The 115,343-nt window shown below is 64.9% G+C and carries 99 protein-coding genes, 5 tRNA genes and 4 pseudogenes (2 of these 108 running past the window's edge); 52 read left to right on the top strand and 56 right to left on the bottom strand.

The genetic code is table 11. The annotated features are described in order from the left end of the window. On the bottom strand, positions 1–374 hold the start of the coding sequence (tesB, locus tag CL52_RS03580; protein WP_041103683.1) for an acyl-CoA thioesterase II. The gene continues 496 nt to the left of window position 1, outside the view; the window shows 374 of its 870 coding nt (coding positions 1–374); the start codon lies at positions 372–374; the stop codon falls past the left edge of the window. Positions 375–534: 160 nt separating this feature from the next. Between tesB and CL52_RS03575 the strand changes: the two genes are divergently transcribed. Then, positions 535–1,455 carry a histone deacetylase family protein gene (locus CL52_RS03575; protein ID WP_043218558.1) on the top strand — a complete coding sequence of 307 codons (921 nt, stop codon included), beginning with the start codon at positions 535–537 and terminating at the stop codon, positions 1,453–1,455. 6 nt (positions 1,456–1,461) lie between these two features. On the opposite strand, the gene CL52_RS03570 is transcribed toward CL52_RS03575, so the two are convergent. Further along, positions 1,462–2,340, bottom strand: coding sequence for a PA4780 family RIO1-like protein kinase (locus tag CL52_RS03570; protein WP_043218556.1), 879 nt, complete (start codon positions 2,338–2,340; stop codon positions 1,462–1,464). Between the two features lie 161 nt (positions 2,341–2,501). Between CL52_RS03570 and ada the strand changes: the two genes are divergently transcribed. From ada to CL52_RS03555, 3 genes are all read left to right on the top strand, one after another. Continuing rightward, positions 2,502–3,545, top strand: coding sequence for a bifunctional DNA-binding transcriptional regulator/O6-methylguanine-DNA methyltransferase Ada (gene ada, locus CL52_RS03565; protein ID WP_043222914.1), 1,044 nt, complete (start codon positions 2,502–2,504; stop codon positions 3,543–3,545). A 48-nt stretch (positions 3,546–3,593) separates the two neighbouring features. Then, a complete protein-coding gene (locus CL52_RS03560) occupies positions 3,594–3,836 on the top strand; it encodes a hypothetical protein (protein WP_041103675.1) in 243 nt (80 codons plus the stop codon). A 72-nt stretch (positions 3,837–3,908) separates the two neighbouring features. Beyond that, positions 3,909–4,688 (top strand): TatD family hydrolase, encoded by a 780-nt coding sequence (locus CL52_RS03555; protein WP_043218553.1) that lies wholly within the window; start codon positions 3,909–3,911, stop codon positions 4,686–4,688. Positions 4,689–4,701: 13 nt separating this feature from the next. Here the strand turns inward: CL52_RS03555 and CL52_RS03550 are convergent, their stop codons facing one another. Then, on the bottom strand, positions 4,702–6,732 hold the full coding sequence (locus CL52_RS03550; protein ID WP_043218551.1) for a methyl-accepting chemotaxis protein: 2,031 nt from the start codon (positions 6,730–6,732) through the stop codon (positions 4,702–4,704). A gap of 189 nt (positions 6,733–6,921) precedes the next feature. On the opposite strand from CL52_RS03550, the gene CL52_RS03545 reads away from it, so the two are divergent. Then, complete coding sequence (locus tag CL52_RS03545; protein ID WP_043218549.1) at positions 6,922–7,959, top strand: IS5 family transposase; 1,038 nt, start codon at positions 6,922–6,924, stop codon at positions 7,957–7,959. Between the two features lie 272 nt (positions 7,960–8,231). Here the strand turns inward: CL52_RS03545 and ampE are convergent, their stop codons facing one another. From ampE to nfi, 3 genes are all read right to left on the bottom strand, one after another. Then, a complete protein-coding gene (ampE, locus tag CL52_RS03540) occupies positions 8,232–9,065 on the bottom strand; it encodes a regulatory signaling modulator protein AmpE (RefSeq protein ID WP_043218547.1) in 834 nt (277 codons plus the stop codon). Positions 9,066–9,089: 24 nt separating this feature from the next. Continuing rightward, positions 9,090–9,641: a 1,6-anhydro-N-acetylmuramyl-L-alanine amidase AmpD gene (gene ampD, locus CL52_RS03535; RefSeq protein WP_043218545.1), complete on the bottom strand. Its 552-nt coding sequence runs from the start codon at positions 9,639–9,641 to the stop codon at positions 9,090–9,092. Positions 9,642–9,712: 71 nt separating this feature from the next. Further along, the gene (nfi, locus tag CL52_RS03530) at positions 9,713–10,432 is read right to left on the bottom strand and encodes a deoxyribonuclease V (RefSeq protein WP_041107857.1); all 720 of its coding nucleotides are present in this window, start codon (positions 10,430–10,432) and stop codon (positions 9,713–9,715) included. 144 nt (positions 10,433–10,576) lie between these two features. On the opposite strand from nfi, the gene CL52_RS03525 reads away from it, so the two are divergent. After that, a complete protein-coding gene (locus tag CL52_RS03525; protein WP_043218542.1) occupies positions 10,577–11,566 on the top strand; it encodes a GlxA family transcriptional regulator in 990 nt (329 codons plus the stop codon). A 94-nt stretch (positions 11,567–11,660) separates the two neighbouring features. Here the strand turns inward: CL52_RS03525 and zapE are convergent, their stop codons facing one another. The 3 genes from zapE to CL52_RS03510 form a co-directional block, all read right to left on the bottom strand. Continuing rightward, positions 11,661–12,755, bottom strand: coding sequence for a cell division protein ZapE (zapE, locus tag CL52_RS03520; RefSeq protein WP_043218541.1), 1,095 nt, complete (start codon positions 12,753–12,755; stop codon positions 11,661–11,663). A gap of 194 nt (positions 12,756–12,949) precedes the next feature. Next, on the bottom strand, positions 12,950–14,311 hold the full coding sequence (locus CL52_RS03515) for a tryptophan--tRNA ligase (protein WP_043218540.1): 1,362 nt from the start codon (positions 14,309–14,311) through the stop codon (positions 12,950–12,952). A gap of 65 nt (positions 14,312–14,376) precedes the next feature. Then, the gene (locus CL52_RS03510; protein WP_074519941.1) at positions 14,377–15,087 is read right to left on the bottom strand and encodes an alpha/beta hydrolase; all 711 of its coding nucleotides are present in this window, start codon (positions 15,085–15,087) and stop codon (positions 14,377–14,379) included. 54 nt (positions 15,088–15,141) lie between these two features. Here CL52_RS03510 and CL52_RS03505 point away from each other — a divergent pair, with 54 nt between their 5' ends. Continuing rightward, positions 15,142–15,573 (top strand): Z-ring associated ZapG family protein, encoded by a 432-nt coding sequence (locus CL52_RS03505; RefSeq protein WP_041107867.1) that lies wholly within the window; start codon positions 15,142–15,144, stop codon positions 15,571–15,573. A 40-nt stretch (positions 15,574–15,613) separates the two neighbouring features. Here CL52_RS03505 and nadC read toward each other — a convergent pair whose 3' ends face one another. Continuing rightward, positions 15,614–16,462, bottom strand: a complete 849-nt coding sequence (gene nadC / locus CL52_RS03500) for a carboxylating nicotinate-nucleotide diphosphorylase (RefSeq protein WP_041107869.1) — start codon at positions 16,460–16,462, stop codon at positions 15,614–15,616. Between the two features lie 382 nt (positions 16,463–16,844). Between nadC and CL52_RS03495 the strand changes: the two genes are divergently transcribed. The 3 genes from CL52_RS03495 (at position 16,845) to CL52_RS03485 (ending at position 20,707) form a co-directional block, all read left to right on the top strand. Then, on the top strand, positions 16,845–19,094 hold the full coding sequence (locus tag CL52_RS03495) for a DUF1631 domain-containing protein (protein WP_043218537.1): 2,250 nt from the start codon (positions 16,845–16,847) through the stop codon (positions 19,092–19,094). An 89-nt stretch (positions 19,095–19,183) separates the two neighbouring features. Beyond that, positions 19,184–19,357: a DUF3094 family protein gene (locus CL52_RS03490; protein ID WP_043218536.1), complete on the top strand. Its 174-nt coding sequence runs from the start codon at positions 19,184–19,186 to the stop codon at positions 19,355–19,357. A gap of 54 nt (positions 19,358–19,411) precedes the next feature. After that, positions 19,412–20,707, top strand: coding sequence for an NAD(P)/FAD-dependent oxidoreductase (locus CL52_RS03485; protein ID WP_043218534.1), 1,296 nt, complete (start codon positions 19,412–19,414; stop codon positions 20,705–20,707). Between the two features lie 118 nt (positions 20,708–20,825). Here CL52_RS03485 and CL52_RS03480 read toward each other — a convergent pair. The 6 genes from CL52_RS03480 to rluD form a co-directional block, all read right to left on the bottom strand. Continuing rightward, a tRNA-Lys gene (locus tag CL52_RS03480) sits at positions 20,826–20,901 on the bottom strand. Positions 20,902–20,906: 5 nt separating this feature from the next. Continuing rightward, positions 20,907–20,983: transfer RNA gene (locus CL52_RS03475), tRNA-Pro, on the bottom strand. A 9-nt stretch (positions 20,984–20,992) separates the two neighbouring features. Next, positions 20,993–21,068: transfer RNA gene (locus CL52_RS03470), tRNA-Asn, on the bottom strand. A 163-nt stretch (positions 21,069–21,231) separates the two neighbouring features. Beyond that, complete coding sequence (gene clpB, locus CL52_RS03465; protein ID WP_041107877.1) at positions 21,232–23,796, bottom strand: ATP-dependent chaperone ClpB; 2,565 nt, start codon at positions 23,794–23,796, stop codon at positions 21,232–21,234. A 155-nt stretch (positions 23,797–23,951) separates the two neighbouring features. Then, positions 23,952–24,683 carry a peptidoglycan editing factor PgeF gene (gene pgeF, locus CL52_RS03460; RefSeq protein WP_043218533.1) on the bottom strand — a complete coding sequence of 244 codons (732 nt, stop codon included), beginning with the start codon at positions 24,681–24,683 and terminating at the stop codon, positions 23,952–23,954. Continuing rightward, positions 24,680–25,654 (bottom strand): 23S rRNA pseudouridine(1911/1915/1917) synthase RluD, encoded by a 975-nt coding sequence (gene rluD, locus CL52_RS03455; protein WP_043218532.1) that lies wholly within the window; start codon positions 25,652–25,654, stop codon positions 24,680–24,682. The genes pgeF and rluD overlap by 4 nt, the downstream gene beginning before the upstream one ends. A 147-nt stretch (positions 25,655–25,801) precedes the next feature. Here rluD and CL52_RS03450 point away from each other — a divergent pair, with 147 nt between their 5' ends. From CL52_RS03450 to CL52_RS03435, 4 genes are all read left to right on the top strand, one after another. After that, positions 25,802–26,794, top strand: a complete 993-nt coding sequence (locus tag CL52_RS03450) for an outer membrane protein assembly factor BamD (RefSeq protein ID WP_041107883.1) — start codon at positions 25,802–25,804, stop codon at positions 26,792–26,794. An 80-nt stretch (positions 26,795–26,874) separates the two neighbouring features. Next, positions 26,875–27,108: a PP0621 family protein gene (locus CL52_RS03445; RefSeq protein ID WP_043218531.1), complete on the top strand. Its 234-nt coding sequence runs from the start codon at positions 26,875–26,877 to the stop codon at positions 27,106–27,108. Beyond that, positions 27,098–28,690, top strand: coding sequence for a sensor histidine kinase (locus CL52_RS03440; RefSeq protein WP_052264512.1), 1,593 nt, complete (start codon positions 27,098–27,100; stop codon positions 28,688–28,690). Before CL52_RS03445 ends, CL52_RS03440 begins: the two co-directional genes overlap by 11 nt. 106 nt (positions 28,691–28,796) lie before the next feature. Continuing rightward, positions 28,797–30,134: a sigma-54-dependent transcriptional regulator gene (locus CL52_RS03435; RefSeq protein ID WP_041107887.1), complete on the top strand. Its 1,338-nt coding sequence runs from the start codon at positions 28,797–28,799 to the stop codon at positions 30,132–30,134. A gap of 44 nt (positions 30,135–30,178) precedes the next feature. On the opposite strand, the gene CL52_RS03430 is transcribed toward CL52_RS03435, so the two are convergent. Beyond that, entirely contained in the window at positions 30,179–31,231 is a 1,053-nt protein-coding gene (locus CL52_RS03430) for a DUF2333 family protein (RefSeq protein ID WP_041107889.1), read from the bottom strand. Between the two features lie 192 nt (positions 31,232–31,423). Between CL52_RS03430 and CL52_RS03425 the strand changes: the two genes are divergently transcribed. Beyond that, the gene (locus CL52_RS03425; RefSeq protein ID WP_043218529.1) at positions 31,424–33,019 is read left to right on the top strand and encodes a diguanylate cyclase; all 1,596 of its coding nucleotides are present in this window, start codon (positions 31,424–31,426) and stop codon (positions 33,017–33,019) included. Between the two features lie 121 nt (positions 33,020–33,140). Continuing rightward, on the top strand, positions 33,141–35,105 hold the full coding sequence (locus tag CL52_RS03420; RefSeq protein WP_043218526.1) for a methyl-accepting chemotaxis protein: 1,965 nt from the start codon (positions 33,141–33,143) through the stop codon (positions 35,103–35,105). A gap of 9 nt (positions 35,106–35,114) precedes the next feature. Here CL52_RS03420 and CL52_RS03415 read toward each other — a convergent pair whose 3' ends face one another. Further along, complete coding sequence (locus tag CL52_RS03415; protein WP_043222909.1) at positions 35,115–37,397, bottom strand: YgiQ family radical SAM protein; 2,283 nt, start codon at positions 37,395–37,397, stop codon at positions 35,115–35,117. Between the two features lie 167 nt (positions 37,398–37,564). Here CL52_RS03415 and CL52_RS03410 point away from each other — a divergent pair, with 167 nt between their 5' ends. Continuing rightward, complete coding sequence (locus CL52_RS03410) at positions 37,565–39,430, top strand: diguanylate cyclase (RefSeq protein ID WP_143008659.1); 1,866 nt, start codon at positions 37,565–37,567, stop codon at positions 39,428–39,430. On the opposite strand, the gene alr is transcribed toward CL52_RS03410, so the two are convergent. The 9 genes from alr to rnr all read right to left on the bottom strand — a co-directional run bounded on the left by alr (position 39,418) and on the right by rnr (position 49,953). Next, positions 39,418–40,494: an alanine racemase gene (gene alr / locus CL52_RS03405; protein WP_043218521.1), complete on the bottom strand. Its 1,077-nt coding sequence runs from the start codon at positions 40,492–40,494 to the stop codon at positions 39,418–39,420. The genes CL52_RS03410 and alr overlap by 13 nt on opposite strands. Positions 40,495–40,604: 110 nt before the next feature. Further along, on the bottom strand, positions 40,605–41,999 hold the full coding sequence (gene dnaB, locus CL52_RS03400; protein WP_041107897.1) for a replicative DNA helicase: 1,395 nt from the start codon (positions 41,997–41,999) through the stop codon (positions 40,605–40,607). 105 nt (positions 42,000–42,104) lie between these two features. After that, positions 42,105–42,551: a 50S ribosomal protein L9 gene (gene rplI, locus CL52_RS03395; RefSeq protein WP_041107899.1), complete on the bottom strand. Its 447-nt coding sequence runs from the start codon at positions 42,549–42,551 to the stop codon at positions 42,105–42,107. 21 nt (positions 42,552–42,572) lie between these two features. Further along, positions 42,573–43,466 (bottom strand): hypothetical protein, encoded by an 894-nt coding sequence (locus CL52_RS03390; protein WP_043218518.1) that lies wholly within the window; start codon positions 43,464–43,466, stop codon positions 42,573–42,575. A 33-nt stretch (positions 43,467–43,499) separates the two neighbouring features. Continuing rightward, a complete protein-coding gene (gene rpsR, locus CL52_RS03385; RefSeq protein ID WP_003283112.1) occupies positions 43,500–43,730 on the bottom strand; it encodes a 30S ribosomal protein S18 in 231 nt (76 codons plus the stop codon). A gap of 28 nt (positions 43,731–43,758) precedes the next feature. Further along, entirely contained in the window at positions 43,759–44,172 is a 414-nt protein-coding gene (gene rpsF / locus CL52_RS03380; RefSeq protein ID WP_041107904.1) for a 30S ribosomal protein S6, read from the bottom strand. 175 nt (positions 44,173–44,347) lie between these two features. After that, positions 44,348–46,495 carry a PAS domain-containing protein gene (locus CL52_RS03375; protein WP_043218513.1) on the bottom strand — a complete coding sequence of 716 codons (2,148 nt, stop codon included), beginning with the start codon at positions 46,493–46,495 and terminating at the stop codon, positions 44,348–44,350. Positions 46,496–46,666: 171 nt separating this feature from the next. Next, entirely contained in the window at positions 46,667–47,419 is a 753-nt protein-coding gene (rlmB, locus tag CL52_RS03370) for a 23S rRNA (guanosine(2251)-2'-O)-methyltransferase RlmB (protein ID WP_041107908.1), read from the bottom strand. Beyond that, positions 47,416–49,953 carry a ribonuclease R gene (gene rnr, locus CL52_RS03365; protein WP_043218511.1) on the bottom strand — a complete coding sequence of 846 codons (2,538 nt, stop codon included), beginning with the start codon at positions 49,951–49,953 and terminating at the stop codon, positions 47,416–47,418. Before rnr ends, rlmB begins: the two co-directional genes overlap by 4 nt. A 206-nt stretch (positions 49,954–50,159) precedes the next feature. On the opposite strand from rnr, the gene CL52_RS03360 reads away from it, so the two are divergent. After that, positions 50,160–50,246 (top strand) — tRNA-Leu (locus CL52_RS03360). Positions 50,247–50,351: 105 nt separating this feature from the next. Further along, positions 50,352–50,438: transfer RNA gene (locus CL52_RS03355), tRNA-Leu, on the top strand. 142 nt (positions 50,439–50,580) lie between these two features. On the opposite strand, the gene CL52_RS03350 is transcribed toward CL52_RS03355, so the two are convergent. From CL52_RS03350 to CL52_RS03300, 11 genes are all read right to left on the bottom strand, one after another. Then, the gene (locus tag CL52_RS03350; RefSeq protein WP_043218509.1) at positions 50,581–51,876 is read right to left on the bottom strand and encodes an adenylosuccinate synthase; all 1,296 of its coding nucleotides are present in this window, start codon (positions 51,874–51,876) and stop codon (positions 50,581–50,583) included. Between the two features lie 87 nt (positions 51,877–51,963). Then, the gene (locus CL52_RS03345) at positions 51,964–53,151 is read right to left on the bottom strand and encodes an ATP phosphoribosyltransferase regulatory subunit (RefSeq protein ID WP_043222906.1); all 1,188 of its coding nucleotides are present in this window, start codon (positions 53,149–53,151) and stop codon (positions 51,964–51,966) included. A gap of 275 nt (positions 53,152–53,426) precedes the next feature. Beyond that, on the bottom strand, positions 53,427–54,293 hold the full coding sequence (gene hflC / locus CL52_RS03340) for a protease modulator HflC (protein ID WP_041107915.1): 867 nt from the start codon (positions 54,291–54,293) through the stop codon (positions 53,427–53,429). Next, the gene (gene hflK / locus CL52_RS03335) at positions 54,293–55,477 is read right to left on the bottom strand and encodes an FtsH protease activity modulator HflK (RefSeq protein WP_043218508.1); all 1,185 of its coding nucleotides are present in this window, start codon (positions 55,475–55,477) and stop codon (positions 54,293–54,295) included. Before hflK ends, hflC begins: the two co-directional genes overlap by 1 nt. Before the next feature lie 98 nt (positions 55,478–55,575). Next, a complete protein-coding gene (gene hflX / locus CL52_RS03330; protein WP_043218507.1) occupies positions 55,576–56,877 on the bottom strand; it encodes a ribosome rescue GTPase HflX in 1,302 nt (433 codons plus the stop codon). Between the two features lie 11 nt (positions 56,878–56,888). Further along, the gene (gene hfq, locus CL52_RS03325) at positions 56,889–57,143 is read right to left on the bottom strand and encodes an RNA chaperone Hfq (RefSeq protein WP_003283098.1); all 255 of its coding nucleotides are present in this window, start codon (positions 57,141–57,143) and stop codon (positions 56,889–56,891) included. Positions 57,144–57,233: 90 nt separating this feature from the next. Further along, on the bottom strand, positions 57,234–58,205 hold the full coding sequence (gene miaA / locus CL52_RS03320; protein ID WP_043218505.1) for a tRNA (adenosine(37)-N6)-dimethylallyltransferase MiaA: 972 nt from the start codon (positions 58,203–58,205) through the stop codon (positions 57,234–57,236). A 69-nt stretch (positions 58,206–58,274) separates the two neighbouring features. Continuing rightward, entirely contained in the window at positions 58,275–60,152 is a 1,878-nt protein-coding gene (gene mutL, locus CL52_RS03315) for a DNA mismatch repair endonuclease MutL (RefSeq protein WP_043218504.1), read from the bottom strand. Next, the gene (locus CL52_RS03310; RefSeq protein ID WP_041107925.1) at positions 60,149–61,564 is read right to left on the bottom strand and encodes an N-acetylmuramoyl-L-alanine amidase; all 1,416 of its coding nucleotides are present in this window, start codon (positions 61,562–61,564) and stop codon (positions 60,149–60,151) included. Before CL52_RS03310 ends, mutL begins: the two co-directional genes overlap by 4 nt. 14 nt (positions 61,565–61,578) lie before the next feature. Beyond that, positions 61,579–62,049: a tRNA (adenosine(37)-N6)-threonylcarbamoyltransferase complex ATPase subunit type 1 TsaE gene (gene tsaE / locus CL52_RS03305; RefSeq protein ID WP_041107927.1), complete on the bottom strand. Its 471-nt coding sequence runs from the start codon at positions 62,047–62,049 to the stop codon at positions 61,579–61,581. Continuing rightward, a complete protein-coding gene (locus CL52_RS03300; RefSeq protein WP_043218500.1) occupies positions 62,037–63,527 on the bottom strand; it encodes a bifunctional ADP-dependent NAD(P)H-hydrate dehydratase/NAD(P)H-hydrate epimerase in 1,491 nt (496 codons plus the stop codon). Before CL52_RS03300 ends, tsaE begins: the two co-directional genes overlap by 13 nt. A 72-nt stretch (positions 63,528–63,599) precedes the next feature. Here CL52_RS03300 and queG point away from each other — a divergent pair, with 72 nt between their 5' ends. Beyond that, a complete protein-coding gene (gene queG / locus CL52_RS03295) occupies positions 63,600–64,670 on the top strand; it encodes a tRNA epoxyqueuosine(34) reductase QueG (RefSeq protein WP_043218498.1) in 1,071 nt (356 codons plus the stop codon). Here queG and ftsH read toward each other — a convergent pair. From ftsH to mpl, 4 genes are all read right to left on the bottom strand, one after another. Then, complete coding sequence (ftsH, locus tag CL52_RS03290; protein ID WP_043218495.1) at positions 64,667–66,505, bottom strand: ATP-dependent zinc metalloprotease FtsH; 1,839 nt, start codon at positions 66,503–66,505, stop codon at positions 64,667–64,669. The two genes, queG and ftsH, sit on opposite strands and share 4 nt — an antisense overlap. A 100-nt stretch (positions 66,506–66,605) precedes the next feature. Next, positions 66,606–66,893, bottom strand: a complete 288-nt coding sequence (locus CL52_RS03285; RefSeq protein WP_043222904.1) for a YceK/YidQ family lipoprotein — start codon at positions 66,891–66,893, stop codon at positions 66,606–66,608. A gap of 54 nt (positions 66,894–66,947) precedes the next feature. Beyond that, positions 66,948–67,577, bottom strand: coding sequence for a flavin prenyltransferase UbiX (gene ubiX, locus CL52_RS03280; protein ID WP_043218494.1), 630 nt, complete (start codon positions 67,575–67,577; stop codon positions 66,948–66,950). Positions 67,578–67,888: 311 nt separating this feature from the next. Beyond that, positions 67,889–69,238 carry a UDP-N-acetylmuramate:L-alanyl-gamma-D-glutamyl-meso-diaminopimelate ligase gene (mpl, locus tag CL52_RS03275; RefSeq protein WP_043218493.1) on the bottom strand — a complete coding sequence of 450 codons (1,350 nt, stop codon included), beginning with the start codon at positions 69,236–69,238 and terminating at the stop codon, positions 67,889–67,891. Positions 69,239–69,450: 212 nt separating this feature from the next. On the opposite strand from mpl, the gene exaC reads away from it, so the two are divergent. The 4 genes from exaC (at position 69,451) to eutC (ending at position 74,991) form a co-directional block, all read left to right on the top strand. Then, positions 69,451–70,971, top strand: coding sequence for an acetaldehyde dehydrogenase ExaC (gene exaC / locus CL52_RS03270; RefSeq protein WP_043218491.1), 1,521 nt, complete (start codon positions 69,451–69,453; stop codon positions 70,969–70,971). 195 nt (positions 70,972–71,166) lie between these two features. After that, complete coding sequence (gene eat / locus CL52_RS03265) at positions 71,167–72,615, top strand: ethanolamine permease (protein ID WP_043218489.1); 1,449 nt, start codon at positions 71,167–71,169, stop codon at positions 72,613–72,615. Positions 72,616–72,626: 11 nt separating this feature from the next. Next, entirely contained in the window at positions 72,627–74,018 is a 1,392-nt protein-coding gene (locus CL52_RS03260) for an ethanolamine ammonia-lyase subunit EutB (RefSeq protein WP_043218488.1), read from the top strand. A 178-nt stretch (positions 74,019–74,196) separates the two neighbouring features. After that, positions 74,197–74,991: an ethanolamine ammonia-lyase subunit EutC gene (gene eutC / locus CL52_RS03255; protein WP_043218485.1), complete on the top strand. Its 795-nt coding sequence runs from the start codon at positions 74,197–74,199 to the stop codon at positions 74,989–74,991. Positions 74,992–74,997: 6 nt separating this feature from the next. Here the strand turns inward: eutC and CL52_RS03250 are convergent. Both CL52_RS03250 and CL52_RS21725 read right to left on the bottom strand, forming a co-directional pair. Then, positions 74,998–75,259: pseudogene (locus tag CL52_RS03250) on the bottom strand (alkaline phosphatase D family protein); the annotation flags it as partial. Next, a pseudogene (locus CL52_RS21725) lies at positions 75,257–75,334 on the bottom strand (RidA family protein); the annotation flags it as partial. The pseudogenes CL52_RS03250 and CL52_RS21725, both read right to left, overlap by 3 nt. A gap of 89 nt (positions 75,335–75,423) precedes the next feature. Here CL52_RS21725 and CL52_RS03245 point away from each other — a divergent pair. From CL52_RS03245 to pncA, 5 genes are all read left to right on the top strand, one after another. Then, entirely contained in the window at positions 75,424–76,245 is an 822-nt protein-coding gene (locus tag CL52_RS03245) for a M90 family metallopeptidase (RefSeq protein ID WP_043218483.1), read from the top strand. A gap of 108 nt (positions 76,246–76,353) precedes the next feature. Then, positions 76,354–76,881 (top strand): inorganic diphosphatase, encoded by a 528-nt coding sequence (ppa, locus tag CL52_RS03240; protein WP_041107951.1) that lies wholly within the window; start codon positions 76,354–76,356, stop codon positions 76,879–76,881. A gap of 268 nt (positions 76,882–77,149) precedes the next feature. Beyond that, on the top strand, positions 77,150–78,211 hold the full coding sequence (locus tag CL52_RS03235) for a phosphotransferase (RefSeq protein WP_043218481.1): 1,062 nt from the start codon (positions 77,150–77,152) through the stop codon (positions 78,209–78,211). Continuing rightward, positions 78,208–79,164, top strand: a complete 957-nt coding sequence (locus CL52_RS03230; protein WP_043218479.1) for a ribose-phosphate diphosphokinase — start codon at positions 78,208–78,210, stop codon at positions 79,162–79,164. The genes CL52_RS03235 and CL52_RS03230 overlap by 4 nt, the downstream gene beginning before the upstream one ends. Then, positions 79,161–79,790 (top strand): bifunctional nicotinamidase/pyrazinamidase, encoded by a 630-nt coding sequence (pncA, locus tag CL52_RS03225; protein WP_043218477.1) that lies wholly within the window; start codon positions 79,161–79,163, stop codon positions 79,788–79,790. The genes CL52_RS03230 and pncA overlap by 4 nt, the downstream gene beginning before the upstream one ends. 21 nt (positions 79,791–79,811) lie before the next feature. Here pncA and CL52_RS03220 read toward each other — a convergent pair whose 3' ends face one another. Next, entirely contained in the window at positions 79,812–81,173 is a 1,362-nt protein-coding gene (locus CL52_RS03220; protein ID WP_043218475.1) for a nicotinate phosphoribosyltransferase, read from the bottom strand. Between the two features lie 100 nt (positions 81,174–81,273). On the opposite strand from CL52_RS03220, the gene CL52_RS03215 reads away from it, so the two are divergent. Beyond that, positions 81,274–82,389, top strand: coding sequence for a CapA family protein (locus CL52_RS03215; RefSeq protein ID WP_043218473.1), 1,116 nt, complete (start codon positions 81,274–81,276; stop codon positions 82,387–82,389). Positions 82,390–82,397: 8 nt separating this feature from the next. Here the strand turns inward: CL52_RS03215 and groL are convergent, their stop codons facing one another. Next, on the bottom strand, positions 82,398–84,017 hold the full coding sequence (gene groL / locus CL52_RS03210; protein WP_043218470.1) for a chaperonin GroEL: 1,620 nt from the start codon (positions 84,015–84,017) through the stop codon (positions 82,398–82,400). 267 nt (positions 84,018–84,284) lie between these two features. On the opposite strand from groL, the gene CL52_RS03205 reads away from it, so the two are divergent. The 9 genes from CL52_RS03205 (at position 84,285) to dxs (ending at position 95,980) form a co-directional block, all read left to right on the top strand. Further along, positions 84,285–85,862, top strand: coding sequence for an MFS transporter (locus tag CL52_RS03205; protein ID WP_043222902.1), 1,578 nt, complete (start codon positions 84,285–84,287; stop codon positions 85,860–85,862). Further along, positions 85,859–87,004 (top strand): HlyD family secretion protein, encoded by a 1,146-nt coding sequence (locus CL52_RS03200; protein ID WP_041107965.1) that lies wholly within the window; start codon positions 85,859–85,861, stop codon positions 87,002–87,004. The genes CL52_RS03205 and CL52_RS03200 overlap by 4 nt, the downstream gene beginning before the upstream one ends. Beyond that, positions 87,001–88,428, top strand: a complete 1,428-nt coding sequence (locus tag CL52_RS03195) for an efflux transporter outer membrane subunit (protein WP_043218466.1) — start codon at positions 87,001–87,003, stop codon at positions 88,426–88,428. The genes CL52_RS03200 and CL52_RS03195 overlap by 4 nt, the downstream gene beginning before the upstream one ends. A gap of 98 nt (positions 88,429–88,526) precedes the next feature. Beyond that, positions 88,527–89,477, top strand: a complete 951-nt coding sequence (locus tag CL52_RS03190; protein WP_043218464.1) for an ABC transporter substrate-binding protein — start codon at positions 88,527–88,529, stop codon at positions 89,475–89,477. Next, positions 89,471–91,867 carry a putative bifunctional diguanylate cyclase/phosphodiesterase gene (locus CL52_RS03185; RefSeq protein WP_043218462.1) on the top strand — a complete coding sequence of 799 codons (2,397 nt, stop codon included), beginning with the start codon at positions 89,471–89,473 and terminating at the stop codon, positions 91,865–91,867. Before CL52_RS03190 ends, CL52_RS03185 begins: the two co-directional genes overlap by 7 nt. Positions 91,868–91,937: 70 nt before the next feature. Continuing rightward, positions 91,938–92,708 carry a sulfite exporter TauE/SafE family protein gene (locus CL52_RS03180; protein WP_041107971.1) on the top strand — a complete coding sequence of 257 codons (771 nt, stop codon included), beginning with the start codon at positions 91,938–91,940 and terminating at the stop codon, positions 92,706–92,708. A gap of 72 nt (positions 92,709–92,780) precedes the next feature. Then, complete coding sequence (locus CL52_RS03175) at positions 92,781–93,023, top strand: exodeoxyribonuclease VII small subunit (protein ID WP_041107973.1); 243 nt, start codon at positions 92,781–92,783, stop codon at positions 93,021–93,023. Continuing rightward, the gene (locus tag CL52_RS03170) at positions 93,020–93,907 is read left to right on the top strand and encodes a polyprenyl synthetase family protein (RefSeq protein WP_043218458.1); all 888 of its coding nucleotides are present in this window, start codon (positions 93,020–93,022) and stop codon (positions 93,905–93,907) included. Before CL52_RS03175 ends, CL52_RS03170 begins: the two co-directional genes overlap by 4 nt. Positions 93,908–94,081: 174 nt before the next feature. After that, complete coding sequence (dxs, locus tag CL52_RS03165; RefSeq protein WP_043218455.1) at positions 94,082–95,980, top strand: 1-deoxy-D-xylulose-5-phosphate synthase; 1,899 nt, start codon at positions 94,082–94,084, stop codon at positions 95,978–95,980. 115 nt (positions 95,981–96,095) lie between these two features. On the opposite strand, the gene CL52_RS03160 is transcribed toward dxs, so the two are convergent. Then, a complete protein-coding gene (locus tag CL52_RS03160; protein ID WP_043218452.1) occupies positions 96,096–96,569 on the bottom strand; it encodes a LabA-like NYN domain-containing protein in 474 nt (157 codons plus the stop codon). A 102-nt stretch (positions 96,570–96,671) separates the two neighbouring features. Here CL52_RS03160 and CL52_RS03155 point away from each other — a divergent pair, with 102 nt between their 5' ends. Both CL52_RS03155 and CL52_RS03150 read left to right on the top strand, forming a co-directional pair. Next, on the top strand, positions 96,672–97,340 hold the full coding sequence (locus tag CL52_RS03155; protein ID WP_041107981.1) for a YciC family protein: 669 nt from the start codon (positions 96,672–96,674) through the stop codon (positions 97,338–97,340). 66 nt (positions 97,341–97,406) lie between these two features. Further along, a complete protein-coding gene (locus tag CL52_RS03150; protein ID WP_041107983.1) occupies positions 97,407–97,805 on the top strand; it encodes a VOC family protein in 399 nt (132 codons plus the stop codon). A gap of 3 nt (positions 97,806–97,808) precedes the next feature. On the opposite strand, the gene CL52_RS03145 is transcribed toward CL52_RS03150, so the two are convergent. Continuing rightward, positions 97,809–98,648 (bottom strand): SDR family oxidoreductase, encoded by an 840-nt coding sequence (locus tag CL52_RS03145; protein WP_043218447.1) that lies wholly within the window; start codon positions 98,646–98,648, stop codon positions 97,809–97,811. A 138-nt stretch (positions 98,649–98,786) separates the two neighbouring features. Here CL52_RS03145 and CL52_RS03140 point away from each other — a divergent pair, with 138 nt between their 5' ends. The 5 genes from CL52_RS03140 (at position 98,787) to CL52_RS21305 (ending at position 103,761) form a co-directional block, all read left to right on the top strand. Next, positions 98,787–99,548, top strand: a complete 762-nt coding sequence (locus CL52_RS03140; RefSeq protein ID WP_043218444.1) for a substrate-binding periplasmic protein — start codon at positions 98,787–98,789, stop codon at positions 99,546–99,548. Between the two features lie 398 nt (positions 99,549–99,946). Further along, complete coding sequence (gene pycTIR, locus CL52_RS03135) at positions 99,947–100,873, top strand: Pycsar phage resistance system effector protein PycTIR (RefSeq protein ID WP_010562503.1); 927 nt, start codon at positions 99,947–99,949, stop codon at positions 100,871–100,873. 80 nt (positions 100,874–100,953) lie between these two features. After that, positions 100,954–102,498: a Pycsar phage resistance system uridylate cyclase PycC gene (gene pycC, locus CL52_RS03130; protein ID WP_003127475.1), complete on the top strand. Its 1,545-nt coding sequence runs from the start codon at positions 100,954–100,956 to the stop codon at positions 102,496–102,498. Then, a complete protein-coding gene (locus CL52_RS21685) occupies positions 102,495–103,268 on the top strand; it encodes an E2 domain-associated cysteine-rich protein (protein ID WP_073624886.1) in 774 nt (257 codons plus the stop codon). Before pycC ends, CL52_RS21685 begins: the two co-directional genes overlap by 4 nt. 319 nt (positions 103,269–103,587) lie before the next feature. After that, positions 103,588–103,761, top strand: coding sequence for a hypothetical protein (locus tag CL52_RS21305; RefSeq protein ID WP_016712140.1), 174 nt, complete (start codon positions 103,588–103,590; stop codon positions 103,759–103,761). Between the two features lie 731 nt (positions 103,762–104,492). Here CL52_RS21305 and ltrA read toward each other — a convergent pair. Both ltrA and CL52_RS03120 read right to left on the bottom strand, forming a co-directional pair. Then, on the bottom strand, positions 104,493–105,761 hold the full coding sequence (ltrA, locus tag CL52_RS03125; RefSeq protein WP_010562502.1) for a group II intron reverse transcriptase/maturase: 1,269 nt from the start codon (positions 105,759–105,761) through the stop codon (positions 104,493–104,495). A 519-nt stretch (positions 105,762–106,280) separates the two neighbouring features. Then, positions 106,281–106,791 (bottom strand): annotated as a pseudogene (locus CL52_RS03120) (IS5-like element ISPst7 family transposase); the annotation flags it as partial. A gap of 342 nt (positions 106,792–107,133) precedes the next feature. Here CL52_RS03120 and phnC point away from each other — a divergent pair. The 6 genes and pseudogenes from phnC to CL52_RS03090 all read left to right on the top strand — a co-directional run. After that, positions 107,134–107,961 carry a phosphonate ABC transporter ATP-binding protein gene (gene phnC / locus CL52_RS03115; protein WP_003118432.1) on the top strand — a complete coding sequence of 276 codons (828 nt, stop codon included), beginning with the start codon at positions 107,134–107,136 and terminating at the stop codon, positions 107,959–107,961. Beyond that, positions 107,958–108,821 (top strand): phosphate/phosphite/phosphonate ABC transporter substrate-binding protein, encoded by an 864-nt coding sequence (phnD, locus tag CL52_RS03110; RefSeq protein ID WP_010562501.1) that lies wholly within the window; start codon positions 107,958–107,960, stop codon positions 108,819–108,821. The genes phnC and phnD overlap by 4 nt, the downstream gene beginning before the upstream one ends. Positions 108,822–108,829: 8 nt before the next feature. Beyond that, positions 108,830–109,657: a phosphonate ABC transporter, permease protein PhnE gene (gene phnE / locus CL52_RS03105; RefSeq protein WP_010466252.1), complete on the top strand. Its 828-nt coding sequence runs from the start codon at positions 108,830–108,832 to the stop codon at positions 109,655–109,657. Between the two features lie 8 nt (positions 109,658–109,665). Beyond that, positions 109,666–110,676 carry a phosphonate dehydrogenase PtxD gene (gene ptxD, locus CL52_RS03100; RefSeq protein ID WP_003127732.1) on the top strand — a complete coding sequence of 337 codons (1,011 nt, stop codon included), beginning with the start codon at positions 109,666–109,668 and terminating at the stop codon, positions 110,674–110,676. Then, positions 110,670–111,539, top strand: a complete 870-nt coding sequence (locus CL52_RS03095; protein ID WP_003127731.1) for a LysR family transcriptional regulator — start codon at positions 110,670–110,672, stop codon at positions 111,537–111,539. The genes ptxD and CL52_RS03095 overlap by 7 nt, the downstream gene beginning before the upstream one ends. Positions 111,540–111,646: 107 nt before the next feature. Further along, a pseudogene (locus CL52_RS03090) lies at positions 111,647–111,952 on the top strand (IS5/IS1182 family transposase); the annotation flags it as partial. 97 nt (positions 111,953–112,049) lie between these two features. Here CL52_RS03090 and tnpB read toward each other — a convergent pair. From tnpB to CL52_RS03070, 6 genes are all read right to left on the bottom strand, one after another. Beyond that, complete coding sequence (gene tnpB, locus CL52_RS21420; protein ID WP_010562499.1) at positions 112,050–112,385, bottom strand: IS66 family insertion sequence element accessory protein TnpB; 336 nt, start codon at positions 112,383–112,385, stop codon at positions 112,050–112,052. Next, the gene (gene tnpA, locus CL52_RS21680; RefSeq protein WP_010562498.1) at positions 112,382–112,699 is read right to left on the bottom strand and encodes an IS66-like element accessory protein TnpA; all 318 of its coding nucleotides are present in this window, start codon (positions 112,697–112,699) and stop codon (positions 112,382–112,384) included. Before tnpA ends, tnpB begins: the two co-directional genes overlap by 4 nt. Before the next feature lie 59 nt (positions 112,700–112,758). Further along, positions 112,759–113,253, bottom strand: a complete 495-nt coding sequence (locus CL52_RS20520; RefSeq protein ID WP_017340928.1) for an inositol monophosphatase family protein — start codon at positions 113,251–113,253, stop codon at positions 112,759–112,761. Next, positions 113,253–113,555: a hypothetical protein gene (locus tag CL52_RS03080; protein ID WP_049950372.1), complete on the bottom strand. Its 303-nt coding sequence runs from the start codon at positions 113,553–113,555 to the stop codon at positions 113,253–113,255. The genes CL52_RS20520 and CL52_RS03080 overlap by 1 nt, the downstream gene beginning before the upstream one ends. A gap of 90 nt (positions 113,556–113,645) precedes the next feature. Continuing rightward, positions 113,646–115,046: a DEAD/DEAH box helicase gene (locus tag CL52_RS03075; protein WP_031634501.1), complete on the bottom strand. Its 1,401-nt coding sequence runs from the start codon at positions 115,044–115,046 to the stop codon at positions 113,646–113,648. Then, positions 115,043–115,343 carry the 3' portion of a VspR family transcription factor gene (locus CL52_RS03070; protein ID WP_003127304.1) on the bottom strand. It continues 278 nt past the right edge of the window, so 301 of the gene's 579 nt are visible here — the last part of the coding sequence; its start codon lies beyond the right edge, outside the window — the gene reads right to left on this strand; its stop codon occupies positions 115,043–115,045. Before CL52_RS03070 ends, CL52_RS03075 begins: the two co-directional genes overlap by 4 nt.

The raw sequence follows: 115,343 nt of genomic DNA, 5'->3' as shown, positions 1-115,343 counted from the left end.
ACCACGTCAGGCATCTGCAGCTGGTGTTCGTAACCGCTCTCCTCGGCCTGGAACGAGGCGATGCCGGTGAAGATGATCCGCCCCTTCTGGATGGCGCTGACCCTACGCGTGGTGAAGCTGCGCCCGTCCCGCACCCGGTCGACGTCATAGACGACCGGCTCGTGGGAGTCACCCGGACGCAGGAAGTAGCCGTGCAGCGAATGCACGTGACGCGTGGTTTCCACGGTCTGGCTCGCCGCCGAGATCACCTGACCGAGCACCTGCCCGCCGAACAGCTGCGGAAAGCCCAGATCCTGGCTGGCACCGCGAAACAGGTTCTCTTCGATGCGCTCGAGCGAGAGCAGATTGACCAGATGGTCGAGGGTCTGGGTCATGGACGTTTTCCTAGGGGCACGGGGCAGGTCGCCATGGTACGGATTCGCGCGGCACGGCTCCAGCGCGGCGGCGAACGCCGCCGATCGTGCCGCCTGCGCGCGGCTTGAGGCCGGCTCGCGGCGGCCGGCATACTCGTCGGCAAACCTGCCGGATGCTGCCATGGCCCTGCCGCTGATCTATCACGACGACTACAGTCCGCCGCTGCCCCCGGGCCACCGCTTTCCCATGGAGAAATTCCGCCTGTTGCGCGATCACCTGGTCGACAGCGGCCTGACCCGGGACGACGCGCTGCTGCGGCCCGAGCTCTGCCCGCGCGAGGTGCTCGCGCTGGCCCACGACCGCGACTACGTCGACCGCTACTGCGATGGCGAAATGAGCCGTGAAGAGCTACGCCGCCTCGGCCTGCCGTGGAGCCCGGCGCTGGCCCGGCGCACGGTGCGGGCGGTCGGCGGTTCGCTGCTGGCCGCCGAGCAGGCGCTGCAGCACGGCCTGGCCTGCCACCTGGCCGGCGGCACGCATCACGCCCATCGTGACCATGCCTCGGGCTTCTGCATCTTCAACGACCTGGCGGTGATCGCCCTGGCGCTGCTCGAGAGCGGGCGCGTCGGCCGCGTGCTGATCTTCGATTGCGATGTGCATCAGGGCGACGGCACCGCACGCATCCTGGCGAACGTGCCCGACGCGGTGACCGTCTCGCTGCACTGCGAAAAGAACTTTCCGGCGCGCAAGGCCGAAAGCGACTGGGATATCCCGTTGGCGCCGGGCCTTGGCGACGCGGACTACCTGAAGGTGGTCGACGATACGCTCGGCTATCTGCTGCCGCTCTACCAACCGGACCTGGTGCTCTACGACGCCGGCGTCGATGTCCACCGCGACGACGCCCTCGGCCTGCTCGCGCTCAGCGACGCGGGGTTGGCCGCGCGCGATTCGCGGGTCATCGAGCACTGCCTGGAGCGCGACATTCCGCTGGTCGGGCTGATCGGCGGAGGCTACGACAAGGACCGCGCCCTGCTCGCCCGCCGCCACGCCCAGCTGCACTTCAGCGCCGCCCGTGCCTGGCAGCGCTACGGGCTGGGTTGAGCCCGCTCAGCTCATCCAGGGCGGCGGTGGCGGCTCGTCGTCGCGCTCCTCGCGCTGAGCTTCGCGGCGCGCCTGATCGGCGAGCGCGGCCTTGATCTCGCGCATCACCGCGTCCAGGTCGGCGGCATCCTCGGGCTCGGCGAACTCGCCGGTGAGCGGGGTCTGCGGTGTCAGCCGGCCCTCCTCGTAGAGCGCCCACATCTCCTTGGCGTAGCGGGTGAAGCGCAGCTCGGGAGCGAACTGCCCGAAATAGGCGGCCATGTTGCCGACATCACGCTCGAGCATCTCGAACGCATGGTTGTTGCCTGCGGCATCCACCGCCTGCGGCAGGTCGATGATCACCGGCCCCTGGCCGTCGAGCAGCACGTTGAACTCGGAAAGGTCTCCGTGCACCAGCCCTGCGCAGAGCATCTTGACGATCTCGCCGATCATGAACGCATGGAACTCGCGGGCATCGTCCGGGTGCAGGTCCACGTCGTTCAGTCGCGGGGCGGCATCGCCGTCGTCGCCCACGATCATCTCCATCAGCAGCACGCCGTCGAGGAAGTCGTAGGGCTGCGGCACGCGCACACCGGCTGCGGCCAGCCGGTACAGCGCGGCGACCTCGGCGTTCTGCCAGGTTTCCTCGCGCTCGCGCTTGCCGTACTTCGAGCCCTTGGCCATGGCCCGGGCGTCGCGGCTGTTACGCACCTTGCGCCCTTCCTGATATTTGGCGGCCTGCCGGAAGCCCCGCTTGTCGGCCTCCTTGTAGACCTTGGCGCAGCGCAGCACCTCGCCACAGCGCACCACGTAGACCGAGGCCTCCTTGCCGCTCATCAGCGGCCGCACGACTTCATCGATCAGGCCGTCCTCGATCAGTGGTTCGAGTCGCTTGGGGGTTTTCATCGCGAGGGCGGGCTCCTCTGGCAGGCATGGGCGGCCGCAGGTTACGGCAATCGCCTTCGGCCTGCCATGCCCCGCATCCGGGTTTGAAAGCCTGAAACGGATTGGCAAGCATCCGCGCGCGGATCGACAATCGCAGCACCCCGATTGCTGAGGTCGCCGCCATGCTCGACACCGAACGCTGCTGGCAAGCCGTCTGCGCGCGCGATGCGACGCACGACGGCCGCTTCGTCTTTGCCGTGCGCTCGACCGGCATTTTTTGCCGGCCGAGCTGCCCGGCGCGTCGTCCGCGGCGCGACCGCGTGGCCTTCTACGTCAACGCCGAGCAGGCCGAAGCCGCCGGCTTCCGCCCCTGCCGCCGCTGCCACCCGACGGGAATCGATACGGCCGCGCAGCTGGATGAACTGGTCGCCGCCGCCTGCCGCCTGCTCGACACCGCCGAGCGCGCGATCCCTCTGGCGCAGCTGGCCGCGCGCATCGGCCTGTCGCCGTCGCACCTGGCACGTGCGTTCAAGGCACGCACCGGCCTGACCCCAAGCGCCTGGGCGCAGGCGCGACGCCGCGAGCGGCTGCAGGCCGCCCTGCCGACCGCAAGCAGCGTGCTGGATGCCGCGCTGAGCGCCGGCTACGGAGGTGTTGGCGCCGCTTATGCCGATGGACAGGGGCTGAGCCCGGCGCAGCGGCGGCGCGGCGCCAGCGGTGAACAGCTGCGCTATGCCATCGCAGCCTGCCCACTGGGGTTGTTGCTCATCGCGGCGAGTGAAAGGGGCATCTGCGCCCTGCTGTTCGGCGACAGCGAGGAGGCGCTCGAGCAGGAACTGCGCCTGCGCTTCGCAGCCGCAGAACTGCGGCGCGACCAGCCAGGCTTGGGCGACTGGCTGCAGGCCGTGGTCGCTCAACTCGAGGAGCCCGCCCGCGCGGCCCATTTGCCGCTGGACCTGCGCGGCACCGCCTTTCAGCGCCGCGTCTGGCAGGCGCTGCAGGCGATCCCGCCGGGGCAGACGCGACGCTACGCCGAGCTGGCCGACGCGCTCGGCAGCCATGCCCGCGCGGTGGCACGCGCCTGCGCCAGCAACCCGGTCGGGCTGCTGGTGCCCTGCCACCGGGTGGTCGGCGCCGGCCAGGCGCTGACTGGCTACCGCTGGGGCCTGGCGCGCAAGGCCGCCCTGCTCGCCAGCGAGTCTTCGAGCACAACCGAGGGAGACTGAGCGCTTCGGCGTGGTCCGATCTACAACAGCCCCACGCCAGGAGCCCCCGTGACCGAACTCAAGCGCTACCGCATCCATTACCGCATCAACGGCCAGCCGGCCTCCCTGCAGATGAGCGCCTTTCAAGAGCCAAGCCTGGAACAGGTGGAACTGGAGATTCTCCTGCATCATGTGCGCGAACCCCGGGCGGCGACCGACACCCCCTGGGAAATACCCGAGCTGCCCAGCGAACAGGAGCGCATGCAGGAGCTGGGCGTCAGCGACATTCAGATCGAACTGGAGCGCAGCTAGCGTTTCAGCGGGCTCGCAACGCTGCCCTACAGCGCCTAGCATCGCCCCAACAGCCAGACAGCGGGGACCCTCGTGCGCCTGATCGACACCCACACACACCTGGACTTCGAAGACTTCGATGCCGACCGCAGCCAGGTGCTGGCACGCAGCCGCGCCGCCGGTGTAGAACGCCTCATCGTGCTCGGCGTGCATGCCGACAACTGGCAGCGCGTCTGGCGCCTGGCCTGCACCGAGGACGCCGTCTATGCCGCGCTGGGGCTGCATCCGGTGTTCCTGCAGCAACACCGCGACGAGCACCTGACAGCGCTCGCCGACTGGCTGCAGCGCTTGCACGGCGAGGCGAAGCTCTGCGCCATCGGCGAGATCGGCCTGGATTTCTACATCGACGACCCGGACCATACCCGCCAGCAGACCCTGCTCGAACGGCAACTGCAGCTGGCGACCGACTTCGATCTGCCGGTGCTGCTGCACGTGCGCCGCGCCCACGCACCGATGATCGCCACACTCAAACGCTACAAGCTACGCCGGGCCGGTGTGGTGCATGCCTTCAGCGGCAGCTGGGAGGAGGCCCGCGAGTACATCAAGCTCGGTTTCAAGCTCGGCCTCGGCGGTGCCGGCACCTGGCCGCAGGCGCACCGCATGCACCGGGTGCTGCGGCAATTGCCGCTCGACAGCATCGTGCTGGAAACCGACGCCCCCGATATAGCGCCCTGCACCCACCCCGGCGAACGCAACAGCCCGGAGCACCTGCCGGCAATCTGCGAGCGCCTGGCCGAACTGCGCGGCCTCAGCCCCGACGAACTGGCCGAGGCCAGCTATCGCAACAGTTGCGAGCTGTTCGGCTGGGCCTGACCCAGCAGCCCCTCTACACCCGAAACGCCGCAATCAGTTCGCGCAGCTGGCCGACCAGTTGGCTCATCTCGCGGCTGGCCTGCTCGGTCTGGCCGGCGCCTTCGGCGGTGCGCTGACCGGCCTCGTTGATCGAGACGATATTGCGGTCGATGTCATGCGTCACCGCGGTCTGTTGCTCGGCAGCGGCGGCGATCTGCTGATTCTGATCGACGATCAGGCCGACCGCGCCAAGAATGTTTTCCAGCGCCTGCTCGACTTGCGCCGACTGGCTGACCGTATCGTCCGCCAGTGCATGGCTGGCGTGCATGGTCCTGACTGCCGCACCGACTCCCGACTGCAGCCGGGCGATCATCTCCTCGATTTCCTCGGTGGACTGCTGGGTCCTTCTTGCCAGGCTGCGCACCTCGTCGGCGACGACCGCAAATCCGCGGCCCTGCTCGCCGGCACGGGCCGCCTCGATCGCGGCGTTGAGTGCCAGCAGGTTGGTCTGCTCGGCAATGCCCTTGATCACGTCGAGCACCTTGCTGATCGCGGCGCTATCGTCGGCCAGCCGGTTGATGACCTCCACCGATTGCTGGATTTCCGCTGCCAGCCGCTCGATACCGCCCACCTGGGCGACCACCAGCGCACGGCCACTGGCGGTTTCTTCGTTGACGCTTTGCGCACTGCCGACGGCAGCCTCGGCGCTGGTCGCCACGGCCTGCGCGGTGGCGGCCATTTCGTTCATCGCGGTCGCGACCTGCTCGATCTGCGCGCGCTGTTCGCCGACCGTCTGGTTGCTCTGCCCGGAAACCTGCTCGACCTGCCCCGCCTGGCGCTCGACTTCGCCGACGGTATGGCCGACACGCTCGAGCAGCTCGCGGATGCGCGCCACGGTCGCATTGAACACCTGCCCGAGTTCGCCCAGCTCGTCGCGGCTGACCACTTGGTAACGCACCGTCATGTCGCCATCGGCGACCTTGTCCATGATCCGGCCGAGCGCATTGAGCGAAGCCCGGGTGGAGACGTAGAAGGCGCCATACAGATAGGCAACCAGCAGGAACACCACCACCAATGCCGCCAGCAGCAGCCCCATCAGCAGTCGCTTGTCGGCCAGGCGCTGCTGCAGGCGCTGATCGAGGAAATCGAGCACCGCGTCGTTGAGTTCGTAGGTCTTGGCCATCTCGTTGCTGATGCGCTCATAGAACGCATCCCAGGGGCGGTCCAGTGCATCGGCGAGGATCACTTCGTCCTGGATGATTTCGCTGCTCGCGCCCAGCGAGGCACCGCTCAGCGCCGCCAGCTCGGCCAGACGCGCGCGCGCGGCCGACGAGCTGTCGACGGCGTCCTGCAGCTGCGCCTGGTACTGCGTCTGCAGCTTTTCCAGCTCCTGCACCAGGCCATCAAGGATGTTGCTGGCCTCGGAGTTGAGATAACCCTGACCAAAGGTGTAGGCCCCCACGGCACGCCCTTCACCCAGCACCGAGGTGATGGTCGGCGTGACGCTGGTCAGCAGCTCGGCGAGCAGGCGCACTTCGCGCTCGGCATCCTGGCTGAGCCCCGACTGGCTGGCGATCAGCTTGATGATGACCTGCGAACTGCCCAGCAGACTGCCGGCCATCGCCGCCTTGGATTGCAGCGATTGCTCGGCCTGGGCCTCGCCGAGCGCGCGTTGCATCTGATCGCGGCGGGTATTGAATTCGGTGACCTGCTGCGGATCGCTGCTCACCGGCTGCAACGCCTGCAGGCCGCTGGCCAGCCGACCTTCGACATCCTGCAGGCGAGCGTTGAGGGTCTGCACGTTGCCGGTCTGGCCAATGATCGCCTCGATCTGCACCAGGTCGTGCCAGTCCTCCAGGTCGCGCCGCAGGCGAAGCGCGGCGCCGAGCAGCTCGAGGCTCTGCAGCTCGCTGCGGGTCCCGACGAATTCGCGATAGGAGTCGCGGACCAGATAGAAGTTGGTCAGCGCCATGGGAACGAAGAACAGAAGACTGACCAAGCTGAACTTCATGCCGAAGCTCAGGCGATTCATGAATGCGACTGCTGGATACAACAGGCTTTTCACACGACGTCTCCCAGGTCTTATTGGTATGTGCTTGCGGCATGGGGCCACAGCAGGGTTCGTCAGGAGGATCGAGCCGACTTATACGGGATATCGGTTGGGCGCTGTGTAACTTAAGGGCACCTCGAAAAACCTCGACCCCCTGCGATTGGTAAAATTGCGTTGTCCTGATTTCGTTCTCTGACACCAGCCATGAAGAAGCGCACTGCCATCAAGACGGACCTGTTCGCTGACGAACATCATCGGAAGAAGATCGACACGCTTGGAGATCCGCTGGCCGAGATCGAGTCGTACATCGATTTTGCGGCACTTGCGGCGGAAGTCGATCGGGTAGCGCCGCGTCCGGTGAGTCCGCAAGGCGGTCGCCCGCCGTATCCGACGGAGACGATGGTGCGGATTCTGGTGCTCAAGCGGCTGTACAACCTGTCGGATGAACAGATGGAGTACCAGTTGCTTGACCGGATGAGCTACAAGCGATTCTGCGGGTTGGCCAGCGCGGTCAATATTCCGGATCGAACGACCGTGTGGACGTTCGAGAACCGCATCGGCGACGCCGGCGCGAAGGTCCTGTTCGACGGTGTCACGGCCCAACTGCTCCGGCACGGATTCATCGCCCGCGGCGGCCAAATCGTCGATGCCACGCTGGTGCCTGCTCCCAAGCAACGTAACAGCCGTGAGGAGAACAAGCTGGTCAGGGAAGGCGCGATGCCGGCTGACTGGAAGCCAGCCAAACGGCGCCAGAAGGATACGGATGCCACCTGGACACAGAAGCACGGCAAGAACCACTTCGGTTACAAGCTCTCGATCAACGTGGACAAGAAGTACAAGATCATCCGCAAAGTTGAGACTGATACGGCCAGCGTCCATGACAGCAAGCACTTCGATGCGCTCATCGACCGGAGCAACACGAGCCGCGATGTCTATGCGGACCGAGGCTACACCAGCGCAGACCGGGAGGGCTGGCTCAAGGATCACGGCTATCGTAATCAGATCCAGAGGAAGGGGTACCGCAACAAGCCCCTTTCCGAGTGTCAGCAACGGCGCAACCACCGCATCGCCAAGACGCGTGCCCGAGTGGAGCACGTGTTCGCGAGCATCGAGCAGATGGGCGGCAAGTTGATCCGTACCATCGGACAGGGGCGCGCGAACTTTGCGATGACGATGATGGCGGCCTGCTACAACTTGAAGCGGCTGGTGTACTTCCAGAAGGCGGGAATCAAGGCCTTCTGACGCCCGGAGTGGGCCGAATCGCCGCTGCAGAGGGCGATTCGGAAGAAAAACGGGGCGACACCGCCCAGGAAAGCGGTGATTCGCCGCAGAAATCGAACCGAATTCGATCATGGCCATCATTTGGCGGTCGGATTCACTGAAAACCTCGCGTTATTCGAGGTGCCCTTAAGGTAATGGCCAAATGACAGTGCAACGTCGCCAGGCAGAGGGCCGCGTCGGAAGGCCCGTGCCAGAGCCTTCATCGACGGCAACGATGGCGAGGCATTCGTGCCTCAGAGGAGAATCACCCAGAGCGCGACGGCCGCGTACCAGAGCACCCGCGAGCGCACCAGCAGTGCCGCGAGGATATCCAGCCGGGCAACGGCGTCGTGCGATGAGCTTGCTGGCAGGTCGGCGGCCAGCGGCCCGGCCTCGGCCAGCAGACGGCACGCCGGGATGTCCCAGTTGAGCAGTTCATGCAGCAGCACACGGCTGGCCGCGCTGAAGTTGCCGACCAGCGCGAAGCTCGCCACCAGCACGCGCACTGGCAGCCAGTCCAGGCCGTGGCGCAGCTGGGCGGCCTGTTCGCGCACCGCCTCGACCCGCGCATGCCGCTCGGTCAGCGCCAGCAGCCGGTAGGCCAGCGCCAGCATCGGCCCCAGCAACAGGTACCAGAACACCACTGCGAAGAAGTCCTGATAACCGCGCCAGAGCTGCCGTTGCTCGACCACCCGCGACAGCTCGTCGGGGCTGTCGGCGCTCAGTTCGAGATCCCGCTCGGCCACGAGTTCGGCGGCTTCCAGATCACCGCGGCGCCAGGCATCGCGGAACGGCCCCAGCTCGCGCTTGGCATGCCCGCGACCGAGCGAATAGAGCAACACCAGCAGGTGCAGCGGCAGCAACAGCCAGCCATAGGCCAGCGGCTGCAGCGCCATCAGCAGCAGGCCGAGCAGCAGTACCGGCAGCAGCACCAGGATCGCCAGTAGCAACCAGGGCGCAGCGGCCAGGCGGGGGTTGTTCTCCAGGCGACGCAACTGCGCCAGCCAGGGAGCATCGTGCTGGATACGCCCGCGCCAGTCGGAGAACTTCTCCACCAGCAGTGCCAGCAACATCACCAGAAAACTCATGGCCAGGTCCTTGTTCGGTTGGGCTCAACAAACGATCGCCGCAGCGCGCAGGCGCCGCCAGTCAAAGGCCGGCCCCGGGTCGGTCTTGCGCCCTGGGGCGATATCGCTGTGCCCGCAGACGCGCTCGGGCGTGATGGCCGGATAGGCCTGCTGCAGCAGGCGACACAGGTCGATCAGCGCGCCGTACTGCGCGTCGCTGTAGGTGCACTCGTCAGTGCCTTCGAGCTCGATGCCCAAGGAGAAGTCGTTGCAGCCCTCGCGGTCGCCGAAGCACGACACCCCGGCGTGCCAGGCCCGGTCCAGACAGGAGACGAACTGGGTGATGGCGCCGTCGCGCTCGATGAGAAAATGCGCGGAAACCTGCAGCCCGGCGATTTCCTCGAAGAACGGATGCTCGCGGCAATCCAGGCGATTGGCAAAGAACTCCTGCACCTTGCCGGTACCGAAGCAGCCCGGCGGCAGGCTGATGTTGTGAATCACCAGCAGAGAGATTTCGCCGTCCGGCCGCCGATTGAAGTTCGGCGACGGGCAATGGCGAACGCCCTGGCACCAGCCTGTGGCGCGGTCCAGCTGCATGGAGCGGTCCTCGGTTGCTCAAGCGCGCAGGCTAGCCGCAGCACCGCTGCGCCTGCAAGCCCGGCGCAGGCTTAGCCCCCGCGGCGCGCGGCGGCCTTTTCTTCGCGACGCGACGCCAGGCGATCGGCCAGGCGCGTCGGCTCGGGCAAGCGATAGCGCGTCACGTAGCGCATTACCAGCTGTGGCGCGCTGGTCAGACTGACGCGGTTGCCCGGCGAGACGATCAACGGGCGCACCCTATCCTTGCTGCGCAACAGCGTACCGATGGTCTCGCCGGCTCGGTCGCGCAGCGGCACCTGCTCACCGCGCAGCTCACCGAGCGGCTCATGGTCGCCGCAGAGAATCTTCTTCGCTACGCCGATGGTCGGCAGGCCGGTCACCACGCCGAGGTGGGCGGCAATGCCCAGACGGCGGGGGTGGGCGATGCCGTGACCGTCAGCGAAGATCAGGTCTGGGATGGCCGGCAACGCCGCGAGCGCCTGCAGCACCGCAGGCAGTTCACGAAACGACAGCAGGCCCGGCACGTAGGGCATCGTGGTCGGAATGCGCGCCAGACTCTGAGCCACCACCTCGAGACTGTCGGCATCGAGCAGGACCACGGCGGCGCGGGTCAGCGCGCCCCCCTCCTCGAAGCCGACATCGACGCCAGCTATCAGGCGCAGCTGTGCAGGCAATTCGTCCTCCAGCCGCACCTGCTCGGCGAGCCGCTTCTGGAGCTCGCGCGCGGCGCCTGGTGTGCCATCCCAGTCACCGAACGGATTGGCAGGATACGGCGAGCGTGTGGCGGTCATGCGATGAATCTCCTGATGTCGGGCAGCTTGCTGAAGGGGTGCGCTTTCGGTCGCAGCTGGACAGCGCGGCGGAAAAATAGGACGCTCCCGCCGCAAGACGGCAGTTTCACCCTGCCATGGCCTAAACAACAATCAGAAAAGACCATGTCCAACGCCCATTCCCTGCGTCGCGTCAGCATCCTGGCAACCGAAGGCGTATTCGCTTCGACTCTCATGCAGGCCAAGGATTTCTTTCATATGGCCAGTCTGCGTCTGGCCCGGCAACTGGGCGGCCCTCTCGCCCCGGCGTTCGAAACGCGGCTGGTGAGCCCCGACGGCAATCCGGTCACGAGCTTCAGCGGCACCGAGATCGCGGTCGACGGCGCACTGGAAGACACCGATGCGGTCATCCTGCCGGCGTTCTGGGCCGACTTCGACGCGCTCTCGGCCCGCTACCCGCAGGTCGCTCCCTGGCTCCGCCAGCAGCATGCCGCCGGCAGTGCGATCTGCGGCGAGGCCACCGGCGCCTTCTGGATGGCGCATGCGGGCCTATTGGACAACCGCGAGGCGACGACCCACTGGCGTTTCGCCCGCGAGTTCGTCGAGCGCTTTCCGCGCGTGCAGTTCGCCTCCGGCAAGCACCTGACCGACAGCGACAACCTGTTCTGTGCCGGCGGCACCACCTCGTCCTGCGATCTGTATATGTACCTGATCGAACGCTTCTGCGGCGCCAACGTCGCCCAGGGCATGGCGCGCGACGTGCTGTTCGAGGTCCAGCGCAACTACAGCCCCGGGCGCCTCGGCTTCGGTGGACAGAAGTTGCACCTGGACACTCGCGTGCTGCAGATCCAGGAATGGCTGGAAGAACATTTCGCAGAGAAGTTCCGCTTCGAGGACGTCGCCCGGGAGCACGGCATGAGCATCCGCAACTTCATGCGGCGTTTCCAGGCGGCTACCGGCGACAAGCCGCTGCATTATCTGCAGCGGCTGCGCATCGAAACGGCGAAGAATCTGCTCTCGACCACGCGCAAGAGCATCAAGACGATCAGTTACGAGGTCGGCTACGACGATGCGAGTTTCTTCGCGCGGCTGTTCCGCCAGCACACCGAACTGTCGCCCAACCACTACCGCCAGAAATACCGGCCCGAGGCCTAAAGCGCAGCGCCCGCCGAGCAGGCCGGTTGCAGCGGGCGGTCACTGACCAGGTCGCGCATGTCGGCCTGGCGCTGCGGCTGCCATCGCCGCCGGCTCAGGGCTTGTGCGGGCGCGACAGGTATTCGTGCGACTGCATTTCCAGCAGGCGGCTCAGGGTGCGCTGGAACTCGAACTCCAGACGGCCACCGGCGTAGAGGTCCTTGAGCTCGACCTCGGCCGAGAGGATCAGCTTGACGTTGCGGTCGTAGAACTCGTCGACCAGGTTGATGAAGCGCCGCGCCATATCGTCCTTGGCGACGTTCATCTGCTCGATGTTGGAGACCAGCACCGCCTCGAAGATCTTGCCCAGTTCGATGTAGTCGTTCTGGCTGCGCGGCCCGTCGCACAGCGCGCGGAACTCGAACCAGGCGACATCGTTGGCGACCTTGCGCGCGCGGATCTCGCGGTTCTCGATCATCAGCGCCTCGTCCTCGAGCACCTTGCAGTTCTCGGTGAGCAGGCTCTTGAAGCTCTTTTCCAGGCTCAGCTCGGCCTCGGCGTCGAGCGGGAAGTGGTAGAGCTCGGCCTGCTCCAGCGCACGCAGGCGGTAGTCGATGCCGCTGTCGACGTTGACCACCTCGGTGTGTTTTTTCAGCAGCTCGATGGCCGGCAGGAAGCGCGCCCGCTGCAGGCCGTCCTTGTAGAGGCCGTCGGGCACGATGTTGGAGGTTGCGACCAGGCTGACGCCGTTCTTGAACAGCTCCTCGAGCAGGGTAGCGAGGATCATCGCGTCAGTGATGTCAGAGACGAAGAACTCATCGAAACAGATCACCCGCGCCTCGTCGGCGAAACGCTTGCCGATGATCGTCAGCGGATTCTTCTCGCCCTTGAGGGTCTTCATTTCCTCATGCACGCGCTTCATGAAGCGGTGGAAGTGCGTACGCATCTTCTGCTTGAACGGCAGCGCGTCGTAGAAGGTGTCGACCAGATAGGTCTTGCCGCGCCCGACGCCACCCCAGAAGTACAGGCCCTTGACCGGCTCCTGGGACTTCTTGCCGAACAGCTTGCCGAACAGCCCGCCATTGTTGCGTTCGCTGGCGAGCAGGTCGTCGTAGAGCCGCTGCAGATGACGCACGGCATTTTCCTGCGCGGCATCGTGGAAGAAATCGGGACGTTTCAGGTCAGCCTGATAGCGCTCAAGAGGAGTCATGGCGGAGCCGGGGTTGGAAAACGGGGCCGACACTTTAGCCGCGCCCTCGGCAGATGGCAATTTACTCAGATCGTTCAAACCTTGGACCTCCCGGGGATCTGGACGAGGCGTTCGACCTCAGGGAATGCCGGCGGTGCGCCGACACGCGACGCAGGCAGCCGGTCCCGGTCAGGAGCCAGGCGCCTGCGCCAGGCTCAACTCTGCGCGAGGGTGGCGATGGCTTCGCGCACTCGCAGCATCGCGGCGTCCAGCGCATCGGGGTCGGCGTAGCTCGGACTGTCGGCGACGCATTCCTCGTCCAGCCAGAGGGTGAACTGCGTACCCTCGTCTTCGCGCAGTTCCAGCGCATCGGCGCCACCGGCGATCAGTCGCTGAGTCAAGGCACCGATCGCCTGCGGGTTGCTCAGCGGGCGCGAGAGCAACAGCTCCTCGCCGTCGGCGCCAAAGAAGCGGAAACGGAAGCTGCCGTCGGCTTCGCGGAAACTGGCGAAGCGGGCCGTCTTGCTGGCCTTCTTCTTCGACGGGGCGGCCACCTGAGCCTGGCTGCGGAAGCTACGCAGCCCGACCGACTCACGCAGTTCGCCGAGAAACGGCGTGGCGATGCGGCGCGCCTTGGCCGCGCCGGCCTGGAGAATGTCTTCGAGCTCGGCCGGCTTGGCGATCAGTTGCGCATAGCGCTCGCGGGCCTCGCCCAGCTCGGCGTCGAGCAGCTGGAACAGCCGCTGCTTGGCCTCACCCCAGGCCAGGCCGTCCAGCAGCTCGGCGCGGAACGCAGCCAGCTGCTCTCCGCTGGCGAAGGCCTGATAGAGCGTGTAGAGGTGAGAACTGTCCGGGTCCTTGGCCTCGCCTGGCAGCCTCGAGTCGGTGACGATACGCGCCACCGCGTCCTTGAGCTGCTTGGCCGAGCCGAACAGCGGGATGGTGTTGTCGTAACTCTTGGACATCTTGCGTCCATCGAGCCCTGGCAAGGTGGCAACGCTTTCCTCGATCACCGCCTCAGGCAAGGTGAACAGCTCGCGCCCCTGGCCGAACAGGTGGTTGAAGCGCTGGGCGATGTCACGGGCCATTTCCACGTGCTGGATCTGGTCGCGCCCCACCGGCACCTTGTGCGCATTGAACATCAGGATGTCCGCCGCCATCAGCACGGGGTAGCTGTACAGGCCCATGGTCACGCCAGCATCCGGGTCTTCGCCGCTCTCGACGTTCTTGTCCACCGACGCCTTGTAGGCATGCGCGCGGTTGAGCAGTCCCTTGGCGGTGACGCAGGTCAGCAACCAGGTAAGCTCTGGAATCTCCGGAATGTCGGATTGCCGATAGAAGGTCACCCGCTCGGCGTCGAGCCCGCAGGCCAGCCAGGTCGCGGCAATTTCCAGGCGCGAGCGCTGGATCCGCAGCGGGTCGTCACACTTGATCAGCGCGTGGTAATCGGCCAGGAAATAGAACGAGTCCGCCGCCGCATCGCGACTGGCGACGATGGCCGGGCGGATGGCGCCGGCGTAGTTGCCCAGGTGCGGCGTGCCGGTGGTGGTGATGCCGGTGAGGATTCGGGTGTTCATCGCTTTTCGATCTCGATCGGGAAAGCCTGGGGCCGCGCGAGCACGCCCCTGGGCGAGGTCGGAAGTTACGCCTGCAGTCGCGGAGCGACCAGCTCCTTGAGCTCGACCAGCTTGCCGTGAAAAAAGTGGCCGCATTCTGCCACTTTCAACAGCTCGTGGGGGCGACTGAGCGCGGCCGAATAGGCGTAGACGGTTTGCGGGTCGATCACCTCGTCGTCTTCCGGTTGGATGATCGAGACCGCGCCGGCCGCCGGCAGGTTGGCACTGTCCAGACGCGACACCGCTGGCGCCACGAGAAACACCTTGCGCACCTCGACACCGCGCGCCTGCAGCCGGGCGAACAGGCTCGCCGCGACGAAGCCGCCGAAGGAAAAGCCGAGCAGCACCAGTGGCAACCCGGGCCGCTGCGCCAGCAACCAGTTCACCGCGGCCTCGGCGTCATCGACCTCGCCCTGCTGCATGTCGTGGCTGCCGGCGCTGCGGCCCACGCCGCGGTAGTTGAAGCGCAGCGTGCTGTAACCGGCGTCCCGCGCGGTGCGCTGCAGAGTCGAAACCACCTTGTTCAGCATGGTGCCGCCCTTGACCGGGTTGGGATGACAGATCAGTGCGAGCCCACTGGCGTCGGCTTCGTCCTGGTACAGGCCTTCGAGCACGCCGCAGGGGCCGTCGATGGAAATGGGGGTTTCGCGTTTCAACAAAGGTGAACTCCGTGACCTTGCGACGAGTCGACTCGTCTTGCTTAGCAGCTGCCCCGACCACCGCCTCGCGGTATACAGAGCAGGTACGAGACGTTAACGTAAGCACAGCCGTTTTTATAGAAGGAAGGACTCGTGGAACAGACCCTCGCGACCTGGTTGCTCCCGATCGCCGGCTTGATCGTCGGTATCGCCATTGGTTTTCTGGTGGCTCGCAACGCCGCGCCAAACCGCACCCAGCGTCAGGTCGACGACCTGCAGGAGCGCTTCGATACCTATCAGAGCGAAGTGGTCACACACTTCAACACGACGGCCAGTCTGCTGCGCAAACTGACCAGCAGCTACCAGGACATTCAGGACCATCTTTCCGAAGGCGCCAATCGCCTGGCGCTCGACGAGCAGACCCGCCAGCGCCTGCTCGCGGCGTTGCACAGCGAAGAACACCATGGCAGCCGTGAGCGCCTGAACTCCCCCGCGTTCACCGAACCGCCGAAGGACTACGCGCCCAAGAGCGATGACACCCCCGGGACGCTGAACGAGAACTTCGGCCTCAAGAGCCGTCATTGATCCCGCCGGACGGGGTTCCTGCCCCGTCCCTACCCTTCTTTTATTGCTGCAAGCGCATCGACAGGTCGATCGCCTGCACATGCTTGGTCAAGCCGCCGATCGAGATGTAGTCGACACCGGTTTCAGCCACACGCCGCAAACCACCTTCGCTGATGCCACCGGAAGCTTCCAGCTTCGCCCTACCTCGGTTGATGGCGACGGCAGTGCGCATGTCTTCGAGCGTCAGCTCGTCGAGCATGACGATGTCGGCACCGGCGGTAAGCGCCTGTTCCAGCTCGTCCAGGTTTTCCACCTCGACTTCCACTGGCTTGCCGGGAGCGATCCGTCGCGCCGCCTCGACCGCCGATGCGATACCGCCACATGCAGCGATGTGGTTTTCCTTGATCAGAAAGGCGTCGTACAAACCGATGCGGTGGTTATGGCAGCCGCCGCAGGTCACCGCGTACTTTTGCGCCAGGCGCAGCCCGGGCAGGGTCTTGCGCGTATCAAGGAGGCGAACGCCCGTGCCCTCCACCAGGTCGGCGTAGTGTTGGCACCGCGTTGCCACGCCCGACAGCAACTGCAGGAAATTCAGCGCCGAGCGCTCGCCGGTCAGCAATGAGCGCGCCGGCCCTTCCAGCGTGAACAGCACCTGATCCGCCACTACGCGATCGCCATCGCCTACCTGCCAATGCACGGCGACACGAGGGTCGAGCTGACGAAATACCGCATCGACCCATGCGGTTCCGGCGATGACCGCCGCCTCACGCGTGATAACCGAAGCACGCGCCAGCCGCTCGGCGGGAATCAACTGAGCCGTGATATCGCCACTGCCAATATCTTCCGCCAGGGCTCGGCGTACGTTGGCATCGATCTCGGCGCTCAGTTGAGCAAGGGTAAGGTTAGGCATGACGGGGCTCCACTGGACATGGCGCGAAGTATAAGGACTGATCGCGCCCCATGCAGCGCCGTCTCTCTCGGCAAATTTTTACCGCCTGGCGGAAAACACCCGGCTGATTGTGAGGTCAATCATGTCCGACACATGCGCGAGCCTTGAGCTGTGAAGGCCACGCTTATAATGCGACGAACGTTCAGAAGCTGGCGCCAGTTAAACGACGGAGTTGTGATTTGCCTCGTTGTAAATACTTGCCGCCGGAGTATGCTGCGCTGGAAATCCGGCATTGCGCCAAGATAGTGGCGCAATGCCAGCAGCCCATTCTGACGACCGACCCGATTTCCGCAGACACCGAAAGTGCATTGCGCCAAGACACCGGCGCCGCAGGAGAGTATCGATGCGAACTGATGCGAAAGTGGTGCACCTGAACAAAGCCGCCCCGGAGCACAGGCCATCTTCGCCCGCCACTCGCTTGCCAGTGGCGATCATCAGCGTGCGCGACAAGGCTGCACAACAACTGCGCCAGGCCTTGCAGGCTCTGTTCGACAGCGCTGACGACTCGCTTTTCGAAATCGCCGACCGCGCCACCAGCAATGCCGAGCAAAACGCCTTCTTCGAAGCCATGCGCGATCTGCGCATGAAACGGCGCAGCATCGAGCGCAGCTTCCTGCAACATCTGTTCGAGTCGTTCACCACGCTCAACCAGTATCAGATCGGCCAGCCCCCGCAACTGGAGAGCCTCTCCGTCGACAACCTCACGCTCGTCCAGAACGACGAGCTGGAGGAATCAGTCGCCATCGACACCATGGTCGCGAAGGTCATGGGGCGCGCCGCCACGCCGCTTAGCCACCTGACCACGCGCATGAACACCCTGGTCAGCCGCAAGCTTGACGACAAGAGCAATCCGCTCAGCCCCCATTCGGTATGCGAGTGCTTCGTGGCTGCCTGCAGCGATCTGGGCGTGGAGATCAAGGTCAAGCTCATCATCTACAAGCTGTTCGAAAAGCACTTGCTCAGCGAACTCGACAACCTGTACGCCGAAGCCAATCTCACCCTGACCGCAGCCGGCATCCTGCCCGAACTGCAGTCTCAGCCGCCTCGCCGGGCGCCTCTGCAGCGCCCGGCGCCTGGCGCATCCGCACCAGCGGCAGGCAGCGCCGGCAGCACCTCACCCATGCTTGACGATGGCCTGCAGGAAGCCGCCTTCTCCGCCATTCAGGATCTGCTCGCCGAGCTGCGCAACAGCACAGCGCTGCCCTCACGCAGCGCCCCCCAGGATGCGGTCCCGATCAGCACCGGCGACCTGCTGCGCCTGCTGTCGCACATGCAGACGCGCGCGCCGGCAACGGTCGATGATTACGACATGCAGCAGCAACTTGGCCAGCTTCTCGAGCGAGTCAGCGCCAAGAGCGGAAAATCCAGAGTCGTAGGCCAGGTCGATGAAGACGTCATCAACCTGGTCTCGATGCTGTTCGAGTTCATCCTCGACGACCGCAACCTGCCCGACTCGCTCAAGGCACTGATCGGCCGCCTGCAGATTCCGCTGCTAAAGGTTGCGGTCATCGACAAGACTTTTTTCAGCCGCGGCAGCCATCCCGCCCGACGCCTGCTCAACGAGATCGCTTCGGCAGCGATGGGCTGGGGCGATCAGGACGAAGCCCAGCGTGACAGCCTCTACCAGAAGATAGAACAGGTGGTGAGCCGCCTGCAGAACGACTTCACCGACGATCCGATCATTTTTGCGGAACTATTGGCTGACTTTCTCGCCTTTGTTGGCGACGAGCGGCGCCGGAGCGAGCTGCTGGAGCAACGCACGCGCGACGCCGAGGAAGGCCGAGCCAAAGCGGAGCTTGCGCGCCAGGAAGTCGAATTTGCACTCAATGAACGCCTGCTCGGCAAGACCCTGCCCGAGGTCGTCGTCAGGCTCCTGCAAGAGGCGTGGAGCAAGGTTCTGCTGCTGACCTGCCTGAAGCATGGGACGCAGTCCGAACAGTGGCAGGCCGCGCTGGACACCATGGACGAACTCATCTGGAGCGTCACGCCTCACGAGGACGCCGAATCACGTGCGCGCATGCTACAAGTCGTGCCCGACCTGCTCAAGGCACTGCGCGAGGGGCTCACCAGCGCCGCCTTCGATCCGTTCTCTACCGGGCACTTCTTCACCGAACTCGAGGCGCTGCACCTGCGCACGCTGGAACAAACCGAGCAGCCGGCCGAAGCGCCACGCGACGTATCGGCCGAGTCGGCAGCAGAGCAGCCAGCCGAAAATCAACCTCCGGCAATGGTCGAGGTCGTCGAGGAAATCGTACTGCTTGCACCCGGCGAGAGCCGCGAGCCAGAGCCGCAAATCAGCCTGCCCGAGGACGATGATGCGCTGACCAAGGTCGACAACCTCAGGGTCGGAAGCTGGGTGGAGTTTCAGGAGGACGAAGAACACAAGCTGCGCTGCAAGCTGGCCGCGATTATCAAGCCGACCGGCAAGTTCATCTTCGTCAACCGCACCGGAATGAAGGTTCTGGAGAAGACCCGCACCGGCCTTGCCCTCGAGTTTCGCCGCGGTGCGATCCACCTGCTCAACGACACCCTGCTGTTCGACCGCGCGCTCGAATCGGTGATTGGCAACCTACGCCGGCTCAAGGACGCCTGACCCCGGGCGGCACCTGCTCCGCAGGCCAGTGCGGCTATGCCGGCCGCACCCACGCCGCTAGAATGCCTGGACATTCGTTCGAGGTGCCCATGCCCAGCCGACTGAATCCCGAGGACCAAGAGCGCGTCGAGCAATACCTCCGCGCCCCCCAGTATCAGGTCGAGCGCAAGCCGTTCCGACCATTGCTGCTGCTCGTCCTGGTCGTGGCCGTGGTTGTCGGCCTTGGCCTTCTCAGTCGCCTGCTCGCCAGCCTCGCGCACTAATCAAGCCGCATCAGACGGCCACAGAATCCTTGCACAAGCCTATGAGCCCCATCCATGACACATCGCATCGTAATCGTCGGCGGCGGTGCCGGCGGCCTCGAGCTGGCTACCCGCCTGGGACGCACCCTGGGCAAGCGCGGCCAGGCACGCATCACCCTGGTTGACGCCAACCTCACGCACATCTGGAAGCCGCTGCTGCATGAAGTCGCCGCGGGCTCGCTCAACTCGTCGGCAGACGAGCTGAACTACGTCGCCCAGGCCAAATGGAACCACTTCGAGTTCCAGATGGGCCGGATGTGCGCGCTGGACCGCAGCCGCAAATGCATTCAGCTCGAGACCATCGCCGACGAGACCACGGCGGCCGCTCCCACTTCGCGCATGCTGTCCTACGACACCCTGGTGATCGCGGTCGGCAGCACGACCAACGATTTCGGCACGCCCGGCGCCGCCGAACACTGTATCTTTCTCGACACGCGCAAGCAGGCCGAGCGCTTCCATCGCCAGCTGCTTGCTCATTACATGCGCGCCCAGGCCGATGACAGGTCACCTGCCAGCATCGACATGGCGATCGTCGGAGCCGGCGCCACAGGGGTCGAACTGGCAGCCGAACTGCTGCACGCGGCCCGCGAACTGGCCGCGTACGGACTGGATCGGATCAGCCCGGACAACGTCAACATCACACTCATCGAGGCCGGCCCGCGCGTGCTCCCAGCGCTGCCCGAGCGAATCAGCCAGCCGGTTCATCAGACCTTGCTCAAGCTCGGCGTTCGGGTCATGACCAACGCCGCCGTGAGCGAGGTCGAACAGCACGGGCTGCGTACCCGTGACGGCGAGTTCGTGCCGTGCAGCCTCAAGGTGTGGGCGGCCGGAATTCAGGCGCCGGCTTTCCTGCGCGACCTGGACGGACTGGAAAGCAACCGCATCAATCAGCTGGTCGTCCGCCCAACGCTGCAGACGAGTCGTGACCCGGACATTTTTGCCTTTGGCGACTGCGCCGCCTGCCCGCAACGCGACAGCGAGCGCAACGTGCCGCCGCGCGCTCAGGCGGCACACCAGCAAGCCTCGCTACTGGCCAAGTCACTGAAACTGCACCTGAGCGGCCAGCCACTGCCGGAATACCACTACCGCGACTACGGCTCGCTGATCTCGCTGTCGCGCTTCTCGGCCGTTGGCAACCTCATGGGCAACCTGACCGGCAACGTGATGCTCGAAGGCTGGCTGGCGAGAATGTTCTACATCTCGCTTTACCGCATGCACCAGATCGCGCTGTATGGCGTTGCCCGCACGGCACTGATGATGCTGGGCGATCGGCTCAGTCGCAGCACCGAACCGCGGCTGAAGCTCCACTGAAAGCGCACCTGCGGCCAAGGCACCGATAACCTTGGCCGCCTCGCCAAAACGCAGGCATAAAAAAAGCTGGAAGGCCTTTCGGCACTTCCAGCTCTCTTTGCTTCCGAAGAAGCCGATATGGTGGGTCGTGTAGGATTCGAACCTACGACCAATTGGTTAAAAGCCAACTGCTCTACCGACTGAGCTAACGACCCATAAATGGTCGGGGTAGGGGGATTCGAACTCCCGACATCCTGCTCCCAAAGCAGGCGCGCTACCGGACTGCGCTATACCCCGATTGGAATTTGGCTCCGCGACCTGGACTCGAACCAGGGACCCAATGATTAACAGTCATTTGCTCTACCGACTGAGCTATCGCGGAACAACTCTATTCCAGCTCCTCAGCGCAACGTTCGCGCTTCAGAGGCGCGCCATTTTACGGTTCACGAATGGGCTGTCAACCCCAAACTTGCGATTCGCATCAGTAATTTACGACAGCCTGGGTTCCGGCTGCTCCCGCGCGCGGGGAGCAGCCGGAAATCGACTCAGGCGAAGACGATTTCGTCGCCCTCCACGCTCGCCTTGATAGTGGCGCCAGGTACGAAGCGACCCGCGAGAATCTGCTGCGCGAGCGGGTTCTCGATCCAGCGCTGAATGGCCCGCTTGAGTGGCCGCGCACCGTAGACCGGGTCGTAGCCGACGGCAATCAGCTTGTCCATCGCCTCCTGCGACAGCTCCAGGCTCAACTCACGCTCGGCCAGGCGCTTGCGCAGGCGGCCCAGTTGAATCTCGGCGATACCGGCGATCTGATCCTTGCCGAGCGGATCGAACACCACAACCTCGTCGATTCGGTTGATGAACTCGGGGCGGAAATGCTGGCTCACTGCGTCCATCACCGCCGCGCGCTGTGCCTCGGGATCACCGACCAGCTCCTGGATCTGCGTCGAGCCCAGGTTGGAGGTCATCACGACCACTGTATTGCGGAAGTCCACGGTGCGCCCGTGGCTATCGGTCAGGCGCCCGTCCTCGAGGACCTGCAGCAGGATGTTGAAGACATCCGGATGGGCCTTTTCCACCTCATCCATCAGCACGACCGAGTATGGCTTGCGGCGCACGGCCTCGGTCAGGTAGCCACCCTCCTCGTAGCCGACGTAGCCCGGAGGCGCGCCGATCAGGCGAGCGACCGAGTGCTTCTCCATGAACTCCGACATGTCGATGCGGATCATCGCCTCCTCGGTATCAAAGAGGAACTCGGCCAACGCCTTGCACAGCTCGGTCTTGCCAACCCCGGTCGGCCCGAGGAAGAGGAATGATCCACTCGGCCGGTTCGGGTCGGCCAGGCCCGCGCGCGATCGGCGCACGGCGTTGGAAACCGCAACCACGGCCTCATGCTGCCCGATGACACGGGTGTGCAGCTGGTCTTCCATGCGCAGCAGCTTGTCGCGTTCGCCCTCGAGCATCTTCGAGACTGGAATGCCCGTCCACTTGGAGACGACTTCGGCGATCTCCTCGTCGGTCACCTTGTTGCGCAACAGCTGGTTCTCGGTCTTGCCGTGCTGGTCGACCATCTGCAGGCTGCGCTCCAGGTCGGGAATGATGCCGTACTGCAGCTCGGCCATACGCGCCAGGTCACCCTTGCGCCGCGCGGCCTCAAGATCGGCCTTGGCCTGCTCGATCTTTTGCTGGATCTGTGCGGAGCCCTGCACCTCGGCCTTTTCCGACTTCCAGATTTCTTCGAGGTCCGAATACTCCTTCTCCAGCTTGGCGATGTCGTCCTCGAGCTTGGCCAGGCGCTTGCGGGTCGCCTCGTCGTCTTCCTTCTTCAGCGCTTCGCGCTCGATCTTCAGCTGAATCAGCCGCCGATCCAGGCGATCGAGCTCCTCGGGCTTGGAGTCGATTTCCATACGGATGCGACTGGCCGCCTCGTCGATCAAGTCGATGGCCTTGTCCGGCAGCTGCCGATCGGTGATGTAGCGGTGGCTGAGCTTGGCCGCGGCGATGATCGCGCCGTCGGTGATACTGACCCCGTGGTGCACCTCGTAGCGCTCCTTGAGGCCACGCAGGATGGCAATGGTGTCTTCTTCGCTCGGCTCATCGACCAGCACCTTCTGGAAGCGCCGTTCGAGCGCAGCATCCTTCTCGATGTACTGGCGATACTCGTCGAGGGTGGTCGCGCCTACACAATGCAGCTCGCCACGCGCGAGCGCCGGTTTGAGCATGTTGCCGGCGTCCATCGCGCCCTCGGCCTTGCCGGCGCCGACCATGGTGTGCAACTCGTCGATGAACAGAATGATCCGCCCTTCCTGTTTGGCCAGCTCATTGAGCACGGCCTTCAGGCGCTCCTCGAATTCGCCGCGGAACTTGGCACCGGCGATGAGGGCCCCCATGTCCAGCGCCAGCAAGCGCTTGTCCTTCAACCCGTCGGGGACCTCGCCGTTGACGATGCGTTGGGCCAGCCCCTCGACGATCGCGGTCTTGCCGACCCCCGGCTCGCCGATCAGCACCGGATTGTTTTTCGTACGCCGCTGCAGGACCTGGATGGTTCGGCGAATCTCGTCGTCGCGGCCGATCACCGGATCGAGCTTGCCGTCCTCGGCACGCTTGGTCATGTCGACGGTGTACTTGTCGAGCGCCTGACGCGATTCCTCGGCGTTCGGGTCGTTTACCGCCTCTCCGCCACGCAGGTTGGAAATGGCATTCTCCAGCGCCTTTTTCGATACACCCTGGCCGAGCAGCAGCTTGCCGAGTCGGGTATTGGGATCCAACGCCGCCAGCAGGACCAGCTCGCTGGAGATGTACTGATCGCCCTTCTGCTGCGCCAGGCGATCGGCCTGATTGAGCAGCCGCGCCAGGTCCTGGGACATGTTCATGTCCCCGGTCGGGTTCTGCAGTTTCGCCAGGCCGTCGAGTTCCTTGGTCAGCGCCTGACGGAGCGAATTGATGTCGAAGCCCACCTGCATCAGCAGCGGCTTGATCGAGCCGCCCTGCTGTTCGAGCAGCGCCTGCATCAGGTGAAGCGGCTCGATGGCCGAGTGGTCCAGGCCAACGGCAATGGACTGTGCGTCGGAGAGGGCAAGCTGCAGCTTGCTGGTCAGACGGTCTATACGCATGAAGATCTATCCTCGAGTGGAGCGGGCCGGCATTGACTCGCCGAAAACCATGACCCGCGAGATGCAGCATAGATGAGGATGATTGTTGGCGATTCAAGCCACGCGGGGTTGACCGAGATCAGGCAAACCGCGCTCGGCCCGCCGGGATGAGCCCCTCAGACAAGCCAGACGAGGCTGGCGAAACGCCCCGTACGCGCATTGCGCCGATAGGAATAGAAACGCGGATCGCTGTAGGTGCAGAACCCACCGCCATGCACCGAACGGACCCCAGATGCCGCCAACCGTAAACGGGCGAGTGCATAGAGGTCGGCCATGAAGCGCCCGCCGTTGACGCTCGGCACGAAAGCGACTGCAGCTTCGGCATGCCCCTCGAGAAATGCCTGGCGCACCTCGGGGCCAACCTCGAAAGCATGCGGCCCGATTGCCGGACCGAGCCAGACCAACACCTCTTCCGGCGGGACCTGCAGCGCCGCCAAGGTATTTTCCAGCACGCCACCGGCCAGCCCCCGCCAACCCGCATGCGCAGCGGCGACCCGCTCGCCGCCGCGGTCGCAGAACAGCACCGGCAGGCAGTCGGCGGTCAGTACCGCACAGGCGCGGCGCCGCACATCGGTCCAGCAAGCGTCAGCCACCCTGCCAGACACGGCGGCGTCGACCACATCGCAGGAATGCACCTGGGACAGCCAGGCGACGTCGCAGCCAAGGGCTTCACACAGGCGATGACGATTCTCGGCGACCGCCTGCGGCGCATCGCCAACGTGGTCACCGAGGTTGAAGGTCTCGAACGGCGGCAGGCTGACTCCCCCGCTGCGCGTGGTCACGCAGGCCCGCACGTTGGCGGGGGCCGGCCAATCCGGCACCAGCCAATCGCCCGGCCACGGAGTCATCCGACGAAGGCCTCACGGTCCTGCTGCAGCAGGGTCAGCAGCCAGACGAAATCATCTGGCAACGGCGACTCCCACTTCATCCGCTTGCCGGTGGCCGGATGCTCCAGCTCGAGAAAGCGTGCATGCAGGGCCTGCCGGGGAAACGCGCGCAGCTCCTGTACCAGGGTCGGGCTGGCCGCCGGAGGAATGCGGAAGCGGCCGGCATACAGCGGGTCGCCCACCAGGGGGTGGCCGATATGGGCCATATGCACGCGAATCTGGTGCGTACGCCCGGTCTCCAGCTTGACCCGCACATGGGTGTGCGAGCGAAAACGCTCCAGCACCCGATAGTGACTGACTGCCGGCTTGCCGCCTTCGGCCACCGCCATGCGCTGGCGCTGCTGGCCATGACGGCCGATAGGCGCGTCGACGGTTCCACCACTGATCACCACGCCGATGACGATGGCTTCATAGATGCGGCTGACGCTGCGCGCCTGCAGCTGCTCGACCAGCCGTGTCTGCGCCTCCAGCGTCTTGGCCACCACCATCAATCCCGTGGTGTCCTTGTCCAGGCGATGGACGATGCCGGCGCGTGGCACGTTGATCAACCCGGGCACATGATGCAGCAGCGCGTTGAGCAACGTGCCGTCGGCATGCCCGGCCGCCGGGTGCACGACCAGCCCTGCCGGCTTGTCGATCACCAGGATGTGTTCGTCTTCGTAAACGATGTTCAACGGGATGGCCTGCGCCTCCCATTCACCCTGCGCCTGCTGCTCGGCGCTCAGCTCTAGCACCGCACCGGCATGCACGGTGTCACGCGGGCGCAGTACGGCGCCATCGACGGTAAGCACGCCGTCCTTGATCCAGGCGGCCAGGCGCGACCGCGAATGCTCGCTGAAGAGCTGTGCGGCAATCTGGTCAAGGCGTTGCCCGCCAAGGTCGAAAGGCACCTCGGCGCGAAGGTGGATAGCCTGCTTGCTGGTCGTGGACATAAGGGCACTGCGGCGGGGGCGCGGCCTTTGGTTTCGGCCACGCGCTTGTGTTTAAATACGGCGTCTTTGCCCCGGCAAACCGGGGCGCCCATCATAACAGGACGGCTCCGTGCGAGACAGCCAGCCGTCACAGGGACGCAAGCCGCCATGCAAGTGAAACACCTGCTGCTGATCGCCATTCTCGCCCTCACCGCCGCCTGTTCGTCCAACGAGACGGTCGACGAGAACCTGGGTGAAGTCGAGCTTTACCAGCAGGCGCAGGCCGACCTGGACAGCAAGGCTTACACCAGCGCCATCAGCAAGCTCAAGGCGCTCGAGTCGCGCTATCCCTTCGGCCGCTTCGCCGAGCAGGCGCAGCTGGAATTGATCTACGCCTACTATCGCAACATGGAGCCGGAAGCGGCCCGCTCGTCCGCCGAGCGCTTCATTCGCCTGCACCCGCAGCATCCGAACGTCGACTACGCCTATTACCTGAAGGGGCTGGCCTCGTTCGATCAGGATCGCGGTCTGCTGGCGCGCTTCCTGCCGCTGGACATGACCAAGCGGGATCCCGGCGCGGCGCGCGACTCGTTCAACGAGTTCGCCCAGCTCACCAGCCGTTACCCCAACAGCCGCTACGCGCCGGACGCCAAGGCGCGGATGATCTACCTGCGCAACCTGCTGGCGGCCAACGAGATTCACGTCGCTCATTACTACCTCAAGCGCCAGGCCTATGTGGCGGCTGCCAACCGTGGCCGCTACGTGGTCGAGAACTTCCAGGGCACCCCTTCGGTAGCCGACGGCCTGGCCGTGATGACCGAGGCTTATCAGCGCCTTGGCCTGGATGAACTGGCCGCCAGCAGTCTCGAAACGCTGCGCCTGAACTACCCTGAGCACGCTTCGCTGGAAGACGGTGAATTCACCCCACGCGAGACCGAAGAGGACTCGCGCAGCTGGCTGAGCCGCGCCACGCTCGGCCTGATCGAAGGCGACGTGCCGCCACCAGATACCTCGCGCGCCAACCGCGACGTCATCCGCCAGTACGAAGCCGCCGAGCGCGACCTGCCCGAGGAGCTGATTCCGGTACTGGACGAAGCGCGCGAAGCCGAAGCACCGAAGCGCTCCTGGTGGAGCCGGCTGACCTTCGGCCTGTTCGACTAACCCCCGGCGCCTCGCGGGCAGGCGCCTGATCCGCCGATTCGATCGCGGCTGACCGCGCAGCCACGCTCGAGGACGTTTCAATGGGCCTGCTTCGCTTGCTGTTCTGGATCGCCATCATCGCCGCCGCCGTCTGGCTGTGGCGCCGGGTCTTTCGCAAGCCGCCCGCCGGCAACGCGCAGGCCGCCGAGGTAACGATGGTCCGCTGTGCGCATTGCGGCGTGCATGTACCGCAGAGCAAGGCCTTGCGGGCCGCCGATGCCTGGTACTGCAGCCAGGCGCATCTGGAGCGAGGCCGGCAACCCGGTGGACACTGACACCCTGGCCATCGCCGCTGGCCAGAGCCAGCGCATCCTGCGTCTCTACCACCTCTACCGCCTCGCCATCGGACTGGCGCTGGTGCTGCTGATCAGCAGCGACCTGCACAACGACCTGCTGCAGATGAGCAACCCGCAGCTGTTCAGCTACGGCGCCTGGCTCTACCTGATCGTCAACATCGTTGTCGCGGTACTGCTGCAGAACCCCACACAGACGGTACAGGTCCTGGCGCTGGCCCTGGTCGACGTGATGCTGCTGGCCGCCCTGTTCTATTTTGCTGGCGGCACGCCCAGCGGGATCGGCAACCTGCTGATCATCGCGGTGGCCATCTCGAACATCCTGGTACGCGGCAAGGTCGGCTTTCTGATCGCCGCGGTCGCGGCTACCGGCCTGATCTACCTGACCTTTTACCTGAGCCTCAGCCACCCGGCCGCCAACAGCCAGTTCGTCCAGGCGGGCGCACTGGGCACGCTGTGCTTCGCCGCCGCTTTTCTGGTCCAGGGCCTGACGCGTCGCCTGCAAACCAGTGAAGACCTGGCCCGTCAGCGCGCGGCGGACGTCGCGAACCTCGAGGCGCTGAACACGCTCATCCTGCAACGCATGCGCACCGGCATTCTCGTGCTCGACCCGCAGCAGCGCGTACTGCTGGCCAATCAGGGTGCACTGCAGATGCTCGAACAGGACAGCCTCACCGGCGCGAAGCTGGCCGAGCATTGCCCGGATCTGATCGCGCGCCTGGGCCAATGGCAGAACAACCCGACCTTGCGCGCCCAGGGACTGCAGATTTCCAGCGGCGGGCCGATGCTGCAGCCAAGCTTTGCCTCGCTGCAGCATGGCGAGCGATGCAATACGCTGGTGTTTCTCGAAGACATCTCGCAGATCGCCCAGCAGGCCCAGCAGCTCAAGCTGGCTTCGCTCGGCCGGCTGACCGCCAGCATCGCCCATGAGATCCGCAACCCGCTTGGTGCGATCAGCCATGCCGCCCAACTGCTGCAGGAATCCGAGCAGCTCGACGGCCCGGATCGACGGCTGGCACAGATCATCCAGGATCATTCGAGACGCATGAACCTGGTGATCGAAAACGTCCTGCAGCTGTCGCGCCGACGGCAGGCGGAACCGCAGCTGCTGGACCTGAAGTACTGGCTGCATCGCTTCGTCAGCGAGTTCCGCAGCGGCCTTTCGCCGCGCCAGTGCCTGCATCTGGAAACCATCGGCAGCTCGCTGCAGACCCGCATGGACCCCAATCAGCTGACGCAGGTGCTGACCAACCTGGTGCAGAACGGCCTGCGCTATAGCGGGCAGGTGCACGACACAGCCCAGGTATGGCTGCGCCTGTACCGCGACGAGTCCAGCGACCTGCCGATGGCCGAAGTGCTCGACGATGGTCCCGGCGTGGCACCGGAACAGCTGAGCAACATCTTCGAGCCCTTCTATACCACCGAGAGCAAGGGCACCGGGCTGGGCTTGTACATTTCGCGGGAGCTGTGCGAGAGCAACCAGGCGCGCCTGGACTATCAGCCCCGTCCGGAAGGTGGCAGCTGCTTCCGCATTGTCTTCGCCCATCCGCGCAAGCTGGGCTGAGACGAAGCTGCGGCCCGTCACACAACCGCCAAAGCAGGCGCCGGGCGCAGCCGCCAGCGGTTAACATGAGCTCCGCAACCCGCTTCACACACCGTGCAGACCGAACATGAGCGCCCGCCAGAAAGCCCTGATCATCGATGACGAACCCGATATCCGCGAACTGCTGGAGATCACCCTCGGGCGCATGAAGCTCGACACGCGCAGCGCCCGCAGCGTCAAGGAGGCGCGCGAGTGCCTCAGCCGCGAGCATTACGACCTGTGCCTGACCGATATGCGCCTGCCCGACGGCTCCGGCCTGGAGCTGGTACAGCACATACAGCAGCAGTACCCGCATCTGCCGGTCGCGATGATCACCGCCTACGGCAGCCTCGATACGGCAATCAGCGCACTGAAAGCGGGCGCTTTCGACTTCGTCACCAAACCGGTGGATCTCAACCGCCTGCGCGAGCTCGTCAGCACGGCACTGCGCCTGCGCCCAAGCACCCCGGAAGTACCCAGCGACAGCCGCCTGCTGGGCAACTCGCCGCCGATGAAGACGCTGCGCAAGCAGATTGGCAAGCTCGCCCGCAGTCAGGCTCCGGTGTATATCAGCGGCGAGTCCGGCAGCGGCAAGGAGTTGGTTGCGCGCCTGATCCACGAGCAGGGCGCACGCGCAGAGCGGCCTTTCGTCCCGGTCAACTGCGGTGCGATCCCGTCGGAGCTGATGGAGAGCGAGTTCTTCGGACACAAGAAGGGCAGCTTCAGCGGCGCCATCGAGGACAAGCCGGGGCTGTTCCAGGCCGCCAATGGCGGCACGCTGTTCCTCGACGAGGTCGCCGACCTGCCTTTACCCATGCAGGTCAAGCTGCTGCGCGCGATCCAGGAAAAAGCCGTGCGCGTGGTTGGCGGCGCTCAGGAGGTCATGGTCGATGTGCGCATCCTCTGCGCAACGCACAAGGATCTCGCCAGCGAAGTGGCGGCCGGGCGTTTCCGCCAGGACCTCTATTACCGCCTGAACGTCATCGAACTGCGCGTGCCGCCGCTGCGCGAGCGTCGCGAAGACATCGGTTTGCTGGCCGACGTGATGCTCAAGCGCCTGGCGGCCGAGTGCGGCGAGCCGCCGGCACGGCTGACAGCCGATGCGCTGGCCAAGCTGGAGAGTTATCGCTTCCCCGGCAACGTCCGTGAACTGGAAAACATGCTCGAGCGCGCCTACACGCTTTGCGAAGACGACCAGATCAAGGCCGGCGACCTGCGCCTGGCCGAGGCCGTGCCGGCAGCCGACGGCCAGGAGAACAACCTGGCGCAGATCGACAACCTGGAAGACCATCTGGAAGAGATCGAACGCAAGCTGATCATGCAGGCGCTGGAGGAGACGCGCTGGAACCGCACCGCCGCCGCACAGCGCCTGGGGCTGACTTTCCGCTCGATGCGCTACCGGCTGAAAAAGCTCGGCCTAGATTGAGCAGAGCGCGGCGGGCCCGTTGGAGGCGAGCCCGCCGCCTGGCCTCAGCCCTGCGACAGCAGCGTGCGCAGGTCGATGATCGCCGCGTTGGCGCGGGAAATGTAGTTGGCCATCACCAGCGAATGGTTGGCAAGGATGCCGTAACCACTGCCATTGAGCACCATCGGGCTCCAGAGCGGTTCCTGCGCGGCCTCGAGCTCACGAATGATCTGCCGTACGCTGACCGTCGCATTCTTCTTGGCCAGCACGTCGGCGAAATCCACTTCGATCGCCCGCAGCAGATGCGACAGCGCCCAGGCCTGGCCGCGCGCCTCGTAGAACACGTTATCGATCTGCAGCCACGGCGTTTCGACCACTTCCTCCTTCACCTGCGGTACCACCCCGGCGCGCTCCTGTTCCGGCGCGACGTTGGTGTCCAGCCGCACCCGCCCGACACTCGCCGACAGGCGCTGGGACAGGGAACCGAGCCGGGTTGCCACATCGCCCAGCCAGTTGTTCAGGTTGTCGGCGCGGGTATAGAACAACGCCTTCGGCTCGGCTGCACTCAGGCGAGCGAGATAGCGGTCCAGCGAACGGATGCCGTTGCGGTACTCGCCTTCGGAGGCCGGCAATGCCCAGCTGCGATTGTCGAAATGGAAGAACGGCTCGCCCTTGGAAAGATCGGGATCCTCGGTCGACTGCGATTGCGACCGGGTGAAATCCTTGCGTAACGCGCGAGTCAGGTCGCGGACCTGCACCAGCACGCCGTATTCCCACGCCGGCATGTTGTCGAGCCAGACACCAGGCGGCGCGATGTCATTGCTCAGGTAACCGCCTGGCTTGTCGAGCAGCGTACCGGCGACCTGCTTGAGCGTTTCGACGGTCGTGTAGCCGTTGACCAGCTGGCGCCCGGAATCCTGCGCCGCCTCGCGGGCGTGTTGCTGCACCGGGAACAGCGCCGGTTCGCGACTCCAGTACCAGCCAACCAGAATGGCCGCGACCAGATAGATCGCCAACAAGGCTCCAAGGATCTGCCAGATCGGCTTGCCGGACCCGGTACGCGCCGAGCTGCCATTCGAGCGGCCTAGACGTGCGAAACGATTCTTCAGGTCGAGCATGGGCGACGTGTCCTTCTCTCGGTAAGCGGATGACCCGCGCCGACAGAGCGGCAGCGGCGGCCACCACTATAACGCAGCTTTCCGATCGACTCGGTGCGAAATTGTGAACCAGGCCGCCTCGGACTGGCATGGCCCGCACAGGTTAGTGATAGCATGCAGCCACCATTGCGCGTATCACCCGGAGCCGCAGGGATGTCGGATCAGGAAGGCCTCAAACAGCATTTCGCCCAGCGTGTGATTCACCAGGCGCGGGAAGTACTAGAGCTCTGGCAGCAGCTGCAGCGCAGCGAGTGGAGCGATCGCTACCACTCGACACTGACCGATGCCACGCTGCGTCTGCGGCGCTTCGCCGAGCGCTTCGAGCAAACCGAGCACAGTGAGCTGGCGATCGGTATCGAGGATTGTCTGAGCGACATCCGCGACAACCGCGGGCGCCTGTCCAGCGAAAGCATTTCGACGCTCAGCCAACTGATCTACCGGCTCGCACGCACCGGCCTGCGGCACAGCGACCCGCACAACCAGATGTTCCTGCCGCCGCTGAGCAAACCGATCTACATCGCCCTGCAGGACGTCCAACGCGCCCAGCACCTGGTTCGTCAGCTGGATTTCTTCAGCATGACCGCACGCGCCTTCGCCAACGACGACGAGTTCCGCGCGGCCATGAACGAACGCCACCCGGCGGCCATCGTCATGGAGGTGGACTTCAACGGTGCAGGTGAGGGGCTACGCTTGGCCGAGCGTATCCAGCAGGGGCTGGACGACAAGCTGCCGATTCTCTTCTTCAGCCATCAGGAAACCGATACGCCGACTCGCCTGGCCGCGGTGCGCGCCGGAGGCCTGGAGTTCTTTACCGGCACACTGGACGCTTCGAGTCTCATCGAAAAGATCGAGATATTCACGCGGACCGCGCACTACGAACCCATCCGCGTGCTGATTATCGACGACTCACGGGCCCAGGCAACGCATACCGAACGCGTGCTGAACAATGCCGGCATCGTGACCCAGACGCTTACCGAGCCGATTCAGGCGATTACCGCGTTGGCCGAGTTCCAGCCTGACCTGATCATCCTCGATATGTACATGCCAGACTGCCTGGGCACGGAGCTGGCGAAGGTGATCCGTCAGCACGAGCGATACGTCAGCGTACCGATCATCTACCTGTCGGCCGAGGACGACCTGGACAAGCAGCTCGACGCCATGGGCGAAGGCGGCGACGACTTCCTGACCAAGCCGATCAAGCCAAGCCATCTGATTGCCACGGTGCGCACCCGCGCGGCGCGCGCCCGCAGCCTCAAGGCGCGAATCGTGCGCGACAGCCTTACCGGCCTGTACAACCACACCCATAGCCTGCAACTGCTGGATGATGCTCGCTTCCGTGCGCGGCGTGACAACCGCCCACTGGTCTTCGCCATGCTGGACATCGACCACTTCAAACAGGTCAACGACACCTATGGTCACCCCATGGGCGACCGGGTGATCAAGAGCCTCGCGCTGTTCCTCAAGCAACGCCTGCGCAAGACCGACCACATCGGCCGCTACGGCGGCGAAGAGTTCGCCGTGGTGATGCCCGACACCAGCGCCGAAGCCGCCATGGGCGTGCTGGACGAAATTCGCCGGCGTTTCGGTGAGATCCGCTACCCGGCACAACCGACCGACCTCAGTTGCACGTTCAGCTGCGGCATCACCGAGTTGGCGTCCGATGCGGATGTCAAAACGCTCACCCAGCAGGCCGACGCCGCCCTCTATCGAGCCAAGCGCGAGGGACGCAACCGTGTGGAGCGGTTCTGAGGCCACCGCCCGCTCCCGGCATCCATCAGCGAACTGCCGCACAGCCTGAAGCGCTGTCATCAGTCTGACATCAAAACGCCATAACCTGCCGCCTCCTAAGCAGTCGTCGCGCGAGGCCGGGATGCGTCTGAAGTCGCTCACCACCATCAATACCCTACTGTTGATCGGCGTCTGTCTGGCGCTCGGCGCAACGCTCTGGTGGTCGGAACGCGCCCTTGAGCGGCCCTATCTGCTGATGGCCCGCTACCTGACGCTTTCGCAGCAGTTCGAACACCAGAGCGCGAACAATATTCGTGCTTACCTGGCCGGCGGCGATGCGTTGCGCCACAGCGAGGCCGCGACTTCGCTGGCGGCTCTCGACGCCGAGCTGCGCGAGTTGCCCGAGGCGTTCGCCCAGGCCCTGAGGCCCAGCCTCGCCTCGCTCGGCGAGTTCGTCGCGGGCGATCTGCTGGCCGCCGGCAAGCTCGCTGGCGACCCGCAGGGTTTGCTGCTGCAAGCCGAGCGCGAGATCGCCGCGACGCTCGACCAGCTCGCCGCCTACGCGCAAAGCAGCACCGATCCTGCAGCGGCGGCCTATCGCAGCCCCCTGTTCGAGGCCAGCCAGCAGCTGCTGCGCCTGAGTCACGCACGCGGCAAGCTGATCGCCAGCGGCCGCGAGCAACTCGTCGACGAGGTCCTGCAGGCGCGCGAGGCGCTGCAGCGCACCGCCGAGCGCATTCAGCAGCTACCGCTACTTGGCGTCCTTGAAACACAGCACTCGGCCGCAAACGACTTCGCCGCGTTGCTCGACCTGCAGACAGAGCAGACGCAGCAGGAGGCGACCGACAAGGGTGAAGCGCTGCGCCGGGAACTGGACAGCCTGCTCGCGCGCTATCCGCGCGAACTGGATCGCACCCGTGAACTGATCGCCAAACGCAGCGCACTGACCAGCACCACCGAACAGCGCCTGGCGGCGGTGCAGCAGGCGCTGGCCGAGCTAGAGCCAGCCGTACGCGCCGAACATGGGCGTATTCAGCGCGAGGTGCGCCTGGTTCAGGGCGGCATCATCGCCCTGATCCTGCTCATCGCCCTGGGCATCGACCGCCTGCAGCGCCAGCTCACCCGGACCCTGGGCGCGCTGGTGCCCTCACTGTCGGCGTGGGCGCAGGGCGATTTCACCGACGAAGTGCAGATCCATTCACGCCTGGCCGAGCTGGGAGAAATGGAGACCTCGCTCAACCGCCTGCGCAGCTATCTGCTCGAGCTGGTACGCACCCTGCGCCAGCAGGCCGAGGATGTGGCCGGCAGCAGCCGTAGCCTGGACGGCATGAACGACGAGCTGCAGCGCAGCGCCCGCCGACAGGCCGACAACACGGCGCAGATCCGCGACTCGCTGGGCGAGCTGGAGGCGACCATTCAGCAGGTCGCCGGCGGCGCGGGCGAAGCAGCCAGCGCCGGGCGCAACGCCGCCCAGGCAGTCGGCGAGGGACAGCAAGTCATCGCCGAAAGCCTGGGCGGGCTGCATGCTCTGGTCGGCGAAGTGCAGGACAATGCCCAGGCCATCGAGCGCCTGAGCGAAGAGACATCAGCCATCGGCAAGGTGCTGACCGTGATCCGCTCGATTGCCGAACAGACCAACCTGCTCGCGCTCAACGCCGCAATCGAAGCGGCGCGCGCCGGCTCGCATGGGCGTGGCTTCGCCGTGGTCGCCGATGAAGTGCGCTCACTGGCGCAGCGCACCACAGGTGCCACCGAGGAAATCCAGCAGCTCATCGCGCACCTGCAGGGTGCCGTTGAACAGTCGCTGCAGGCCATGCGCGAGCAGGTCGAGCATGCCGAACGCACCGCTCAGCTGGCGCAGACCGCCGATGGCGCCCTGGAAGGCATCGTGCGCACCATCGCCGATATCGGTCGCATGGCCGAGCAGATCGCCGACGCCACCGCGCAGCAGAGTGCTGCGGTCAGCGAAATCCGCCGCCATAGCGAGCATATCCACGAGCTCGGCGACACCAATCTGGCGCACATCTCCCAGGGTCGCGAACGCAGCGCGCAGATGCTACGCCTGGGCAATCAACTGCAGGATGCGACGCGTGCCTTTCGCTTCTGAGCCCCAGGCTCAGCGCGGCGCAACCGGACGCTGAGGCTTGCCCTTGCCGCCCTTGCCCGGCTTGCTGTCCTTGCGTCGCTGCTCGGCGGCGGCCTTGGCCTGCTCGCGCTTGTCCCAGGGATTGCCGTCCTGGCTGCGCGGCGGCAGCCCGGTGTGCTGGGTAAGCAGCGGACGCCCTGCCGACGCACCGCCCGCCTTCTTGCTGCCGACGGGCGTGGAGTTCTTGCGCCGAGCGCTGTGGTAGCCATCGCTCGCCGGCTGGTGAGCCGGAATCAGCTGATGCTTGGCCGGGCCGATCAGGTCGGCTCGCCCCATGCGAATAAGGGCCTCGCGCAGCAGTGGCCAACCCTTGGGATCGTGATAACGCAGGAAGGCTTTGTGCAGGCGGCGCTGTTCTTCGCTCTTGACGATGGTGACGCCTTCGCTCTTGTAGGTCACCTTGCGCAGCGGGTTCTTGCCGCTGTGGTACATCGCCGTGGCAGTGGCCATCGGCGACGGATAAAAGGCCTGCACCTGGTCGGCGCGAAAGCCGTTGGCTTTCAGCCACAGCGCCAGGTTGAGCATGTCCTCATCGGTGGTACCGGGGTGCGCCGCGATGAAGTACGGGATCAGGTACTGCTCCTTGCCCGCCTCCTTCGAGAACTTCTCGAACATCCGCTTGAAGCGATCATAGGTGCCGATGCCCGGCTTCATCATCTTGTCCAGCGGGCCACGCTCGGTGTGCTCCGGCGCGATCTTCAGGTAACCGCCGACATGGTGGGTGACCAGCTCCTTGACATACTCCGGCGACTCGACCGCCAGGTCGTAGCGCAGCCCCGAGGCGATGAGAATCTTCTTCACTCCCGGCAGCGCCCGGGCCTTGCGGTACAGCTCGATCAGCGAACTGTGGTCGGTGTTGAGGTTCTCGCAGATCCCGGGGTAGACGCAGGACGGCTTGCGGCAGTGCTTCTCGATGTCGTGGCTCTTGCACGCCAGGCGGTACATGTTCGCAGTCGGCCCGCCAAGGTCGGAAACGACGCCGGTGAAACCCGGGACGCCCTTCATCTGTTCGATTTCGTGAAGGATCGACTCGTGCGAACGGTTCTGGATGATGCGGCCCTCGTGCTCGGTGATCGAGCAGAAGGTGCAGCCGCCAAAGCAGCCGCGCATGATGTTCACCGAGAAACGGATCATCTCGTAGGCCGGAATCTTCGCGCCCTCATAGGCCGGGTGCGGCACGCGCGCATAAGGCGCGGCGAAGACGTAGTCCATTTCCTCGGTCGAGAGCGGGATGGGCGGGGGATTCAGCCACAATTCGCGTTCGTCGTGCCGCTGCACCAGCGCGCGGGCGTTGCCTGGGTTGGTTTCCAGGTGCAGCACGCGGTTGGCGTGCGCGTAGAGCACCGGATCATTGCGCACCTTCTCGAACGAAGGCAGACGAATCACCGTCCGCTCGCGTTCCAGGCGCGGGTGCGGCAGCAGCTCCACGGGCCGCGCCTCGGCGGGGTCGTCGGCCGGCGGCTGACCGTTCTCCAGCGCGCAGGCTTCCAGGTCGCGGGTGTTGACGTAAGGGTTGACGATCTTGTCGATCTTGCCCGGCCGGTCGATGCGGGTCGAGTCGATCTCGAACCAACCCTCGGGGGCGTCTTTGCGGACAAAGGCCGTACCCCGCACATCGGTGATCGCCTCGATCGTCTCGCCAGCGGCCAGACGGTGGGCGACCTCGACGATCGCTCGCTCGGCGTTGCCATAGAGCAGCAGGTCGGCGGTGGCGTCCATCAGGATCGAACGGCGTACCTTGTCGGACCAGTAGTCGTAATGTGCAATGCGCCGCAGCGAGGCCTCGATACCACCAAGCACCACCGGCACATGGCTGTAGGCCTCCTTGCAGCGCTGGCTATAGACCAGGCTGGCACGATCCGGCCGCTTGCCGGCCAGGCCGCCGGCGGTGTAGGCGTCGTCGGAGCGAACCTTGCGGTCGGCGGTGTAGCGGTTGATCATCGAATCCATGTTGCCGGCCGCCACGCCGAAGAACAGGTTCGGCTCGCCAAGCGCCATGAAGTCGTCCTTCGAGCGCCAGTCGGGCTGGCTGATGATGCCCACGCGAAAGCCCTGGGTTTCCAGCAGGCGGCCGATGATTGCCATGCCGAACGACGGATGGTCGACGTAGGCATCTCCGGTCACGATGATGATGTCGCAACTGTCCCAGCCGAGCAGATCCATCTCCGCTCTGCTCATCGGCAGGAACGGCGCCGGGCCGAAGCATTCGGCCCAGTACTTGGGATAGTCGTAGAGCGGCTTGACGGCGTGCATGGCGAAGACCGGGGCAACGAAAACGGGCGCGGAATATAGCACAAAAAATGATCAAGCCCGACTACCCCGCGCGGTCTTTCCCCGGTAGCCAGATAGCCTGCGCAGCCCGCCATCGGCGTGGGTATACTCGCGTGACCCTAGCCATGCCTCGCTCTCGGGAGTCCCTGGTGCGTTTCGTCCTGTTCGCCTTGCTCCTGAGCCTGTGCAGCCTCGGCGCTGCCCGCGCGGAAACGACCTTGCTGGCCCCTGCCGACAGCGGTCGAAGCCTGAATGCCGACGTGGATCTGCTCGCCGACCCTGGCGCCAGCCTGGGCATCGGCGATCTTCAGCGCCCCGAGGTCCAGGCCCGCTTCGAACCTGCGCAAGGCAAGGCCAGCGTCGGCCAGAGCCCCCACCCCTGGTGGATCAGGGTCAGCCTGCAGCGCACGAGCGATGCCCCCGTCCAGTGGTGGCTAGAGATCGGCTCGGTAACCCTGAAGGATCTGCGAATCTACCTGCCCGATGGCGCAGGTGGCTGGCAGGCGCGTCAGTCTGGCGAACTGGTCGGCTTTGCCGAGGGGCGCGACTACCCATACCGTCGCATGCTGTTGCGCCTTCCGCAGGTGGCGGACGATGCGCCGCTGACCTTCTACCTGCGCACCTACGACCCGGCCGGCAACTCCTTTCCACTGCGCGTGTGGCAACTGGATGCACTGCAGGCACAGGCCGCGGGCGAGAACCTGTTTCTCGGCCTAGTCTACGGCGTGATCCTGGCAATGCTGCTGTACAACCTGTTCATCTTCTTCAGCCTGCGGGACAAGGCCTACTTCTGGTACGTGATGACCACCAGCGGCGCGCTGCTGATGATCGTCGCGATGACCGGCCACGGCTTCCAGTACCTCTGGCCGAACGGCCCGGTGCCGCTCTGGCTGGACCGCATCAGTATTCCGGCCCTCTGGGGCTTCAGCGCCTGTCGCTTCACCCAGACCCTGCTGCAGACCCGGCACTTCGCACCCTGGGCACACCGTCTGCTGAGTCTGGCCTGCGGCCTCTACGTACTGGCCGTGTTGTTGAACCTCGTCGGTTATCGTGCGTTCGGCGCCTGGGTCTTCGTGGCGCTGGCACTGACCGCCATTCCCGCCTCGCTCTGGGCCTCGTTCCGGCGCTGGCGCCTGGGCTATTTCCCTGCGCTGCTCTACCTTATCGGTTTCGGCGTGATCCTCGGCAGCGTCAACCTGCTGCTGTTGCGCGCCACCGGCGTGGTCCAGCCAGCCCCCTGGAATGCTCACATCTTTCCGCTGGCCGTGGCCGCCGAGTCGATTCTCTTCTCGTTCGCACTGGCGTACCGCATCCAGATCCTCAAGCAGGAAAACGCCGCGGCCCTCGAGCGCGCCGATCGCGAAAAGGCGGCACGGCTCGAGCAGGTGCAGGCCAGCGCAGCGCAGCTCAGCCAGGCGGTGGAGACCCGCACCGCGGAGCTGGCCGAGGCCAACCGGCACCTCTGTGAGCGCGAGCAGGAACTCAAGCATGCGGCCTTCCACGATCCATTGACCGAGCTGCCCAACCGCCGCTACCTGATCGAACGAGCCGAGGCTGCTCTGGATGAAGCGGGCCGAAAGGCCGAGGCGGTTGCGCTATTACTGATCGACCTGGACCACTTCAAACCGGTCAACGATCACCACGGCCATGATGCCGGCGACCTGCTGTTGCGTACCCTGGCGCTGCGCCTGCGCACCCTGGTACGCGCAGGCGACATGGCCGCACGGCTCGGCGGCGACGAGTTCGCACTGTTGGTGACCGGACCGAATGCCGAGCGTGACGTGGAGCAGATCGCCGAGCGCCTGCTGCGTGAGCTGGCGCACCCGGTACCGTACCGCAACGCCACCCTGGCCGTGACGGTAAGCGTCGGCGCGGCCTTTTATCCACGTCACGCCGAACACTTCGCAGGGCTATACAAGGCCGCCGACCAGGCGCTGTATCGCGCCAAGCATCAGGGCCGTGCGGGCTGGGCGCAACACGATGAGCGCCCAGTCTCCGCCGATCAGCCGACGTAACGGCGCGGCACCCGACCGGTGACTTTCGTCAGCAATTCGTAGCCGATCGTGCCACACGCCTGAGCCAGCTCATCGATGGGCAACTGCGCGCCCCACAGTTCGACCGCATCGCCAAGCCGGGCGGCCGGCAGGTCGGTGAGATCCACCGCGAGCATGTCCATCGATACCCGACCAGCCAGTGGTACACGCTGCCCCCGGATCACGACCTCGGTTCCGGGTGGTGCGGTGCGCGGGTAGCCATCGGCATAGCCGCAACTGACTGTACCGATGCGCGAAGGCCGCTGCGCTACCCAGGTCCCGCCGTATCCCACGCTCTCGCCGGCGTCTATGTCACGCACAGCGATCAGCGCGCCGGTCAGCGTCATCACCGGCTGCAGGCCCAGCGTCGTCGCCGCCAGTTCGGCAAAGGGCGTCGCGCCATAGAGCATGATGCCCGGACGAATCCACTCCATGTGCGCCTGGGGCAATGTCAGCACCGCCGCCGAGTTGGCCAGCGTGCAGTTATCGAAACCAAGCTGCATCACCTCGGCATAACGCTGCAGCTGCAGGTCGGTCAGCGCGTGCCCACGCTCGTCAGCACAGGCGAAGTGACTGATCAGGTTCAGTTCGGCCACCTGCGGCGCATCCTTGAGCCGGGCATGCCAGGCACGCAGGCCGGCGATATCGAAGCCCAGCCGATGCATGCCCGAATCGAACTTGAGCCAGACATTCAGCGGGCGGGCCAGATCGGCCGCCAGCAGCGCCTCGGCCTGCGCCTCGCCTTGCACGGCGATGTCCAGGCCGAGTTCGGCCGCACGCGGCAGCTCGGCTGGTTCGAAGCAGCCCTCGAGCAATAGCAAGCGTGCAGTAGGCGCGACCTCGCGCGCGACCTCGGCCTCCTCGATGCAGGCGACGGCGAACCCGTCGGCGATGTCCTGCAGCGCCTGGACCGCGCGCCTCGCGCCGTGGCCATAGGCATCGGCCTTGACCACGGCAAAGGCTCGGCGCTGCGGAGCGCACTGCTTGGCATGGAGATAATTGTGTCGAAGCGCGGCCAGATCGACCGTTGCAACCAGGGGACGCATGGCGGATGTTCCGGTAGGGAGAGGCTGTCTAGCTTCAGGCTTCAGGCGTCAGGCTTCAAGCCGCCAAAGCGATCCTCGACGCTCGGCCGGTCGAAGCCTGACCCGTGCGCTTATTCGTCGTCGAACTGGTAGCTGCCCGGCGCGAGGTTCTCGAAACGCGAGTACTTGCCAAGAAAAGCCAGACGGGTCGTGCCGATCGGGCCGTTCCGCTGCTTGCCGATGATGATTTCGGCGACGCCTTTGTATTCGGTTTCCGGGTGATAGACCTCGTCCCGGTAGACGAACATGATGATGTCGGCGTCCTGCTCGATGGCCCCGGATTCACGCAGGTCGGAGTTCACCGGGCGCTTGTTCGGGCGCTGCTCGAGCGAGCGGTTGAGCTGCGAGAGGGCGATCACCGGGCAGTTGAATTCCTTGGCCAGCCCCTTGAGCGAGCGAGAGATTTCGGAAATCTCGTTGGTCCGATTGTCACCGCTGGAGCCGGGAATCTGCATCAGCTGCAGGTAGTCGACCATGATCATGGCGATCTCGCCGTGCTCGCGGGCAAGGCGCCGAGTGCGCGCGCGCATTTCCGACGGGCTGATACCGGCCGTGTCGTCGATGAACAACTTGCGGTCGTTGAGCAGGTTGACCGCCGAGGTCAGCCGCGGCCAATCGTCGTCGTCCAGCTTGCCCGCCCGCACCTTGGTCTGATCGATACGTCCGAGCGAAGCGAGCATACGGATGACGATGGATTCGGACGGCATTTCCAGCGAATAGACCAGCACGGCCTTGTCGGTACGCAGAACGGCGTTCTCCACCAGATTCATGGCGAAGGTGGTCTTACCCATCGAAGGGCGCCCGGCGACGATGATCAGGTCCGCCGGTTGCAGACCATTGGTGGCCTCGTCGAGATCGGTGAACCCGGTGGACAGACCGGTGATCGCCTCGCCGGCATTGAACAGGGTGTCGATGCGGTCGATGGCCTTGACCAGGATGTCGTTGATGCCCACCGGCCCGCCGGTCTTCGGCCGCGCTTCGGCGATCTGGAAGATCAGTCGCTCGGCCTCGTCGAGGATCTCCTCGCCGGTGCGTCCCTGCGGTGCGTAGGCGCTGTCGGCGATCTCGTTGCTGATGCCGATCAACTGACGCAGCGTCGCACGCTCGCGAATGATCTGCGCGTAGGCCTTGATGTTCGCCACCGAGGGCGTGTTCTTCGCTAGCTCGCCCAGATAGGCCAACCCGCCGACCTGCACCAGGTGGCCTTCCTTGTCCAGCTGCTCGGACAGGGTGACCACGTCGAACGGCATGTTGCGCTCGGCCAGCGCGTAGATGGCACGGAAGATCAGCCGGTGATCGTGCCGGTAGAAGTCACCGTCGGAGACCTGGTCGAGCACGCGCTCCCAGGCGTTGTTGTCCAGCATCAGGCCGCCAAGGACGGCCTGCTCGGCCTCGATGGAATGCGGCGGCACCTTGAGCGCGGCGGTTTCCAGGTCGTATTGCTGGGGCACACTGATGTCGTTCATGGTTCTCGCGAAACTCGAAACTGCAGAAAAACAAAGGGCACGCCCCACCTGCGTGGAAGCGTGCCCGATGTTACTCGCCAGGCACCCGGGGTGCCAGACGACGGCTTAGGCCGCGACTACGATCACCTTGACGGCAGCTTCGACGTCGGTGTGCAGATGCAGCGCGACGTCGTACTCGCCGGTCTGGCGAATGGTGCCGTTGGGCAGGCGAACTTCGCTCTTGGCCACTTCCACGCCAGAGGCGGTCAGGGCGTCAGCGATGTCGGCGGTACCGATGGAACCGAACAGTTTGCCCTCGTCACCGGCAGTAGCGGTGATGGTGACTTCCAGTTCAGCCAGCTGAGCAGCACGAGCTTCGGCCGAAGCCTTCTTCTCTGCAGCAGCCTTTTCCAGTTCGGCACGACGCGCTTCGAAAGCAGCGACGTTGGCCGCAGTGGCAGCGGTAGCCTTGCCTTGCGGCAGCAGATAGTTACGACCGTAACCGGCCTTGACGTTTACCTTGTCGCCCAGGTTGCCCAGGTTGGCGATCTTTTCCAGCAGGATGACTTCCATTTGAGTCTCACCTCTTAACTTTTAACCTTCACCGTTCGCAGGCCCCGCACCGTTTCTGTCGGCGGCGCGACCGCGAAAATCAAACAGACTGTCGACCATGGCCAACACGGCCAGTAGCGGATAAATCAACTGCATGAACAGCACCAGCGTGACGTAGAGCCCTACCAGCCAAAAACGCTGCAGGCGCCCCTGTGCGACCAGCCCATGCACCAGCGCGACGCCGGCAAACACCAGCGGCACACTGCACAGCGGCGTCAGCATCGCCAGCTCCGCGCCGAGGTTCGGGCCGAGCAGCATGCCCGCCAGCAGCAGCGCTGCCAGCAGCGGGCGCAAACGCAACGCCCGGAACTCCTTACCGAAGCCACCCGGGTTGTACAGCGCGGCCTGCCAATAGCGCGCCAGCATCAGGCTGAGCAGCGTGGTGATCTGCAGCAGTGCCGCAAGCAGCCCGGTCAACACCGGAGCCAGAAGCGACTCTAGCCGCGTCCGCTCATCCACCGAAAGTTGCTGGTAGGCGTCCGACAGTGTATGCGGCAATACCTTCTGCAACTCGCCGGCCAGAGCCTTGATCGGTTCGTCGAAGACCAGGCCAAGCGCCCAGGCATAGAGCAAACCGACACCGACACTTGCCATCAGCACACGGGCCCAGGATGCCTGATTGCGCAGCAGCATCCCCAAGCCCAACGTGCCAAGCATCACCAACAACGTGCGTGGGTCACCGAAGTACCACCACACCAGTGCCGGCAACGCGCCCCAGACCAGCACACCCAAGGCGTCGTTAAGCCCGCGACGCAGCAACACCAGACTTCCAGCCGCGGCGCTGAGCCAGAACAGCATCGGCACTGCCGCCGCGCCCGCCATCACGAAGATGGCTTGCTTGCGGCCGCGCATGATGTAGTCCGCCAAAGCGCGCACGCGATCAATCCCTACTTCGGTCGACCAGCCGAATCAACGGCCGTGGCTGTCGGTGTAGGGCAGCAGGGCCAGGTAGCGGGCACGCTTGATGGCGGTAGCCAGCTGACGCTGATAACGGGCCTTGGTACCGGTGATGCGGCTCGGAACGATCTTGCCGGTCTCGGAGATGTAGGCCTTCAGGGTGTTGAGATCCTTGTAGTCGATCTCTTTCACGCCTTCGGCGGTGAAACGGCAGAACTTACGACGACGGAAAAAACGTGCCATGAAATAGGCTCCTCAATAGATCCGGTGATTACTCGTCAGCGGAGTTGTCGCTGTTGTCGCTCTCGTTGGAGCCTTCAGCGTTCTCCGGGCGCTCGCGACGCTCGCGACGCTCGCTGCGGTTTTCCTCGGCCTTGAGCATTTCGGATTGCTCGGTCACGGCTTCGTCGCGACGGATGACCAGGTTACGGATGACGGCGTCGTTGTAGCGGAAGTTGTCTTCCAGCTCGGCCAGTGCCTTGCCGCTGCACTCGACATTCATCATGACGTAGTGAGCCTTGTGCACGTTGTTGATGGCGTAAGCCAGCTGACGACGGCCCCAGTCTTCCAGGCGGTGGATCTTGCCGCCATCTTCTTCGATCAGCTTGGTGTAACGTTCCACCATGCCGCCGACCTGTTCGCTCTGGTCCGGGTGAACCAGAAAGATGATTTCGTAATGACGCATAAATGCTCCTTACGGGTTGCAGCCTGCCGACGATGCGGTCAGGCAAGGAGTGAATGACTTTGTTGTCTTGCCATTGCCAGGACGAACAGAAGCCTGCCGTCCGGGCAAGGGGCGCCATTCTAGAGAAGGGCCATTAGCTGCGCAAGGCGAATTGGCGAAGTTTTGATCAGCGCGATCAGCCCCTGCGCTCGCGCGCAATGGCCTCGAGCAGCGCCCGCACCTGCTGGATATCGTAGGGCTTGAGCATCGTGCGAACGTCGGCCAGCGCTTCCTCGCGCGCATCGACGGCGTAGCCTGAGGCAATCACCACAGTAACGCCCGGATGATGCTGGCGAACGCGGCGCGCCAGCTCGATGCCGCTCATGCCATGCAATCCGACATCGGTCAGCAGCACATCGAACTCACCACCCTCCAACTGCGCCAACGCATCCTCGGCCGTCTCACTGAGCGTGACCTGATGCCCCAGTTCGAGCATGACCTCCCCGGTCAGCATCCGCAGGGTCGGATCATCCTCGACAAAGAGCACCTGCAGCCCCGCTTCATCTGCATTTGCGCACTCGACAGGAACCGTGTCCTCGACCACAGCCGGGGCCGGCCGCTCCTCGCTTCCCTGGCCAGATGCCTCTTGCGCACGCGGCAGATAGACATGCACCGCAGTGCCACCCTGCTCTCCATTGTCGAGCCTGACGAAGCCCCCACTCTGCTTGACGAAGCCGTACACCATGCTCAGGCCGAGCCCGGAGGCATTGGTTTCCTGCTTGGTGGTGAAGAAAGGTTCGAAGGCATGACTACGAACCGCGTCGCTCATGCCTACGCCCTCGTCGATGACACTGAGCACGACGTAATCACCCGGCGCGATATCGGCCGCCTCGCCATGCACTTTCTCGGTCAGCGCGGAGTTGTGCAGCCGGATCTGCAAGCGTCCCGTCCCGGCCATCGCTTCGCGCGCGTTGGCGGCAAGATTGAGCAGCACACTCTGCAGGTTGCCCACGTCGGCATGCACCGGCCACAAGCCACCCGGCACGTCCACCTCGACAGTGATTGACGAGCCCAGCGCACCGTCCAGCAATTCATGCATATCGCCGATCAGTTGCTCGAGGTGAACCCGCTGCGGACGCAGCGGCTGCCGACTGGCGAAGGCCAGGAGCTGCGATGCCAGCCGCGCCCCCTTATCCACGCCGCTGACCGCCGAATCGAGACGCCGCAAGGCGGTTTCATCGGCGCCCAAGCTGCGCCGAAGCAACTGCAGATTGCCGCCAATGATCTGCAGCATGTTGTTGAAGTCATGCGCAATGCCGCCTGTCAGCTTGCCCACCGCTTCCAGCTTCTGCGCCTGCAGCAGCGCGGCCTCTGCCGCCTGCCGCTCCGCCTCGCTCTGCAGCAAGGCGGCGGTCCGCTCCCGGACCAGCTCTTCGAGGTGTTCTCGATAGCTGCGCACCTCATCTTCAGCCCGGCGCTGTTCGGTGACATCGTGGCCGAGCACGAAAATACCGCTGACGCGACCACTGCTCTCGGTGATCGGCTGATAGAGGAAATCGACGAACAACTCCTCTAGCGGCCCCTGCGGATCGCGCCGCAACCGTACGGGCGCCTGGCGCCGGACGATGGGCTCGCCACTGGCGAAAGCATGATCGAGCAGCTCAAGGAAGCCCTGACCATCCACTTCAGGCAATGCCTCGCGCACCGACCTACCGATCAGCTCACGATGGCCGGTAAGTCGCTGATACTCGGCGTTGACCAGTTCGAAGATGTGCTCTGGACCACGCAGAAAACAGACGAACCCCGGGGCCTGCGCAAACAGGCGGCGCAACAGATTGCCCTCGTCCTGCACCAGACGCGCCCTGGCGATGATCGCCTGGCCGATCTGCTGCAGCGGCTGCATGCGCGCCTCGGCGGCCGCGCGGGCGGCCTGCATGCCGTACAGCTCGGTGATATCCGAGGTGTGCTGAAGGATGGCAGACACCCTGCCATCGTCATCGAGCAACGGGGTGTGGGTCGCGCTCCAGTATCGATCCTCGAACACCGGCCCGCGCTCGGTCTGCCGGCTGATCGAATAACGGATTACCGGAATGGTGTCGGGCACCCGGCGCTCAAGGACCCGGTCGAACGACTCCAGCAACTCTGCAACATTCACTGCATCGGGCTGTTGCGGATCAACCGCAAAGGCCTCATGCAGGCGCTGACCGAGGATTTCCTCGCGACGGCGCCCGGTCAGCCTGAGGTAGGCATCATTGGCATCGAGGATGGCCAGGTCCGGGGCCAGCAGCACATAGGCATTGGGCGACAGCCGAAACAGGCTCTCGAAACTCGGGCGTTGCTGCATGAAGTCCTCCTTGGTGCGCCCGGAATCGAGCGGTTGCGCACCCCGACAAGGCAGCGCGCAGCATGCGCAACGGCGGCGGCGAACGGGCATAGATCAGCCCATTGACCGCCAAACGCGCGATCGGTTGCAGAATGAAGAAAACTGGCGGCCGCAGGCCGCCAAGGGCGGGGGTCAACCGCCGGATGTCGCCCGGCGCTGGCGCAGCGCCTCGAACAAACAGACCCCCGTGGCGACCGATACATTGAGACTGCTGACGCTACCGGCCATCGGCAGGCGCACCAGATAGTCGCAATGCTCGCGGGTCAGGCGACGCATACCCTTGCCCTCTGCCCCCATAACCAATGCGATCGGCCCACTGAGATCCTGACTGTAGAGCTCCTGCGACGCCTCGCCTGCGGTGCCGACGATCCACACGCCCCGCTTCTGCAGCTTCTCCAGCGTCCGCGCCAGGTTGGTTACCGCCACCAGCGGCACCACTTCGGCGGCGCCACAGGCGACCTTTCGCACCGTGGCGTTGAGCGTTGCCGACTTGTCCTTCGGCACGATCACCGCCAGCGCCCCCGCTGCATCGGCGGTACGCAGACAGGCGCCAAGGTTGTGCGGATCGGTCACACCGTCGAGCACCAGCAAGAGCGGCGGCGCCTCGCTGCGATCGAGCAACTCGTCGAGCATAGGCTCGCCCCAGACCTGGCTGGGGCTGACCTCGGCGACCACACCCTGATGGACGCCCTCGACCCATTCGTCCATTTCCCGCCGTTCGCAGGAAGTGACGCCGATCCTGGCCTGAGCAGCCAGCTCGAGCACCGCCTGGACGCGCGGATCATTGCGGCGCTCGGCCAGCCAGATCCGTTTGACCCGCCGAGGATGATGACGCAGCAGGGCCTCGACCGCGTGCAGGCCGAACACTTTTTCCAGGTCGCTCATGACTTGGCCTTGCGCTTTCTCGCGGCCGAGCCACTGCCTGACTTGGCCGGCGCGGAGGCCGGACGCTTTCCGCCCGACGTCCGCTTGCCCTTGCTCGACTTACCGTCCTCGGTGCGCCCCGGCTTGCCGCCGCGACCACCGGTCTTGGCCTCATCCAGTAGCGCCTTCTTCATTGCGCGACTCTTCTGAACATCGGCGCTGCCGGCGTCGCCCCCTTTGCCCGACTGGCTCCGCCGCCCCGTGTGCGGGCGCCCGCCGACATTGCGCGAGGTGTCGCCGCGTGCACCGCCCTCGACCAGCTCGAAATCGATCTTGCGCTCGTCCAGATCCACGCGCATGACCCGAACCGACACCGTATCGCCCAGGCGGAAATTCCGCCCGCTGCGCTCGCCGGTCAGACGATGATGCAGCGGATCGAAGTGGTAGTAGTCACCCGGCATCGCCGTGACATGGACCAGCCCCTCGACATAGATATCGGTCAACTCTACGAACAAGCCGAATCCGGTCACCGCGGAGATCACCCCCGGGAACGTCTCACCGACCCGATCACGCATGAACTCGCACTTGAGCCAGTTCACCACGTCACGAGTCGCCTCGTCGGCCCGGCGCTCGGTCATCGAACACTGCTCACCGAGCTGCTCCAGGGCGCTTTCGTCGTATGGATAGATGCGCACCTTCGGCATGCTTGCCGCACCGGCGCGCCGTACATGTGGCGTCTCACGCCGCGAACGAATGACGCTGCGAATGGCGCGATGCACCAGCAGGTCCGGGTAGCGCCGAATCGGCGAGGTAAAGTGGGCGTAGGCCTCGTAGTTGAGGCCGAAATGCCCGTGGTTGTCCGCGCTGTAGACGGCCTGACTCAGCGAGCGCAGCATCACGGTCTGGATCACGTGGAAGTCCGGACGATCCTGGACCTTTTCCAGCAGCGCCTGGTAATCCTTCGGCGTCGGCCCCTCCTTGCCTTTGTGCAAAGACAGACCCAACTCGCCGAGAAACGCGGTGAGCTTCTCCTGCCGCTCCAACGGTGGCGCATCATGGACACGATATAACCCGGGCAGCTTGTGCTGCTGCAGGAACGCGGCCGTCGCCACGTTTGCGCAGAGCATGCATTCCTCGATCAGCTTGTGTGCATCGTTACGCTCGGTGGGCTTGATGGCGGCGATCTTGCGGTCTTCGCCGAACAGAATACGCGTCTCCTGCGTCTCGAAGTCGATGGCGCCGCGGACATGCCGGGCCTTGGCCAATACCTTGTACAGGGCATGCAATTGCTTGAGATGCGGCAACACCTCAGCGTACTGACCAGCCAGCTGCTTGGCCTCCGCCGACTTCGGTTGCTCGAGCATCGTACTGACCTTGTTGTAGGTCAGCCGCGCGTGCGAATGGATCACCGCCTCATAGAACTGATAGTCGGTCATCTTGCCGGTCTTGCTCAGGGTGACCTCGCAGACCATCGCCAGGCGATCGACCTGGGGATTCAGCGAACACAACCCATTGGACAAGGCCTCGGGCAGCATCGGCACGACGCGCTCGGGGAAGTAAACGGAGTTGCCGCGGTTCTGCGCCTCCTGGTCCAGCGCCGAGCCGACCCGGACGTAGTGGGAAACATCGGCGATGGCCACGAACAGCCGGTAGCCGCCGGAGAAGAGGTTCCAGCTGCGCAGCTTCTCGCAATAAACGGCGTCATCGAAGTCACGCGCATCCTCGCCGTCGATGGTAACGAAGGGCAGATGTCGCAGATCGACGCGCCGCTGCTTGTCCTTCTCCTCGACTTCGGGCTTGAGGCGCGCAGCCTCCTTGAGCACGGCTTCAGGCCAGACGTGCGGGATATCGAAGCTGCGTAGTGCAACGTCGATCTCCATGCCCGGCGCCATGTAGTTGCCGATCACCTCGATGATGTCGCCCTGGGGCTGGAACCGTTGCGTGGGCCAGTGCGTGATTTTCACTTCGACGAACTGTCCGGGCTTGGCATCCAGGGCGCGACCGGGGGTGACCAGCACCTCCTGCTGAATCTTCGGATTGTCGGCAACCACGAATCCCACATCGCTTTCGATCTGGTAGCGGCCAACGATGGTTTCGTGGGCACGGCTGATGACCTCGACAATAGCGCCCTCGCGCCGACCACGCCGGTCGATGCCCGAAACACGCGCCAGACACCGATCGCCGTCGAACACCAGCCGCATCTGTGCCGGGCTCAGAAAAAGGTCGTCGCTACCATCGTCCGGGATGAGAAAGCCGAAACCGTCGCGGTGCCCGCTGACGCGCCCACAGATCAGGTCGAGCTTGTCCACCGGCGCATAGGTGCCGCGGCGGGTATAGATCAACTGGCCATCGCGCTCCATGGCACGCAAACGCCGGCGCAGCGCCTCGATCTGCTCGTCGGAAACCAGGCCGAACTCATCGACCAGTTCTTCCCTGGCCGCAGGCGAACCACGCTCCCCCAGGTGCTGCAGGATCAGCTCGCGGCTGGGGATGGGGTTGTCGTACTTTTCCGCCTCGCGGGCGGCCTGGGGATCGAGCGATTGCCAGTCGGCCATCAAGAAATGTCACCTTTCATTCATATTCAGAGGGATTGCATTACTGCTTTATATTGAAGCGCGAAACGCACCCGAGGCGCAGCCTCGATGCGAATTATTTTTCACTGTCAGGGGTTTACAAGCTCCGACCTCAGCCTTATAGTTCGCGCCCACGACGTCGGACAGACGTTGTATCACGGAAACGGCTTGCAAACATCGTTTCTCGTGCCCAGGTGGCGGAATTGGTAGACGCACTAGGTTCAGGTCCTAGCGGTGGCAACACCGTGGAAGTTCGAGTCTTCTCCTGGGCACCATCATCTTGAGGAAGCGAGCAATCGAGTCCTCCGATACGAAGAAGTCGACTTCGGCCTGAACGGCGATAAACGACAAGCCGGCGATGGCTTCAATCATCGCAACGTGCCCAGGTGGCGGAATTGGTAGACGCACTAGGTTCAGGTCCTAGCGGTGGCAACACCGTGGAAGTTCGAGTCTTCTCCTGGGCACCACTCTTGAAGAAAAAACCGAGCCCTGGCTCGGTTTTTTCGTTTCAGCAGCATACCCGGCCTTGCCAGCGCTTTGCTTTGCTTTGCAGGTGAACAGACAGAAAAAAGCCGCCCATAGGGCGGCTTTTTCGTTTCAGCCTCAGCCTCAGGCGTAGGGATGACGCAAAACGATGGTTTCGTTTCGATCAGGCCCGGTCGAAACGATATCTACCGGCGCCTCGATCAACTCCTCGATGCGGTGGATATAGGCTCGGGCATTAGCGGGCAGCTCGTCGAGGCTCTTCGCGCCAAGGGTCGACTCGGACCAGCCCGGCAGCTCCTCATAGACCGGCTGCAGACCGACATAACTGTCGGCGTCTGTCGGCGCATCGACCAGCACCTCGCCGGCAGCGTCCTTGTAACCGGTACAGATGCGGATCGTTTCCAGGCCGTCAAGCACATCGAGCTTGGTCAGGCATATGCCGGAAATGCTGTTGATCTCGATGGCGCGACGCAGAATCACCGCATCGAACCAGCCACAACGCCGAGCACGCCCCGTAGTCGAGCCAAACTCGTGACCGCGCTCGGCAAGGCGAGCACCGACCTCATCGAACAGTTCGGTCGGGAACGGACCCGATCCTACGCGCGTCGTGTAGGCCTTGGTGATACCGAGGATGTAGTCGAGATACAGCGGACCAAAGCCGGAACCGGTCGCGGTACCGCCTGCGGTGGTACTGGAACTGGTGACATAGGGATAGGTGCCATGGTCGATATCGAGCAGCGAACCCTGAGCGCCCTCGAACATGATGTAAGCGCCCTGCTTGCGCAACTCGTGAAGACGGGCCGCGACATCGGTCATCATCGGCTTGAGAATCTCGGCGTAGGCCAGCGCCTCGTCGAGCGTCTTCTGAAAATCTACCGGCTCGACCTTGTAATAGTTCTGCAGCACGAAGTTGTGATAGTCGAGCAGCTCGCGCAGCTTCTTGGCAAAGCGTTCCGGATTGAACAGATCACCGATGCGCAGCCCGCGACGAGCGACCTTGTCTTCGTAGGCAGGCCCGATACCACGCCCCGTCGTACCGATCTTGCCCTCGGAGCGAGCCGCCTCGCGCGCCTGATCCAATGCCACGTGATAAGGCAGGATCAACGTACAGGCAGGGCTGATGCGCAGACGCTCACGCACCGGAACCCCCTTCTCCTCGAGCTTGGTGATCTCGCGCAGCAACGCATCCGGCGCAACGACCACGCCGTTGCCGATCAGGCACTGCACGTTTTCACGCAGGATCCCGGACGGGATCAGGTGCAGAACGGTCTTCTCACCGTCGATGACCAGCGTATGACCGGCGTTGTGGCCGCCTTGATAGCGCACCACCGCGGCCGCCTGGTCGGTCAGCAAATCGACGATCTTGCCCTTGCCCTCATCACCCCACTGGGTGCCCAGGACCACGACATTCTTACCCATAACCCTTTGTCCTCTTCGGCGAAGCGTGCCGGCCCTGCCGGCAAGAAATTACAGAATCCGTAGCGATGCAGCCCGCGCAGGCGCGCCTCAGGATGCCAGTGGCATCACTTTCCAGCCGTCCTTGCCCCTGACCAACGAACGATCGCACCCTGCTTCGAGGGCCTCAGCCTGCGACTGCCCCTCGAGAGCCTGAATGACGCGCTCTCCCGACTGACGCAGGCGCGCAATTTCCGCCCAGAGCGTCGGCTCAGCACCCACCGGCGCCCAGATACCAGCGGCAGGCGTATCCAGCTCGGCGTTACCCAGACTCACGAGCGTCTTGAGATCGGTAGAGAACCCCGTAGCCGGGCGCGCACGGCCGAAGTCCGCCCCAATGGCATCGTAGCGTCCGCCCTGTGCGATTGACTGACCGACGCCTGGTACGAACGCGGCAAACACCACTCCGGTGTGATAGTGGTAGCCGCGCAGTTCACCCAGATCGAAGTAAAGCGGGATTTGCGGATAGCGCGACGCCAGCTCTTCAGCGATCCGAGCCAGCGCAGCCAGCGCATCACGCACCTCGCCCGGAGCGTCGGCCAGCACGCGCTGCGCCTCGACCAACGCCTCGCGCCCCCCGCACAGACGGGCGAGGGCGCGAATCATCGCGGCCAGCCCGGGCTCGAGCGTATCGGTCAGCTCAGCCAGCTCGTCCATCGCCTTGCGCTGCAAGGCATCGAACAGCCGTTGTTCGAGATCACCGGCGAGCCCGGCCGCCTTGGCCAGCCCGCGATAGATACCGACGTGGCCGAGATCCATGTGCACGTTGGGCACATCGGCGAGTTCCAGCGTTTCGACCATCAGGCTGATGATCTCCAGATCGCTGGCAGCGCTGGCATCACCATAGAGCTCAGCACCCAGCTGGATCGGGCTGCGCGACGTGGCCAGCGCCTGCGGCTTGGCATGCAGCACGCTGCCGGCATAGCACAGCCGGCTCGGACCGGTACGACGCAAGGTGTGTGCATCGACCCGCGCGACCTGAGGGGTGATATCGGCGCGAAAGCCCATCTGTCGACCGGAAAGCGGATCGGTAACCTTGAATGTTCGCAGGTCGAGGTCTTGCCCGGAGCCGGTGAGCAGCGATTCGAGAAACTCCACGTGAGGCGTGATTACCAGTTCATAGCCCCAGCGGTGGAACAGATCCAGCACACGGCGGCGTGCCGTTTCGATACGTGCCGCCTCTGGCGGGAGCACCTCTTCGATGCCATCTGGCAGAAGCCAGCGGTCTACCGTTGCCATATCGCCAATCACCTCTCGATCCGGCAAGCCTATTCAAACGAACCGCGGTCGTAATCGCCCCAGGGCAGACCGGCGGCCGCACGCAATCGGGCCGAGGCCTGGCGAAATAGCCAGGCGCCCGACCAGATATCAGCATGATGTGCCATGCCCGGGAATCGCCTGCGCCTCAGGGGCACAGACGCAAAAAAGCCGGGATGTTCCCGGCTGGCCGATCATAGCAACCTTTTGCCTGATGGTCACCCGAAGAGGCCGCGCCCCGCCGGGTGACCACCCTGTCAGCGGGACTTCTCGAGATAACGGAAGAACTCGCTCTTCGGATCCAGCACCAGCACGTCCTGCTTGTTGGCGAAGCTTTCGCGATAGGCCTGCAGGCTGCGGTAGAACGAGTAGAACTCGGGATCCTGGTCGTACGCCGCCGCATAGATCGCCGCCGCACGTGCATCACCGTCGCCGCGCAGCTCTTCGGCCTCGCGGAAGGCTTCCGCCAACAACACGCGGCGCTGACGATCGGCATCGGCGCGAATGCCCTCGGCCAATTCACGTCCCTTGGCACGGTGCTCACGCGCCTCACGCTCTCGCTCGGAACTCATCCGCTCGAACACGCTGCGGTTGACCTCGCGCGGCAGGTCGATGCCCTTGACCCGCACGTCGACCACCTCGATGCCAAGCTCCTGCTGCGCTGCGCGATTGAGCGACGAAGTCACTTGTGCCATCAGCTCGTCACGCTGACCGGACACCGCCTCGTGCAGCGTGCGCTTGCCGAACTGGTCGCGCAGTGCAGCCTCCAGACGCCGAGACAGGCGCTCGTCGGCAATCTGCTTCATGCCCGAGGTCGCGGTATAGAAGCGCTCTGCGTCCGCGACGCGCCACTTGGCGTAGGCATCGACCATCAGGGCCTTCTTCTCGAGCGTAAGGAAGCGCGACGTCGTGGAGTCCAGCGTCATCAGGCGCGCATCGAATTTGCGCACGCTGTTGACGTACGGAATCTTCATGTGCAGCCCGGGCTTGACGTCCGGCTCGACGATTCGACCGAAGCGCAGCATGACGGCACGCTCGGTCTGCGAGACGATATAGAAGCTGTTCCATAGCGCTACCGCCAGCACCACACCAACGATCAGCGCCGTAAGCGATTTGTTACTCATCAGCGGCTCTCCCTGGTGCGAACTTCACGCGGATCGAGCTCCGGCGGCAAACGCGTGGCCTGTCCCGCCGCAGCCGACGACGAGGCCGAACTGCCCGACGCCGCACTACCGGCGCTGCTCGCGCTGTTGACCATCTTGTCCAGCGGCAGGTAGAGCAGGTTGTTTTGCCCGTTTTCGCCAGTGACCATGACCTTGCTGGTGTTGCTCATGACTTCCTGCATGGTTTCCAGATAGAGGCGCTCGCGAGTCACTTCCGGCGCCTTGCGATACTCGGTCAGCAGCTTGCTGAAGCGATCGGCCTCACCCTGAGCGCGCGAGATCACCGCATCACGATAGCCGCTTGCCTCTTCCAGCATCCGCTGGGCCTGGCCTCGCGCCTCCGGAACCACACCGTTGGCGTAGGATTCGGCCTGGTTCTTTTCGCGCTGCTCGTCCTCGCGAGCCCGAATTACGTCATCGAACGCTTCCTGGACTTCACGCGGCGCCGCGGCGCTCTGCAAGTTGACCTGGGTGACCGTGATGCCGGTGCCGTAGTTGTCGAGGAAACGTTGCAGACGCTCCTTGACCTCACCTGCCATCACTTCGCGACCCTCCGTCAGCACCTGATCCATGGCGGTGGAACCCACCACGTGGCGTACGGCGCTGTCGGTCGCATGCTGCAGGCTGACTTCGGGCTGATCGACGTTGAGCACGAACGATTGCAGGTCGCTGATCTTGTACTGGACCGTCAGCGGCACTTCGATGATGTTCTCGTCCTCGGTCAACATCTGCCCCTGCTTGCTGTAGGAGCGCTCACGCGTGACGTTTTCCTGGAACTTGCGATCGATCGGCGGGAAGTAGATGTTCAAGCCCGGCCCGACCGTCTCGTGGTACTTGCCGAAGCGCAGCACGACAGCCTGTTCCTGTTCATCGACGATATAAATCGCGTTGAACAGCCAGACCGCGAGCAGGACGACCAACGAGATCCACACCAGCCCCAGACCGCCGCGACGGCCACGGCCACCAGCACCACCGCCAGAGCCGCGCTTCTTGTTGCCGAACATGCCGTTGAGGCTGTCCTGCAGCTTGCGAAAGGCCTCATCGAGATCCGGCGGCCCCTTCTGATCCCCACCGCCACGGCGACCACCGCCGCCGCCCCAGGGATCCTGATTGTTCGAGTTGCCACCCGGCTCATTCCAAGCCATAGCGCTCTCCATTCTGTTGAAGCCTTAGGCACGTCGACGACGTGCCCGCCAATGCTACCGAAAGCCTCAAACGCGCGGCAAAGCCGCCCTTCCAGGCTTTATTGCAAAGTATGTTGCTGCAGAAACTCGTTTGGCTGAAAACCTTCACGGCTGACCAGGCGATGCAGCTCGACGCGTGGAACACGAACCTGCAGCACGCTGCCGCCCTGCTCATCATGCGTTTCGCTCTGTACTGCGCCCAGTTCGAACAGCTGAGCACGCAACCTGCCAAGCGCCTGCGGCAAGCACAGCGCACCCACGAACAGATCATTCCCGAGAAGCTCGGCGATGGCCTGTCGCAGCAGATCCAGCCCAAGCCCCTCACGCGCCGAAACCCAGACTCGCTGCGGCCTGCCGTCGGCATCGCGCTGAATCTGTGGCTCGATGCCCTCGAGCAGGTCAACCTTGTTGTAAACCTCGAGGAGTGGCAACTCGTTGGCACCGATCTCGCCGAGCACAGCCAGCACCTGCTCGATCTGCTGATCGCGCTCGGGCTCGTGGGCGTCGATCACGTGCAGCAAGAGGTCGGCGTTGCTCGACTCCTCCAGCGTGGCACGAAAGGACTCGACCAGCTTGTGCGGCAAATGGCGGATGAAGCCCACGGTATCGGCAAGCACGACCGGACCGACATCGCCGATTTCAATGCGTCGCAGCGTCGGGTCGAGCGTGGCGAACAACTGGTTGGCCGCGTAGACCTCCGCTTCGGTCAACGAATTGAATAACGTGGACTTGCCGGCGTTGGTATAGCCGACCAGCGATACCGAGGGGATGTCAGCGCGCCGCCGACCGCGGCGCGCCTGCTCGCGCTGCCCGCGAACCTTTTCCAGACGCTGCTTGATTTGCCGGATGCGCACGCGCAACAGGCGACGGTCGGTTTCCAGCTGGGTTTCACCCGGACCGCGCAAACCGATACCGCCCTTCTGTCGCTCGAGGTGGGTCCAGCCCCGAACCAGGCGCGTACTCATGTGCTCGAGCTGAGCCAGCTCGACCTGCAGCTTGCCTTCGTGGGTCCGCGCGCGCTGCGCGAAGATATCGAGGATCAATCCGGTACGGTCGAGCACGCGGCACTCGAGAACGCGCTCGAGGTTGCGCTCCTGGCTGGGCGTCAGGGTGTGATTGAAGATCACCAGTTCGGACTCGGTCTGCTTGACCAGGTCACGAAGCTCTTCGACCTTGCCGCTGCCAATCAGATACTTGGCTGAAGGCTGGTGACGGGAAACGCTGACGAAGCTCACCGTCTCGGCACCAGCCGAGCGGGCGAGCTCCTGAAACTCCTGGGGATCCTCGCGTACCGCGGGGTCCTGGCCTTCCAGATGCACCAGGATGGCCCGCTCTCCCCCGCCGGGACGTTCGAAGAACAAAGATACCTACCTTAGTCGTTGCCCGACTCGGATTGCTCGGCATCTCCCGCAGTGGGCAGACGCACCGGACGACCCGGCACGACGGTGGAAATGGCGTGCTTGTACACCATCTGGCTGACGGTGTTCTTCAGCAGAATGACGAACTGGTCGAACGACTCGATCTGACCTTGCAGCTTGATGCCGTTGACCAGATAGATGGAAACCGGGACGCGTTCCTTACGCAGTGTGTTGAGGTAAGGGTCTTGTAGCGAATGCCCTTTTGACATGTGCCGCACTCCTTAGAGGATCTGTTTATTCGTGATTTATTCGGTCAACCGACGATCCACGAGTGTGAGAATAGACGGTCTGTTAGCAGTTCAGCTCAATATGTGGAGCTGCTGCAGGTATTTCAATGCTCGCGGCAGATTGTCGCAGGCCAGGCTGTCGAGCCAGGCAACCCCCTTCCAACCGCGCAGCCAGGTGAACTGCCGCTTGGCCAGCTGGCGCGTGGCAATGATGCCGCGCTCGATCATCTGGTCATGCGTCATCGCCCCGTCCAGATATTCCCAGACCTGGCGGTAACCCACTGCGCGCATCGAGGGCAACCCGAGATGCAGATCACCACGACCGCGAAGAGCTTCGACCTCTGCAACGAAGCCCTGTTCAACCATGTGAACGAAGCGCCGTTCGATACGCTGGTGAAGCACTTCCCGCTGCGCTGGCGCAATGGATAGCTGCGCAACAGTATAAGGCAAGACGCCGCTGTCCGGCGCATGAGCCCCAAGCTTTTGCGACCTTTGTCTGGCGCGATGTTCGGTCATCGTCAGCCCGCTGACGTGATAGACCTCCAGCGCCCGGATCAACCGCTGCGGATCGTTGGGGTGAATGCGTGCTGCGGACTCCGGATCGATCTCGGAGAGGCGCTCATGCAACGCGGCAAGCCCATCGACAGCGGCCTCGGCCTCCAGTTGCGCGCGCACCTGCGAGTCCGCGGCCGGCATATCCGCCAGCCCCTCGAGCAACGCCTTGAAGTAAAGCATGGTGCCGCCAACGAGCAGGGGGATACGTCCCGAGGCGGTGATCTCCGCCATCGCCTGCAGCGCATCGCCGGCGAAGCGCGCAGCCGAATAGCTTTCCGCCGGATCGAGGATATCCACCAGGCGGTGCGGAAAGCGCGCCAGCACTTCGCTCGACGGCTTGGCCGTGCCGATATCCATGCCCCGATAGACCAGCGCCGAATCGACGCTAACGAGCTCGCAGGGCAGCGCCTCGGCCAGCTCCAGCGCCAGGTCGGTCTTGCCGGACGCGGTGGGGCCCATGAGAAAGATGGCAGGAGGCAGTGCAGGCATTGGCGAACTCACGACTTGCGGCCGCATAGTGTCGGGAAGAAGCCCCGCACTAGCAAGCCGAACGGGCGGTCAGCGACCGCGCAGGAACAGCCGGTCCAGATCGTCCATGCCCAACTGGGTCCAGGTCGGGCGGCCATGATTGCACTGCCCGCTGCGCTCGGTTTGCTCCATGTCGCGCAGCAGGGCGTTCATCTCCGGCACCGTCAGCCGGCGATTGGCGCGCACGGCGCCGTGGCAAGCCATGGTCGCCAACAGCTCGTTGAGATGCGCCTGGATACGGTCACTGGTGCCGTACTCGAGCAGGTCGGCCAGCACGTCGCGCACCAATTGGGTCGCCTCGGCCTGCCGGAGCAGCGCCGGAATCTGCCGGATCGCCAGGGTTTCAGGCCCCAAGCGCTGTAACTCGAAGCCCAACCGCTGGAACCACTCGCTGTGCTCTTCGGCACAGTCGGCTTCACGCTGGCTCACCGCGATCGACTCGGGCACCAGCAGCGGCTGGCCACGCAGCCCCTCGCTGGCCATGGCCGCCTTCAAGCGCTCATAGGTGATGCGTTCATGCGCTGCATGCATGTCCACCAGCACCATGCCCTGGGCATTCTCGGCCAGGATGTAGATGCCCTTGAGCTGCGCCAGCGCGTAGCCCAGCGGCGGCACGTCGGCCTGAGCCTCGGGCAACGCCGCGGGAGCTGGCAGGGGCGTCACGAACTCGCGATAGGCGCCCTGGGCCTCGGCGGTGAAGCCACCGGCAGCCGGGCGTGGCATCTGGTAGCCCGCACCGCTTGTGCGCCAGGCCGGCTGGGATTCGGCCGGCGGAGCCTCCAGCACGCTGGCCGACAGGCTCATCTCGTTCTGCCCGGCGAACTCCCCCGCCGCCAGGCCGCTTATCGGCTGCGCAATACCGGCAACGCTGGCAGGGGCAGCCAGCTGGTCTTCGGGGCGCACGTCGCCCAGCGCGCGGTGCAGCGTACCGTAGAGGAAGTCATGCACCATGCGACTGTCACGGAAGCGCACCTCGTGCTTGGTCGGGTGCACGTTGACATCCACCACGCCCGGATCGACGTCAAGAAACAGCACAAAAGTCGGATGCCGGCCATTGAACAGCACGTCGCGATAGGCCTGACGCACCGCATGCGCGACCAGCTTGTCACGCACCATGCGGCCGTTGACATAGAAGTACTGCAGGTCCGCCTGGCTGCGCGAGAACGTCGGCAGACCCACCCACCCCCACAGGCGCAAGCCATTGCGTTCGACTTCGATCGGCAGCGCCTGCTCGAGAAAGGCAGAGCCACAGACGGCTGCCACCCGCCGTCCGCGCGCCACGTCATCGTCGGCCTGATGCAGCGCCAGCACGCTCTTGCCGTTGTGCCGCAGATGGAAAGCAACGTCGAAACGCGCCAACGCCAGCCGCTTGATGACTTCCTGCAAGTGGTCGAATTCGGTCTTTTCGGTACGCAGGAACTTGCGTCGCGCCGGCGTATTGAAGAACAGGTCGCGCACCTCGACCGAGGTGCCCACCGGATGCGCCGCCGGCTGCACCCGCGCCTCCATTTCGCGCCCTTCGGTTTCCACCTGCCAGGCCTCGCTGGCATCGGATGTGCGCGAGGTCAGCGTCAGACGCGAGACCGAACTGATCGAGGCCAGCGCTTCGCCGCGAAAGCCCAGGCTCATCACCCGCTCCAGATCTTCCAGGTCACGGATCTTGCTGGTGGCATGGCGCGCGAGGGCCAGCGGCAGATCGTCGGCGGGAATACCGCAGCCGTCATCGCGCACCCGCAACAGCTTGATACCGCCCTGCTCGACGTCCACATCGATGCGCAGCGCGCCGGAATCGAGGCTGTTCTCCAGCAACTCCTTGGCGACCGAGGCGGGTCGCTCGACCACTTCGCCAGCGGCAATCTGGTTCGCCAGCCGGGGGGTAAGCAGCTGGATACGACGCAACTCACTCATGGTTGCGAGGCCAGCGTGGTGGCAGGAATGCTCAGCGTCTGGCCGATCTTGATGGTGTCGCTCTTCAGGCCATTGGCGCTGCGCAACGAGGCCAGACTGACCTGGTAACGTTGCGCCAGCAGGGCCAGGCTCTCGCCCGACCGCACCACGTGCTCGCGCGGCCCGGCCGCGATCTTGCCGGCGTCGCGCAACCAGGCGACATAGGTTCCGGGCGGCGGGTTCTCGTGGAAGAACTGCTTGACCCCACTGTGAATCGACCGAGCCAGCGCCTGCTGATGGCTGCGCGTCTGCAGCTTGCGCGCTTCCGACGGGTTGGAGATGAACCCGGTCTCGACCAGAATCGACGGGATGTCCGGACTCTTGAGCACCATGAAACCGGCCTGTTCCACGCGGCGCTTGTGCAGGGGCGTGATACGGCCCATGTTGCTCAGCACCTTCTGCCCGACGTTGAGGCTGGAGGACAGCGAGGCGGTCATCGACAGATCGAGCAGCACGCCGGCGAGCATGCGGTCCTTGTCGTCGAGGCTGACATTGCCAGCGCCACCGATCAGGTCGGAGCGGTTCTCGCTGTCGGCCAGCCAGCGCGCAGTTTCCGAGGTCGCGCCGCGATCGGAGAGTGCAAAGACCGAAGCGCCGTAGGCCGATGAACGCGGCGCGGCATCGGCGTGGACCGAGACGAACAGGTCGGCGCCCTTCTTGCGCGCAATCTCGGTGCGTTTGCGCAAGGGGATGAAGTAGTCGCCGGTGCGCACCAGCTCGGCACGGAAGCCCTTCTCGGCATTGATCTGCCGCTGCAGCTCCTTGGCGATCTGCAGTACTACGGTCTTTTCGTAGATCTTGCCCGGCCCGATGGCGCCCGGATCCTCGCCGCCGTGACCGGCGTCGATGGCAATCACGATGTCACGCTTGCTGGTCGGCGTGGCAGGCAGCTTGACCGCCGGCAACGTTGGCGAGACCGGCGCCACGGGAACAGCCGGCGCCGTATTGACCGGCAGCCGGGTATCGGCAGCGGCACCGCCCGGCTGATCGTAGAGGTCGACCACCAGGCGATGGCCGTATTGCTGGTTCGGCGCCAGGGCAAAGCTCTTCGGCGATACCGGAGCCTTGAGATCGACCACCACGCGCAGGGTATCGGCATCGGGTTGGCCGGCACGCAGCGCCGCCACCGGCGTGTTTTCCAGCGGGAGGCCGCTGAGTTGTGCCTTGAGGCTGGCCCCGGTGACATCGATGACGATCCGGTCCGGAGCCTCGAGTGTGAACACATTGTGCTTGACCGGCCCCGACAGATCGAACACCAGACGGGTGTTGTCCGGCGCACGCCAGAGCCGCACGCTCTGCACATCGGTGGCAGCGAACGCCTGCACCGTGGCGAACAGGACCAGCAGACCGCTAACCAGCGCGCGTATGCGCATACCCAACCTCGTGTTCAATGTTCGTCTTCGGTCAGGGCGTCGCACCAGGCCTGGCCTCGCTCGCCCCGCGGCGAAAGGCGCAACAAGCGCCCGGCGTCATGCGGCGCAATGGTAATGTCCAGGTCTGCCTTTGGCAAAACGCCGGCCCCGCGTTCCGGCCACTCCACCAGGCACAGGGCATCCCCCGCGAAATAGTCGCGAATGCCCAGAAACTCAAGTTCCTCGGGATCGACGAGCCGATAGAGATCGAAGTGAAAGATCCGCACCGTGCCGATCTCGTAGGGCTCGACAAGGGTAAACGTCGGGCTCTTGACCTTGCCGTCGTGGCCGAAGCCGCGGATCAACCCGCGTGAAAGCGTGGTCTTGCCGGCCCCCAGGTCGCCATGCAGATAGATCACGCCGCGCCCGCCGGTCGCCCGGGCGATGCGTGCGCCCAGTTCTAGCATCTGCGCCTCGTCGGCCGCATACAAAGTCACTTCGTGCATGGCGCGTGCTCCTCAAGCAGGTGACGCACCTGCGGGATCAGATCGCCGGCAGCCAGTCCGCGCCCTCCGTCGGCGCAGCGTTCACCGGCGACCGCATGCAGCCAGGCGGCCAGGCAGCCCGCTTCGAACGGCTCCAGCCCCTGCGCCAATAGCGCACCGGCGACACCGGCCAGCACATCGCCCAGCCCGGCGCTGGCCATGGCAGGATGGCCACGGTCGCACAGGGCCATCCGCCCCTCGTCATCAGCGATCAGCGTCCCGGCGCCCTTGAGCAGCGCGCTGCAGCGAAACCGCCGGGCCAGCTCGCGTACCGCGCGCGGTCGATCGGCCTGCACTTCGGCAGTAGTGCAGCCCAGCAGTCGCGCGGCCTCGCCCGGATGTGGCGTGATCAGGCAGCGGGCGGGCAACTCGACCGCGCCGTGGGCAAGCAGGTTCAGCGCATCGGCGTCCCACACTTGCGGCACCTCGGCCTGCACGGCCAGCGACAGCAGGCTGCGCCCCCAAGGCCCCTGCCCCAACCCAGGGCCGACCACCAGCACGTCGGCACGCTCGGTCAGCGCTGTCAGCGCGTAGGTCGACTCGACGCCGTTGCACATGATCTCGGGGCGTCGCACCAGTGATGCGGTGACATGCTCAGGGCGGGTCGCCAGGGTGACCATGCCGGCGCCACAGCGCAGCGCCGCCTCGCTGGCCAGGAGCGCGGCACCGCCGGTACCCAGATCGCCACCGATGACCAGCGCCTGGCCAAAGCTGCCCTTGTGCGCGGTCGGGCGCCTTGGCGCCAGCCGCGGCAGAGTGTCCGGGCACAGACGCACCGCTTCGTGCGGCATCGCCGCGACCTGCGCCTGCTCGGCTTGCAGGTCGTCGAAGACCAGCTGGCCGACTCGATCCGGCCCTTCCCCGGTGAACAACCCCAGCTTGAGACCGATAAAGGTCACGGTCACCTCGGCGCGTACGGCATGGCCGAGCAGCGCCCCCGTGTCAGCGCAGAGCCCCGAGGGGATATCCACCGCCAGCACCGGACGCCCGCTTTCATTGATCGCCTCGATGGCCTGCGCATAAGGCGGCCGCACCGCGCCGGTCAGACCGGTACCAAGCAACGCGTCGACAAGCACACCGTCCAGCGGACTATCGCTGCGCCAGGGCTCGATCACGACGCCCGCCTGCCGAGCCTCGGCACAGGCGTTTGCGGCATCGCCCTTGAGCGCTTGCGGTTCGCCGACCGCGACAACCTTCACCTGCCAGCCGGCCCGCTGTGCCAGCGTGGCAACCAGGTAGCCGTCGCCGGCGTTGTTGCCGCTGCCAGCCAGCACGGTGACCGTGCCAGCATCGGGCCAGCGTCGCCGCAACGCGCGCCAGCAGGCGTGCGCGGCACGCTGCATGAGTTCGAAGCCGGGCGTGCCGGCGCCGATCAGGCGTGCGTCGAGTTCGCGCACCTGAGTGGCGGTGTACAGGGCGGTGGGCAGCGGGTCGGTCATCGGCAGAGGATCATCGCGGCGGAATGTCTGGCAGAATTATACGCACCCGCCTGAATCGCGCTGCAGTCTCCGATGTCCAGCTCCGCTCTCGACCCCATCGCCCTCGCCGACTCCATCAAGGAGTGGGGCTGCGAGCTCGGCTTCCAGCAGGTCGGGATCACCGGCATCGACCTCGGCGAGCATGAAAGGCACCTGCAAGCCTGGCTGGCGGCGGGCTACCAGGGCGAGATGGACTACATGGCCGCCCACGGCAGCAAGCGCTCGCGGCCGGACGAGCTGGTGCCCGGCACGCTGCGGGTCATCTCGCTGCGCATGGACTACCTGCCCGGCGACACGCGCATGAGCCAGCAGCTGGCCGACCCGGAGAAGGCCTATGTGTCGCGCTATGCGCTGGGCCGCGATTATCACAAGCTGATCCGCAAGCGCATCCAGCAGCTGGCCGAGCGCATTCAGCAGGTGGTCGGCCCGTTCGGCTTTCGCGCCTTCGTCGACAGCGCACCGGTGCTGGAGAAGGCCGCCGGGCAACAGGCCGGGCTCGGCTGGATCGGCAAGAACACCCTCCTGCTCAACCGCAAGGCCGGCAGCTGGTTCTTTCTCGGCGAGCTGTTCGTCGACATCGCCCTGCCGGTCGACGAGCCGGTGACCCGCGATCACTGCGGCAGCTGCCACGCCTGCCTGGACATCTGCCCCACCGAGGCTTTCGTCGGTGAGCGGCTGCTGGACGCGCGGCGCTGCATTTCCTACCTCACCATCGAGCTGAAGGGGCCGATCCCGCTCGAGCTGCGCGGCAAGATCGGCAACCGCGTGTTCGGCTGCGACGATTGCCAGATCGTCTGCCCATGGAACCGCTTCGCCCGCCCCACCGAGCAAGGTGACTTCCAACCGCGCCACAGTCTGGACAACGCCGAGCTGGCGACCTTGTTCCGCTGGACGGAAGAGGAATTTCTCAGTCGCACCGAGGGCTCACCGCTACGCCGCGCCGGCTACGAACGCTGGCTGCGCAATCTCGCGGTGGGCCTGGGCAATGCACCGTCGAGCATCCCGGTGCTGGAGGCGCTCGAGGCGCGCCGCGACGATCCGTCGGAGCTGGTGCGCGAGCATGTGGAGTGGGCCCTGACCCAGCACGCCAAGCGGGCAGGCTAGTCCGACGACGGCGACTGCGCGCCGAGCTCGGCGCTCAACGCACGCAGTTGTCCGGCATCCAGCGTCTCCTGTTGCAGCAGCTGCCGGGCGCAGCGCTCGAGCAGTGCACGACGCGCCTGCAGCAGATCGACGCTACGCTGGAAGGCCGACTGAACCAGCTCCTGCACTTCCTCGTCAATCGCCGTCGCCGTGCTCTCGGCATAGTCGTGCTGGGGCTTGAGGCCGAGCATCGCCTCGTTGCCGAGGAAAGAATTGGGCTCGCGCTCCAAGGCCAGGTGCCCGAGGCGCTTGGACATGCCGTAGCGCGTCACCATCGCCCGGGCAATGTCGGTGACCTTAGCCAGGTCGTCCGCCGCGCCGGTGGACAGATGCGCGAAGATCAGCCATTCCGCGGCACGTCCGCCGAGCAGCACGGCCATCTTGTTCTCCAACTCCTCACGGGTCATCAGGAAGCGATCCTCGATCGGCCGTTGGATGGTGTAACCCAGCGCCCCCATGCCGCGCGGAATGATCGACACCTTGTGCACCGGATCGACGCCCGGCAGCGCCATCGCCACCAGCGCATGGCCCATCTCGTGATAGGCGACGATCTCGCGCTCGCGCGGATTGAGCAGGCGGTTGCGTTTCTCCAGCCCGGCGATGATGCGTTCGATCGCTGCAGTGAAGTCCTGCATCGACACCGCGTCGGCATTGCGCCGGGTCGCCAGCAGCGTCGCCTCGTTGACCAGATTGGCCAGGTCGGCGCCGGTGAACCCCGGCGTGAGCGCGGCAATCGCCTGCGGATCGACATCCGCGGCCAACCGTGCTTTCTTCAGATGCACGTTGAGAATCTGCACCCGGCCGACCTTGTCCGGACGATCGACCAGCACCTGACGGTCGAAGCGGCCGGCGCGCAGCAGCGCCGGATCGAGGATTTCCGGGCGATTGGTGGCCGCCAGCAGCACCAGGCCGCTGGAGGTGTCGAATCCGTCCATCTCCACCAGCAGCTGGTTGAGCGTCTGCTCCTTCTCGTCATGCCCGCCGGACAGGGGGCCGGCACCGCGGGCGCGGCCGAGAGCGTCCAGCTCGTCGATGAAGATGATCGCCGGCGCCTGGGCCCGCGCCTGTTCGAACAGATCACGCACCCGCGCGGCGCCGACGCCGACGAACATCTCGACGAACTCGGAACCGGAAATGGAAAAGAACGGCACCTTCGCCTCGCCGGCCACGGCGCGGGCCAGCAGCGTCTTGCCAGTGCCGGGCGGGCCGACCAGCAGCACGCCCTTGGGCATGCGTCCGCCAAGGCGGCCATAGGTCTGCGGGTCGCGCAGGAATTCGATGATCTCCTTGAGCTCGTCCTTGGCCTCGTCCACGCCGGCGACATCGGCAAAGGTCACCTTCATGTCGGTCTCGACGTAGACCCGCGCCTTGCTCTTGCCGATCTGCATCATGCCCCCGCCGCCGATCCCGCTGCCGATGCGCCTGAGCAGGAACAACCAGATGCCGAAGAACAACGCCGCCGGCACGATCCAGGAGAGCAGGTCGCGCAGCAGCGTACTCTCCACCCGGCCGCTGTAGCGCACCGGGTACTGCTCGAGGAAGGCCGCCAGGTCCGGCTCGACGCGGTTGGTGACGAAGCGTCGCTGGCCGCTCGGCAGCGCTTCCTTGAAGGTGCCTTCGATGCGCCGGTCGGTAACGGCGATCTCGTCGATGCGCCCGGCCTTCAGGTGCGCTTCGAACTCGCTGTAGGGAATCGTCGCGACGGTTTGCTGCTGCGACAGCAGGTACTGCAAACCCATGAACACGAGGATGGCGATCATCCAGTAACGCATGTGGAACTGGGCCTGGTCTTTCACCTGTCTCTCCTTGAGCTCCATGAAGGGCGAAACGCTCGACAGCGGAATCTTGCCTCGCCGCGTGCGGCAACGCCCGGACGCAAATCAGCAAAACGGTGAATCAGAGCCCGCCGGTGACGCCAAGGCTGAAGCCCAGCGCGGCGGCCAACGAAAATGGCAGCAGCAGGGTATCGAGCAATGCGCTGGCCGGCAGATCCAGCGCGGCATGCCGTGGCGCCTCGGCGCCAAAACGCTCGACCGGGCAGCACCCGCCGTTGAGGCTGTACCAATCCAGCCGCGTGCCGGCATACACCAGCGGTGCGCCGGGCTTGGCCGCATCCAACGTGCGCACCGTCGCGCAACCGCCGCTCAGTGCGATGCCCAGCACCAGCAGGCCGGCACCTAGCACTCTGCCCATTCCGCCTCCCGTTCCACTCGCCACAATCACCATAGCCGCTGGCGGTCAGTCTTCGCTGACCAGATGATGCTCGCCCCAGCGCGGCAGCATGTCCTGCGGAATATTGAGCAGGTTGAGGATGCGCGCGACGACGAAATCCACCAGATCGTCGATCGTCTGCGGCTGGTGATAGAAGCCCGGCGAGGCCGGCAGGATCACCGCGCCCAGGTTCGACAGCTTGAGCATGTTTTCCAGATGAATGCTCGAATAGGGCGCCTCGCGCGGGACCAAGATCAGCTGGCGGCGCTCCTTGAGGGTGACGTCGGCGGCGCGTTCGATCAGGTTGTTGCAGGCGCCGCTGGCGATGGCCGACAACGTGCCGGTGGAACAGGGCACCACCACCATCGCCGTCGGTGCGCCGGAGCCGGACGCCGGCGGGGCCATCCAGTCCTCCTTGGCGAACACGCGGATCTGCCCGGCCGCCGCGCCGGTGTACTCGGAGAGGAAGGCCTGCATGGCCTGGGGCTTGGCCGGCAATACCACGTCGGTCTCGGTGGCCATCACCAGTTGCGCGGCCTTGGAGATCAGAAAGTGCACCTCGCGGTCTTCCTGGATCAGGCAATCGAGCAGGCGCAAACCGTACTGCGCGCCGGAGGCGCCGGTCATGGCTAAAGTGATGCGTTCCGGTCCGCTCATGAATGTGCTCCCAAAGCTGCTGCGCTTGCTTATGCTGCGTTGAAACCTTACTCGAAATGCTCACTTGCACCAGCAAGCTCCGCTGTCTCGCAAGGTTTCGCCTTGCCTAAGCTTCGCTCGCGACGCTTTGAGAACAAATTCACCCGGTGCCCGCCACATCGGCAACCCGGCGCGTGGAAATGCCTGCGGCGATTTCCACCCCACCTACGGTCCTCGTAGGGTGGAAAACCGCGAAGCGTTTTCCACCGTTACATGGCGTTGGCGCTTCGGCCGTAACCTGACGCGTGGAAAAGCCTTCGGCGTTTTCCACCCTACGCCAACGCCGCGGCCAGCTTGTTGTGCAGCCCACCGAAACCACCGTTGCTCATCACCACCACCTGGGTGCCCGGCGTGGCGGCGGCCTTGACCTTGGCGATGATCGCTTCCAGCGAATCGCAGACCGTGGTCGGCACCGGCGAGCCGGCGACGGTCGCGGCCAGGTCCCAGCCGAGGTTGGCCGGTGCGTACCAGATCGCCTGATCGGCCAGCGCCACCGACTCGGCCAGGCCCTCGCGGTGCGCGCCGAGCTTCATCGAGTTCGAACGCGGCTCGACCACGGCGATGATCGGCGTATCGCCGACGCGCTTGCGCAGGCCGTCCAGAGTGGTGGCGATGGCGGTCGGGTGATGGGCGAAGTCGTCATAGATGGTCACGCCATTGACCTCGGCGACCTTCTCCATGCGCCGCTTGACGCTACGGAATTCGCTGAGCGCCTCGGCACCCTGCTTCGGCAGTACGCCGACATGCCGTGCCGCCGCCAACGTCGCCAGCGCATTGTTGACGTTGTGTTGGCCGGTCAGCTCCCAGTCGACGACGCCCTGCACCTCCCCGTCGAAGATCACTTCGAAGCGCGAGCCGTCGGCGCTGAGGAGCTTCGCCTGCCACTGGCCGCCGTTGCCGGTGGTCTGCACCGGTGTCCAGCAGCCCATGCCGATGACGCGCTTGAGCGCCGTTTCCGACTCGGGATGGATGATCAGCCCTTCGCCCGGCACGGTGCGCACCAGGTGATGGAACTGCCGCTCGATGGCGCCGAGATCGGGGAAGATATCCGCGTGATCGAACTCCAGATTGTTCAGGATTGCGGTGCGCGGACGGTAATGGACGAACTTGCTGCGCTTGTCGAAGAAAGCGCTGTCGTATTCGTCGGCCTCCACAACAAAGAACGGCGTACCGCCCAGACGCGCGGAGATGCCGAAGTTCTGCGGCACGCCACCGATGAGAAAGCCCGGGCTCATGCCGGCATGTTCCAGCACCCAGGCCAGCATGCTGCTGGTGGTGGTCTTGCCATGGGTACCGGCCGCCGCCAGCACCCAGCGCCCCTGCAGCACGTGATCGGCCAGCCATTGCGGGCCGGAGACGTAGGGCAGGCCCTTGTTCAGCACGTATTCGACTGCCGGGTTGCCACGCGACATGGCGTTGCCCACCACCACCAGATCGGGTGCCGGTTCCAGATGCGCCGGCTCGTAGCCCTGCATCAGTTCGATGCCCTGCGCCTCGAGTTGCGTGCTCATCGGCGGATAGACGTTGGCGTCGGAGCCGGTGACGCGATGGCCGAGTTCCTTGGCCAGCACCGCGAGCGAGCCCATGAAGGTGCCGCAGATACCGAGAATATGGATATGCATGGGTGACCTCTGCAATGCCCCGCGCAGCGCCGTCACGGCGCCCCCGCGAAGCCGGGAAATGCGCGGCAGATTAGCACAGCGGCGCCGGGCAATCGGCCCCTGCCGGCGCCCGGAACCACCGCGCAGATCAACTCGTTCGCCGGCTTCGGCAAGCTGATCTACGCTGAAACGACCGCCGTTTCCACGACCGCTACAAGACCCGGAGACACACCATGCGTTACGCCCATCCCGGCACCGAGGGTGCCAAGGTCAATTTCAAATCCCGCTACGGCAACTTCATCAATGGCCAGTTCGTCGAGCCGGTCGGTGGCCAGTACTTCACCAATCTTTCGCCGGTCAACGGCCAGCCCATCGCCGAATTCCCGCGTTCGGACGCCGCCGACATCGAGAAGGCTCTGGACGCCGCCCATGCCGCCGCCGACGCCTGGGGCAAGACCAGCGTGCAGGCGCGCTCGCTGATCCTGTTGCAGATCGCCGACCGTATCGAGCAGAACCTGGAGATGCTCGCCGTCACTGAAACCTGGGACAACGGCAAGGCGGTGCGCGAGACGCTGAACGCCGATATCCCGCTGGCGGCTGACCACTTCCGTTACTTCGCCGGCTGCATCCGCGCCCAGGAAGGCACCGCCGCCGAGATCGACGAACACACCGCGGCCTATCACTTCCACGAGCCGCTGGGCGTGGTCGGGCAGATCATTCCGTGGAACTTCCCGATCCTGATGGCCGCCTGGAAGCTCGCCCCGGCGCTGGCCGCCGGCAACTGCGTGGTGCTCAAACCGGCCGAGCAGACCCCGCTGGGCATCAACGTGCTGCTCGAATGCATCGGCGATCTGCTGCCGCCGGGCGTGCTCAACGTGGTGCACGGCTTTGGCCGTGAGGCCGGCGAGGCACTGGCCTCGAGCAAGCGCATCGCCAAGATCGCCTTCACCGGCTCCACTCCGGTGGGCTCGCACATCATGAAGCGCGCCGCAGAGAGCATCATCCCGAGCACCGTAGAGCTGGGCGGCAAGAGCCCGAACATCTATTTCGAGGACATCATGCAGGCCGAACCGGCCTTCATCGAAAAGGCCGCCGAGGGGCTGGTGCTGGGTTTCTTCAACCAGGGCGAGGTGTGTACCTGCCCGTCGCGCGCGCTGGTGCAGGAATCCATCTACGCGCCGTTCATGGAAGCGGTGATGAAAAAGGTCGCGCAGATCAAGCGTGGCGACCCGCTGGACACCGACACCATGGTCGGCGCCCAGGCCAGCCAGCAGCAGTTCGACAAGATCATGTCCTACCTCGATATCGCTCGCGAGGAAGGCGCCGAGGTGCTCACCGGCGGTGCCGCGGAGAAGCTCGAAGGCTCGCTCGCCACCGGCTATTACATCCAGCCGACCCTGCTCAAGGGCACCAACAAGATGCGCGTGTTCCAGGAGGAGATCTTCGGCCCGGTGATCGGCGTCACCACCTTCAAGGACGAGGCCGAGGCGCTGGCCATTGCCAACGACACCGAGTACGGCCTCGGCGCCGGCGTCTGGACCCGCGACATCAACCGCGCCTACCGCATGGGCCGGGCGATCAAGGCGGGCCGCGTGTGGACCAACTGCTACCACCTCTACCCGGCCCACGCGGCGTTCGGGGGTTACAAGAAGTCCGGCGTTGGTCGCGAGACCCACAAGATGATTCTCGACCACTACCAGCAGACCAAGAACCTCTTGGTGAGCTACGACATCAATCCGCTGGGCTTCTTCTGATCGGCCGGCGCGGGTGGCACCTGCCGCCCGCGCCTTGAACAAGACACCTGCCGGGCCCTGCCGTGGTGCTGAGGGCGCGCAAAAGGTGCGTTTCTGTCGACATCCGCTGACAAAACACCGGCAATCCTGCATTCCGGTGCCGGGGCATGACGCTTGCTAGGGAGAGACTGCCAACCTATCCAAGAGGATTTCCCCATGGCCCTCGAACACAGCCGCTCCGCGCCACCGCAGCATGCGATCGATTTCGAAACCGTTGGCAGTAGCTATTTCCAGGAACGCGAACTGAAGAAAGGCGCCGCCGGCTGGGTGCTGCTGGTCGGCCTTGGCGTCGCCTATGTGATTTCCGGCGACTACGCCGGCTGGAACTTCGGCCTCGCCCAGGGCGGTTGGGGCGGGCTGTTCATCGCCACGCTGCTGATGGCGACCATGTACCTGTGCATGTGTTTCTCGCTGGCCGAGCTGTCCTCGATGGTCCCGACCGCGGGCGGCGGCTATGGTTTTGCCCGCACCGCCTTCGGCCCATTGGGCGGATTCCTCACCGGCACGGCGATCCTCATCGAATACGCCATCGCGCCGGCGGCGATCGCCGTGTTCATCGGCGCCTATTGCGAGTCGCTGTTCGGCATCGGCGGCTGGATGATCTATCTGGCCTTCTACATCGTCTTCATCGGCATCCATATCTTCGGCGTCGGCGAGGCGCTGAAGCTGATGTTCATCATCACCGCCGTCGCCGCCCTTGCCCTGGCGGTGTTCATCGTCGCCATGGTGCCGCACTTCTCGGTGGACAAGCTGCTCGATATCGCGCCGACCACCGCTGCCGGTGCCAGCAACTTCCTGCCCTATGGCTATGTCGGCATCTGGGCGGCGATTCCCTACGCGATCTGGTTCTTCCTCGCCGTGGAAGGCGTGCCGCTGGCCGCCGAGGAAACCAAGAACCCGCAGCGCGACATGCCCCGCGGGCTGATCGGCGCCATGCTGATTCTGGTCGCCTTCGCCGGGCTGATCTTGCTGGTCGGCCCTGGCGGCGCCGGTTCCAGCACCCTGGTGGCATCCGGCAACCCGCTGGTGGAAGCGCTGACCACGGCCTACGGCTCGTCCACCTGGATGAGCGGCTTCGTCAACCTGGTCGGCCTGGCCGGGCTCATCGCCAGCTTCTTCTCGATCATCTTCGCCTACTCGCGGCAGATCTTTGCCCTGTCGCGGGCCGGCTACCTGCCGCGCAACCTATCGCTGACCAACAAGAACAAGGCGCCGGTGCTGGCCCTGGTGATCCCCGGTGTGATCGGCTTCCTGCTCTCGCTGACCGGCCAGGGCGACCTGCTGATCCTCGTCGCGGTGTTCGGCGCGACCATCTCCTACGTGTTGATGATGGCTTCGCACATCGTGCTGCGCCTGCGCCGGCCGGATCTGCATCGCCCGTACCGGACACCCGGCGGCATCGTCACCTCGGGCGTGGCGCTGGTACTGGCCTGCATCGCGGTCATCGCGGGCTTCCTGGTCGATCCGCGGGTGGTGATCGGCGCCGCGATCATCTACGGGATCTTCATCGCCTATTTCGCGATCTACAGTCGGCACCACCTGGTGGCCGGCACGCCGGAGGAAGAGTTCGCGGCGATCGAGCAGGCCGAGGCGACACTCAAGTAGGGAGAGCAGCCATGACGTACTCGCACAGCGTGGGCGGCACCACCTGGCGCTTCGACGATCTGCGCGAGGTGATGGCCAAGGCCAGCCCGGCGCGCTCCGGCGACCTGCTCGCCGGGGTCGCGGCGGGCAGCGACGCCGAGCGAGTGGCGGCGCAGATGTGCCTGGCCGATGTGCCGCTCAGGCGTTTTCTCGAAGAAGCACTGATCCCGTACGAAAGCGATGAAGTCACCCGGCTGATCATCGACAGTCATGACGCCGCCGCCTTCGCGCCGATCAGCCACCTGACCGTGGGCGATTTCCGCAACTGGCTGCTCGGCGAGGAGGCGGACGAGTCGTCGCTGAAAGCCCTCGCACCGGGGCTGACGCCGGAGATGGTCGCCGCGGTGTCGAAGATCATGCGCGTGCAGGACCTGATCCTCGTCGCGCAGAAGGTCCGCGTCGTCACCCGCTTTCGCAACAGCATCGGCCTGGCCGGACGCATGTCCACCCGGCTGCAGCCGAACCATCCCACCGACGACGGCGCCGGCATCGCCGCGAGCATTCTCGACGGCCTGCTCTACGGCAACGGCGACGCGGTGATCGGCATCAACCCGGCCACCGACAGCACCGCCGGCATCTGCGAGCTGCTGAAGATGCTCGACGCGGTGATCAGCCGCTACGGGATCCCGACCCAGGGTTGCATCCTCACCCATGTCACCACCTCCATCGAGGCGATCAACCGCGGCGCGCCGCTGGACCTGGTGTTCCAGTCCATCGCCGGCACCGAGGCGGCCAACGCCAGCTTCGGCATCAACCTGGCAACGCTGCAGGAAGGCTACGAGGCCGGCCTGTCGCAGAAGCGCGGCACCCTCGGCGACAACCTCATGTATTTCGAGACCGGCCAGGGCAGCGCGCTCTCGGCCAACGCCCATCACGGCGTCGATCAGCAGACCTGCGAAGCCCGCGCCTACGCCGTCGCACGCCGCTACAAGCCGCTGCTGGTGAACACCGTGGTCGGCTTCATCGGCCCGGAATACCTCTACAACGGCAAGCAGATCATCCGCGCCGGGCTGGAGGACCACTTCTGCGGCAAGCTGCTCGGCGTGCCCATGGGTTGCGACATCTGCTACACCAACCACGCCGAAGCCGACCAGGACGACATGGACATGCTGTTGACCCTGCTCGGCACGGCGGGCATCAACTTCATCATGGGCATCCCGGGCTCGGACGACGTGATGCTCAACTACCAGACCACCTCCTTTCACGACGCCCTCTACGTGCGTCAGGTGCTCGGCCTCAAGCCCGCACCGGAATTCGAGGAGTGGCTGGCGAAGATGCAGATCCTCCGACAGGACGGCAATCACCTGCAGCTCGGCCGGGACCTGCCCGAAGCCTTCCGCCGGGCGCTGGAGCAGCAGGCATGAAGCGCTGCCTCATTCGCCGCCAGCAGCGTGGAAAACGCTGCGCGGTTTTCCACCCTACGCCGAGGCTCTCGCCGCGGCCCGTAGGGTGGAAAACGACCGCAGGTCTTTTCCACGCGTTTTTCCACGCGTTCTCCCGCGCGCTTGTCCACGCGCCTGACCGCCACGCGCCGAGGTAGCCATGCCCGACCGCTCGCCCACCATCGAAAATCCGTGGCAGCACCTGCGCCAGCTGACCCCGGCGCGCATCGCCCTTGGCCGTGCCGGCACCAGTCTGCCGACGGTGGCGCAGCTGGATTTCCAGTTCGCCCATGCCCAGGCGCGCGACGCCGTGCATCTGCCGCTGGACTGCGCCGCGCTGGCCGCCGAACTGGACAAGCACAATCTCGACCATCTGCAACTGCACAGCGCCGCCAGCGACCGCCAGACCTATCTGCAACGCCCAGACCTCGGCCGACGTCTCGACGAAGCCAGCGCCGCCACGCTCGACGCCGAGGCCGGTGACGGCTGTGAACTGGCGCTGGTGATCGCCGATGGCCTCTCGGCCCTGGCCGTTCAGCGCCACGCCGCACCCATGGCCTTGAAGATCGCAGAACAATGCCAGGCCGAAGGCTGGACACTCGGGCCGATCAGCCTGGTCGAACAGGGCCGCGTGGCGGTGGCCGACGAGATCGGCCAGCGCCTCAGGGCGCGCATGGTGGTGATCCTGCTCGGGGAGCGACCGGGCCTCAGCTCGCCGGACAGCCTGGGCCTTTACTTCACCTGGGCACCGCAGGTCGGCCGGCACGATGCGCAGCGCAACTGCATCTCCAACATCCGCCCCGAGGGGCTGAGCTACAACCTGGCCGCGCACCGCCTGCTCTACCTGATGCGCGAAGCCAGCCGCCGACAGCTATCCGGCGTCCAGCTCAAGGACGAAGCCGACGTGCCGGCGCTGGACGGCCAGCCGCGCGCCGGCAACTTCCTGCTCGGCTGAGCCGGCTCAGGCCGGCTGCCAGGGCTCCAGCGTCTGGCTGTAGACCACCGCGCCGTCGATGTCGCGCAGGCTCACGCCCAGCGCACCGCTCTGCGCGTCAATCTCCACCCCGCCGAAGAACTGAAAGCCCGCCCGCGGCGAGCTTGGCCACCGGCGCGGCCTTCTGGAACACCACCTCCGGACCGAAGGTGCCGTCCAGCGGATTCGGCCCGAAGCTGCCGGCGTTCAAGGGTCCTGCGACGAACTCCGGGAACGGCTCGAACGGCTCGATCTCGAACAGCATGCCGGCCAGTGCCAGACGCGGCACCGGAATCTGCATGCGTGCAGGCTTCGGGCCAGCCCCGGCGTCTGCTCCACGGCTGCGGAGGTCGCGCTTGCCGCGGGTGAGCGCCGCGCTTATGGTGAGCGCCCCGCCCCGCTGGAAGCCTCGGCATGTGGTCCTTTCGCGCCTGGCAGCGCAAACGCATCCTCGCCCGCAACCCGGTCGATGCCGACCTGTGGCAGCGGGTGCTCGACAGCCTGCCGATTCTCGACGGTCTGAGCGACGGGGAACTCGACCGGCTGCGCGAGCGCGCCGTGCTGTTCCTGCACGACAAGCGCCTCACCGCCCTGCCCGGCGTCGAACTGCAGGCCGAGGACCGCCTGCGCCTGGCACTGCAGGCGCAGTTGCCGCTGCTGCACCTGGCCGATCTCGGCTGGTATCACGGCTTCCACGAGATCGTCATCTACCCCGATGACTTCCTCAGCCCGCAAAAACACCGCGATGCCGCCGGCGTCGAGCACGAGTGGGACGCCGAGCACAGCGGCGAAGCCTGGTTGCAGGGTCCGGTGATCCTCGCCTGGCCCGGTGTGCAGCAAAGCGGCGGTTGGGAGGCCTACAACCTGGTGATCCACGAGCTGGCGCACAAGCTGGACATGCTCAATGGCGACGCCAACGGCCTGCCGCCGCTGCATCGGCAGATGCGCATCGATGCCTGGGCCGCGGCCATGCAGGGCGCCTACGACCGGCTCAACGCCGCGCTGGACGCCAACCCGCAAGCCGAGACGCCGATCGACCCCTACGCCGCGGAAAACCCGGCGGAATTCTTCGCGGTGACCAGCGAATACTTCTTCAGCGCACCGGACGTGCTGCAGCACGCCTTTCCTGAGGTCTACGCGCAGCTCGCCGCGTTCTACCGGCAAGACCCGCTGGCACGGCTGCAACGGCTGCAACGGCTGCAGGCCGAGCATCCGGCCTATCGGGAACCCACCTGAATTGGGCGCGTCGAAGCCGGCGTGCATTGCCCGGCGCAATGCGCCTATAATCGCGCCCACTTTTTTACGCCCCCAGGCCGCGCTGGCCGATCACGGAGCCTTTCCTTCATGAGCTACAGCAAAGTCCCGGCCGGCAAAGACCTGCCGAACGACATCTACGTCGCCATCGAGATCCCGGCCAACCACGCGCCGATCAAGTACGAGATCGATCACGACACCGACTGCCTGTTCGTCGACCGCTTCATGGCCACCCCGATGTTCTACCCGGCCAACTACGGGTTCATCCCGCACACCCTGGCCGACGACGGCGACCCCCTCGACGTGCTGGTCGTGACCCCCTATCCGGTCGCCCCGGGTTCGGTCATCCGCTGCCGTCCGGTCGGCGTGCTGAACATGACCGACGAAGCCGGCGGCGACGCCAAGCTGATCGCCGTCCCGCACGACAAGCTGACTCAGCTGTACAAGGACGTTAAGGAATACACCGACCTGCCGCCGCTGCTGATCGAGCAGATCAAGCATTTCTTCGAGAACTACAAGGATCTCGAGAAGGGCAAGTGGGTCAAGGTCGAAGGCTGGGAAGGCGCCGACGCCGCCCGCGCCGCGATCAACAAGGCGGTTGCGGCTTACCAGAAGTAAGCCAACGCCACCCCGTAAAAGCCGGCCACAAGCCGGCTTTTTTATTGCCTGCCTTTCACGCCCCCGCCCTTCGTCCCGATCCTTCCGCCCCCTTCGAACCGCCATGGGCAGCTACGCTCTGATCAGGCAGTGCCGTCACCAGCGGCTGCTCCGATCACCAAGGGAGGATCGATCATCGCGTTGACGCCGTTATGCCTCGCCCTGCGCCATACCGAAGCCTTGCGCGCCACGGCAGGCCCGCTGCCGCCCGCCACCTGCGGAGCGATACATGGATAGCCAGGCCGAGGTCATCGACTTTCTTTCCCGCCCGGCCAGCTATGGCGAGCCGGACGGTGTCGTCGAGCGCATCGACACCCACGGGTCGGTGATCTTTCTGCATGGCCGCCGGGCCTACAAGCTCAAGCGTGCGGTGGCCTATGCGGCGCTGGACTTTCGCAGCCGCGAGAGCCGCGAGCGGGCCTGTCGCGCCGAACTGGTGGTGAATCGCCGCACTGCGCCGACGCTGTATCTGGAAGTGCGCTCGATCGACCGCGCCGGCACCGGCGGGCTGGTGTTCGATGGTGGCGGTGAGCACGCGCTGGACTGGGTGGTGGTAATGCGCCGCTTCCCGCAGGACGCCCTGTTCGAACGCCTCGCCAGCAGCGGCAACCTCAACGTCGACCTAGCTGAGCGCCTGGGCGACGAGATCGCGCGCTTTCATGCTGCCGCCGAGGTCACGCCGACCTTTGGCGGCGCGCAGGGCATCGCCGAAGTCATCGCCGAAAACCACCGCGAACTGCGCCGCTACCCGGCGCTGCTCGAGGCCGAGGCCGTCGAACGCCTGCACCGTGGCGCGCTCGACGCGCTCGAACAGCTCGCCCCGCTGCTCGAACGACGCCGCCTCGCTGGCTGCGTGCGGCGTTGCCATGGCGACCTACGCCTGGCCAACATCTGCCTGCTCGACGGCCAGCCGACGCTGTTCGACGGCATCGAGTTCAGCGAGCGGCTGGCCTGCATCGATGTGCTATTCGATCTCGCCTTCGTCCTCATGGACCTCGATCACCACGGCCTCGCCGTCCTCGGTGAACACCTGCTGCGCCGCTACCTGCGCCACGGCGAAGTGCCGGATGACGTCCGTCCGCTACCCTTGTTCCTGTCGCTGCGCGCGGCCACCCGCTCGTTTACCCAGGCCTGCAGCGCCGGCCGCCAGCCCAACGCGCAACTCGCCGCGGACAAGGCGCGTCGCGCCCAGGCGCTGTTGCGGCAGGCCGAGCACTACCTGGAACGGCTCGGCGCACCAACCGACCTGGCCATCGCCCAAACGACCGTCGACCACAGGAGCCGCCCATGATCCCATCGACTCCCCTGCTGTTCGCCCTGCACGGCAGCGAGGATTACGCCAGCCGCGTCGCCAACCGCCTCGGCCTGCCCCTGGCCGCGCTGGAGGAGCGCGACTTCGAGGACGGCGAGCACAAGAGCCGCCCGCTGGAGCCGGTGCTCGGCCGCCAGGTGGTGGTATTCCACTCGCTCCATGGCGAGGTCGAACGTAGCGTCAACGACAAGCTCTGCCGCCTGCTGTTCTTTTGCGGAGCACTCAGGGATGCCGGTGCCGCGCGCGTGCATGTGGTCGCGCCGTACCTGTGCTACGCCCGCAAGGAGCGCCGTACCCAATACCAGGACCCGATCATCAGCCGCTATGTTGCGGCGCTGCTGGAAGCTTCCGGAGTCGCGCGGCTGAGCGTCATCGACGTGCACAACCCGGCCGCATTCGACAACGCCTTTCGCATCCCGACCCGCCACCTCGAAGGCGCCGAGCTGTTCGCCGAGCGCTTCGCCGACCTGCCAGCCGACACCAGGGTCGTGGCGGTCTCGCCCGATGCCGGCGGCGCCAAGCGCGCCGAGCGCTTTCGCCAGGCCCTCGAACGCCGCCTCGGGCGACCGGTCGGCAGCGCTTTCATGGAAAAGTACCGGGCCAACGACGTGGTCACCGGCGGCCTCCTGGTCGGTGAGGTGAAGGGCGCGGTCGCGGTCGTCCTCGATGACCTGATCAGCACCGGCGGCACCCTGCTGCGCGCCGGCCAGGCCTGTCAGGCTGCGGGGGCGACGCGCCTGTTCGCCGCCGCCACCCACGGCCTGTTCACCGGCGGCAGCGCCTTGCTGGACAGCCCCCTGTTCGAGCGCATCCTCATCGGCGACAGCGTGCCGCCGTTCCGCCTCGACCCGGCCCTCTGCGCCCGGCGCCTGGAGATTCTCGACACCACGGCGCTGGTCGCCGCCTCGCTGACCGAGGAATACGGCCTATGAACAGGCTGCAACCGAACTCGGATGACCTGCTGCTGGTAATCGACGTGCAGAACGACTTCTGCTCCGGTGGGGCATTGGCGGTGCCCGCGGCTGACGAAGTGATAGCGCCGATCAACCGCCTGGCCGAGCGTTTCGAGCACATCGTGCTAACCCAGGACTGGCACCCGGCCGACCATCACAGCTTCGCCAGCCAGCACCCCGGCCACCAGCCGTTCGAGACCGTGACGCTCGGCTACGGCAAGCAGACGCTGTGGCCCGAGCACTGCGTCCAGGGCAGCCCTGGCGCCGAGTTTCATCCGCAGCTGGCGCTGACGGCGCGGGCCGAGCTGATCCTGCGCAAGGGCTACCGGCGCAGCATCGATTCCTATTCGGCCTTCTACGAAAACGACCGCAGCACGCCGACCGGGCTCTGCGGCTATCTGCGCGAACGCGGTATCCGCCGGCTGTTCCTCGCCGGCCTGGCGACCGACTACTGCGTCCTGTATTCGGCGCTCGACGCACGCCGGGCGGGCTTTCAAACGGTGTTGCTGGCCGAGGCCTGCCGCGGCCTGGACATCGAGGGCTCGGTGGCCAAGGCGCTGGCGGCAATGCGCGCGGCCGGCGTCGAGGTGCTCGAGCGCGCTTAGCGAGCGCCGACCAGCGCGGGCTCAGAGACCCGCGCTGAAGCGGTCCGCCTCGGCGGCCAGCGCACGGATGGACGCGCTGATCCGCACCGCGTAGGGCGGTGCCGGGTCGAGCCCGCGCAACGCCGGCGGCAGGCTCGCCAACTGCGCGCGGGTGTAGCGGCGCACCTCGTCGAGGCTCGGCGAGGGCCGCAGGCGCTGCCCCTGATGCATCACCTGTGCGAGCAGCGGCACGCCGTCGGCAACCTCGGCGTCGAGCGCGAGCGTGTCGCCCTGGCAGCAGCCGGCCTCGTCGTAGCGTCGATAGACCTGCTTGCGTCCAGGCCAGGTTGCCTTGCCTTCGGAGCGCTTGCGGCACGGCCGTCCGGCGTATTCCTGCAATTTGTAGGCGCAATCGAGCGCCGGCGCATCGCTGGACGTATCCAGCCGCGTACCTACGCCAAAGCCGTCGATCGGCGCCCCCTGGGCCAGCAGGTCACGGATCAGGTATTCGTCCACGCTGCCACTGGCGAACAGGGTCACCCGGCCCAGCCCGCCGGCATCGAGAATCGCCCGCACCCGCCGCGCGTGCGCGCCGAGATCGCCGGAGTCGAGCCGCACGCCATGCACCGCGAGACCACGCGCCGCCAGCTGCGGAGCCAGTTCGACCACCCTGGCGGCGCCAGCCTCGGTGTCATAGGTGTCGATCAGCAAGACCACCGACTGCGGCAGGCTCTCGGCGAAATGGGCGAAGGCTTCGCGCTCGTCGGCGTGCGCCTGGACGAACGAGTGCGCCATGGTGCCGGCCAACGGAATGCCGAACTGGGCTCCCGCCAGGACCGTGGCGGTCGCCGAGAACCCGGCCAGATAGGACGCCCGCGCGGCAAACAGCCCGGCCTCGGCGCCGTGCGACCGGCGCAGGCCGAAGTCCACCAGGCGCTTGCCCGGCGCCTGCAGCACGATGCGCGCAGCCTTGCTGGCGACCAGCGTCTGGAAATGCAGCAGGTTGATCAGCCGCGACTCGACCAGCTGGGCCTCCGGCAGCGGCGCGGTGACCCGCAGGATCGGCTCGTCGGCGAAGAAGGGCGTGCCCTCGGGCATCGCATGCACGTCGCCGGTGAATCGCAGCGCGGCCAGGTAGTCGAGAAAGGCTGGCTTGAACATCCGCTGGGTGGCCAGCCAGGCCAGCTCCGCGGGGCTGAAGCGCAGCTGCTCGAGGTAGTCGAGCGCCTGCTCCAGCCCCGCGGCCAGATAGAAGTGGCGACAGGCCGGCAGCTCTCGAGCGAAGAACTCGAACACCGCGGTCTCGGTCATGCCGCGCTCGAAGTACCCCTGCAGCATGGTCAGCTGGTAGAGGTCGGTAAGCAGCACGCCGGGGGCGGCGAGTCGCGGGGGCTTGGCGGTCATCGGCGGCTCCGTCTCGCCGTAGCGGCGAGCTGATATCGATCAAACTCTAGCTCCACGCCAGCGCCAAAGATGGCGGCAAACGGACCATGAGGCAGCGGCCATGCCCGACCTGCGGCTTTTTCTCGGCGGCGACCTGATGCCGGCCCGCGGCATCGACCAGATCCTGCCGCACCCCGGCGACCCGCGGCTGTATGAAAGCTGGGTGAGCGATGCGAACGACTATGTTGCCCTGGCCGAGCGGCGCAACGGGCCGATCGCCCGGCCGCAGGACTACCGCCAGGTCTGGGGCGTGGTGCCCGAAGTGCTGGCACATCAGCGGCCGCATGTCGGCCTGGTCAATCTGGAAACGGCCATCACCAGCCGCGGCCAGCCCGCGCCCAAGGGCATCAACTACCGCATGCACCCGGCCAACCTGGCGCTGCTCGCGGCGGTGCGCCTCGATTGCTGCAGCCTGGCCAACAACCATGTGCTCGACTGGGGCGAGGCCGGGCTGTCCGACACCCTTGCCGCGCTCGATCGCCTGGGCATCCGTCATTGCGGCGCCGGGTTCGACCGCGCCGGCGCGGCGGCCCCGGCGATCCTGCCGGTGGCCAGCGGCGGGCGGTTGCTGGCATTCGCCTATGCCACCCCCGAGTGCGGCGTGCCGGCGGAATGGGCCGCCGGCGAGCGCAGCGCCGGCATCGCGCGGCTCGACGAGCTGTCGCCGCGCAGCCTGGCACGAGTCGCCGGGCACATCCGGGCGCTGAAGCAGCCAGGCGATCGTGTGCTGGTGTCGCTGCACTGGGGCGGCAACTGGGACTTCGGCGTGGCACCGGCGCAGGTCCGCTTCGCCCATGGGCTGATCGACGAGGCCGGCGTCGACCTCATCCACGGTCACTCGTCGCACCACGTCAAAGCCCTGGAGGTCTACCGCGGCCGCCTGATCCTCTACGGCTGCGGCGGCCTGCTGGACGACTACGAAGGCATCGACGGCTACGACAGCTACCGCAGCGATCTGGGCCTGCTCTATTTTCCGACGCTCGGCAGCGACGGGCGCCTGCATGCCCTGAGCCTGTATCCGACGCGCCAGCGCCAGTTCAGCATCCAGGCCGCCGAAGGCGAGGACCAGGCGTGGCTGCGGGCCACGCTCGAGCGCGAATACGCGCCGTTCGGCTGCAGCCTGAGCCCTTCGGCTGGGGGCGGATGGCAGCTGGCCTGGCCCGACGCGGGCAGCTGAACCCGCCATCAGCCCGGCAGCGGCGGCTCGGATGCTGGCGTCTGCGGCTCCGGTAGCTCGGTCAGTGTCGCCTCCGTCAGCAACAGCACGCTGGCCACCGACACCGCGTTTTCCAGCGCCACCCGCACGACTTTGGTCGGGTCGATGATCCCCGCTTCGTACAGGTCCACGTAGCGGTTGGCCGCGGCGTCGAAGCCGACGGTGCCGGGCTCGGCCAGCATGCGCGCCACCACCACGCCGGCGTCCACCGCGGAGTTCTCGGCGATGGTGCGGGCCGGCGCCTCCAGCGCGCGACGCAGGATCTGCACACCGGTGCGCGCGTCGCCCTGATGCCGCGGCTCTTCCTCGGCCAGCGCCTGGACCGCGCGCAGCAGCGCCAGCCCGCCACCCGGCACGATGCCTTCGGCGATCGCCGCCTTGGTCGCAGCGATCGCATCGTCGAGGGCGTCCTTGCGCGTCTTCATCTCCGCTTCGGTGGGCGCGCCGACACGGATCACCGCGACGCCGCCGGCGAGTTTGGCCAGGCGCTCCTGCAGCTTTTCCCGGTCGTAGTCGCTGCCGGTCTTGTCCAACTGCACGCGGATCTGCTGCAGGCGCGCCTCGAGCGCCTCGCGCGTGCCCGCACCGCCGATCAGCGTGGTGCTGTCGCGGTCGACCACCACGCGCCGCGCACGGCCGAGCTGGGCCAGCTCGACCTGCTCGAGCGACAGGCCGGGCTCGGGCGAGATCACCTGGGCGCCGGTGAGCACGGCGATGTCCTGCAGCAGCTCCTTGCGTCGCTCGCCGAAGCCCGGCGCCTTCACCGCCACGGCGCGCAGCACCCCGCGGATCTGGTTGACGATCAGCGTGGCCAGTGCCTCGCCGTCGATATCCTCGGCGATGAACAGCAGCGGCCGGCCACTCTTGGCAATCTGTTCGAGCAGCGGGATCAGGTCCTTGAGCAGGCCGATCTTCTGGTCGCTGAGCAACAGGTAGGCGTCTTCCAGCACCGCCTGCATCTTCTCGGTGTCGGTAACGAAATAGGGCGAGACGTAGCCGCGCTCGAAGCGCATGCCCTCGACCACCTCGACCACCGTTTCGAGGGTCTTCGACTCCTCGACGGTGATGACGCCTTCGCCGCCGACCTTTTCCATGGCGTCGGCGACCAGCTCGCCCATCGCCTCGTCGTTATGCGCCGAGAGCGTCGCCACCTGGGCCTTTTCCTTGCGTGTGCGCACCGGCCGCGACTGCGAGGCGAGCGAAGCGATGGCGACTTTCAGCGCCTGGTCCAGGCCACGCTTGATGTCGATGGCGCTGGCACCGGCGACGACGTTGCGCACGCCATCGGCGAAGATCGCCTGGGCCAGCACCGTAGCCGTGCTGGTGCCGTCGCCGACGGCCTCGCCGGTGCGCTCGGCGGCCTGCCGCAGCATCTGCGCACCGAGGCTTTCCTCGGGGTCTTCCAGCTCGACCTGCTTGGCGATGGTGACGCCGTCGTTGCAGACCATCGGCGGGCCCCATTGCCGCTTGATCAGCACCGACTTGGATTTGGGCCCCAGCGTCACGCGCACGGCGTCGGCCAGCTGGGTGGTGCCGCGCAGCACCTTCTCGCGCGCGGCGCTGCGAAACAGGATCCGGGTGTGTGCCATGTGCTTTCTCCGCAGGCGCGGCGCAACGGCTGACGGCGCCATGAATGGACAGCGGTCAGCCTGCGCGTGCCGCACCGGCGCGCGGTTGATAAATGTCAATCACCGGCCCCCCCGCGCGTCGCACAGGTGGGGGCCGCGTTTCTTCCGCGCCAGGCAATCTTTCCTGCGCCCGGGTTGTCCCACTTCTGTCACCCGCCCTCAGCCGACGAGCCGATGCCCGAATACCTCGCCCCGGTCCCCCGCTGGGAACCGCACGAACGCCCGACCATGCCGGGCTCGCCCGCGATCCTGCTGCACAGCATGCCGGTGCGGCTGGCCTATGCCGGCGTCTCGGTGCTGGTCGGGCTGACCGGCGGGCTCGGCAATGCGCTGGTGCTGGCCAACCTGCCGAGCATCCAGGGCGACCTGGGCCTGACGCCGAGCCAGGGCGCCTGGCTGCCGGCGGCCTACTTCATGGTCAACGCCTCCACCAATCTGCTGCTGATCAAGTTTCGTCAGCAGTACGGCTTGCGCCGCTTCGCCGAGATCGGCCTGGCGCTGTATGCCGCGCTGACTATCGCGCACGTGTTCGTCGAAGGGTTGGCCATGGCGATCTTCGTGCGCGCGGCCAGCGGCCTGGCCGGCGCGACCACCAGCAGCCTGGCGCTGTTCTACATGCTGCAGGCCTTTCGCAGGGCCGACCTGCCGCGCGGGGTGATCGTCGGCTTCGGCGTGACCCAGCTGGCCACGCCGATCGCCTGGCTGTTGTCGCCGGCGCTGCTCGACCTCGATCAGTGGCACCGCCTGTACGTCTTCGAAAGCGGCCTGGCCCTGTGCTCGCTGGCCGCGGTGGTGGTGCTCAAGCTGCCGCTGGGCGAGCGCATCAAGGCCTTCGAGCCGCTGGATTTCGTCACTTTCCTGCTGGTCGCACCGGCGCTGGCACTGCTCGCCGCGGTGCTCGCCCAGGCGCGCCTGCAGTGGTGGACCGAGCAACCCTGGCTGGCCTACGCGCTGATCGCCGCACTGGTCCTGCTGTGCTTCGCGGTGATGATCGAACACCATCGGCGCAACCCACTGCTGCAGACGCGCTGGCTGGGTACTGCCGAGATGCTGCGGTTCGCCTTTGGCGCGCTGGCCCTGCGCTTTCTGCTTTCGGAGCAGAACTACGGCGCGGTCGGCCTGCTGCAGACCCTCGGCATGGGGGCCGAGCAATTGCAGCCGCTGTATGCGGTAATCCTGCTCGGCACGGTCATGGGGATCGCCTTCAGCGCCCTGACCTTCACGCCGAAGACGGCGATCCCGCAGATCCTCCTGGCGATCGTGCTGATCGGCACCGCCGGCTATCTGGACATCGACGCCAGCGACCTGACCCGGCCGCACGACATGTTTCTCAGCCAGGGGCTGGCGGCCTTTGCCGGCGGTCTGTTTCTCGGCCCGCTGGCGATCACCGGAATCGGCAAGGCGCTGCGCAACGGGCCGGGTTACCTGGTCAGCTTTGTCGTGGTGTTCTCGCTCACCCAGTCGCTCGGCGGCCTGGCCGGGCCGGCCGTGCTCGGCAGCTATCAGGTGCTGCGCGAGAAGTTCCATTCGGCCCACCTGACCGAGCAGGTGATCGCCACCGACCCGCAGGTCGCCGCCCGACTGAACCAGGCAGCGGGCGCACAGCGGCCGCGCCAGAGCGATCCGGCGCTGCGCCAGGCGCTGGGTGCCGCGGCGCTCGATCGTGAGGTCACCCGCGAAGCCAACGTGCTGGCATTCATCGATGTGTTCCGGCTGGTGGTGCTGCTGGCCATCGGCGTGCTGGCCTGGTCGCTGTTCCACGCGGTGCGCAACGCCCGCCTCGACCGCAAGCGTGCCAGCCCATGAGCCAGGATCAGCAGCCGCAAACCGAACCGCGCGCGCCGGCCGAGGCGTCGGCCGCCGCCACCGATGCCGGCGCCCAGCCGGTCGAGCCGCCAAAGACGATCCGCCCGAGCCTGCGCTCGGTGCTGCTGATGGCGCTGGTCGCGCTGCTCGGCATCTTCGCCATCCTCTACGCCTGGCAACTGTGGCCGTTCACCAGCGCCGTCGCCATCACCGAGAACGCCTACGTGCGAGGGCAGATCACCGTGCTGGCGCCCCAGGTCGCCGGTTACGTCGTCGAGGTGGCCGTGCAGGACTTCGAGCGCGTCGAGAAAGGCCAGGTACTGGTGCGCATCGATGACCGGCAGTATCGCCAGCGCGTCGAGCAGCGCCGGGCCGAACTGGCGGCGCGGCGCTTCGAGCTGGAAAACCTCGAGCAAACGCTGGCCGCCAACCGGGCCACGCTGCAGGCCCGACGCGCCGAGCTTTTCGCCGCGCAGGCCGAGCGGGACCGTGCGCGCGCCGACGAGCGCCGGGTCAGCGAGTTGGCCGAGCGCGGCTCGGTCTCGATCCGCGAGCGCGACCAGATCCGCGCCACCGCACGCGCCGCCGCGGCCAACGTGCACAAGGCCGAGGCCGCCATCGAGATCGCCGAGCAGACGCTCAAGGCCAGCGAGGTATCGCGCGGCGGCCTGCAGGCGCAGATCGCGATCGCCGAAGCCGCCCTGAGCCAGGCGCTGATCGACCTCGACAACACCGTGATAACCGCGCCCCGCGACGGCCAGGTCAGCGAACTCGGCGTGCGCCTGGGCCAGTACGTCTCCGCCGGCACTCAGCTGCTCTACCTCGTGCCCGAGCAACTCTGGATCATCGCCAACTACAAGGAGACGCAGACCTTTCGCATGCGCCCCGGGCAGCCGGTCAGCATCGCCGTCGATGCGCTCGACGGCGCCCGGCTGAGCGGTCGGGTCGAACGCCTGGCGCCGGCCACCGGCTCGGAGTTCAGCCTGCTGCGCCCGGACAACGCCACCGGCAACTTCACCAAGGTGGTCCAGCGGGTGCCGGTTCGGATCAGCATCGACCCCGACCAGCCGCTGGCCGCACGCCTGCGCCCGGGCCTGTCGGTGATCACTTACGTCGATACCGACGCGGCCGCCGCGCCATGACTCGCCGGCTGACCCTGTTGCGCTGGACGGCGGGCCTGGCGCTGGTGGCGCTGATCGGCTGCGCACCGACACCGCGCCCCGTGCCGCCGCAAGCACAGATCGATCCGCCGGCCGCCTGGCGCGCCGACACCCCAGACCGCTCGTCGGCGCCGGCTGACGGCTGGAGCCGCTATGGTGACCCGCGGCTGAGCGCCCTGATCGCGCAGGCCCTGGCGCACAACAGCGACGTGCTACGCGCTGCCGCCCGCGTCGAGCAGGCCCGCGAGCGGATTCGCCTGGCCGACGCCGGCTTGCTGCCGACGCTGGACGCGGCGCTCTCGGTCGGCCGTTCGCGGCAGCTCGGCGCACTCGGCGTCAACCGTAGCCTGGCCGTGCAACCGAGCCTCGAGGTCGCTTACGAAGTCGATCTCTGGGGCCGCCTGCGCCGCTTGCAGCGCAGCGCGCGCCTGCAGTACCAGGCCAGTGAGAGTGAGCGCGCCGCGGTTCGCCTGGCGGTTGCCAGCACGACCGCACGGGCTTATGTGCGGCTGCTGTCGCTCGACGAGCAGCACGCGGTCACCGGCGCCACGGTCGCCGCACGCCGCGAGGCGCTGCGCGTGGCCGAGGACCGCGCTGCGCTCGGCTATACCTCGCAGCTGGAGGTCAGCCAGGCGCTGGCCGAATACGAGGCGGCGGCCGAGTTGCTGCCGCAGCTGGAGCAGGCCATTCGCGAGCAGGAGCACGCCCTGCGCCTGCTGACCGGGCGCTTGCCGGGGCCGGTGGAACGTGGCGCGACCCTGGCGCAACTGCAACGCCCGCGTATTTCCGCGGGGCTGCCGTCCGAGCTGCTCAGGCGTCGCCCGGACCTGCGCCAGGCCGAACACCTGCTGGCCGCCAGCGACCAGAACCTCCAGGCGCAACGCGACCTGTTCCTGCCGCAGGTCCGCCTGTCGGCCAGCCTCGGCAGGCTGTTCGTCGACAGCCTCGATTACGACCCGGTAAGGGTCTGGAGCCTGGGCGGCAGCGTATTGGCTCCGCTGTTCGCGGGCGGCCGCCTGGAGGCCGGACTGAACATCGCCACGGCGCAGCGCGACGAGGCAGCGTTCGCCTACCGCGGTGCGGTGCTGCAAGCGTTCAGCGAGGTCGAGAACGCGCTCTCGGCCATCGAGCAGCTCGGCCGTCGTCTGGCCCGCATCCAGACGCGCCAGGTGACGCTGGAGCGTTCGCTGCAGATCGCGCAGGACCGTTACCGCAGCGGCTATTCGTCGCACCTGGAGGTGCTCGACGCACAACGCCAGCTGTTCGATGCTCAGCTCACTGCCGTTGCCCTGCGCGAGGCGCTGATCGCCCAGTCGATCAGCCTGTACCAGGCGCTCGGCGGGCCCTGGGACGGGCCTTCCACGGCAGCCAGCGCCAATCCGGGTAGCGCGCGTTCAGCGCAGTGAGTCACAGAACGCCAAATCGAATAACCCTAGACGTTGAAAGGATTCCATCGGCGCCAGACTCCAGCTATGGTGGCAATAGACCACTATGGAGTCACTGGATGACCCGTGCGTTTCCATTGCTTTTGCTGACCCTGTTGCTGGCCCTGGCCGGCTGCGAACCGGCACCCGAAGAAGTGCGCATCGGCAGCAACCGCTGGCTGGGCTACGGCCCGCTGTACCTGGCGGACGAACTCGGCTGGACCGGCCCAAGCCGCATCCGCCTGGTCGAATATCCGAACACCACCGGGGTCATCCGCGGCTTTCGCAACGGCATGCTCGATGGCGCCATGCTGACGCTCGACGAGCTGCTGGTGCTGCAGAGCCAGAACGCCGAAATGGATCTGGAAATCCTCCTGGTCACCAATGTCTCCGCGGGCGCAGACGTGCTTTATGCGCGCCCGCCAATCGGCATGCTGAGCGAGCTCAAGGGCCACCGGATCGGCGTGGAGAACACGGCGCTGGGCGCGTTTTTCCTGTCGCGCATCCTCGACAGCGCCGGCCTGACGATCGCCGACATCGAAGTCGCCAACCTCCAGGTGCACGAACATCTGCAGGCATTTCGCAGCGGCCAGATCGATGCGGTCGTCAGTTTTGCCTCGGAAGGCCCGGCACTGGAGAAGCTCGGCGCGCGGCGGGTGTTCGACAGTCGCCTGCTGCCCGACGAGATCGTCGACGTGCTGGTCGTCGACCGGCGCCGGGTCAATGCGCAGGAGCGCAAGCGCCTCGCGGCGCTGTGGTACGACGCCCTGCGCGCCTGGCAGGAGAACCCGGCGCAGACCAATCCGCGCCTGGAACGCCGCCTCGGCCTGACGCCCGAGGCGCTGCAGGTGACCCTCGGCGGGCTGGTGCTTGGCGATCCGGCGCTGAACCGCCAGTGGCACGAACAGGGCCGCCTGCGCAGCGGCGTGACGCGTCTGGCCAGCTACCTCTCCGGCCGTCAGCTACTGGGCAAGGCCAGCCGCCCCGATGAACTCTTCGCCGAATGCCAAGGGGGCCGCCACCCATGCTGACCCGTCTGTCGCTGCGCAAATCGCTGCCGCTGGTACTCGGCCTGTTCGGCCTGGCCTTCACCCTGCTGCTCACCGCCTGGCACCTGCCGTGGCGCGCCGATGAGGCGCTGCACAGCTGGCGCAACCACACCCAGCAGCACCTGGCGCTGCTGCAGAGCAGCCTGAGCGATCACCGGCGCTACGGCCGCATCGCCGAGATGGAGACCGAGCTGGCCGACCTGGCAAGCCTGGAAGGGGTGCGCTGGGCAATGGTCGTCGACCAGCAGCTACGCGTGATCGCCACCACCCGCCTGGGCCAGAGCCCGGAAGAGCTGGTTGCCGTCGACGCGGGCGAGCTGGCCGAGCGTATCGCCGACGGGCGCTCGAGCTGGATCGGTACGGACGGCTCGGAACAGCTGGCGGTGTATCCGCTCGATCGCGTCGCCGTTGATGGCCGGCCACTGCGCGAGGCGCTGCTGGTGGATTTCGACGTGCGCCCGATCCTCTGGCAGACCGAGCGGGATGCCTGGCTGTATCTGGCCCAGACGCTGACCCTGCTGATCATGCTCGGTCTGCTGCTGCAGGCCCTCTACCAGTGGCTGATCACCAACCGCCTGGCGCGCATCGATCGGGCCGCACGCGCCTTCACGCTGGACCAGCAACCGCAGCCGCCGGCAGTCACCGGCAGCGACGAGATCGGCCACCTGGCGGCGACCTTCAGCCGCATGATGCTGCAGTTGCACAACCGACAGAACGACCTGCGCCAGAGCGAGCAGCTAATGCGCGAGCTGATCGACAACGCCCCGATCGGCATGCTGGTCGTCGACGACCAGCTGCGCGTGCAACAGGCCAACCCCGCAGCCGCCCGGCTGTTCGGTTGCCCGCCGGAGGACCTGCTCGGCCAGCGCCCGGAGGATCGTCTGTTCGATGCCGACGCCAGCGAGCGCCTGCTCCGCCTGCCAGCCAACACTCCGCTGCAGATGACCGGCCGCCGTGGCGACGCGCAGATTCCACTGGAGATCACCTGTACGCCGTTCGAACGCCACGGCGCGCGGCTCAACCTGGTGCTGCTGCGCGACATCGGCGACCGTCTGCGTGCCGAACAGCGGCTGCGCTTTCTCGCCCACTTCGACCCGCTGACGCATCTGGCCAATCGCCACAACGTGGTCCAGACGCTCGAACAGATGCTTGCCGCGCGCACCCCGCTGAGCCTGCTGTTTCTCGATCTCGACCATTTCAAGCGCATCAACGACGCACTCGGCCACGAGACCGGCGACCGCCTGCTCGCCTATGTCGCCGATCGGCTGCGCAGCCTGGTGACCGGCAAGGCATTGCTGGCGCGCACCGGCGGCGACGAGTTCATGGTGCTGCTCGAAGGCAGCCCGCGCGAACAGGCGCAGGACGTCGCCAACCGCATCCTCGATGGCTTCCGTGCGCCGATCCAGGTCGGCAAGTACGAATGCTTCGTCAGCCCGAGCATCGGCATCACCAGCAGCGACGGACGAGGCACGGCGGTCGATCTGCTCAAGCAGGTCGACCTCGCGCTGTATGCGGCCAAGGCCGCAGGGCGCAACTGCACGGCGCTCTACAGTGCCGAGCTGAGCGCCGAGGCCGACCGGCGCCGCCAGCTGGAACAAGCGCTGCGACGCGCGCTCGATCGCGACGAGTTCGTGCTGCACTACCAGCCACAGGTCGACAGCCAGGGCCAGCCCCGCGTCATGGAAGCGCTGCTGCGCTGGAATTCGCCGGACCGCGGCCTGGTCCCGCCGGGCGAATTCATTCCGGTGCTCGAAGACAGCGGGATGATCATCGAAGCGACGCGCTGGGTGTTCCGCCAGGCCTGTCGCCAGGCACGCCAGTGGGCCGAAGGCGGCAACCGGGTCAGCATCGCGATCAACCTCTCGCCGCTGGACTTCCGCCAGGCCGACCTGGCCGGCAGCCTGCTCGCCATTCTCGAGGAGGAAGGCACCGACCCGCGCCTGCTCGAGCTGGAGATCACCGAGAGCGCGCTGCTCGAAGCCGACGACCACGTGCAGCAGACCCTGGCCCGCCTGAAGGCCGCCGGCATGCCGCTGTTCCTCGATGACTTCGGCACCGGCTATGCGTCGCTCACCTACCTGCAGCGCTTTCCCTTCGACGGCATCAAGATCGACCGCGGCTTCGTCGCCGGGCTGCCCGATAGCGAGCACTCGGTGGCGCTGGTTCGCGGCATCCTGACCATGGCCACCCACCTTGGCCTGCAGGTGGTCGCCGAAGGGGTCGAGAACGAGCGCCAGGCTGCCTTCCTGCGCCTGAACAACTGCCAGAGCCTGCAGGGCTACTACTATTCGCGCCCGCTGCCGGCCGAGCAGTGCCAGCTCGACTACAAGCCGCGCACACCGACCACCCTGCCGCTACCCCTGGATGGCTGAGCGACTGCCCGGCGCTGGCGCAAACCCGCCGGGCTGACTAACCTGCGGCCTTTTGCCACCGGGGCCGACCATGCCATTGCCCGACATCCTCCTGCTGCTCTGTGCCGGTTTCGCGGCCGGCGGCATGAACGCCCTCGCCGGCGGCGGGACCTTCTTTTCCTTTCCCGCCCTGCTGGCGACCGGCCTGCCGCCGGTGACCGCCAACGCCACCAACGCGGTGGCGCTGTGGCCGGCCAGCCTGGCCGCCGCCTGGGCGGCCCGTAGCAGCCTGCGCGCGCTGGGCCGCTATCTCGTGCCGCTGTTGCTGGCCGGGCTGGCCGGTGGGCTGCTCGGTGGCCTGCTGCTGCTCGCCGGCGGCGACGCCGTGTTCAGCCTGCTGATCCCCTGGCTGCTGTTGCTCGCCACTGCCCTGTTCGCCTCGAGCCCCTGGCTGAGCCGCTGGCTGGCAGCCCGACGACCGACGCAAGCCGAGGTGCCGGCGCATTCGGCCGGTTCGCTGGGCGCTCACGGCCTGGTCGCCATCTACGGCGGCTACTTCGGCGCGGGCATGGGCATCCTGCAACTGGCGGCGTTTTCCATCGAAGGCCATGCGCTGGTTCGCGCCAACGCGCTGAAGAACCTGATCTCCGCCGTGATCTACAGCGTCGCCAGCCTGACCTTTATCGCCGCCGGGCGCGTCAGCTGGGCCGAACTGGTGGTCGTACTGGCCGGCGCCACGGCCGGTGGCTATGCCGGCGGCGCGCTCAGCCAGCGGCTGCCGACACGCTGGCTCAGGGCCCTGGTGATCCTCGTTGGCAGCGGCATGACGCTCTACTACTTCGCGCGCACCTACCTCGGCTGAACCGGTAGCTGCGCCGGGCGCTTCTTTGTTAATGTCGCGGCCGATTCCGCTCGTCCCCGCACAGGTCCCGCCATGGCCCGCAAGAAAGCCGCCCTCGATTTCGAACAATCCCTCGCCGAACTGCAGCAGCTGGTCGAGCGCCTGGAGAGCGGCGAACTGTCGCTGGAGGATTCGCTGACCTGCTTCGAGCAGGGCATCGGCCTGACGCGCGAATGCCAGGCGGCACTCAACCAGGCCGAGCAGAAGGTGCAGATCCTCCTCGAGCGCGACGGCAAGCTCGAACCGGCGCCATTCCAGACGGACGAAGACGCATGATCCAGGGCTACCAGCAGGTCTGCCAGAAGCGCGTCGACGGCTGTCTCGAAGCGCTGTTCAGCGCGCCGCTGCCCCAGCTCGAGCGGCTCTACCAGGCGATGCGCTACAGCGTGATGAACGGCGGCAAGCGCGTTCGCCCGCTGCTCGCCTATGCCGCCTGCGAAGCACTCGGCGGCGACAAGGCGCAGGCCGATGGCGCCGCCTGTGCGGTCGAACTGATTCACGCCTATTCGCTGGTTCACGACGATTTGCCGGCGATGGACGACGACGACCTGCGACGCGGCCAGCCGACCACGCACAAGGCCTATGACGAGGCCTGCGCGATCCTTGCCGGCGACGGCCTGCAGAGCCTGGCGTTCGAAGTGCTGGCCAGCCCCTCGCACAACCCGGCCGACGCCGCCCTGCGCCTGGAGATGTTCAGTGTCCTGGCGCGGGCAGCCGGCCCGGCCGGCATGGTCGGTGGCCAGGCGATCGACCTCGGCTCGGTCGGGCACAAGCTCGATCGCGCGGCGCTCGAGCTGATGCACCGGCACAAGACCGGTGCGCTGATCGAGGCCAGCGTGCGGCTCGGCGCCCTGGCCAGCGGCCGTGCGGACGCCACCAGCCTGGCGGCGCTGGAGCAGTACGCGCAGGCCATTGGCCTGGCCTTTCAGGTGCACGACGACATTCTCGACGTGGAAAGCGACACCGCGACCCTCGGCAAGACCCAGGGTGCCGATATCGCGCGCGACAAACCCACCTACCCGGCATTGCTCGGGCTCGACGCGGCGAAAGCCTACGCGCTGGAGCTGCGCGACCTGGCGCTGCATGCGCTGAGCCCGTTCGACGCCAGCGCCGAACCGCTGCGCGCACTCGCCCGTTACATCGTCGCGCGGCGCAACTGAACCACGCGTGCGCGCCGGCCTGTGTCCGCGGTCGGCGCACAGACCGCGCGCCAGAGCGCCTCGGGCGCACGCGCGCGGTGCCGGCGCAGTACGGCCCGACGGCCCGGCCGTTCTTATCGCGCATCCCATCGGTTAAACTGCCGCTCTTTTTTCAGCCAGAACGATATCGTCCCGATGCCCAAGACGTTCCATGAGATCCCTCGGGTCCGCCCTGCGACGCCCGTTCTAGACCGCGCGGCCAATCCCGAGCAACTCCGGCGTCTGGGCGAGACCGAACTCGAGGAGCTGGCCAACGAGCTGCGCCAGGAACTCTTGTTCAGCGTCGGCCAGACCGGCGGCCACTTCGGCGCCGGGCTCGGCGTGATCGAGCTGACCATCGCCCTGCATTACGTCTTCGATACGCCCGACGACCGCTTGGTCTGGGACGTCGGCCATCAGGCCTATCCGCACAAGATCCTCACCGGCCGCCGCGAGCGCATGGCCAGCCTGCGCCAGAAGGACGGCCTGGCCGCCTTCCCGCGACGCTCGGAAAGCGAGTACGACACCTTTGGCGTCGGCCATTCGAGCACCTCGATCAGTGCCGCGCTGGGCATGGCCATCGCCGCACGGCTCAAGGGCGAGCAACGCAAGGCGATCGCCGTGATCGGCGACGGGGCACTGACGGCCGGCATGGCCTTCGAGGCGCTCAACCACGCACCGGAAGTCGGCGCCAACATGCTCGTGGTGCTCAACGACAACGACATGTCGATCTCGCGCAACGTCGGCGGCATGTCCAACTACCTGGCCAAGATCCTCTCCAGCCGCACCTACGCCAGCATGCGCGAGGGCAGCAAGAAGATCCTTTCGCGCCTGCCCGGCGCCTGGGAGATCGCCCGCCGCACCGAGGAATACGCCAAGGGCATGCTGGTTCCCGGCACCCTGTTCGAGGAACTGGGCTGGAACTACATCGGCCCGATCGACGGCCACGACCTGCCGACCCTGATCGCTACCCTGCGCAACATGCGCGACCTCGACGGCCCGCAGTTCCTCCACGTGGTGACGAAGAAGGGCAAGGGCTTCGCCCCGGCGGAGGCCGACCCCATCACCTGGCACGCGATCAGCAAGCTGGAGCCGGTGGACGCCCCGGCCAAGCCGAAGAAGCCCAGCGGGCCGAAGTACTCCAACGTGTTCGGCCAGTGGCTGTGCGACATGGCTGCGGCCGATCCGCGCCTGACCGGCATCACCCCGGCGATGAAGGAAGGCTCGGACCTGGTCGCCTTCAGCGAGCGCTACCCGGAACGCTACTTCGATGTCGCCATCGCCGAGCAGCACGCCGTGACCCTGGCCGCCGGCATGGCCTGCGACGGCCTGAAGCCGGTGGTGGCGATCTACTCGACTTTCCTGCAGCGCGCCTATGACCAGCTGATCCACGATGTCGCGGTGCAAAACCTCGACGTGCTGTTCGCCATCGACCGCGCCGGCCTGGTCGGCGAGGACGGCCCGACCCATGCCGGCAGCTTCGATCTCTCCTACCTGCGTTGCATCCCCGGCATGCTGATCATGACGCCGAGCGACGAGAACGAGATGCGCCGCATGCTTACCACCGGCTATCACTTCGAGGGGCCTGCGGCGGTGCGTTACCCGCGCGGCACCGGGCCCAACGCGCCGCTGGAGCCGGGGCTCGAGCCGCTGGAGATCGGCAAGGCCGTGCTGCGCCGCCAGGGCAGCAAGGTGGCGCTGCTGGTGTTCGGCGTGCAGCTGCCCGAAGCGCTGCAGGTCGGCGAAGCGCTCGACGCCACGGTGATCGACATGCGCTTCGTCAAGCCGCTGGACGAGGCGCTGCTGCGCGAAGTCGCGGCCAGCCACGAGCTGCTGGTGACGATCGAGGAGAACAGCATCATGGGCGGTGCCGGCAGCGCAGTGGCGGAATTTCTCGCCGCCGAGCGAATCGTCATGCCGGTCCTGCACCTCGGGCTGCCGGATCTCTATGTCGAACACGCCAAGCCGAGCGAGATGCTCGCCGAGTGCGGCCTGGATGCCGTCGGCATCGAAGCGGCGGTGCGCCAGCGCCTGGCCGCACTGGACAACGCCTGACGTCGGTTCGGTGGATGGGTGGAGCGTCATCCACCCTACGTCTGACGCGGCCGTAGGGTGGAAAACTGCGAAGCATTTTCCACCAACCTCCGCCTCGACCCTCTCCTCCGCGCATTCAGCGCAACAGCAGATCACCCTCGATCGGCACATAACGCGTCGCCGCACGGATCAACGACTGCGCGGTGAGCCCCGGCACGCCGTAGGCCGTCGCTTCGGCGCCACCGGCCCGCACCCGCTCGAGCAGCAGGTCGAAATCACCGTCACCGGAGGCCAGCACCACCTCATCGACACGTACGGCGGCATCCAGCACGTCGATGGTGATGCCGACGTCCCAGTCACCCTTCGCCGAGCCGTCACTGCGCTGGATGTAGGGCTTGAGCCTGACCGTGAAGCCGAGGTTGCGCAGGATCTGCTGGAACTGCTGCTGGCGCGGATCGCCGCGCTCGATGGCATAGGCATAGGCTTCGACGATCTGCCCGCGGCGGCTGACGTCCGCCCACAGCGCCGCATAGTCGAAATGGCAGCCGTAGGCCTGGCGCACGGTGTAATAGAGGTTTTGCACGTCGGCAAACAGGGCGATCTTCTTCACGGGCACCTCGCGCGGGGCGCCCCAGTATAGGCGATGCGTGTCGCGCCTCGGCCGCTTCGGCTAAAGTGTCGCCCTTCGCTGGCCATGCCCTGCCGCTTACGCATGAACGTATTCACCATCCTGCGCGATGCCTGGTTCTTCTACTCGCGTCACTTCGCCACGATCGCCCGCCTGTGTCTGCCGCTGATCGCCCTGGAAAGTCTCACCCGTCTGGGCGCCGACCACCTGTTCGGCGGTGCGACGATGCCGGCGCAGGACCTGCTGATCGGCCTGCTGTTCTACCCGCTGTATACCGGCGCGCTGGTTCTCTTCATCGACGCGCGCAGCCGCGGCCATGAGCCGGCGCTGCGCGACGTCCTCGCCCGTGCCCTGCCGCTGTGGCCGGCGCTGGCAGTCCTCACGGGGCTGACCACGCTGCTGATCATGCTTGGCGCCTCGCTGTTCGTCCTGCCCGGAATCTGGGTAATGGTGCGCGTGGCCTTTGCCGAATACCTGCTGGTACTGCGCGGCCACACACCGCTTGCGGCGGTGAAGGCGAGTTTCGAGCTGACCCGCGGGCACTTCCTGCTGGTGCTTGGCTGCGTACTGAGCGTCATGCTGCCGCTCTGGCTGCTCGAGGCCTGGCTCGCCAGCCCTGCCGAAGCGAGCGCGGGGGGCCTGTTCGTGAAGCTGCTGCTGGATGCGCTCGTCGGCCTGCTGCAACTGCTGCCCACGGTCATGCTGTTCCGCTGCTTCATGCTCTGTACCGGCCAGGAGCGCAACGACGGCTGATCGCTCCGGCGGGCAATCGGCCAGGGGCTTGCTAGGCTTGTGCTTCCCCACCGAGGACCCGCCGCCATGAGCACGACCAACCCCAGCATCCTGTCGCACATCTCGCTAGGCACCAACCGCTTCGAGGAGGCGGCCGCTTTTTACGACCAGGTCCTTGCGCCCCTCGGCTGCCAACGGATCATGGCGCATCCGGGGGCGATTGCCTGGGGTCGCGAATACCCGGAATTCTGGTTGCAGACGCCAATCGACGGAGCCCCGGCAACGGTGGGCAACGGTACCCACGTCGGCTTCTTCGCCAATGACCGCGCCGCGGTGGATGCCTTCCACCGGGCGGCACTGGCGGCCGGCGCCAGCGACGAGGGCGCGCCGGGGCCCCGTGCCGACTACGGCGAGGCCTATTACGGCTGCTTCGTCCGCGACCTGGACGGCCACAAGATCGAGGCCGCCTACTGGGACATGGGCTGAAGGCTAGGCCTGCACCACCTGCCGACCGGCAAGCAGCCGCGGCAGCAGGAAGCGCTCGTAGAGACGCGGAAAAAGCCGCGCCACCAGCCGCGCCTTCCAGCTCAGGTTGGACAGCACCAGCAGGCGCCGGCGCTTGAGCGCCCCTTGGTAGATGGCTTCGGCCACGTCTTGCGGCGAGGCCAGGCGCCCAAGCGCCAGTGCCGGATGCGGCGCGGTGGAGCCATCGCCGACCAGGACGTTCTTGCGCAGGTCGGTTGCAGTGTAGCCCGGGCAGACCAGCATGACGTTCATGCCGCTGCCGACCAGCTCGCCGCGCAAGGTTTCGAACAGCCCGTGCAGGGCATGCTTGCTGGCGTTGTAAGCGCCGCGGTTGGGTACCGGCGCGTACTGCGACAGCGAGCTGAGCACGATGATCTGTCCCTGCCGCTCGAGCAACGATGGCAGCGCAGCCTGGGTGCAGTGCAGCGCGCCGTAGAAGTTCACCGCCATGACCCGCTCGAACACTGCCAGCCGGGTGTCGGCGATCCGGCTACGGTGAGTGATGCCGGCATTGTTGACGAGGATGTCGATGCCCCCGAAGCGCTCGATCACCAGCGCCAGTGCCTGCTGCACCGCCTGGGGGTCGGCGACGTCGCAACGCAGGCCGAGGGCATCGGCGTTGTGATGGCTGTGCAGATGCTGAACGAGGCTGTCCAGCGCCGCCTGGTCCAGATCGAGGATCGCCAGCCGCGCGCCGGCCTGGGCCATGCGCACCGCGAGCGCGCGACCGATGCCGGCACAACCGCCGGTGATGACGACTACCTTGCGATCGAACACCTTGCTGACGAATACCTTGCGGCGCATGCGGAGCTCTCCGGCCTTTTGCTCTAGAGCATAGTCAGCTACCACCCGCCCCGCCGCGACAAGCGGTGCATGGACAAGCACGGCACGAGTGCGCATCCTGTGCGCCCTCGCCGCCAGGGAAGCGCAACCGTGTATCGAATGCTGCCAATTTTCGTATTGCTGCTGGGTTTGGCCGCCGTCAGTCAGGCGCAGGCCGCAGGACGAACGCTGACGGTGGGGTATTACGATTTTTCGCCCGTGATGTACGGCGATTCGCACGGTGTGACACGTGGCGAGATGGCGGAACTGACCCGTCTGGTGCTGCGCCGTGCCGGTTATCGCCCGCGCTTCCGGCGCCTGCCCAGCGCACGTCTGTATACGGCCCTGAAGAGCGGTAGCGTCGACATCTGGCTCGGCGCACCCGGCAAGCCGGAGCTGCGTGCGCATACGCGCGAGTCCGCGCATAGCCTCGGCCGGGTCGATCTCAATCTGTATCACCGCGCCGACACGCCGACGCCGCGCATTCCCGAGAGCCTGGTCGGCCAGGGTGTGATCGTCATCAATGGCTACAGCTACTGGCCGAGCGTCAATCAGCTGCTCCAGGACCCGGCGCTGGACATCCGCCTGCTGCGCACCGCCACGCACGAGTCGGCACTGGCCATGCTGCGCTATCGCCGCGCGGACTACCTGCTCGACTACCAGCTGCCGGCCGAACAGGCCCGGCGTGACCAGGGCCTCGAGCCGCTGCCGCACTTGGTGCTGCAGCAGGTGCCGATCCATTTCATCGTGTCGCGCCATATCGCCGACAGCGCGGCGGTGCTGGCCGACCTGGACCGCGCCTTTCTCGCACTGCGCGCCGCCGGCCGCCTGCCCAGCCTGCCGGAGGGCAGCCTCAGCGCCGCGGCTTCGCGCGCGCCGTAGGTTCGGCCTGCAGCGGGTCGTCCGGCCAGTAGTGTCAGGTATCAAATTACGTTCCTTCGATTGACACCGCCAAATCGCCCGTAATCCCTACCTATGATGCTATTTCGGCGACTCCCCATTGACCGTCAAACTCACCCCCATTGATTGACAAAAACTGACGCCAATCAAGAGAAGGTTTGACAGGTGTACCAGAGCACGTCAGGTCTTACAGCACAAAATGTTTGACACTGAACATTCGGCCCACTACTCCCGAATGCAATCAAACAGAGTTTGAACCTGCGTCCCTGAGCGCCCGCCATGCCCAGATCTTTTCTTCAGCGCCCCTTGAAAGGGTGACGCACGTCCCCATTTCTCTGTGAACGCCCCCGCAACCTCTTCGCAAGGGAATGCTCACCATCATGACTACTGGGAAGTTGATCGATCGCTTTGAAGGGCCGTCAGGCCGCGCCGTTCTTGAGGAAGTACTGCTTGAGCAGAAGCTGGTACTCGGAAATCAAGACCTAGCACGCCGCCTCGCAGAGGTAGGAACGCTGGAGGAGATCGCTAAGGATGCTGTGCTCATTACCGAGGACGCGGAGGACTCCGAGGTTTATTTCATCATCACAGGGCATTTCCAGGTGAAGGTCCATGATCGTGAAGTCGCAACACGAGGGGGCGGCGATCACGTCGGAGAAATGGCTGCTCTGGTCCCAACAGCGAAGCGCTCTGCTACTGTACTGGCCACCGAGCCCTCGATTGTCTTGAAGGTCAGCGCGGCAGACTTCAAGTCCATTGCGGACGCGTATCCCTCGGTTTGGCGACAGGTCACTCGGCAACTGGTCGATCGACTACACCAGCGAAACGACATGGTGCTTCCTGCCCATCAGTCATCCCACGTATTCATCATTTGCTCGGTCGAGGCACTCCCTATTGCCCGGGCAATCGAGAATAACCTTGAGCACGACAAGTTCTTCGTAAAGACCTGGACACAAGGCGTTTTCCGCGCATCGCAGTACGCCCTTGAAAGCCTCGAAGAGCAACTGGACGAGTGCGATTTTGCCATCGCAATCGCACAGCCGGACGACTCCGTCACAATGCGCGAGGAAACCAAGAATACGCCGCGCGACAACGTCATTTTCGAGCTTGGCCTGTTCGTAGGACGACTTGGCAGGGCACGAACCTTCCTTCTTGAGCCTAGGGGTGACGAGGTACATCTGCCGTCAGATCTGAAAGGGCTGACAACCATCGGATATCGCCTAACGAAAAGTGAAGACCAGCTGCCCTCCAGCCTATCTCCAGCCTGCAATCAGCTACGCACCATTTTCAACAAGCTAGGACCGAAGTAACGGATATCTGTCAACAAGCAAATTTGGCATGCGCTTGCCTACCGCATTGCAGCGCGCCCAATCACCCGAAGGAGTGATCGATGAGCAAGAGCTGGAACCATGATCGCGCTGCAAAACACATAGACCAGAAGATCGCTGATGTTGAGGAAATCACCATCAAGGATTACGTGCGCGACATGTCGTTGGAATCGATTCCTACCAGTACCGCGTACCGCGTGGATGGGGTCCACATGTATGCGGACATCATGAATCTCGAGGACATGCTGAACATCACTGCAGTCGAGGGCACAGAGTGTCACAAGCGCACGCTGCGCTTTCTTGACCAGCACTACCGGGCAGTCAAGCGAATTCTCAACAAGGTTGATGCGCGCCGCGTCGACTTCCACAGTCAGCGGCTGCACTCCCTTTTCACTAAGCCGTACAACACTGAGTCCGGCGCTGAGACCAAGCGTGTTCAACGCGCCGTTGCGACTGCGCAATTGATCATTGACGTGCTTGCAGAGACGGGCGACGACGATGAGCAAATCCCAGCAGCCAAGGTTCGAATTGGCATCGATACCGGCCTAGCTCTTGCTGTAAACAATGGCCGCAGCGGGTACCGCGAACCCTTGTTCCTGGGCGATCCAGCGAACCATGCCGCGAAACTGGCCAGTAATAACAAGGCCAGGGGTATCTATCTGACCAACAATGCTCGTAAGGCCATCGGCCTTGCGGAAAGCGATGAGCCGGAAAAATCTGCCCTAACCGCGATAGAGATCAAGGCATGTCAGGATGCGGCCAAGCTGGATGTCACGTCCGACGAGATCGTCGAGGAGTGGCGTGAGGATCTGAAAAAGAACCCCATTGGCGGTTACCAGTTTTCCCGCCAAACCCCACCCCTGCGTGATATGGACATTTACTCGCTGACTCCGGCCAACTCGAAGCGACAGGAGATGGTGAGCCTCTACGCCGATATTGATGGCTTCACAGCCTACGTGGCCGATCACATCAACGAGAAGACCGACGATGTCGTGCGGACTTTGCATGTCATCCGCTCCGAGCTGGAGCGGGTCGTGACTTCCGACTTCGAAGGGCGCCGGGTGCGCTTCATCGGAGACTGCGTGCAAGCCCTATCCTGTGACGGCACCGCGCATACTACTGACGAAGAGAAGTCAGTATCCGAGGCCACACGGCTAGCAGGTGCACTGCGCAGCAGCTTCAATCTCGCAATTGAGCGGCTGAACGCCGAAGGTATTGAAACCGGCGACCTCGGCCTCGCGATTGGCTTCGATCTGGGCCCAATAGCCGTCACGCGCCTGGGCGCCAAGGGTAATAGAGTTAGGTGCGCTATCGGGCGTAGCGTGATCGAGTCTGAGAAACGCCAATGCGCGTGTTCGGGGGTGGAAACCGCGATCGGGCAAGTAGCTTACGACGCAGCATCGAAAGCTGTGCAGAACCTGTTTGGGAAGAGTCGTAAGACATCACACCTGGACTACAACGAAGCTACCGAAGCCCTGGCAGATGATGGGGACGCATCTGCGAAGCAAGCTCGCTCGGAAGCCTATGCGGGTTCCGCCGCCATCATTCGCGCAGATGAGCGTCAGGTGCAGCCCCACTCCCGCCAGAAAGTAGACGGCAGCCGTTGAGCACAGCGCTCGACCTGATTGCACAGGTCGCCCCAGATTTCGGGGGTACCTGTGTAACATCCGTTCCGCAGACAGCAACGCTTGATCTTCCGATTCGGCTGGTGGACGGGAGAACGCTCCCCTACAAGCTGCATTTACGCCAAGACGGTGAATGGATAGAAGCACGCGAAAGCACACCACATCACTTGCCAGGCTTTTGCCCGGAACGGCACATCAATTATGATGGTACGTTCTGTCTGTTTTACGCGGGCGCCAATCCGCTTCCTGTCTCAGACGAGCCGTCCGCTCGTGCCTGGCTTGAGACAATCTACAAATACCTAAAGCTTCAAGAGCGCGCTCGCACTCTGCGCAGATGGCCGAATGGTTCCGCGTGGGCACACGGCGACGCAGCTCGACATCAACTGCGAGCGCAGAAGGCTGCGAGCGCAATCAGTGGCAAAATCGCTAACGATCTTGCGGTAAATCAGCTAGGGCTCAAGCGCAGAAAGTCCAAAGAGCGACCTATCTTGGATGTGATCTCCGGAACAGTGCCTTTGTTTAGCGTGTGGGAAAAGTCCCGGCGGGTAATCAACCAAAAAAGGCGCTGCTTCTGCGGCCTGTATGGACGCCGCCGTCCTAAACGAATTCGACGCTGCCATGACCATGCAAAGCAGGCTACCGAACTGGCTTTCGCATTGCGGGACTGGGAAGAGGCTGAGCGGCAATATTGGGACTCCATGCACGGCAAGCCTTGCTGTGGTTCCTGCGATAGCTGCCCACTCAGCCCATAAGTCCCGGTGTAATTCGGGCTGGTCCCCAGGCGAGTCGGCATCTGGACTAGCAGCCCGCCGCTCATACCGGGGACGTTTCGTCTGATCAGGCAACTGGCAGGAGCAACAACAGGATCTTAACCCTGAGCAGTCGAAGGCCATGATGACCGGCCGGTACCCCGTTTTTAGTACTTGGCAGAAGTAACGGCCAGGCCACGGGGGCCTACCTCAAGATGCTCCTAAAAGAGAAAATAAATTAATGTACGCCAGGGCTTCCAGCCCCTCCCCTTCGAACATAACATCACGTCACGTTACAAACCTAAGCCAGGTGCCCATGCCTATGAAAACTAGCAATCGCGTTGTGATCGAGGTTGATCCTGCCCAAAAGCAGCAGATCTACGCCGCACTCAAGGCGCGTGGGTTGACCATGCGTGAGTGGTTTCTGCAGCAGGTGAGTCAGGAGCTTTCCATTCCGCAGCCCACCCCACCCTCCAGTCAGTCGAGCAACGATTAAGTATTTCTCAGGGAGTCGAGCAGATGCTCAAGACAGTCAAGCAGGCATGCACATTCAACCCCATCATTCGCGACTACCCAACTAGGCGAAGAGGAAGCCATCAAGCCCTACTGGGTCAATGGCCCTCGCGCGGTCGATCAGGCTGGCTGGAAGAAAATTATCGGGGACAAACCGACCCTGATCATGCTCGATGAGTTGCCGCCCTACCTTGAAAACGCGAGCACTACTGTCATCGGCGGCGGTACGCTGGCTACCGTGAGCACCTACACACTCAGCTGCCTGATGAGCGCCGCTCTGGAGTTACCGCGTTGCTGCATTGTGATTGCCAACCTATCCGGCAGCTATGTGGCTCAGACCAAGGCAATTGCCGAAGCAATCTCTAACCTCCAGCAAGAAGCCAGTCGCCAAGCGAGCACCATCACCCCCGTGCAGTTGGCGGGTACCTGTTCATCCCTAGCGCCTCTCCGCCTTGATGCTGGCAGATTCAGTCTGGCCTCGCGGTTCGACCTACCGAAATATCGGCGGTTACATTGTCCCCAGAGCTTCAGACCCGGCTGTTACCGGCCACGCCTGTCTGGGTAGGGAACGAGTGGTGGAACAGTCGGTTCCGTCGGGCGTTAACCTGCGGAACAGAAACCCATGCGACTTTCAGGTCGCACTGCCGAAATGGTGAGTCGGCCGCGGGAACTGCCCCCGCAGCCGCTCGCAGAACCGTACGTGACACTCTCGCGTCATACGGCTCCCGTTATCCAACCTTGCTGCCCGGTCACTCGCCAGTGATGAAACAGCCGGGGTACCACAGTCCGCATCTTGTCCAGCCATTGGCTAATGCGCCGCTTGCGCCTATGAAGGGCCTTGTATTTTCGTCGGGCCCAGCGTTCAAGCGCGCGGTCAATGTGCTGGAAGATGCCAAGCATGGCTGTCCGATAGAACGAGCCATAGTATTGCCACCACCCCTGTATCACTGGATTGTAGAGCCGAGCCACGTCGACCAGCGTCACGTGGGTTTGGCGATTGAGTCGCCACCTGCGTACCGCTTGCCGCATCCGCTTTAAGGCATCCGCACTCGCTCCCGGAAGGAAGCTCGTGAAGAGCTGGTCTTGTTTGCTGAGCGCCTTCCTCGGCCTAAAGGTGAAGCCGAGGAAGGTAAAGCTCACATGCGGATAACCTGCGCGACGGTTACTGTCCTTGCAGTACACGACTTTCGATTTCTCCGGGTGCATCGTCAAGCCACAGGCAGCCAGCCGTGAAGCAATGGAGCGCATCACGTACTCCGCTTGCTTTCGACTGCGGCAGTGCACCACCGCATCATCGGCGTAGCGGGCAAACGGGCAGTTGGGGCTGGTACGTTGCATCCAGGTGTCGAAGGCATAGTGCATGAACAGATTCATCAGGAGGGGACTGAGCACTCCACCTTGCGGGGTGCCGCGTTCGCGTGGGACGCGCATGCCGTCATCCGTTTCGAACGGCGCAACCAGCCACCGCTCGATGTACAGAAGTATCCAGTCCTCCTTGATGTGCAGGCGCACCGCCTTCATCAGCAACCCATGATTGATCTGATCGAAGGCTGCCTTGATATCAAACTCCACCACCCAGTCGTATCGCCAGCAGCGCTCACGCGTGATCGCCACCGCCTGCTTCGCTGATCGTCCCGGCCGGTACCCATAGGAGTCCGAGTGGAAGATCGAGTCCAGCTCCGGCTCGATGAGAAGCTTGACCACGGTTTGCGCGACACGATCACCAACCGTGGGCACTCCCAGCTTGCGCGTGCCTCCCGATGCCTTGGGAATTTCTACTTGCTTGACCGGAGGCGGGAAGTACGACCCCGACGACATCCGATTCCACAGCTTGTAGAGATTCTTAGACAGATCCCGCTCGAAATCGGCGATGGTTTCATCGTCGATGCCGGCAGCACCGCGGTTGGCCCTGACCTGCTGGTAGGCGTCCCATACCGTGCGTTTCGCTATGTCATAAGGTTTCGCCGAGCTCACGCCACTCATCCCCGGAGGTTGGCAACGCTCGTCGGCCGGATAACGCCGCCCCTTCGCTCCACCTCCATTACAGAGGCTTCATCGCTACTACGGGAAGCTCCGCCCCTCGTTCCAGCATCGGTATTCTTCCTCATGGTGTTGGCCATTTGTCATTTTCCTTCGCATCTGGAACAAGGTTCTCACGTTCCGTACCAAAGCCTGTATGAAGATCATGCCGCCTATACACCGGCTGCCATCGGGTCCGTAAGCAGGTAACGCCCCGACTTGTCCTGAAGCCAGTACTCCACCTCAGTTTCGGCAGCACCTTGGGCATAACGATGCGTCATCGGACGGTTTGCTTTCGCTCATCTTCTCCATACTCACCTGCCATCCTCAGGGATGACTTTTCCTCGGTCGCTCACCACCACACCTTTTGGATGCAGCAGCACCGGGTGGTTTGAAGTCCGCTCCTGCAAGCCGACTTCGGAAGGCCTACTTCCATCTTCGGCACAGCAGCACAGGTCATCTGACCTGTGTTCGTGACACACAATACTGGTTTCCCTTCTTGGTCTGGTGCATTTCCGGGTCGCGCTTGCCGTCCTTGTTCTTGGTCGAACTGGGCGCATTGATCAGCGTTGCATCGACGATGGTGCCCTGGCGCAGCGACAGGCCGCGGTCGCCCAGAGCCATTGATGACAGCGAGGATGCCGGCCGCCAGCTCGTGTTTCTCCAGCAAGCGGCGGAAGTTGAGAATGGTGGTTTCGTCGGGGATGCGCTCCAGGTTCAGCCCGGCAAACTGGCGCAGGATCGTGGTTTCGTACAGCGCTTCCTCCATCGCTGGATCGCTGTAGCCGAACCAGTTCTGCAGCAGATGCACACGCAGCATCGCCATCAACGGGTAGGCCGGACGGCCACCTTCACCCTTCGGATAATGTGGCTCGATCAAAGCAATCAAGCCCTTCCACGGCACCACCCGATCCATCTCGATCAGGAACAACTCCTTGCGGGTTTGCTTGCGCTTGCCAGCGTACTCGGCGTCGGCGAAGGTCATCTGCTTCATCGGGAAACTCGGTGGGTGGAATCCGGGTATTTTGCCAAAATCTGGAAGTCTTCTTCAGAGTTTCCCTAGTGTGCGCTCTCTTGCTTGGATGGCATTACGTTCTGGCCCAACGTTACTGTAGCGAATCCGCAGCAGTATCAATCAAAGCCTCCTGTATCCCGCGTGAAGAAAGACGCTACGTTGCGCCCGTTCTTCCACGGCTTCGCTTGCCGCCCCGCTACGGCAGATTCGAAGTATTCATCGAAATGTCATCCTTTAGAAACAGTGCGTTAACAAGGAATTTCTACCCTTTGCATCGCGAACCGCAATTGTGCGGCCAGCAATATTGCGAAAGGTGATCAAATGACGCCCCATCCGATACAGGACGCCGTGCTGCGGGTCGACCGGTTGAGCGTCGTCTATCCAGGCGGCGTGACAGCCCTACGCGATACCTCGATTGCATTTCGGCGTGGTGAGTTCACCGTGCTGCTTGGTCTCTCGGGCGCAGGCAAGTCGACCTTGCTCCGTAGTCTCAATCGACTCGTCACGCCCACTGGCGGCAGTGTCACCAGCGAACTCGGTGAACTCGGCAGCGGCTCGGCCTTGCGTCAGCATCGTCGGCGTACCGCCATGATCTTTCAGCACCACCAGCTAATCGAACGTCAAAGCGCACTGGCTAATGTGCTTACCGGTCGGCTGGCCTTTCACAACACGCTCCGCTCGCTGTTTCCTCTGCCGCGTGCCGATCAGGAGATTGCGCTCAGTTGCCTCGCTCGGGTCGGTCTGGCAGACAAGGCGCTAAGCCGGGTGGACAAACTGTCCGGTGGCCAGCAGCAGCGGGTAGGCATCGCGCGTGCGCTAGCGCAACAGCCGGCGATCATTCTGGCCGATGAGCCGGTAGCCAGTCTCGACCCGGCCACTTCGGTCCGTGTTCTCGGATTGCTGCGCGACATCTGCAAGGAAGACGGCATCACCGCCATCGTTTCGCTGCATCAACTCGAATATGCCCGCCGCTTCGCCGATCGCGTCGTCGGGCTGGCCGATTCTCAGATCGTTTTCGATGCCGCGCCCTCGGAACTCACCGATGCGCAGCTTGAGCGCATCTATGCAGGCCGCTCTACGACTCAGCCAGCGAATGCTCCGGCTGAACCACCTGTCATGCTCGAACCTTCACTGGAGATGTCCCGATGAAACGCTTATCCGCGCTCTTATTGACTTGCTTGCTGTCCGCTGTTTCAAGTTTGTCCGCCCTAGCGGCCGATGCCGATCCGGATGTGCTAAAGGTTGCCCTGCTGCCGGACGAAAACGCCTCCGAGCTGATCAAGCGTAACCAGCCGCTGAAGGATTATCTGGAAGAGCATCTGGACAAGAAGGTGCAGCTGATCGTAACCACCGACTATTCCTCGATGATTGAGGCGATGCGCTTTGGCCGTATCGACCTGGCGTATTTCGGTCCGCTGTCCTACGTCATGGCCAAAAGCAAAAGCGACATCGAGCCCTTCGCTGCCATGGTCATCGACGGCAAGCCGACCTATCGCTCGGTGATTATCGCCAATGTGGCGTCAGGCGTGAATGAGTATGCCGACCTTAAGGGCAAGAAGATGGCCTATGGTGACCGGGCATCGACGTCCAGCCATTTGATTCCCAAAGCCGTGCTTCTTGAGACGGCCGGTTTGACGGGTGGGCAGGACTACGAACAACATTTTGTGGGCACGCATGACGCCGTTGCCGTCAACGTGGCGAACGGCAACGCCGATGCGGGTGGGCTGTCGGAGGTAATTTTCAATCACGCAGTCGAACGTGGCCTAATCGATCCGAGCAAGGTGAAAGTACTTGGTTACAGCGGCGAATACCCCCAGTACCCCTGGGCGATGCGCTCGAACCTGAGCCCCGAGCTGAAAACCAAGGTGCGGGATGTATTCGTCGGTATCGACGATCCCGAAGTGCTGCGCAACTTCAAGGCCGAGGCCTTCGCGCCAATCACCGACGCCGACTACGATGTGATCCGCAACATGGGATCGCTGCTCGGCCTCGACTTCGCCACGATGTGAGCACCGATATGTCTACTCATTACGACGTGCAGGCGCTGCCTGCAGAGCAACGCGAGCACATCCTTCGAGGCTTCGGCCTCGGTTGGTGGCGCCAGCTGGGGCAGGTGGCGATTGTATTCGGAGTGGTGCTGTTGGCCTGCTGGTACGTGGGGCTGCTCGATGCCACCACGCTGCTGAACGGGCTGCCCTCCATCGCGACCCTGGCAGGCGAGGCCATGCCGCCAGACTTTTCGGGCTATCGAAGCTGGATTCGCCCCTTGATCGACACCTTGGCGATGAGCATCGCCGGTACGGCCATCGCAGTGGTGTTCTCGCTGGTGGTGGCCTTCGTTGCAGCGCGCAATACGGCGCCGCACCCCCTTGTGTTCGGTGTTGCCCGGGTGCTGCTCAATGCCCTGCGGTCGGTGCCGGAGCTGATCATGGGCATCATCTTCGTTGCAGCCGTAGGGTTCGGCGCCTTGCCGGGCGTGCTTGCCCTGGGTCTGCATTCGGTCGGCATGGTCGGCAAGTTCTTCGCCGAGGCCATCGAGCACGTCGACGAAGCGCCGGTGGAAGCCGCTCGGGCGGCGGGGGCTACGCCGATGCAAGTGCTGCTGCACGCGGTTTTGCCACAGGTGACGCCGCAGTTCGCCGACGTGGCGATCTACCGCTGGGAATACAACTTTCGCGCCTCCACCGTGATGGGCATGGTTGGCGCCGGCGGTATCGGCTTCGAACTCATGGGCTCGCTGCGCATCATGCAGTACCAGGAGGTTGCAGCAATCCTGCTGGTCATCCTGGCCATGGTCACGCTAGTAGACGCCTTCAGTGGCGTGCTGCGCAAACGTTTCAAATAGGACAAACCATGCTGCCGAAACTCGTTATAACTCACCGAGTACACGATGAGATCCTGCAACTGCTGGCGCCACATTGCGAGCTGATGACCAACCAGACCGACAGCACGCTGCCGCGCGAGGAAATTCTGCGCCGCTGCCGCGATGCTCAGGCGATGATGGCGTTCATGCCCGATCGGGTCGATGCAGACTTTCTTCAAGCCTGCCCTGAGCTGCGTGTAGTCGGCTGCGCGCTCAAGGGCTTCGACAATTTCGATGTGGACGCCTGTACTGCCCGCGGGGTCTGGCTGACCTTCGTGCCTGATCTGTTGACGGTCCCGACTGCCGAGCTGGCGATCGGACTGGCGGTGGGGCTGGGGCGGCATCTGCGGGCAGCAGATGCGTTCGTCCGCTCTGGCAAGTTCCAGGGCTGGCAACCACAGTTCTACGGCACGGGGCTGGATAACGCTACGGTCGGCATCCTTGGCATGGGCGCCATCGGACTGGCCATGGCTGATCGCTTGCAGGGATGGGGCGCGACCCTGCAGTACCACGAGGCGAAGGCTCTGGATACACAAACCGAGCAACGGCTCGGCCTGCGCCGGGTGGCGTGCAGCGAACTCTTCGCCAGCTCGGACTTCATCCTGCTGGCGCTTCCCTTGAATGCCGATACCCAGCATCTGGTCAACGCCGAGCTGCTTGCCCTCGTACGGCCGGGCGCTCTGCTTGTAAACCCCTGTCGTGGTTCGGTAGTGGATGAAGCCGCCGTGCTCGCGGCGCTTGAGCGAGGCCAGCTCGGCGGGTATGCGGCGGATGTATTCGAAATGGAAGACTGGGCTCGCGCGGACCGGCCGCGGCTGATCGATCCTGCGCTGCTCGCGCATCCGAATACGCTGTTCACTCCGCACATAGGGTCGGCAGTGCGCGCGGTGCGCCTGGAGATTGAACGTTGTGCAGCGCAGAACATCATCCAGGCATTGGCAGGTGCGCGCCCAATCAACGCTGCGAACCGTCTGCCCAAGGCCGAGCCTGCCGCATGTTGAATCCGGTCTGGCTGAAGAGCCTGGTAGCGATCGTTCAAACAGGCAGTTTTCAGAGCGCGGCGAGGGCGTTGGGGCTGGCCCAGCCGACGGTGTCGCAGCACTTGCAGAAGCTTGAAGAGCAGGTCGGCGTAACGCTGGTGCAGCGCAGTCGTAGCGGCTGCCAGCCTACCACACGGGCGCTGGCCTTCATGCCGCATGCGACCGCCTTGCTCGACATGCACGCCCGGGCGCTAGAAGCCCTGCATGGCAATCGTGAGCGCGTCGGGGCCAGCTCCAACATCGGCACCTACCTTCTCCTGCCATTCGTGCGCAACTATCTGACGACCGCAAATGAGAGGGGCGAGGTGGATCTGCGCATCGCCGCCAACCCGGATGTGGCCGACCAGCTACTGGCGGGCCAGCTCGACGCCGCGATCATGGAATGGTGGCTACCTCACCCCGACTTCGAACACCGCCTCTGGCGGGTCGAGCCGCTGGTGCTTATCGTCAGCCCCGACCATGCGCTGGCTGAAGCAGGGTGCATAGAACGTGATCGTCTGGTGGACCTGCCGATGCTGGGAGGTGAACCGGGTAGCGGTACCGGACGGCTTCTGACCGAATACTTTGGCGAACTGGGCGTGCCTCGCAGCGGTATGCAGCTAGGCAGCACCGAGGCAGTCAAACAAGCAGTGAGGGCGGGACTCGGCGTGTCGTTGGTGATGGCTTCCGCAGTACAAGACGAAGTTCGCAGTGGCGCGCTGGTAGCTCTTCCCATCCCGGGGCTTGAAAAGCGTCTCCAACTGATCTGGCGCAAACCTCCCGGAAATCTGCACCCGCCGGGATTTGTGCGGCACTTATTGGAGGAGGCAGATCTAGCTGGATAAGGTGATGGATGGTTGCGATCCAGCGCTTGGCTTGTCAGCCTAGGGAAACTCTGAAAAAGACTTTCTGATTTGGCAAAATACCGCGACCCCACCCACCGAGTTTCCCGATGAAGCAGATGACCTTCGCCGACGCCGAGTACGCTGGCAAGCGCAAGCAAACCCGCAAGGAGTTGTTCCTGATCGAGATGGATCGGGTGGTGCCGTGGAAGGGCTTGATTGCTTTGATCGAGCCACATTATCCGAAGGGTGAAGGTGGCCGTCCGGCCTACCCGTTGATGGCGATGCTGCGTGTGCATCTGCTGCAGAACTGGTTCGGCTACAGCGATCCAGCGATGGAGGAAGCGCTGTACGAAACCACGATCCTGCGCCAGTTTGCCGGGCTGAACCTGGAGCGCATCCCCGACGAAACCACCAGGTGTCAGTTGGTCGAGATTGGGCGAGGAAGTCATGCCGCTGATTGTGCCAGAGCAGGCGATCAGCGCAGATAAAGCGATGGGCTAATGGCCGGCGCTACAGCACTGTGATCGCACCGGCTGCACCAACCCGCTGCCAAGGTAAACCGAGCACCAAAGCCTGAAGCTGCTCGGTGTCGAGTTCAACTTCCGAGCCGCGGTGGATGCCTGGCCAGTGAAACTTGCCCTGGTTCAATCGCCGCGCGGCCAGCCAGATCCCTACACCGTCATGCACCAACACTTTCATGCGGTTGGCGCGGCGGTTGGCGAACAGATAAGCACAGTGCGGCTTCGCCGCACCGAATACCTCCACTACACGGGCCAATGCGGTCTCGGTGCCGGCGCGCATGTCCATCGGCTCAGTGGCAAGCCAGATGCTATCGATGCGGATCACGGGGCAAGCCCCCGGACAAAGCGGGCGCAGCCGTCAGGATCGGACACTGGCCATTTCACTGTGACTGACTGCTCGCCAAGCGATAGCTCAATAATCACCGATGCTGCAGTCGGCCGTTTGGGCGTAGCCCTCAATGGAACGAACGCCGGCAACGCCGCGGGTAGCTGATCTCGGTAAAGCGGTAGCCATTTTCGAATGACGTTGGCGTTGATGCCATGGCGGATGGCAACGCTGGAGACGGTCGCACCCGGTTGTAGGCATTCCTGAACGACCTGGACCTTGAACGGTTCGGGGTAAGAGCTTCGTTGGCGCATGGAAATCCTAACGTTAAGGACGAACGCGTCCGCTTAAAAATACGCGGACACCATCGCCCTTAATGCTGGAGTTCGGAAGGTGACTTGGCTGGACGCTTACCCAAGATCGCAGATTGCAGGTCATTATTCACGGGACGACCATTACGCAGTAAAGCCGGTGCACCCTCAGCCCATGCTATGCAGTCAGGACCACTAGGCGTGACGGGGGCGTAAACCACGCCCAGCACTGGCGTTGCGTTATGCAGCAATCCGATAGAAATGGCAGAGCCCGGCCGACGATTGAGGAAGTCGCCTGTTCCATCATTGGGGTCAACAACCCAACTAAATGGGTGGCCTGATAGCTCGCAGCCCGTTTCTTCTCCGACAAAATCGCAATTAAGGATGTGCTTCAGTCGCTGTCGCAGAAGTACCTCGATTTCAACATCGACGTCTGCCTTAAAGCCACTGCCCCTTGGGCCGTCTGGTCTATTAAGCTCTGACTCAATAAGTAGGCCTGCTTCGTAAGCAAGCTGCATGACGGGTTCAAGAAGATCGCTCAGCCGCAGTCCTGTCATCAGCTCTTTTCCCAGTAGTTACCCTTGCTGACCAAGCCAAAATCCTCAGAGGAAAATGGCTGCTCATCATCGAACATGCCATTGACCATACACTCCCGACGCAATCCACTCAGCACCCTGAAAAAGCAGGGCTCGCAGAGATGCACCCGATAGTGCTTTCCGTCATGCTGTGATCCATATCCCCATTGGGCTTCAAGCTTGCCGTATTGAAGGCCATAGCCAGGGATACGAGTTCCAGAGCGGCACACGTCGCAGATCACATCCTCAACGACATCGACCAATGCCTGCGATTTAATCTCCATGCACACCTCACGATTACGTTCCACACGACGCCGGCCGGTTATGGATTCATGAACACCAACATCATTGGATCAGCCTCGACTGGCTGAGCATTAAAAACAAGCCAGTAGCTGCTGCCGATAATGCTGGGAAAAGCTGACCTGGTAAGCAGGCTCAATTGCAAAGCCACCCAGCGAAATGATGTTCGTAGGCTGCGATCCAATACCCGGTTCTGCACCACCTAACCCCGCACCGTCGAAACCTTCAACATGACCCAAAGTGCCCATCGGCTCAGGCCTGGAGCCTGGAGTAAAACCAGGCATCTGCACATCGTTCAAAACTGCCAGGTCATCAGGCAAGTCATCCGATATTCGCTCCGCAAAACCCTGAAGCGTTGGCTCCGCCAACATGAATAGCCATGCCTGGTCGTCGGACTCACCTGTGCGCCGCAGCACTCGCCCCAGCACTTGCCGGTAATGCAGTTCGGTGCGGATACGGCTGAGATAGCAGCACACTTGCAGGCGGGGAATGTCGGTGCCTTCGCTGATCATTCCGACGGCCACAATCCAGCGGCAGGCGCTGCTCCGGAATGCATTGATCACCTGCTGCGCATCTTGGGTTTTGTTGGTCACGATGCGGCATTCTTCACCCATTGCTTCTAGAGCCAGTGCAACTTGCTGGGCGTGTTCGATGTCTGTGGCCACCACCAAACCAGCGGCATCAGGTTTGATCTGGCGTAGCTCGTTCAGCTTGCTGCAGCCAAGATCGAGGATTGGATTGATCACCTCGTCATGACGCAGAAGTTCCTCATAGGTGACAGGTGACTCCCCTAAAAGCTTGGCGATGCTGGGAAACAGCCTCACGGAGCTATTCGCGCCAAGCTCTTCCGTAAGTTTCACCTTCTGATTGTCGAGCAACACAATGCGAGGTGATCGGCACACGTCGTCGGCAATGGCATCTTTCAAGCCATAACGGTAATCACAGATCAGATGCCCCTCGGGCGAAGAGTAGCGAGCCAATGCGATGGCCTTGTCGTCCGAACGCCAGGGCGTGCCAGACAGGGCCAACGTGAAGACAGCGCGATCCTGTATCCGGTGCAGTATCTGCTGCCCCCAGGCATTGCTGAGGAGCGGATCGTGGCCGGCGCAATGGTGGATTTCATCGAAGACCACAAGCACCCGGTAGTCATCAAGAAGCTGCCAGAATCCCTCATCACGGTATTCCATGGCCTGATAGGTATAGGCCGCCCCCACGGCACCCATCTGGCCATCGAGACGTCTGCCTAGCACTTCCGAAAAAGTCGAACGAAAACCCTCCACGACCTGGCAGGACGGCGCAAAGCACAGCACCAGGTCAATTCTGTCCTGCTGAAGCAGTCGGCTGGTCAGCTCCGCGGCCATGCGCGTCTTCCCGGCTCCCGGCGTTGCCTGGCAGAAGAAGTGCTGCGTGACGGTAAGGTGCTCCAACGCCTTGGTGATGCAGCTGTTCTGCCAGCTGCGTAGCGATCTGCTCATCGTGGCGCTGCGAGCGTTTTGAGGGTCTTTTCTATGGCGCGTAAATGGCCCAGAAGGCGAGAACTGCGATCCCTGGCCTCCAGGTAATCGCCTTCAACCTTGTCGCGCAAATGCGGCATCTCGTCCAGAAGCAGCTTGAATCGCTCTGCCTCGCCCATTGAAGTGAGAAAGTCCAAGCGGATTTCCTTGTGGAGCGCCTCCAACTGCAAATCCGTATTGGCCGGCAAAGCCTCCACGTCGCGTACCGCCGTGTCTGGTTCGGGCACTCCGGCAGCCATAAGGCTGCTCTCAAAACCG

The sequence above is a fragment of the Stutzerimonas balearica DSM 6083 genome, assembly GCF_000818015.1.
GTDB classification, from domain to species: domain Bacteria; phylum Pseudomonadota; class Gammaproteobacteria; order Pseudomonadales; family Pseudomonadaceae; genus Stutzerimonas; species Stutzerimonas balearica.
The sequence above is the reverse complement of the archived record's forward strand: the minus strand, read 5'-3'. Positions and strand labels throughout refer to the sequence as shown.

Coding starts and splice junctions, on each gene's coding strand:
- CL52_RS03575 (WP_043218558.1), top strand. CDS start 535: ATGGCCCTGCCGCTGATCTATCACGACGACTACAGTCCGCCGCTGCCC.
- CL52_RS03570 (WP_043218556.1), bottom strand. CDS start 2,340: ATGAAAACCCCCAAGCGACTCGAACCACTGATCGAGGACGGCCTGATC.
- ada (WP_043222914.1), top strand. CDS start 2,502: ATGCTCGACACCGAACGCTGCTGGCAAGCCGTCTGCGCGCGCGATGCG.
- CL52_RS03545 (WP_043218549.1), top strand. CDS start 6,922: ATGAAGAAGCGCACTGCCATCAAGACGGACCTGTTCGCTGACGAACAT.
- ampE (WP_043218547.1), bottom strand. CDS start 9,065: ATGAGTTTTCTGGTGATGTTGCTGGCACTGCTGGTGGAGAAGTTCTCC.
- ampD (WP_043218545.1), bottom strand. CDS start 9,641: ATGCAGCTGGACCGCGCCACAGGCTGGTGCCAGGGCGTTCGCCATTGC.
- nfi (WP_041107857.1), bottom strand. CDS start 10,432: ATGACCGCCACACGCTCGCCGTATCCTGCCAATCCGTTCGGTGACTGG.
- CL52_RS03525 (WP_043218542.1), top strand. CDS start 10,577: ATGTCCAACGCCCATTCCCTGCGTCGCGTCAGCATCCTGGCAACCGAA.
- zapE (WP_043218541.1), bottom strand. CDS start 12,755: ATGACTCCTCTTGAGCGCTATCAGGCTGACCTGAAACGTCCCGATTTC.
- CL52_RS03515 (WP_043218540.1), bottom strand. CDS start 14,311: ATGAACACCCGAATCCTCACCGGCATCACCACCACCGGCACGCCGCAC.
- nadC (WP_041107869.1), bottom strand. CDS start 16,462: ATGCCTAACCTTACCCTTGCTCAACTGAGCGCCGAGATCGATGCCAAC.
- CL52_RS03495 (WP_043218537.1), top strand. CDS start 16,845: ATGCGAACTGATGCGAAAGTGGTGCACCTGAACAAAGCCGCCCCGGAG.
- CL52_RS03490 (WP_043218536.1), top strand. CDS start 19,184: ATGCCCAGCCGACTGAATCCCGAGGACCAAGAGCGCGTCGAGCAATAC.
- CL52_RS03485 (WP_043218534.1), top strand. CDS start 19,412: ATGACACATCGCATCGTAATCGTCGGCGGCGGTGCCGGCGGCCTCGAG.
- clpB (WP_041107877.1), bottom strand. CDS start 23,796: ATGCGTATAGACCGTCTGACCAGCAAGCTGCAGCTTGCCCTCTCCGAC.
- pgeF (WP_043218533.1), bottom strand. CDS start 24,683: ATGACTCCGTGGCCGGGCGATTGGCTGGTGCCGGATTGGCCGGCCCCC.
- rluD (WP_043218532.1), bottom strand. CDS start 25,654: ATGTCCACGACCAGCAAGCAGGCTATCCACCTTCGCGCCGAGGTGCCT.
- CL52_RS03450 (WP_041107883.1), top strand. CDS start 25,802: ATGCAAGTGAAACACCTGCTGCTGATCGCCATTCTCGCCCTCACCGCC.
- CL52_RS03445 (WP_043218531.1), top strand. CDS start 26,875: ATGGGCCTGCTTCGCTTGCTGTTCTGGATCGCCATCATCGCCGCCGCC.
- CL52_RS03435 (WP_041107887.1), top strand. CDS start 28,797: ATGAGCGCCCGCCAGAAAGCCCTGATCATCGATGACGAACCCGATATC.
- CL52_RS03430 (WP_041107889.1), bottom strand. CDS start 31,231: ATGCTCGACCTGAAGAATCGTTTCGCACGTCTAGGCCGCTCGAATGGC.
- CL52_RS03425 (WP_043218529.1), top strand. CDS start 31,424: ATGTCGGATCAGGAAGGCCTCAAACAGCATTTCGCCCAGCGTGTGATT.
- CL52_RS03420 (WP_043218526.1), top strand. CDS start 33,141: ATGCGTCTGAAGTCGCTCACCACCATCAATACCCTACTGTTGATCGGC.
- CL52_RS03415 (WP_043222909.1), bottom strand. CDS start 37,397: ATGCACGCCGTCAAGCCGCTCTACGACTATCCCAAGTACTGGGCCGAA.
- alr (WP_043218521.1), bottom strand. CDS start 40,494: ATGCGTCCCCTGGTTGCAACGGTCGATCTGGCCGCGCTTCGACACAAT.
- dnaB (WP_041107897.1), bottom strand. CDS start 41,999: ATGAACGACATCAGTGTGCCCCAGCAATACGACCTGGAAACCGCCGCG.
- rplI (WP_041107899.1), bottom strand. CDS start 42,551: ATGGAAGTCATCCTGCTGGAAAAGATCGCCAACCTGGGCAACCTGGGC.
- rpsR (WP_003283112.1), bottom strand. CDS start 43,730: ATGGCACGTTTTTTCCGTCGTCGTAAGTTCTGCCGTTTCACCGCCGAA.
- rpsF (WP_041107904.1), bottom strand. CDS start 44,172: ATGCGTCATTACGAAATCATCTTTCTGGTTCACCCGGACCAGAGCGAA.
- CL52_RS03375 (WP_043218513.1), bottom strand. CDS start 46,495: ATGCAGCAACGCCCGAGTTTCGAGAGCCTGTTTCGGCTGTCGCCCAAT.
- rlmB (WP_041107908.1), bottom strand. CDS start 47,419: ATGAGCGACCTGGAAAAAGTGTTCGGCCTGCACGCGGTCGAGGCCCTG.
- rnr (WP_043218511.1), bottom strand. CDS start 49,953: ATGGCCGACTGGCAATCGCTCGATCCCCAGGCCGCCCGCGAGGCGGAA.
- CL52_RS03350 (WP_043218509.1), bottom strand. CDS start 51,876: ATGGGTAAGAATGTCGTGGTCCTGGGCACCCAGTGGGGTGATGAGGGC.
- CL52_RS03345 (WP_043222906.1), bottom strand. CDS start 53,151: ATGGCAACGGTAGACCGCTGGCTTCTGCCAGATGGCATCGAAGAGGTG.
- hflC (WP_041107915.1), bottom strand. CDS start 54,293: ATGAGTAACAAATCGCTTACGGCGCTGATCGTTGGTGTGGTGCTGGCG.
- hflK (WP_043218508.1), bottom strand. CDS start 55,477: ATGGCTTGGAATGAGCCGGGTGGCAACTCGAACAATCAGGATCCCTGG.
- hfq (WP_003283098.1), bottom strand. CDS start 57,143: ATGTCAAAAGGGCATTCGCTACAAGACCCTTACCTCAACACACTGCGT.
- miaA (WP_043218505.1), bottom strand. CDS start 58,205: ATGCCTGCACTGCCTCCTGCCATCTTTCTCATGGGCCCCACCGCGTCC.
- mutL (WP_043218504.1), bottom strand. CDS start 60,152: ATGAGTGAGTTGCGTCGTATCCAGCTGCTTACCCCCCGGCTGGCGAAC.
- CL52_RS03310 (WP_041107925.1), bottom strand. CDS start 61,564: ATGCGCATACGCGCGCTGGTTAGCGGTCTGCTGGTCCTGTTCGCCACG.
- tsaE (WP_041107927.1), bottom strand. CDS start 62,049: ATGCACGAAGTGACTTTGTATGCGGCCGACGAGGCGCAGATGCTAGAA.
- CL52_RS03300 (WP_043218500.1), bottom strand. CDS start 63,527: ATGACCGACCCGCTGCCCACCGCCCTGTACACCGCCACTCAGGTGCGC.
- queG (WP_043218498.1), top strand. CDS start 63,600: ATGTCCAGCTCCGCTCTCGACCCCATCGCCCTCGCCGACTCCATCAAG.
- ubiX (WP_043218494.1), bottom strand. CDS start 67,577: ATGAGCGGACCGGAACGCATCACTTTAGCCATGACCGGCGCCTCCGGC.
- mpl (WP_043218493.1), bottom strand. CDS start 69,238: ATGCATATCCATATTCTCGGTATCTGCGGCACCTTCATGGGCTCGCTC.
- exaC (WP_043218491.1), top strand. CDS start 69,451: ATGCGTTACGCCCATCCCGGCACCGAGGGTGCCAAGGTCAATTTCAAA.
- eat (WP_043218489.1), top strand. CDS start 71,167: ATGGCCCTCGAACACAGCCGCTCCGCGCCACCGCAGCATGCGATCGAT.
- CL52_RS03260 (WP_043218488.1), top strand. CDS start 72,627: ATGACGTACTCGCACAGCGTGGGCGGCACCACCTGGCGCTTCGACGAT.
- eutC (WP_043218485.1), top strand. CDS start 74,197: ATGCCCGACCGCTCGCCCACCATCGAAAATCCGTGGCAGCACCTGCGC.
- CL52_RS03245 (WP_043218483.1), top strand. CDS start 75,424: ATGTGGTCCTTTCGCGCCTGGCAGCGCAAACGCATCCTCGCCCGCAAC.
- ppa (WP_041107951.1), top strand. CDS start 76,354: ATGAGCTACAGCAAAGTCCCGGCCGGCAAAGACCTGCCGAACGACATC.
- CL52_RS03235 (WP_043218481.1), top strand. CDS start 77,150: ATGGATAGCCAGGCCGAGGTCATCGACTTTCTTTCCCGCCCGGCCAGC.
- CL52_RS03230 (WP_043218479.1), top strand. CDS start 78,208: ATGATCCCATCGACTCCCCTGCTGTTCGCCCTGCACGGCAGCGAGGAT.
- pncA (WP_043218477.1), top strand. CDS start 79,161: ATGAACAGGCTGCAACCGAACTCGGATGACCTGCTGCTGGTAATCGAC.
- CL52_RS03220 (WP_043218475.1), bottom strand. CDS start 81,173: ATGACCGCCAAGCCCCCGCGACTCGCCGCCCCCGGCGTGCTGCTTACC.
- CL52_RS03215 (WP_043218473.1), top strand. CDS start 81,274: ATGCCCGACCTGCGGCTTTTTCTCGGCGGCGACCTGATGCCGGCCCGC.
- groL (WP_043218470.1), bottom strand. CDS start 84,017: ATGGCACACACCCGGATCCTGTTTCGCAGCGCCGCGCGCGAGAAGGTG.
- CL52_RS03205 (WP_043222902.1), top strand. CDS start 84,285: ATGCCGGGCTCGCCCGCGATCCTGCTGCACAGCATGCCGGTGCGGCTG.
- CL52_RS03200 (WP_041107965.1), top strand. CDS start 85,859: ATGAGCCAGGATCAGCAGCCGCAAACCGAACCGCGCGCGCCGGCCGAG.
- CL52_RS03195 (WP_043218466.1), top strand. CDS start 87,001: ATGACTCGCCGGCTGACCCTGTTGCGCTGGACGGCGGGCCTGGCGCTG.
- CL52_RS03190 (WP_043218464.1), top strand. CDS start 88,527: ATGACCCGTGCGTTTCCATTGCTTTTGCTGACCCTGTTGCTGGCCCTG.
- CL52_RS03185 (WP_043218462.1), top strand. CDS start 89,471: ATGCTGACCCGTCTGTCGCTGCGCAAATCGCTGCCGCTGGTACTCGGC.
- CL52_RS03180 (WP_041107971.1), top strand. CDS start 91,938: ATGCCATTGCCCGACATCCTCCTGCTGCTCTGTGCCGGTTTCGCGGCC.
- CL52_RS03175 (WP_041107973.1), top strand. CDS start 92,781: ATGGCCCGCAAGAAAGCCGCCCTCGATTTCGAACAATCCCTCGCCGAA.
- CL52_RS03170 (WP_043218458.1), top strand. CDS start 93,020: ATGATCCAGGGCTACCAGCAGGTCTGCCAGAAGCGCGTCGACGGCTGT.
- dxs (WP_043218455.1), top strand. CDS start 94,082: ATGCCCAAGACGTTCCATGAGATCCCTCGGGTCCGCCCTGCGACGCCC.
- CL52_RS03155 (WP_041107981.1), top strand. CDS start 96,672: ATGAACGTATTCACCATCCTGCGCGATGCCTGGTTCTTCTACTCGCGT.
- CL52_RS03150 (WP_041107983.1), top strand. CDS start 97,407: ATGAGCACGACCAACCCCAGCATCCTGTCGCACATCTCGCTAGGCACC.
- CL52_RS03145 (WP_043218447.1), bottom strand. CDS start 98,648: ATGCGCCGCAAGGTATTCGTCAGCAAGGTGTTCGATCGCAAGGTAGTC.
- CL52_RS03140 (WP_043218444.1), top strand. CDS start 98,787: ATGCTGCCAATTTTCGTATTGCTGCTGGGTTTGGCCGCCGTCAGTCAG.
- pycTIR (WP_010562503.1), top strand. CDS start 99,947: ATGACTACTGGGAAGTTGATCGATCGCTTTGAAGGGCCGTCAGGCCGC.
- pycC (WP_003127475.1), top strand. CDS start 100,954: ATGAGCAAGAGCTGGAACCATGATCGCGCTGCAAAACACATAGACCAG.
- CL52_RS21305 (WP_016712140.1), top strand. CDS start 103,588: ATGAAAACTAGCAATCGCGTTGTGATCGAGGTTGATCCTGCCCAAAAG.
- ltrA (WP_010562502.1), bottom strand. CDS start 105,761: ATGAGTGGCGTGAGCTCGGCGAAACCTTATGACATAGCGAAACGCACG.
- phnC (WP_003118432.1), top strand. CDS start 107,134: ATGACGCCCCATCCGATACAGGACGCCGTGCTGCGGGTCGACCGGTTG.
- phnD (WP_010562501.1), top strand. CDS start 107,958: ATGAAACGCTTATCCGCGCTCTTATTGACTTGCTTGCTGTCCGCTGTT.
- phnE (WP_010466252.1), top strand. CDS start 108,830: ATGTCTACTCATTACGACGTGCAGGCGCTGCCTGCAGAGCAACGCGAG.
- ptxD (WP_003127732.1), top strand. CDS start 109,666: ATGCTGCCGAAACTCGTTATAACTCACCGAGTACACGATGAGATCCTG.
- CL52_RS03095 (WP_003127731.1), top strand. CDS start 110,670: ATGTTGAATCCGGTCTGGCTGAAGAGCCTGGTAGCGATCGTTCAAACA.
- tnpA (WP_010562498.1), bottom strand. CDS start 112,699: ATGCGCCAACGAAGCTCTTACCCCGAACCGTTCAAGGTCCAGGTCGTT.
- CL52_RS20520 (WP_017340928.1), bottom strand. CDS start 113,253: ATGACAGGACTGCGGCTGAGCGATCTTCTTGAACCCGTCATGCAGCTT.
- CL52_RS03080 (WP_049950372.1), bottom strand. CDS start 113,555: ATGGAGATTAAATCGCAGGCATTGGTCGATGTCGTTGAGGATGTGATC.
- CL52_RS03075 (WP_031634501.1), bottom strand. CDS start 115,046: ATGAGCAGATCGCTACGCAGCTGGCAGAACAGCTGCATCACCAAGGCG.